This is a genomic window from Streptomyces sp. AK010 (genome assembly GCF_014207295.1).
GTDB lineage: Bacteria > Actinomycetota > Actinomycetes > Streptomycetales > Streptomycetaceae > Streptomyces > Streptomyces massasporeus.
Map to the genome: position 1 here is coordinate 54916 of NZ_JACHCX010000007.1, position 111842 is coordinate 166757.

The 111842-nt window shown below is 72.1% G+C and carries 102 protein-coding genes, 15 pseudogenes and 1 riboswitch (2 of these 118 only partly in view); of the genes and pseudogenes, 64 read left to right on the forward strand and 53 right to left on the reverse strand.

The window, feature by feature from the left end; genetic code table 11:
• From HDC93_RS15435 to HDC93_RS15445, 3 genes are all read left to right on the forward strand, one after another.
• A protein-coding gene (locus tag HDC93_RS15435; protein WP_185011175.1) for a GNAT family N-acetyltransferase crosses the window boundary here: on the forward strand, positions 1-390 show its 3' portion. The gene continues 159 nt to the left of window position 1, outside the view; only the last 390 of its 549 coding nucleotides appear in the window; the start codon falls outside the window, past its left edge; its stop codon occupies positions 388-390.
• 189 nt (positions 391-579) lie between these two features.
• Positions 580-846 carry a hypothetical protein gene (locus HDC93_RS15440; RefSeq protein WP_311774557.1) on the forward strand — a complete coding sequence of 89 codons (267 nt, stop codon included), beginning with the start codon at positions 580-582 and terminating at the stop codon, positions 844-846.
• Positions 847-1060: 214 nt separating this feature from the next.
• Entirely contained in the window at positions 1061-1696 is a 636-nt protein-coding gene (locus HDC93_RS15445; RefSeq protein ID WP_185011177.1) for an acetoacetate decarboxylase family protein, read from the forward strand.
• A gap of 73 nt (positions 1697-1769) precedes the next feature.
• Here the strand turns inward: HDC93_RS15445 and HDC93_RS15450 are convergent, their stop codons facing one another.
• The 4 genes and pseudogenes from HDC93_RS15450 to HDC93_RS15465 all read right to left on the reverse strand — a co-directional run.
• Positions 1770-2786, reverse strand: a complete 1017-nt coding sequence (locus HDC93_RS15450; RefSeq protein WP_185011179.1) for an aminotransferase class I/II-fold pyridoxal phosphate-dependent enzyme — start codon at positions 2784-2786, stop codon at positions 1770-1772.
• Positions 2783-4123 carry a radical SAM protein gene (locus HDC93_RS15455; protein WP_260419583.1) on the reverse strand — a complete coding sequence of 447 codons (1341 nt, stop codon included), beginning with the start codon at positions 4121-4123 and terminating at the stop codon, positions 2783-2785. Before HDC93_RS15455 ends, HDC93_RS15450 begins: the two co-directional genes overlap by 4 nt.
• Positions 4124-4396: 273 nt before the next feature.
• Complete coding sequence (locus HDC93_RS15460; RefSeq protein ID WP_260419584.1) at positions 4397-4570, reverse strand: YbdD/YjiX family protein; 174 nt, start codon at positions 4568-4570, stop codon at positions 4397-4399.
• 284 nt (positions 4571-4854) lie between these two features.
• Positions 4855-5118: pseudogene (locus tag HDC93_RS15465) on the reverse strand (riboflavin biosynthesis protein RibD); the annotation flags it as partial.
• A gap of 153 nt (positions 5119-5271) precedes the next feature.
• Here HDC93_RS15465 and HDC93_RS15470 point away from each other — a divergent pair.
• Complete coding sequence (locus HDC93_RS15470) at positions 5272-5931, forward strand: maltokinase N-terminal cap-like domain-containing protein (RefSeq protein ID WP_185011183.1); 660 nt, start codon at positions 5272-5274, stop codon at positions 5929-5931.
• Between the two features lie 11 nt (positions 5932-5942).
• Here the strand turns inward: HDC93_RS15470 and HDC93_RS15475 are convergent.
• Positions 5943-6620, reverse strand: a pseudogene (locus HDC93_RS15475) (helix-turn-helix domain-containing protein); the annotation flags it as partial.
• Between the two features lie 85 nt (positions 6621-6705).
• Here HDC93_RS15475 and HDC93_RS39670 point away from each other — a divergent pair.
• Positions 6706-6896, forward strand: a pseudogene (locus HDC93_RS39670) (hypothetical protein); the annotation flags it as partial.
• A gap of 9 nt (positions 6897-6905) precedes the next feature.
• Here HDC93_RS39670 and HDC93_RS15480 read toward each other — a convergent pair.
• The 3 genes from HDC93_RS15480 to HDC93_RS15490 form a co-directional block, all read right to left on the reverse strand.
• Positions 6906-7256, reverse strand: a complete 351-nt coding sequence (locus HDC93_RS15480; RefSeq protein WP_185011185.1) for a cupin domain-containing protein — start codon at positions 7254-7256, stop codon at positions 6906-6908.
• A gap of 238 nt (positions 7257-7494) precedes the next feature.
• Positions 7495-8202 (reverse strand): GNAT family N-acetyltransferase, encoded by a 708-nt coding sequence (locus HDC93_RS15485; RefSeq protein ID WP_185011187.1) that lies wholly within the window; start codon positions 8200-8202, stop codon positions 7495-7497.
• Between the two features lie 109 nt (positions 8203-8311).
• Positions 8312-9178 (reverse strand): GDSL-type esterase/lipase family protein, encoded by an 867-nt coding sequence (locus HDC93_RS15490; RefSeq protein ID WP_185011189.1) that lies wholly within the window; start codon positions 9176-9178, stop codon positions 8312-8314.
• Between the two features lie 395 nt (positions 9179-9573).
• Here HDC93_RS15490 and HDC93_RS15495 point away from each other — a divergent pair, with 395 nt between their 5' ends.
• Both HDC93_RS15495 and HDC93_RS15500 read left to right on the forward strand, forming a co-directional pair.
• Positions 9574-11475 carry a rhamnogalacturonan lyase gene (locus HDC93_RS15495; RefSeq protein WP_185011191.1) on the forward strand — a complete coding sequence of 634 codons (1902 nt, stop codon included), beginning with the start codon at positions 9574-9576 and terminating at the stop codon, positions 11473-11475.
• Between the two features lie 122 nt (positions 11476-11597).
• Positions 11598-12860, forward strand: coding sequence for an MMPL family transporter (locus HDC93_RS15500; RefSeq protein ID WP_311774558.1), 1263 nt, complete (start codon positions 11598-11600; stop codon positions 12858-12860).
• 14 nt (positions 12861-12874) lie between these two features.
• On the opposite strand, the gene HDC93_RS15505 is transcribed toward HDC93_RS15500, so the two are convergent.
• On the reverse strand, positions 12875-13357 hold the full coding sequence (locus tag HDC93_RS15505) for a MarR family winged helix-turn-helix transcriptional regulator (protein WP_185011193.1): 483 nt from the start codon (positions 13355-13357) through the stop codon (positions 12875-12877).
• Positions 13358-13479: 122 nt separating this feature from the next.
• On the opposite strand from HDC93_RS15505, the gene HDC93_RS15510 reads away from it, so the two are divergent.
• The 5 genes and pseudogenes from HDC93_RS15510 to HDC93_RS39675 form a co-directional block, all read left to right on the forward strand.
• Positions 13480-14841: an aminotransferase class I/II-fold pyridoxal phosphate-dependent enzyme gene (locus tag HDC93_RS15510; RefSeq protein WP_185011195.1), complete on the forward strand. Its 1362-nt coding sequence runs from the start codon at positions 13480-13482 to the stop codon at positions 14839-14841.
• 274 nt (positions 14842-15115) lie between these two features.
• Entirely contained in the window at positions 15116-16060 is a 945-nt protein-coding gene (locus tag HDC93_RS15515; protein ID WP_185011197.1) for an MIP/aquaporin family protein, read from the forward strand.
• Positions 16061-16192: 132 nt separating this feature from the next.
• A complete protein-coding gene (locus tag HDC93_RS15520; protein ID WP_185011199.1) occupies positions 16193-16591 on the forward strand; it encodes a hypothetical protein in 399 nt (132 codons plus the stop codon).
• A 31-nt stretch (positions 16592-16622) separates the two neighbouring features.
• Positions 16623-17213 (forward strand): annotated as a pseudogene (locus tag HDC93_RS15525) (histidine phosphatase family protein).
• 48 nt (positions 17214-17261) lie between these two features.
• Positions 17262-17396, forward strand: a pseudogene (locus HDC93_RS39675) (AbfB domain-containing protein); the annotation flags it as partial.
• A gap of 158 nt (positions 17397-17554) precedes the next feature.
• On the opposite strand, the gene HDC93_RS15530 reads toward HDC93_RS39675, so the two are convergent.
• The gene (locus tag HDC93_RS15530; RefSeq protein ID WP_311774559.1) at positions 17555-18415 is read right to left on the reverse strand and encodes a UbiA family prenyltransferase; all 861 of its coding nucleotides are present in this window, start codon (positions 18413-18415) and stop codon (positions 17555-17557) included.
• 46 nt (positions 18416-18461) lie between these two features.
• Here HDC93_RS15530 and HDC93_RS15535 point away from each other — a divergent pair, with 46 nt between their 5' ends.
• From HDC93_RS15535 to HDC93_RS15545, 3 genes are read left to right on the forward strand one after another with little or no spacing between them, the layout of a single operon-like run.
• A complete protein-coding gene (locus tag HDC93_RS15535) occupies positions 18462-19598 on the forward strand; it encodes a 3-oxoacyl-[acyl-carrier-protein] synthase III C-terminal domain-containing protein (RefSeq protein ID WP_185011201.1) in 1137 nt (378 codons plus the stop codon).
• Positions 19599-19602: 4 nt separating this feature from the next.
• Positions 19603-20118 (forward strand): isoprenylcysteine carboxyl methyltransferase family protein, encoded by a 516-nt coding sequence (locus tag HDC93_RS15540; protein ID WP_185011203.1) that lies wholly within the window; start codon positions 19603-19605, stop codon positions 20116-20118.
• 14 nt (positions 20119-20132) lie between these two features.
• Positions 20133-21146: an NAD(P)/FAD-dependent oxidoreductase gene (locus HDC93_RS15545; protein WP_185011676.1), complete on the forward strand. Its 1014-nt coding sequence runs from the start codon at positions 20133-20135 to the stop codon at positions 21144-21146.
• 65 nt (positions 21147-21211) lie between these two features.
• Here the strand turns inward: HDC93_RS15545 and HDC93_RS15550 are convergent.
• A pseudogene (locus tag HDC93_RS15550) lies at positions 21212-21352 on the reverse strand (sulfite oxidase); the annotation flags it as partial.
• Here HDC93_RS15550 and HDC93_RS15555 point away from each other — a divergent pair.
• From HDC93_RS15555 to ppk2, 3 genes are all read left to right on the forward strand, one after another.
• A complete protein-coding gene (locus HDC93_RS15555) occupies positions 21338-21640 on the forward strand; it encodes a hypothetical protein (protein ID WP_185011719.1) in 303 nt (100 codons plus the stop codon). The pseudogene HDC93_RS15550 and the gene HDC93_RS15555 sit on opposite strands and share 15 nt — an antisense overlap.
• Positions 21641-21699: 59 nt before the next feature.
• A complete protein-coding gene (locus tag HDC93_RS15560) occupies positions 21700-22428 on the forward strand; it encodes an SDR family NAD(P)-dependent oxidoreductase (RefSeq protein ID WP_185011678.1) in 729 nt (242 codons plus the stop codon).
• Positions 22429-22539: 111 nt separating this feature from the next.
• Positions 22540-23505, forward strand: a complete 966-nt coding sequence (gene ppk2 / locus HDC93_RS15565; protein ID WP_185011204.1) for a polyphosphate kinase 2 — start codon at positions 22540-22542, stop codon at positions 23503-23505.
• A 53-nt stretch (positions 23506-23558) separates the two neighbouring features.
• Here ppk2 and HDC93_RS15570 read toward each other — a convergent pair whose 3' ends face one another.
• Positions 23559-23921: a hypothetical protein gene (locus HDC93_RS15570; protein WP_185011206.1), complete on the reverse strand. Its 363-nt coding sequence runs from the start codon at positions 23919-23921 to the stop codon at positions 23559-23561.
• A 42-nt stretch (positions 23922-23963) separates the two neighbouring features.
• Positions 23964-24410 (reverse strand): ATP-binding protein, encoded by a 447-nt coding sequence (locus HDC93_RS15575; RefSeq protein ID WP_185011208.1) that lies wholly within the window; start codon positions 24408-24410, stop codon positions 23964-23966.
• A 720-nt stretch (positions 24411-25130) separates the two neighbouring features.
• On the opposite strand from HDC93_RS15575, the gene HDC93_RS15580 reads away from it, so the two are divergent.
• From HDC93_RS15580 to HDC93_RS15595, 4 genes are all read left to right on the forward strand, one after another.
• The gene (locus HDC93_RS15580; RefSeq protein WP_185011210.1) at positions 25131-26330 is read left to right on the forward strand and encodes a hypothetical protein; all 1200 of its coding nucleotides are present in this window, start codon (positions 25131-25133) and stop codon (positions 26328-26330) included.
• A 92-nt stretch (positions 26331-26422) separates the two neighbouring features.
• Positions 26423-26953, forward strand: a complete 531-nt coding sequence (locus HDC93_RS15585; protein WP_185011212.1) for a (2Fe-2S)-binding protein — start codon at positions 26423-26425, stop codon at positions 26951-26953.
• Entirely contained in the window at positions 26950-27954 is a 1005-nt protein-coding gene (locus HDC93_RS15590; RefSeq protein WP_185011214.1) for a xanthine dehydrogenase family protein subunit M, read from the forward strand. The genes HDC93_RS15585 and HDC93_RS15590 overlap by 4 nt, the downstream gene beginning before the upstream one ends.
• Entirely contained in the window at positions 27951-30053 is a 2103-nt protein-coding gene (locus HDC93_RS15595) for a xanthine dehydrogenase family protein molybdopterin-binding subunit (RefSeq protein ID WP_185011215.1), read from the forward strand. Before HDC93_RS15590 ends, HDC93_RS15595 begins: the two co-directional genes overlap by 4 nt.
• 52 nt (positions 30054-30105) lie before the next feature.
• On the opposite strand, the gene HDC93_RS15600 is transcribed toward HDC93_RS15595, so the two are convergent.
• Positions 30106-31047: a hypothetical protein gene (locus HDC93_RS15600; protein WP_185011217.1), complete on the reverse strand. Its 942-nt coding sequence runs from the start codon at positions 31045-31047 to the stop codon at positions 30106-30108.
• A gap of 356 nt (positions 31048-31403) precedes the next feature.
• Here HDC93_RS15600 and HDC93_RS15605 point away from each other — a divergent pair, with 356 nt between their 5' ends.
• The 3 genes from HDC93_RS15605 to tgmB all read left to right on the forward strand — a co-directional run bounded on the left by HDC93_RS15605 (position 31404) and on the right by tgmB (position 33037).
• Positions 31404-31727 (forward strand): YkvA family protein, encoded by a 324-nt coding sequence (locus HDC93_RS15605; RefSeq protein WP_185011219.1) that lies wholly within the window; start codon positions 31404-31406, stop codon positions 31725-31727.
• 118 nt (positions 31728-31845) lie between these two features.
• A complete protein-coding gene (tgmA, locus tag HDC93_RS15610) occupies positions 31846-32037 on the forward strand; it encodes a putative ATP-grasp-modified RiPP (RefSeq protein WP_185011221.1) in 192 nt (63 codons plus the stop codon).
• 16 nt (positions 32038-32053) lie between these two features.
• Positions 32054-33037, forward strand: a complete 984-nt coding sequence (gene tgmB / locus HDC93_RS15615; protein ID WP_185011223.1) for an ATP-grasp ribosomal peptide maturase — start codon at positions 32054-32056, stop codon at positions 33035-33037.
• Positions 33038-33074: 37 nt separating this feature from the next.
• Here tgmB and HDC93_RS15620 read toward each other — a convergent pair whose 3' ends face one another.
• The 6 genes and pseudogenes from HDC93_RS15620 to HDC93_RS15640 all read right to left on the reverse strand — a co-directional run bounded on the left by HDC93_RS15620 (position 33075) and on the right by HDC93_RS15640 (position 35734).
• Positions 33075-33278 carry a hypothetical protein gene (locus HDC93_RS15620; protein ID WP_185011225.1) on the reverse strand — a complete coding sequence of 68 codons (204 nt, stop codon included), beginning with the start codon at positions 33276-33278 and terminating at the stop codon, positions 33075-33077.
• A 140-nt stretch (positions 33279-33418) separates the two neighbouring features.
• Entirely contained in the window at positions 33419-33871 is a 453-nt protein-coding gene (locus HDC93_RS15625) for a DUF2269 family protein (RefSeq protein WP_185011227.1), read from the reverse strand.
• Between the two features lie 248 nt (positions 33872-34119).
• The gene (locus HDC93_RS15630; RefSeq protein ID WP_185011229.1) at positions 34120-34371 is read right to left on the reverse strand and encodes a DUF5133 domain-containing protein; all 252 of its coding nucleotides are present in this window, start codon (positions 34369-34371) and stop codon (positions 34120-34122) included.
• Between the two features lie 111 nt (positions 34372-34482).
• A pseudogene (locus HDC93_RS15635) lies at positions 34483-34596 on the reverse strand (ABC transporter ATP-binding protein); the annotation flags it as partial.
• Positions 34595-34778 (reverse strand): annotated as a pseudogene (locus HDC93_RS38365) (hypothetical protein); the annotation flags it as partial. The pseudogenes HDC93_RS38365 and HDC93_RS15635, both read right to left, overlap by 2 nt.
• A gap of 98 nt (positions 34779-34876) precedes the next feature.
• Positions 34877-35734 carry an aldo/keto reductase gene (locus HDC93_RS15640; RefSeq protein WP_185011230.1) on the reverse strand — a complete coding sequence of 286 codons (858 nt, stop codon included), beginning with the start codon at positions 35732-35734 and terminating at the stop codon, positions 34877-34879.
• A gap of 266 nt (positions 35735-36000) precedes the next feature.
• Between HDC93_RS15640 and HDC93_RS15645 the strand changes: the two genes are divergently transcribed.
• The 6 genes from HDC93_RS15645 (at position 36001) to HDC93_RS15670 (ending at position 46457) form a co-directional block, all read left to right on the forward strand.
• Positions 36001-37563, forward strand: a complete 1563-nt coding sequence (locus tag HDC93_RS15645; protein WP_311774562.1) for an acyl-CoA carboxylase subunit beta — start codon at positions 36001-36003, stop codon at positions 37561-37563.
• Positions 37564-37633: 70 nt separating this feature from the next.
• The gene (locus tag HDC93_RS15650) at positions 37634-39388 is read left to right on the forward strand and encodes a fatty acyl-AMP ligase (protein WP_185011232.1); all 1755 of its coding nucleotides are present in this window, start codon (positions 37634-37636) and stop codon (positions 39386-39388) included.
• A complete protein-coding gene (locus HDC93_RS15655) occupies positions 39385-43353 on the forward strand; it encodes a type I polyketide synthase (protein WP_185011233.1) in 3969 nt (1322 codons plus the stop codon). Before HDC93_RS15650 ends, HDC93_RS15655 begins: the two co-directional genes overlap by 4 nt.
• Before the next feature lie 21 nt (positions 43354-43374).
• Positions 43375-44322, forward strand: coding sequence for an alpha/beta hydrolase family protein (locus HDC93_RS15660; protein WP_185011234.1), 948 nt, complete (start codon positions 43375-43377; stop codon positions 44320-44322).
• 122 nt (positions 44323-44444) lie between these two features.
• Entirely contained in the window at positions 44445-45665 is a 1221-nt protein-coding gene (locus tag HDC93_RS15665; RefSeq protein ID WP_185011235.1) for a CdaR family transcriptional regulator, read from the forward strand.
• Positions 45666-45815: 150 nt separating this feature from the next.
• A complete protein-coding gene (locus HDC93_RS15670; RefSeq protein ID WP_185011236.1) occupies positions 45816-46457 on the forward strand; it encodes a cutinase family protein in 642 nt (213 codons plus the stop codon).
• 93 nt (positions 46458-46550) lie between these two features.
• Here HDC93_RS15670 and HDC93_RS15675 read toward each other — a convergent pair whose 3' ends face one another.
• Positions 46551-48275 (reverse strand): hypothetical protein, encoded by a 1725-nt coding sequence (locus HDC93_RS15675; RefSeq protein WP_398985351.1) that lies wholly within the window; start codon positions 48273-48275, stop codon positions 46551-46553.
• 186 nt (positions 48276-48461) lie between these two features.
• On the opposite strand from HDC93_RS15675, the gene HDC93_RS15680 reads away from it, so the two are divergent.
• Positions 48462-48692 carry a hypothetical protein gene (locus tag HDC93_RS15680; protein ID WP_185011238.1) on the forward strand — a complete coding sequence of 77 codons (231 nt, stop codon included), beginning with the start codon at positions 48462-48464 and terminating at the stop codon, positions 48690-48692.
• 210 nt (positions 48693-48902) lie between these two features.
• On the opposite strand, the pseudogene HDC93_RS15685 reads toward HDC93_RS15680, so the two are convergent.
• Positions 48903-49751 (reverse strand): annotated as a pseudogene (locus tag HDC93_RS15685) (aldo/keto reductase).
• A gap of 173 nt (positions 49752-49924) precedes the next feature.
• Here HDC93_RS15685 and HDC93_RS15690 point away from each other — a divergent pair.
• Entirely contained in the window at positions 49925-50335 is a 411-nt protein-coding gene (locus tag HDC93_RS15690) for a VOC family protein (RefSeq protein ID WP_185011239.1), read from the forward strand.
• Between the two features lie 48 nt (positions 50336-50383).
• On the opposite strand, the pseudogene HDC93_RS15695 reads toward HDC93_RS15690, so the two are convergent.
• Positions 50384-50863, reverse strand: a pseudogene (locus HDC93_RS15695) (AAA family ATPase); the annotation flags it as partial.
• A gap of 249 nt (positions 50864-51112) precedes the next feature.
• Between HDC93_RS15695 and HDC93_RS15705 the strand changes: the two are divergent.
• The gene (locus HDC93_RS15705) at positions 51113-51988 is read left to right on the forward strand and encodes a Gfo/Idh/MocA family protein (RefSeq protein WP_185011241.1); all 876 of its coding nucleotides are present in this window, start codon (positions 51113-51115) and stop codon (positions 51986-51988) included.
• Positions 51989-52054: 66 nt separating this feature from the next.
• On the opposite strand, the gene HDC93_RS15710 is transcribed toward HDC93_RS15705, so the two are convergent.
• The gene (locus tag HDC93_RS15710) at positions 52055-52948 is read right to left on the reverse strand and encodes a GNAT family N-acetyltransferase (RefSeq protein ID WP_185011242.1); all 894 of its coding nucleotides are present in this window, start codon (positions 52946-52948) and stop codon (positions 52055-52057) included.
• A gap of 300 nt (positions 52949-53248) precedes the next feature.
• On the opposite strand from HDC93_RS15710, the gene HDC93_RS15715 reads away from it, so the two are divergent.
• Positions 53249-54358, forward strand: coding sequence for a PP2C family protein-serine/threonine phosphatase (locus HDC93_RS15715; protein ID WP_185011243.1), 1110 nt, complete (start codon positions 53249-53251; stop codon positions 54356-54358).
• A gap of 67 nt (positions 54359-54425) precedes the next feature.
• Here the strand turns inward: HDC93_RS15715 and HDC93_RS15720 are convergent, their stop codons facing one another.
• Positions 54426-54626 carry a chaplin gene (locus HDC93_RS15720; protein WP_185011681.1) on the reverse strand — a complete coding sequence of 67 codons (201 nt, stop codon included), beginning with the start codon at positions 54624-54626 and terminating at the stop codon, positions 54426-54428.
• A gap of 252 nt (positions 54627-54878) precedes the next feature.
• Between HDC93_RS15720 and HDC93_RS15725 the strand changes: the two genes are divergently transcribed.
• Positions 54879-55085 carry a hypothetical protein gene (locus tag HDC93_RS15725; RefSeq protein ID WP_031110000.1) on the forward strand — a complete coding sequence of 69 codons (207 nt, stop codon included), beginning with the start codon at positions 54879-54881 and terminating at the stop codon, positions 55083-55085.
• A gap of 90 nt (positions 55086-55175) precedes the next feature.
• On the opposite strand, the gene HDC93_RS15730 is transcribed toward HDC93_RS15725, so the two are convergent.
• Positions 55176-55667 (reverse strand): DUF5709 domain-containing protein, encoded by a 492-nt coding sequence (locus HDC93_RS15730; RefSeq protein ID WP_185011683.1) that lies wholly within the window; start codon positions 55665-55667, stop codon positions 55176-55178.
• Positions 55668-56076: 409 nt separating this feature from the next.
• On the opposite strand from HDC93_RS15730, the gene HDC93_RS15735 reads away from it, so the two are divergent.
• Complete coding sequence (locus tag HDC93_RS15735) at positions 56077-57546, forward strand: APC family permease (protein WP_185011244.1); 1470 nt, start codon at positions 56077-56079, stop codon at positions 57544-57546.
• An 11-nt stretch (positions 57547-57557) separates the two neighbouring features.
• Complete coding sequence (locus tag HDC93_RS15740) at positions 57558-58529, forward strand: hypothetical protein (RefSeq protein WP_185011246.1); 972 nt, start codon at positions 57558-57560, stop codon at positions 58527-58529.
• A gap of 206 nt (positions 58530-58735) precedes the next feature.
• On the opposite strand, the gene HDC93_RS15745 is transcribed toward HDC93_RS15740, so the two are convergent.
• From HDC93_RS15745 to HDC93_RS15755, 3 genes are all read right to left on the reverse strand, one after another.
• The gene (locus HDC93_RS15745) at positions 58736-59896 is read right to left on the reverse strand and encodes a HoxN/HupN/NixA family nickel/cobalt transporter (protein WP_185011248.1); all 1161 of its coding nucleotides are present in this window, start codon (positions 59894-59896) and stop codon (positions 58736-58738) included.
• Between the two features lie 360 nt (positions 59897-60256).
• Positions 60257-61735, reverse strand: coding sequence for a hypothetical protein (locus HDC93_RS15750; protein WP_185011250.1), 1479 nt, complete (start codon positions 61733-61735; stop codon positions 60257-60259).
• A gap of 101 nt (positions 61736-61836) precedes the next feature.
• Positions 61837-62145 (reverse strand): glycosyl hydrolase family 65 protein, encoded by a 309-nt coding sequence (locus tag HDC93_RS15755; protein ID WP_185011252.1) that lies wholly within the window; start codon positions 62143-62145, stop codon positions 61837-61839.
• A 117-nt stretch (positions 62146-62262) separates the two neighbouring features.
• Between HDC93_RS15755 and HDC93_RS15760 the strand changes: the two genes are divergently transcribed.
• Both HDC93_RS15760 and HDC93_RS15765 read left to right on the forward strand, forming a co-directional pair.
• On the forward strand, positions 62263-62937 hold the full coding sequence (locus tag HDC93_RS15760; RefSeq protein WP_185011254.1) for a nucleoside/nucleotide kinase family protein: 675 nt from the start codon (positions 62263-62265) through the stop codon (positions 62935-62937).
• Between the two features lie 161 nt (positions 62938-63098).
• Positions 63099-63608, forward strand: a complete 510-nt coding sequence (locus HDC93_RS15765) for a GNAT family N-acetyltransferase (RefSeq protein ID WP_185011256.1) — start codon at positions 63099-63101, stop codon at positions 63606-63608.
• A 45-nt stretch (positions 63609-63653) separates the two neighbouring features.
• Here HDC93_RS15765 and HDC93_RS15770 read toward each other — a convergent pair whose 3' ends face one another.
• From HDC93_RS15770 to HDC93_RS15790, 5 genes are all read right to left on the reverse strand, one after another.
• Positions 63654-65372: a hypothetical protein gene (locus tag HDC93_RS15770; protein WP_185011258.1), complete on the reverse strand. Its 1719-nt coding sequence runs from the start codon at positions 65370-65372 to the stop codon at positions 63654-63656.
• Positions 65373-65374: 2 nt separating this feature from the next.
• Positions 65375-66277 carry a carbohydrate ABC transporter permease gene (locus HDC93_RS15775; protein WP_185011260.1) on the reverse strand — a complete coding sequence of 301 codons (903 nt, stop codon included), beginning with the start codon at positions 66275-66277 and terminating at the stop codon, positions 65375-65377.
• Positions 66274-67185, reverse strand: a complete 912-nt coding sequence (locus HDC93_RS15780) for a carbohydrate ABC transporter permease (protein ID WP_185011262.1) — start codon at positions 67183-67185, stop codon at positions 66274-66276. The genes HDC93_RS15775 and HDC93_RS15780 overlap by 4 nt, the downstream gene beginning before the upstream one ends.
• 123 nt (positions 67186-67308) lie before the next feature.
• Positions 67309-68631: an ABC transporter substrate-binding protein gene (locus tag HDC93_RS15785; RefSeq protein WP_185011264.1), complete on the reverse strand. Its 1323-nt coding sequence runs from the start codon at positions 68629-68631 to the stop codon at positions 67309-67311.
• Between the two features lie 274 nt (positions 68632-68905).
• Complete coding sequence (locus HDC93_RS15790; protein WP_185011265.1) at positions 68906-70027, reverse strand: ROK family protein; 1122 nt, start codon at positions 70025-70027, stop codon at positions 68906-68908.
• Between the two features lie 240 nt (positions 70028-70267).
• Here HDC93_RS15790 and HDC93_RS15795 point away from each other — a divergent pair, with 240 nt between their 5' ends.
• The 3 genes from HDC93_RS15795 (at position 70268) to HDC93_RS15805 (ending at position 75002) form a co-directional block, all read left to right on the forward strand.
• Positions 70268-71167, forward strand: coding sequence for a BadF/BadG/BcrA/BcrD ATPase family protein (locus HDC93_RS15795; RefSeq protein ID WP_185011266.1), 900 nt, complete (start codon positions 70268-70270; stop codon positions 71165-71167).
• Positions 71168-71387: 220 nt separating this feature from the next.
• Complete coding sequence (locus HDC93_RS15800; protein WP_185011267.1) at positions 71388-73301, forward strand: phosphatase PAP2 family protein; 1914 nt, start codon at positions 71388-71390, stop codon at positions 73299-73301.
• Positions 73302-73337: 36 nt separating this feature from the next.
• A complete protein-coding gene (locus HDC93_RS15805; protein ID WP_260419588.1) occupies positions 73338-75002 on the forward strand; it encodes a glycosyltransferase family 39 protein in 1665 nt (554 codons plus the stop codon).
• Between the two features lie 19 nt (positions 75003-75021).
• On the opposite strand, the gene HDC93_RS15810 is transcribed toward HDC93_RS15805, so the two are convergent.
• Both HDC93_RS15810 and HDC93_RS15815 read right to left on the reverse strand, forming a co-directional pair.
• Positions 75022-75423, reverse strand: a complete 402-nt coding sequence (locus HDC93_RS15810) for a DUF3662 domain-containing protein (protein WP_185011268.1) — start codon at positions 75421-75423, stop codon at positions 75022-75024.
• 54 nt (positions 75424-75477) lie between these two features.
• Complete coding sequence (locus HDC93_RS15815; protein WP_185011269.1) at positions 75478-75639, reverse strand: hypothetical protein; 162 nt, start codon at positions 75637-75639, stop codon at positions 75478-75480.
• Positions 75640-75795: 156 nt separating this feature from the next.
• Here HDC93_RS15815 and HDC93_RS15820 point away from each other — a divergent pair, with 156 nt between their 5' ends.
• Positions 75796-76713 (forward strand): MurR/RpiR family transcriptional regulator, encoded by a 918-nt coding sequence (locus HDC93_RS15820; RefSeq protein WP_185011270.1) that lies wholly within the window; start codon positions 75796-75798, stop codon positions 76711-76713.
• A gap of 354 nt (positions 76714-77067) precedes the next feature.
• The gene (locus HDC93_RS15825; RefSeq protein WP_185011272.1) at positions 77068-77448 is read left to right on the forward strand and encodes a hypothetical protein; all 381 of its coding nucleotides are present in this window, start codon (positions 77068-77070) and stop codon (positions 77446-77448) included.
• Between the two features lie 290 nt (positions 77449-77738).
• Here the strand turns inward: HDC93_RS15825 and HDC93_RS15830 are convergent, their stop codons facing one another.
• A complete protein-coding gene (locus tag HDC93_RS15830; protein WP_185011274.1) occupies positions 77739-78227 on the reverse strand; it encodes a flavin reductase family protein in 489 nt (162 codons plus the stop codon).
• 9 nt (positions 78228-78236) lie between these two features.
• Positions 78237-78629 (reverse strand): peptidoglycan-binding domain-containing protein, encoded by a 393-nt coding sequence (locus HDC93_RS39320; protein ID WP_311774563.1) that lies wholly within the window; start codon positions 78627-78629, stop codon positions 78237-78239.
• A gap of 538 nt (positions 78630-79167) precedes the next feature.
• Here HDC93_RS39320 and HDC93_RS15840 point away from each other — a divergent pair.
• Both HDC93_RS15840 and HDC93_RS15845 read left to right on the forward strand, forming a co-directional pair.
• Complete coding sequence (locus HDC93_RS15840; protein ID WP_185011276.1) at positions 79168-79878, forward strand: TetR family transcriptional regulator; 711 nt, start codon at positions 79168-79170, stop codon at positions 79876-79878.
• A gap of 152 nt (positions 79879-80030) precedes the next feature.
• Positions 80031-80441 (forward strand): Zn-ribbon domain-containing OB-fold protein, encoded by a 411-nt coding sequence (locus HDC93_RS15845; protein ID WP_185011278.1) that lies wholly within the window; start codon positions 80031-80033, stop codon positions 80439-80441.
• 7 nt (positions 80442-80448) lie between these two features.
• Here HDC93_RS15845 and HDC93_RS15850 read toward each other — a convergent pair whose 3' ends face one another.
• The 3 genes from HDC93_RS15850 to HDC93_RS15860 all read right to left on the reverse strand — a co-directional run bounded on the left by HDC93_RS15850 (position 80449) and on the right by HDC93_RS15860 (position 83440).
• Complete coding sequence (locus HDC93_RS15850) at positions 80449-81786, reverse strand: Gfo/Idh/MocA family protein (protein ID WP_185011280.1); 1338 nt, start codon at positions 81784-81786, stop codon at positions 80449-80451.
• A gap of 64 nt (positions 81787-81850) precedes the next feature.
• Positions 81851-82231 (reverse strand): PPOX class F420-dependent oxidoreductase, encoded by a 381-nt coding sequence (locus HDC93_RS15855; protein WP_185011283.1) that lies wholly within the window; start codon positions 82229-82231, stop codon positions 81851-81853.
• A gap of 30 nt (positions 82232-82261) precedes the next feature.
• Positions 82262-83440: a MalY/PatB family protein gene (locus tag HDC93_RS15860; RefSeq protein ID WP_185011285.1), complete on the reverse strand. Its 1179-nt coding sequence runs from the start codon at positions 83438-83440 to the stop codon at positions 82262-82264.
• Positions 83441-83464: 24 nt separating this feature from the next.
• On the opposite strand from HDC93_RS15860, the gene HDC93_RS15865 reads away from it, so the two are divergent.
• A complete protein-coding gene (locus HDC93_RS15865; RefSeq protein WP_185011287.1) occupies positions 83465-84454 on the forward strand; it encodes a DUF3800 domain-containing protein in 990 nt (329 codons plus the stop codon).
• A gap of 122 nt (positions 84455-84576) precedes the next feature.
• Positions 84577-85923, forward strand: a complete 1347-nt coding sequence (locus HDC93_RS15870; RefSeq protein ID WP_185011289.1) for a S1 family peptidase — start codon at positions 84577-84579, stop codon at positions 85921-85923.
• A gap of 204 nt (positions 85924-86127) precedes the next feature.
• Here the strand turns inward: HDC93_RS15870 and HDC93_RS15875 are convergent, their stop codons facing one another.
• Both HDC93_RS15875 and HDC93_RS15880 read right to left on the reverse strand, forming a co-directional pair.
• On the reverse strand, positions 86128-86313 hold the full coding sequence (locus HDC93_RS15875) for a hypothetical protein (protein ID WP_185011291.1): 186 nt from the start codon (positions 86311-86313) through the stop codon (positions 86128-86130).
• A gap of 151 nt (positions 86314-86464) precedes the next feature.
• The gene (locus HDC93_RS15880; RefSeq protein ID WP_185011293.1) at positions 86465-87625 is read right to left on the reverse strand and encodes an ROK family transcriptional regulator; all 1161 of its coding nucleotides are present in this window, start codon (positions 87623-87625) and stop codon (positions 86465-86467) included.
• A gap of 171 nt (positions 87626-87796) precedes the next feature.
• On the opposite strand from HDC93_RS15880, the gene HDC93_RS15885 reads away from it, so the two are divergent.
• Genes HDC93_RS15885 through HDC93_RS15900 form a run of 4 tightly spaced genes read left to right on the forward strand, consistent with a single transcriptional unit; the run spans position 87797 to position 92290 of the window.
• On the forward strand, positions 87797-88762 hold the full coding sequence (locus HDC93_RS15885) for a carbohydrate ABC transporter permease (protein WP_185011295.1): 966 nt from the start codon (positions 87797-87799) through the stop codon (positions 88760-88762).
• A gap of 16 nt (positions 88763-88778) precedes the next feature.
• Complete coding sequence (locus HDC93_RS15890; protein ID WP_185011298.1) at positions 88779-89702, forward strand: carbohydrate ABC transporter permease; 924 nt, start codon at positions 88779-88781, stop codon at positions 89700-89702.
• A 10-nt stretch (positions 89703-89712) separates the two neighbouring features.
• Positions 89713-91062 (forward strand): sugar ABC transporter substrate-binding protein, encoded by a 1350-nt coding sequence (locus HDC93_RS15895; RefSeq protein ID WP_185011300.1) that lies wholly within the window; start codon positions 89713-89715, stop codon positions 91060-91062.
• Between the two features lie 28 nt (positions 91063-91090).
• The gene (locus tag HDC93_RS15900; RefSeq protein WP_185011301.1) at positions 91091-92290 is read left to right on the forward strand and encodes a Gfo/Idh/MocA family protein; all 1200 of its coding nucleotides are present in this window, start codon (positions 91091-91093) and stop codon (positions 92288-92290) included.
• Positions 92291-92324: 34 nt separating this feature from the next.
• Here HDC93_RS15900 and HDC93_RS15905 read toward each other — a convergent pair whose 3' ends face one another.
• Positions 92325-93020, reverse strand: coding sequence for a L,D-transpeptidase family protein (locus tag HDC93_RS15905; RefSeq protein ID WP_185011303.1), 696 nt, complete (start codon positions 93018-93020; stop codon positions 92325-92327).
• Positions 93021-93263: 243 nt separating this feature from the next.
• Between HDC93_RS15905 and HDC93_RS15910 the strand changes: the two are divergent.
• Positions 93264-93695, forward strand: a pseudogene (locus HDC93_RS15910) (TetR/AcrR family transcriptional regulator C-terminal domain-containing protein); the annotation flags it as partial.
• A 68-nt stretch (positions 93696-93763) separates the two neighbouring features.
• Here HDC93_RS15910 and HDC93_RS15915 read toward each other — a convergent pair.
• The 3 genes from HDC93_RS15915 to HDC93_RS15925 form a co-directional block, all read right to left on the reverse strand.
• On the reverse strand, positions 93764-94678 hold the full coding sequence (locus HDC93_RS15915) for an SDR family oxidoreductase (protein ID WP_185011305.1): 915 nt from the start codon (positions 94676-94678) through the stop codon (positions 93764-93766).
• 89 nt (positions 94679-94767) lie between these two features.
• On the reverse strand, positions 94768-95397 hold the full coding sequence (locus tag HDC93_RS15920) for an MBL fold metallo-hydrolase (RefSeq protein WP_185011307.1): 630 nt from the start codon (positions 95395-95397) through the stop codon (positions 94768-94770).
• Entirely contained in the window at positions 95397-96485 is a 1089-nt protein-coding gene (locus tag HDC93_RS15925; RefSeq protein WP_185011309.1) for an S-(hydroxymethyl)mycothiol dehydrogenase, read from the reverse strand. Before HDC93_RS15925 ends, HDC93_RS15920 begins: the two co-directional genes overlap by 1 nt.
• 162 nt (positions 96486-96647) lie before the next feature.
• Here HDC93_RS15925 and HDC93_RS15930 point away from each other — a divergent pair, with 162 nt between their 5' ends.
• Positions 96648-98402, forward strand: coding sequence for an ABC transporter ATP-binding protein (locus HDC93_RS15930; protein ID WP_185011312.1), 1755 nt, complete (start codon positions 96648-96650; stop codon positions 98400-98402).
• Positions 98403-98491: 89 nt separating this feature from the next.
• On the opposite strand, the pseudogene HDC93_RS15935 reads toward HDC93_RS15930, so the two are convergent.
• Positions 98492-98764: pseudogene (locus HDC93_RS15935) on the reverse strand (hypothetical protein); the annotation flags it as partial.
• A gap of 173 nt (positions 98765-98937) precedes the next feature.
• Here HDC93_RS15935 and HDC93_RS15940 point away from each other — a divergent pair.
• Together HDC93_RS15940 and HDC93_RS39680 are read left to right on the forward strand one after the other, a co-directional pair.
• Positions 98938-99300 carry a nuclear transport factor 2 family protein gene (locus tag HDC93_RS15940; RefSeq protein WP_185011314.1) on the forward strand — a complete coding sequence of 121 codons (363 nt, stop codon included), beginning with the start codon at positions 98938-98940 and terminating at the stop codon, positions 99298-99300.
• Between the two features lie 24 nt (positions 99301-99324).
• A riboswitch (ZMP/ZTP riboswitch) is annotated at positions 99325-99409 on the forward strand.
• Between the two features lie 22 nt (positions 99410-99431).
• Complete coding sequence (locus HDC93_RS39680) at positions 99432-99674, forward strand: hypothetical protein (protein WP_398985215.1); 243 nt, start codon at positions 99432-99434, stop codon at positions 99672-99674.
• A gap of 368 nt (positions 99675-100042) precedes the next feature.
• On the opposite strand, the gene HDC93_RS15950 is transcribed toward HDC93_RS39680, so the two are convergent.
• Positions 100043-100702, reverse strand: a complete 660-nt coding sequence (locus HDC93_RS15950) for a TetR/AcrR family transcriptional regulator (RefSeq protein ID WP_185011316.1) — start codon at positions 100700-100702, stop codon at positions 100043-100045.
• A 192-nt stretch (positions 100703-100894) separates the two neighbouring features.
• Here HDC93_RS15950 and HDC93_RS15955 point away from each other — a divergent pair, with 192 nt between their 5' ends.
• On the forward strand, positions 100895-102292 hold the full coding sequence (locus HDC93_RS15955) for a YncE family protein (RefSeq protein ID WP_260419589.1): 1398 nt from the start codon (positions 100895-100897) through the stop codon (positions 102290-102292).
• A gap of 25 nt (positions 102293-102317) precedes the next feature.
• On the opposite strand, the gene HDC93_RS15960 is transcribed toward HDC93_RS15955, so the two are convergent.
• The 3 genes and pseudogenes from HDC93_RS15960 to HDC93_RS15970 all read right to left on the reverse strand — a co-directional run.
• The gene (locus HDC93_RS15960; protein WP_185011318.1) at positions 102318-104174 is read right to left on the reverse strand and encodes a cellulase family glycosylhydrolase; all 1857 of its coding nucleotides are present in this window, start codon (positions 104172-104174) and stop codon (positions 102318-102320) included.
• 81 nt (positions 104175-104255) lie between these two features.
• Positions 104256-104501 carry a hypothetical protein gene (locus HDC93_RS15965; protein WP_185011320.1) on the reverse strand — a complete coding sequence of 82 codons (246 nt, stop codon included), beginning with the start codon at positions 104499-104501 and terminating at the stop codon, positions 104256-104258.
• Positions 104500-105100, reverse strand: a pseudogene (locus HDC93_RS15970) (GTP-binding protein); the annotation flags it as partial. The gene HDC93_RS15965 and the pseudogene HDC93_RS15970, both read right to left, overlap by 2 nt.
• 188 nt (positions 105101-105288) lie before the next feature.
• Between HDC93_RS15970 and HDC93_RS15975 the strand changes: the two are divergent.
• The 4 genes from HDC93_RS15975 to HDC93_RS15990 all read left to right on the forward strand — a co-directional run bounded on the left by HDC93_RS15975 (position 105289) and on the right by HDC93_RS15990 (position 108986).
• The gene (locus HDC93_RS15975; protein WP_185011322.1) at positions 105289-106395 is read left to right on the forward strand and encodes an XdhC/CoxI family protein; all 1107 of its coding nucleotides are present in this window, start codon (positions 105289-105291) and stop codon (positions 106393-106395) included.
• Between the two features lie 39 nt (positions 106396-106434).
• Positions 106435-106767, forward strand: coding sequence for a putative quinol monooxygenase (locus tag HDC93_RS15980; RefSeq protein ID WP_185011323.1), 333 nt, complete (start codon positions 106435-106437; stop codon positions 106765-106767).
• Between the two features lie 132 nt (positions 106768-106899).
• Positions 106900-107907: an NADP-dependent oxidoreductase gene (locus tag HDC93_RS15985; protein WP_185011325.1), complete on the forward strand. Its 1008-nt coding sequence runs from the start codon at positions 106900-106902 to the stop codon at positions 107905-107907.
• 26 nt (positions 107908-107933) lie between these two features.
• Complete coding sequence (locus tag HDC93_RS15990; RefSeq protein ID WP_185011328.1) at positions 107934-108986, forward strand: alcohol dehydrogenase catalytic domain-containing protein; 1053 nt, start codon at positions 107934-107936, stop codon at positions 108984-108986.
• A gap of 127 nt (positions 108987-109113) precedes the next feature.
• On the opposite strand, the pseudogene HDC93_RS15995 reads toward HDC93_RS15990, so the two are convergent.
• A pseudogene (locus HDC93_RS15995) lies at positions 109114-109466 on the reverse strand (class I SAM-dependent methyltransferase); the annotation flags it as partial.
• Positions 109467-109468: 2 nt separating this feature from the next.
• On the opposite strand from HDC93_RS15995, the pseudogene HDC93_RS16000 reads away from it, so the two are divergent.
• Positions 109469-109935: pseudogene (locus HDC93_RS16000) on the forward strand (TerD family protein); the annotation flags it as partial.
• A gap of 171 nt (positions 109936-110106) precedes the next feature.
• On the forward strand, positions 110107-111842 hold the 5' portion of the coding sequence (locus HDC93_RS16005; protein ID WP_185011330.1) for a glycosyltransferase family A protein. 205 nt of this gene lie beyond the right edge of the window; only the first 1736 of its 1941 coding nucleotides appear in the window; its start codon is at positions 110107-110109; its stop codon lies beyond the right edge, outside the window.

The window sequence follows — 111842 nt, forward strand, 5'->3', positions numbered from 1 at the left end:
CTCGAGCGCGCGGTGCCCGAGGTGCCCGGGCGGCGCCCCGGCCTCTTCGTGGTCGAACTCGACGGGACGATGATCGGCATGGTCACGCTCGATCGGCGCGATGCCGAGCGTCCGGGTCACCTCGGCCCGGATGCCCAGGAGGCCGAGCTCGGCTACATGTTCCTGCCGGAGGCGTGGGGGCGCGGCTATGCCGCCGAGGCGTGCGCCGCCGTCCTCGACTGGTTCGCCGCCACGTCCCCCGGCGAGCCGGTGGTGCTGTGCACGCAGAGCGCCAACGACCGCGCGATGCGCCTCGCGGCGAAGTTGGGGTTCGCGGAGGTGGAGCGGTTCGAGGAGTACGGCGCCGAGCAGTGGTTCGGCGTGTGGTCCCCGGTCACCGCGTCCGGCTGAGTCCGGCGGCACCGCCGAGCGGTGAAGCGCTGTCAGTGGTGGGTGGCAGCATCGGGCCCATGACGGACACCACGGCATTCGACTGGCGGTCGTTTCTGCGCGTTTGGAGCGAGGAGTGGGCGGATTCCCTGGCTGCCAGTGTGGAGCGACCTGAGAGCAGAGCACCGGGAACGGTGCTTCCATCTGTCGGTGGCGCACGACGGTGTCGAGCAGTACGCGTTCACCCACGCGGACGGGGAGACCGGGCAGAGCGGGGAGATACCGCGGACCATGGACCCGAGGCTGTTCTTCGGTGAGGGGGCCGACGGTGCCGAGACGGAGCGGTCGCTGCTGGAAGCGGTGGCGGGCGAGTTCGGTGTCCTGCTGCCGCGCCACGCGATCGTGAACGGGCGGCTGCACACGTTCGTGGCCCGTTCTGGACACGCCCGCCCGGGGACGGGGAGACATACTCGGTGATCCGCTTCCATGGAACGCCCCCGATGCCGGTGGGCATCGAACCGGCGCCGGAGGATGGCCCGGAGGGCGGGTAGACGACAGCTGGGCACGCGGCCCGCACTCGTCGAGCCGACCGGGACGCGCCCGTGGCACCGCGCCGCAGGCGCGCCCCAGCCCGTCCCGGGTGGAACAATCGGGCGTACGAGTCCGAGCCGAGGAAGTCGGTCATCACGCCGTGGAACGACCAGCCGTCCCCTTTCCTCCCTCTCCGTGGCGCCTCACCGGCGACATGGTCGTCTCGCTGTGGCGCGTCCCGGCGGACGACCTGCCGTCCTGGCCCCTGCCGGCCGGCGTCCGCCCCTGGGTCGTGCGGCGCCGCGCCACTCTGGTCACCTTCTGGGTCGACTACCGGCCCGACGGCATCCTCGCCTACCGCGAGTTCCTCGTCGCCCTGGCCGTGCGCCACGGGCACCGTCTCGCCGGCAGCACCGTCGCCGCCTGGGTCGACGACGACGGGGCCCTGGCCGGGGGACGCGCCCTATGGGGCATCCCGAAGGAGCAGGGCGTGTTCACGCTCCGCGCGGACGGCCGGAGCACCCGGGCGGAACTGACCGCCGACGGCATTCCGGCTGTCCGCTTCAGGTATCAAGACGTGCTGCGGCTGCCCTTCCGGCTGTCCGCACGCGCCCACCTGATCCAGCAGCTGCCCGACGGTACGGTGTGCCGCGTGCCCATGCGGATCAGCGGACGGCCGGCGCTCGGCCGAGGCCGCGCATGGACCGGGCCAAAAGCGCCGTTGTCGGTGCTCGCCCGGCGTCATCCGGTGCTGTCCCTCGCCGTCCGCGACTTCCGCAGCACCGTGGGCAGCTGAGCAGCAACCCCGTGGGGGCTACCGGTGGTCCAGCTCCGCGTGGCGTTGCCGAAGGGCGTCGTGAGCTGGACCTTCAGCGTGTCACCGCCGACGGGGGGCCGAAGGCGTCGGCGAGGCTGGTCAGGATGGAGCCGGGCCAACTGCTCTCCCCGAACACACCGACCGGCATGGCCAGCACGCCGTACTCGCGCCGGAGCGTCTCCGCCGGAATTCCAACCGGGAAGAAGTAGTTGCCGGGACATGTCCGGCTCGCCGTGGGAATCGCGGCGCGCACGTCGCCCGGCAACCGTTCGAAAAGCCGCTCGGCCCGTGCGGCCAGTTCGTCGGCGACCTGCCGGGGCACGTCGCCGTGCTCGGTCAGCAGCCGGTCGGCGAGCCTCAGCTGTGCCGAGGGCGGCGGATCCGCCCGGAGCGCTTCGGCCAGGCCGGTGTGCGCCGGACCCGGCAGGACGACACCGAACGTGCGTGGCCACAGCCAGCCCTTGGTGACCGAATGCAGCAGGACCGCACGGCCGGTGTCCAGCAAGCGCCGTGTACCGGCGGCGAACGGAGCTCCCAGGTCGTAGACGCTGTCGATCAGCAGGTGGCGGCGTGGTGATTGCCGCAACCACGAGATCACCGCTGCGCACTCGGTGTCGGACAGGTACCGGCCGAGCGGCTTGCTGGGGTTGGCGAGCAGCAGGTATTCGGGCCGGTGGTCCGCCGGCGACCTCGGCAGGGCGGGCGCCGGCAGCGTCGGGTAGGACGCGGGCGTCAGGCCGGCGGCGCGGGCCAGCTCGAAGTAGACCGGATACACGTCGCCGGGCAGCCACAACCGCGCCTGCACGGAGCGCAGCCAGTGGAACACCGCGCCGAGCCCGTGCCGGACCCCTCGACTGACCAGGGCGTGGCCGGACCACTCCTCCGGCAGCGCGTAGCGCCGCAGCCAGGCACGGGCGAGATCGCACCGGTGCACCGTGGTCACCTCGGTCGGCGGTTCCGGTCGCATCGGAGCGAGGGCCCGGTACACATTGGTCTCGGCGGCGTCCAGGAGCGACGAGGAGGCACGGAGCCGGCGCTGCCGGAATTCCTGGAACTCGCCGAACCTCATGCCGTCGCGCCTTCCGGCACGATCTCGCTGGCGCGGTCTTCCAGGGAGGCGTAGCAGCGTCCGTCGGCCATGACGTTCCAGCTGCGTGCGATCCCGTTGGTGCGTTCCCAGAGCAGGCTGGGTTCGGTGTAGGCGGCGATCCGCATCGGCCGTCCGTCCCACTTGCCGTCGTAGACCGGTGCGCCCCAGGGCAGACGGCTCGCGAGTCCGAAACCGTGCTCCTCGGCGAACCCGGTGACGACGGACAGCGAAATCTGGTGTTCTCGGCTCCAGACGTTGGCGGCGCGGTCGAAGTAGAGCGACTCGGTGCTGGTGGATACGTAGAGCTCTTTGAAGCAGACTTCCTCGACGCCTTGAGCCGCGGCCCACGACAGGTAGTCGGCGACCTCGGCCGCGTCGGCGACGCCGCCGTGCTGGAGCACGCAGATCAGCCTCATCCGCAGCCCCGGCAGGCGGTCACGTTCCTTGCGCCAGCTGTCAATCACGGATCTGACCGGCGTGCGCAGCATCATCAGCCGCTCGTTGACGGCGTCGTCATGGTGGTGCCGGGAGACCGCGAGCACGCTCAGACCTGCGGAGCTCAGGGCTGCGAGGCGCTCGGCCCGGTCGGCGTGCGGGCCTTTCGCCAGGGTGTGTGCGTTGGTGATCAGGACGACCTTCGGGAAGGCCGCCGAGCACGCGGACACCAGGCGCAACTGCTGATCGAACGGTATGAGCGTGGGCTCCCCGCCGCCGGTGATCACCGCCCGCTCGGCGCCCGCCGCACGGGCGCGCTCCAGCCAGTGGGTCACCGCGTCCCACGGGACCCGTGCCGGTGCCTGGTCGCTGGAGATCGAGGCCGAGGAGAAGCAGAACGAACACCGGGCCTGGCAGGCGGAGGCGACCGGCAGAAGCGACACCGAGCGCGGTCGTGTGTCGGCGTAACGACGCAGGTCCGATCCGTGCAGGTGCAGGGAGGCCGCCATCGCGTCCTCAACGGTCGTCGGGCGCAGAGTGAACGCGTCGCCCGCCTGGTCGAGCTCGTGGACGGCCGACAAACGGATGCGGGCCTCGTGCAGTTCCATGCCGAGGCCGGTCGACACGTTGGGCACCAGCTGGTCGGGGTCCACCACGGTTTCCAGTACCAGCAGCCGGTCGCCCGGTATCGCCAGCCGGTCCAGCAGGCGTCGCGCCTTGCCGATGCCTATGCCCAGCTCCGCACGCGTCAGCAGATGGAACCGGTCGGGAAAGGTGCTCTCCACGATCCCCGCCTTGCCGTAAGCGAACGCGTACTTGTCGAAGCCTCTGGCGAAGTTCGACAGCACGATGACGTGGAAGCGCTGGCCGCTCTGATTCATCCCGTCATCATGCATGAACGGGCCCGGCACGCCATGGGCTTCGCGAACGCCCGCGGGTGACGAAGCGCCAGGTCGATAATCGCTGCGGCAGCGCGCGCTGGACGTGGCGGTGGTCCGGGGTGTCGTCGACCCGCCGCGCGGGGCGCGCGTCCGGCACCTGCGCGGCCTCGGCATCGTGCCCGAGGCCGCGCAGCGCCGTACGCAGCACCCCGCGGTGCGTGCGTCCCGACGGGCATGTCACACGGAACCCGGTCATCATCGCGCCGACGCCGCTCAGCAGCAGCGGCTCTGAGTGCGGGCCTCCTGGTGCCGCGTGCGCAGCACCTGATACTCGCGGCGGGTCGGACGGGGGGCGTGGGGGTGGCGGCGCTGCCAGCGGAGGCAGTAGCGGTCGTTTTCCGACTCGCCCGTCCGCTCGCGCAGATACCAGCGCACCGCCCTCGCCATGCGGGCGGCCCGCCTCATCCGCGGGCCTCCGGACGCTCCTCGCCGTGATCGGCGGAGCGTCGCTGCTCGCGGTCACCGCACGGCGCCTGCACCCCAGCGACCGGCTGCCGTCCCTCGAAGGCCGGGCACTGGCCGACCGCAGCCTCGGCCCGGTGTGGACCTGGTTCCTGCTCGGCGGCACGGTCTTCACCGCGTACACCTTCACCGCGGTGCCGGGTCCGGCTTACGGCAACGGCGCGGCCGCCTTCCTCGCCGTGCCGTACACGGTGATCGTCTGCCCCCTACCAGCCGTTCCAGCGGCGATCCCATGCGCCCCGTACCGGGCCGAACATGTTGCGCCCCGTGATGAACGCCCCGGCCGTGTTCAGCCGGTCGATCTCGGCCCGGTTCTCGTCGGGTGTGTCGAACATCCAGGCGTGCAGCCCGGCGCCCGAGCCGTCACCGCCGTCCTCTTTGAACGGGCGCTCCTCGGTCTGGCCGAGCCCTGCCGGGTACCCGTCGGCCGAGATCGTGATGTCGCAGATCACCCTGCCCGGCGGCGTGGTCATGGTCTTATCCTCCGCGTGGCGTTCGGTACCGGAAACCGCGGCGTCGGTTTCGGAAACCACGCGCACGCACTGCCGCCTTCCACAGCTGTGCCGACGCCACGCGGATGCGAAAGTGTGATCGCCCGTACGACTCGTGGGAAGGGACCCTTCGGCATGGCCGTCATCCACCGCACCACCCTGAAGCCGACCAAGCTGGAACTGCTCACGTCCTGGCTGCCTTCCCGTCCGTGGTACCGGGCTGGCGCCGGTGAACCGACGCTGGCGAAGGCGGGCGGCTTCCGGCTCGACGATCCGCAGGGCGAGGTGGGGATCGAGTTCATGGTGGTCACCGACGCCTCCGGCCCTCAGCCGGTGGCGTACCTGGTGCCCCTCACCTATCGCGGTGCTCCGCTCGACGGGGCGGAGCACGCTCTCGTCGGCGCGATGGAGCACGGTGTGCTGGGGCAGCGCTGGGCCTACGACGGTTGCCATGACCCGGTGCTGGCCGACCGGTTGGCGGCCCTGATCGAGGGGCGTGCGCAGGCCCAGGACCAGAACGTCAGCGACGACCCCGCGCGCGGGGTCGTCGCCTCCTGCACCGGTGAAGGGCTCCTTTCCAAGGACTTCACCGCGACCGACGACGGGGAAGGCACCGCGCTGACCACGCCGCAGGGCACGACCCTTCGTCTGCACCGTGCCCTTCAGCCGGCTCCCGACGGCCGGATCCTCCCTCCGCAGGGAGCCGTCGGCCACGTCGGCGGCACCTGGGAGACGCCGGAGGGCACCCGCGCCGCAGGGGTGTTCGCCGTCCTGTACGGCGCCGGACGGGCGTAGCTCCCCCGCAGTCAGCGAGCCCGTGAGCGGAACGTCCTGCGGTAGGCGTCCGGGGGCACCCCGACCGTGCGGTTGAAGTGGCGGCGCAGCGTCGTGGCGGTCCCCATGCCGGTGGCCGCCGCGATGGTGTCGACGCCGTCGTCGGTCTTCTCCAGCAGTTCCTGGGCGTGCCGGATCCGCTGGGTCAGCAGCCACTGAAGCGGGGTCGTGCCGGTCAGGGCCCTGAAGTGGCGGCCCAGGTGACGGGAGCTCATTCCCGCCCGGCGGGCCAGATCCTCCACGGTCAGCGGCTGGTCGAGCCGTTCGATGATCCAGGGGAACAGGGCGGCGAGCGGGTGGTCGTCCTGCTCGGGCACCGGGGCGGTGACGAACTGGGCCTGGCCGCCCGCCCGGTGCGGTGGCACCACCAGGCGGCGGGCGACGGCGTTGGCGACCGACGAGCCGAGGTCGAGACGGACGAGGTGCAGGCACAGGTCCAGGGCGGCGGCCTTGCCGGCGGAGGTGAGCACGCTGCCGTTGTCCACGTAGAGCACGTCGGGGTCGACCTCCACCCGCGGGTGGCGGGCGGCCAGGACGTCGGTGTGCGCCCAGTGCGTGGTGGCGCGCCGCCCGTCGAGAAGCCCTGCCGCTGCCAGTACGAACGCGCCCGTGCACAGCTCGGTCGCGATCGGCGCAGCCGCCTCCTCGCTCACCGCGTGCGAGAGCCGCGACGACCGACGGGCCGCCAAGAGCAACATGACGCTCGTCGTCCGCAACTTCTGCCGGCCCTGGAGCCGGGCCGCGACCACCGACGAGGGCGGGCGGGGGTTGTTCCTGGTCGCCCGGTTCGCCCAGCGGTGGGGTGCGCGCTACATGGCCCGCGGCAAGGTGATCTGGACCGAGCAGTCCCCCCGCGTCCCGGCCGGCAAACCCGAGGAGGGTCGGCCGAGACCCTGCTGGACCAGTGGGAGGACGCGTCCTGGTGAGTCACGCCGTCACAGGCCGATGCTGTACACCTTGCGGATCGTGTCCTTGACGTCCCAGCGGCCGGACCAGCCCTTGGGCTGGACGATGACGTCTCCGGCGGAGATCTCGAAGGTCTCTCCGGTGGCGGCGTCGGTGACGAGCGCCCGGCCGCTCAGGATGTAGCAGGTCTCGGTGTCCTCACGCTCCACGACGGGCCACCCGCCGGGCCGGGACTCCCACACACCCGCACGGACCGTCCCGTCGGTGTCGAAACGCAGAAGGCCCAGCTGCGGGTCGCCGGAGTCCGCACCCGGGCGCTGACCGATCGACTCGAGGTCTCCGGTGATCCTCGACGCGGGGACGTGAACGAACGTGGTCATGAGTGACTCCTGGGTGGACCGGCTTGTGCGGGTGTCGACGAGACATCCTGTCCGCACCGCGGCTTGGCCTCGACGAGCGAACTGTCAGGAACTCCGCCGCGTTTCTGACACGTCGCATGACCGTTCGAGGACGCCGTGGCGCCGAGCATGCGTCCCCGCCCGGAACCTCGGCGCGCGCCGATCCTCCGCAGCCGGGACCGGTCCGCGTCACCCGACGGCCCGTCGCCGGGTCAGTCCCTCACGGCGTGCGGAACCCGCGGAACGTCACGTGCTTCCGGGTCTCGAAGCCCAGCCGTTCGTAGAGTGCGAGGGCGCCGGTGTTGGCCTCGGCCACGTGCAGGAAGGGGCGGTCGCCGCGGGCGACGACGCGGGCGATGAGTGCGCGGATCAGGCGGACCGCATGGCCCTGCCCGCGCGCCTCGGGTGCGGTGCAGACGGCGCTGATCTCGGTCCACCCAGGAGGCTTCAGCCGCTCCCCCACCATCGCCACCAGTGCACCGCCGTCGCGGATGCCGAGGTAGGTGCCGAGCTCATGCGTCCGGGGCCAGAAGGGTCCCGGACGGGTCCGCTCGACGAGGTCGAGCATCTCGGGCACGCTCTTTGCCCCGAGTTCGACCACGCCGGAGTCGGACGCGGCGCGAGACAGCTCCGGAGCGCCGTCACCGGCCCAGATGAGCTGGCGGCCCTCCAGCTCGAAGACCGGCTCCCAGTCCGACGGCGGCGTCGCGGGGCAACTGAACATGTCGGCGAACTCACCCGGGCCCAGGAGCTTCGCCAGGTCGGCCCATGCCTCCGCGTCCGGTTCGGCCGGCACCGCGGAGAAGGTCGCGACTCCGGGTACGTAGGTGACGGCGCCACCGAGCCGCCGGGCGAGATGTGCGTGATGCCCGCGGAGCGACTCGCCCACCGGGTCGTCGAGTGCGACGGCGTCGCTGAGCCCCGTCATCGTGCTGCGCCTTCCTGCCCTCTGCCGGTACCGGCCGGCCAGGAGCCGGCACGGCTTCTTCGGATGCCGACAGCCATGCTAGTCAGCCCCTCCCGACCGGATCGCGGCGCTACCCGAGATGGCCGGCGAGCGGGAGGTTCTGCCTGCGCACGTCCCCGGCGACGAGCCCGGCGATCCGCTGTGCGCCGTACGTCTCGAAGTGGGTGTGGTCGTTGCAGAAGAAGGCGCCCACGGGCCCCGAGCTGTAGTCGCCGTTGTGCGGGCAGAAGCGCAGGCTGTTGTAGAGCGAGACGCTCAGCGACTGCAGGTCGACGACCGGCGCCCCGGTGGCGGATCCGGCGGCGAAGGTCTCGCTCACGAAGCCGCGGTTCTTGGTCGCGGTGCCGCCGGAGCAGGTGATGGCCGCCACCGGGGTGAGCAGCACCGGGTGCGCGCCCCGGGCGAGGGCGGCCTGCGCCATCGTGGTCATCAACTGCCGGTAGCGGGCGGGGCCGACGTGCCGGGGGCAGGCCGAGGAGGAGTCGTTGATGCCGAACTGGATGAAGAGGTAGTCGCCCGCCTTCATCCCGGTGCTCGCGTTCAGCATCGCCTGCCAGCGTGCGGAGTACGCGGTGGAGGTGAGACGGCATTCGCCGTCCGAGCCCTTGGTGCCGCTGACGTTCCCCTCGTACAGCCAGGTCTGGATGCTGCGGCCTCCGACAGCCTGGTTCCTGACGGTCACGTCGGAGGTGAACAGGGCGTCGAACTGGCTGCCCCAGCCGACGGGGCAGCGGGCGGAGCCGGGATTGGCCATCGTCGAGTCGCCGGCCAGCCACACGGTGACCGGCTGGGCGGCGGCTCGCGTCGCGGGTGCCGCGGGGCCGGATGTGCCGGTGCAGTGCTTCGCGGTGGTGTCGGCCGCGGAGGCGGCGCCGAGTCCGAGGCTCGACAGGGCGATCACCAGCACGGCGGTGATGACGGTCCGTAAGTTCTTCATGCGTTCCCTCTGGATGCAGGGGTCGGGGGCATGGTCAGTGATCCGCCCATACGTGCTGGGAGCGTTCACAACGCGAGGTGCAGGAAAGGGCGCTCCATCCTCGAAGGGGGAAGGGTGCAGTGCAGCTGCGGGGGTGCACGAACTGCCGGGCCCAGCGCTCGAGTTCACGTCCGGTCGACCAGTTCGACTGCCTTCGACCACAGTTGACCCGTGAGGCGCATCACGCAGTGTTCAAGGCTCTTCACCCCACTGTCAATCCATAGGAACCGAGAAACTCACGGATCCGAACAGGGGCGAACAGCCGACTGGACAGAATCCTTGACGGGGCATCAGCCCGTTCTTACGCTCCCTCCTCATGGGAGCGTTCCCATACCCCCCACGTCCCGGAGGTCCCCGTGACCGACTCGCACAGGCGTCCCCGCACCACGCCACGACCGTGGCGATCCCCCCACCGGACAGGCGGCCGGCTCGCCGGCTGTCTCTCCGCCGTCGCACTGGCCCTCTCGGCGGTCGTCGCACTGCCGCAGAGCGCGCACGCGGCGACCGCCCGGCAGGTCGAGAAGCTCGACCGCGGACTGACCAGCGTGCACACCGGCAGCGGAAACCTGGTGACCTGGCGGTGGCTGGCGACCGACCCCAACGACGTGTCGTTCAACGTCTATCGCGGCGGCACGAGACTCAACTCCTCACCCGTCACCGCCTCGACGAACTACTTCGACCCGGGCGGCGCCGACTCGGCCGACTACACGGTGCGCGCGGTGGTCAACGGCAGCGAACAGGCGGCGTCCGCGCCCGCGGTCCAGTTCCGCACGGGCTACAAGGACGTGCCGATCTCCCCGCCCGCGGGCGGCACCGCTCCGGGCGACTCGGCCTACACCTACGACGCCAACGACGCCTCGGTCGGCGACCTCGACGGCGACGGCGCCCTGGACCTCGTCCTGAAGTGGCAGCCCACCAACGCCAAGGACAACTCCCAGTCCGGCTACACCGGCAACACCATCGTCGACGGCATCAAGCTCGACGGCACCCGCCTGTGGCGCATCGACCTGGGCCCCAACATCCGCTCCGGCGCCCACTACACGCAGTTCCAGGTCTACGACTACGACGGCGACGGCAAGGCCGAGGTCGCCATGAAGACCGCCGACGGCGCCAAGGACGGCACCGGCGCGGTCATCGGCAGCTCCTCCGCCGACCACCGCAACTCCAGCGGCTACGTCCTGTCCGGGCCCGAGTACCTGACGATGTTCAACGGCCGCACGGGCAAGGCGATGCAGAGCGTCGACTACGTCCCGGGCCGCGGCACCGTCTCCTCCTGGGGCGACAACTACGGCAACCGCGTCGACCGCTTCCTCGCCGGCACCGCCTACCTGGACGGCGCCCGGCCCTCCCTGATCATGGCGCGCGGCTACTACACCCGCACGGTGATAGCCGCCTGGGACTGGCGAGGAGGCGCCTTCACCCGCCGCTGGACCTTCGACACCACCTCCTCCACCAACAGCGGCAAGGGCTACGACGGCCAGGGCAACCACAGCCTGTCCGTCGCCGACGTCGACGCCGACGGCAAGGACGAGATCGTCTACGGCGCCATGACCGTCGACGACAACGGCAGCGGCCTGTGGACCACCAGGCTCGGCCACGGCGACGCCGGCCACGTCGGCGACCTCGATCCGTCGCGTCCGGGGCTGGAGTACTTCAAGGTCTCGGAGGACGCCGGCAAGCCCGGCTCGTGGATGGCCGACGCCCGCACGGGTGCGCGGCTGTGGCAGACGGCGTCGGGATCCGACAACGGCCGGGGCGTCGCCGCCGACATCTACGCCGGCAGCGCGGGCGCCGAAGCCTGGTCGGCCTCCGACACCACCTTGCGCTCCGTCACCGGCGCCTCCCTGGGCCGGGAGCCCTCCAGCATCAACTTCCTGTCCTGGTGGGACGGCGACCCCGTCCGCGAGCTCCTCGACGGCACGCGCATCGACAAGTACGGCACCTCCGGTGACACCAGGCTGCTCACCGGCTCCGGCGTCGCCTCCAACAACGGCACCAAGTCCACCCCGGTCCTGTCCGGTGACATCCTCGGCGACTGGCGCGAGGAGGTCGTCTGGCGGACCGGCGACAACCGGGCGCTGCGGATCTACTCGACCCCGCACCAGACCAGCACCAAGATCACCACCCTGCTCCACGACACGCAGTACCGCACGGCCCTGGCCTGGCAGAACACCGCCTACAACCAGCCTCCGCACCCGAGCTTCTTCATCGGCAACGCCATGCCGACGGCACCCCGGCCTACGGTCTACACACCCTGACCCACCCTGAGCCTCGGGCTCTTGCCCCCTACTGCGACCGCAGCAGGGGCAAGTGTCTGCGTTCGGCCAACGACGAGAGACCAGCGGACTGCGAGCGTTGCGAAGTGCCAAAGTTCCGGCCCGTGTTTCCTCTGGAAAGGCTCGTCGATGTCCCCCCTCGCCCGCTGGTGCCACCGGCACCGGCTCGCCGTCGTCATGGCCTGGGTGGGCCTGCTGATCGCCCTGGGCGGGCGGTCGGCGCGGCCGGCAGCAGCTTCGGCAACAGCCCGCTCTCCCAGGACACCGACTCGGCGAGGGCGACGGCTCTGCTGCAGAAGGGCGCGAGCAGCGCGGCGGGCAAGAGCGGCCGGGTCGTCTGGCAGGTGAGCGACGGCAAAGTCACCGACGGTGCGGCCGAGCGGGCGATGACGGGAGCGCTGGAGCGCATCGCCGACGCCCCGGGCGTGGCCTCGGTGACCGACCCCTACACCCCCGCCGGCAAGGCCCAGGTCAGCAAGGACGGCAGGACCGCCTACGCCACGGTCGCGGACGACGACGGTGTCGAGGACGCCCGGATCGACGAGGTGAAGGACCTCGCGACGGCTCCCGAGTCGGAGCGTCTGCACATCGCGCTCAACGGGCAGGCGTTCACCGTCAACCCCGAGCCGAACGCGGTCGCCGACGCCATGGGCATCGTCCTGACCTTCATCGTGCTGCTGTTCGTGATCCGGGCGGTCTGGGTGGCGGCGGTGCCGATCATCACGGCCATCGCCGGCGTCGGCACCTCCGCCGTCGCGGTGATACTGCTCAGCCATGCCATCCCCCTCTCCGACACCACGCTGACGCTGGGTTCGCTGATCGGTCTGGGCGTGGGCATCGACTACGCGCTGTTCATCGTCAACCGGCACCGCGGCAACCTGTCGGCGAGCATGGGCGTGGCCGAGTCGGTCGCCAAATCCCTCAACACCTCCGGCCGGGCCGTGGTGTTCGCCGGGCTGACCGTCGTGGTCGCGCTGCTGGGCATGCTCACCCTGAACGTCGGCATCATCAACGGCATGGCGATCGGCGCGGCGATCACCGTCGTCCTGACCGTCCTGGCCGCCGTCACCCTGTTGCCCGCGCTGCTCGGCATGATCGGGCCGAGGATCCTCGGCCGCGCCGAGCGCCGAGCCCTCGCCGACCCCGAGCGGCTGGCCACGCTGACACCCCGGGAGCGCCAGGTCATGACACTGGTGGCCACGGGTCTGTCCAACGACGAGATCGCCGAACGGCTCTTCGTCACCCCGGTCACCGTCAAGACCCACGCCAACCGGGCCATGGCCAAGCTCGGCGCCCGGGACCGGGCCCAACTCGTGGTCATGGCCTACGAGAGCGGGCTGGTCCGCGCCGGAGAGACGCGGACCTGACCGCCACCGAGGAGTCAGCTGTCGCGCAGCGCCTTCTCGATCTCGCCCAGCGAGTGGATCAGCCGCCCGTAGTCCGCGGAGGCCAGCGGCGCCACGAAGTACCGCTCCACGACCTGCGCGTGGGCCGCGGCGGCCCGGAGGAACACCGCACGACCGTGATCGGTCGACTCGACCAGGACGCTTCTGCGGTCCCCGGGGGCCGGTACGCGCCGCACCAGGCCGGACCCCTCCATACGGTCGATCAGGCGGGTGATGCCGCTGCTGGTGAGCGTGAGGTCGTCGGCGAGCCTGCGCTGCGAGATCTCCTCGTCCGGGTGCCGGCAGAGCCGGATGAGCACCTCGAACATGGTGTGGCTGATCTCGCACTCCTTGCGCAGGGCCGTGTCGATCCGCTGTTCCAGTCGGGTGGCGGCCTTGATCAGCAGCCCGAAGTCGTGCACGAGCCGGCTGTCGGCGACGCGGGCCGCCTCGTCGTTGCCTCGGTTCTCGGGGTTCACCCGGCCGACTTTACTGCTTCCTCACCTACTGCCGTCTCAATTACTGAGCAATCAATTGCTGAGTCGTCAACTAACTCCTATGGTCGTCCAGCACCCCCAGCGATCGGCAGAGAGGGAGATCAGTGGACCTGCAGCACTGGCTCGGCCGGGCCAACGACGCGATACAGCAGTGGGCCGACACGTTCGGGCCCTATGAGCAGCACCCGTCCCTTCTCGTCGACGACGACCGCTTCGCCGCCGCCTTCGAGGAGCTCACCGGGAGACTGAAGGACAACTATCCGTTCTTCCACCCGCGCTACGCGGGGCAGATGCTCAAGCCCCCGCACCCGGCGGCGGTCGTCGGCCACCTCGCCACCATGCTGATCAACCCCAACAACCACGCCCTGGACGGCGGTCCCGCCACCGCCCGCATGGAGCGCGAGGCCGTCGCGCAACTGGCCACGATGTTCGGCTACGACACCCACCTCGGCCACCTCACCACCAGCGGCACGATCGCCAACCTGGAGGCCCTCTTCGTCGCCCGCGAGCTCCACCCCGGCCGCGGGATCGCCTACAGCGCCGACGCCCACTACACCCACGGCCGCATGTGCCACGTCCTGGGCATGAAGGGGTATCCGATCCCGACCGACGACCGCGGCCGCATCAGCCTCGACGCGCTCGAGGACACCCTGCGGACGGGAGAGGTGGGCACGGTCGTCCTCACCGCCGGCACCACCGGCCTCGGGGCCCTCGATCCGATCCACGACGCCCTCGCCCTCCGGGAGCGCCACGGCGTCCGGCTCCACGTCGACGCGGCCTACGGCGGCTTCTTCACCCTGCTCGCCGGCGCGGAGGGCGCGGAAGGGCTCCCCCCGCAGCCCTGGCGGGCGATCGCCCGGTGCGACTCGATCGTCGTCGACCCGCACAAACACGGACTGCAGCCCTACGGCTGCGGCGCCGTCCTCTTCCGCGACCCCGAGGTGGGCCGCTTCTACCTGCACGACTCGCCCTACACCTACTTCACCTCCAGCGAGCTCCACCTCGGCGAGATCAGCCTGGAGTGCTCCCGCGCCGGGGCCTCCGCCGCGGCACTGTGGCTCACCTTCCAGGTCCTGCCGCCCACCCCCGAGGGACTCGGCCGCGTCCTCGGGGCCGGCCGCCGGGCCGCCCTGGACTGGGCCGGCCTGATCACCGCCTCGGACGCGCTGGAGCTGTACCAGCAGCCCGAGCTGGACATCGTCAGCTACTTCCCCGCGGTGGAGCCCGCCGCTCTCGGCGCCATCGACGCGGCGTCGGCACGCGTCCTGGCCGAGGGCATGACCGGCCCCGATCCCGTGTTCCTGAGCACCCTCAAGGCCGACCGTGACGCCTTCACCGCACGCCACCCGAAGGTCACCGCCGACGCCGACGGCGCCCGCATCCTGCGCAGCGTCCTGATGAAGCCGGAGTCCGAGGACCACGTCCACCGCCTCCATGAGCGGGTCACGCGGCTCGCCCGGTCATGACCGCTACCGGGTCACGCCGGCTGCGTCCGGCTGGGCTCCGGCGACAGCGAGTCCGCCGACGACACACCCCAGGGCCGCTGACCTCTTCGACGACACACCCCAGGGGCGCTCGAGCGCTTCGACGAGCCGCCCGCCCCGCCGCCCGCTCGTCGGCTGGTGCGGCGGGCGGGTGAGCCATCCGGGAGTCTCCTGCGGTTGCCGCGCACCACGCGCCGGGTTACCACGTGATTACCGCGCGTCAGGCGGCACCGCAGCGAACCCAGGGAGAAATCACATGGCAGTGGAGATCAAGCCTCTGGTGAAACCCTCGAGGCTCAGACGTCGCGCAGGCCTGGCGGGAGAGTGCCTGGCGGAGTTCCTGGGGACCTTCGTCCTCATCTCCTTCGGATGCGGCGTCGTCGCGATGACAGTGGCGGCGCTGCCCGGTTCGGGCCGCACCGAGGGACCCACCATCTTCTTCCTCGGCGCCGGGGACTGGCTCCTGATCACCTGGGGCTGGTGCATGGCCGTGATCCTCGGGATCTATGTGGCCGGTGGCGTCAGCGGAGCGCACATCAACCCGGCGGTCACCCTGGCCTTCGCCGTCCGCCGCAAGTTCCCCTGGGTCAAGGTCCTGCCCTACTGGGCCTCCCAGGTGCTCGGCGCCCTGGCCGGGGCCGCGCTGGTCTACGCCGTGTACCACGACGCCATCAACGCCTTCGACGACGCCTTCAAGGGGCCGAAGACCAACGGGAAGACCCTCGCCTCGTTCTCGATCTTCGCCACCTTCCCGGCGCCGTACTTCAACGGCGGCGTCTGGGGGCCGCTGCTCGATCAGATCGTCGGCACCGCCTTCCTGGTCATGCTGGTGGTGGCGATCATCGACCTGCGCAACACGGCCGTGAAGGCGAACCTCGGCCCGCTGGTGATCGGCTTCGTCGTGGCGGCCATCGGCATGTCCTACGGCGCGAACGCGGGATACGCCATCAACCCGGCCCGCGACCTCGGCCCGCGCCTGTTCACCTGGATGGCGGGATGGGACGGACTGGCTTTTCCCGGCAGCCTGGCCGGGGCGTTCAGCGACTACTGGTGGATCCCGATCGTCGGGCCGCTCGTCGGCGGTGTGATCGGCGTGCTGATCTACGACCTGTTCATCGGCGACGTGCTGCACGCCCGTGCGCTGCAGGGCGCGGAGCCGGAGCCCGGCCGGACGCGGCCCACCACGTCCGACGATGAGTGAGCGGTATCGACCACGGGCGGGACGAGAGCCGATGCTGGATTCCTCAGGGCGTCCGGTTGGGAGCGGCGCGGATCGCCTGCCGGACAGGTGAACCGGCCCAGGGCAGACCCGTATCGGATGGTGGCGCGATCCATGACTGCCCCGGAGGAGATCCCCGGCGCGGCCGACGCTCCCCTTCCGCGGATCCTGGGCAACACCGGCTCGCTCGTACCAGACGGCGCGGAATCGACGGGCGCCCTGTGGCGACTGGCCGAGCCCGGCCGGCAACTGGACGCCAATCTCGTCCGCGTCCCGCCCCAGCGGTCCATCGACGCCCATGCCGAACCCGGCCTCGACGTCCTCCTGCTCGTCGTCGACGGCGACGGCGTGCTCGGCTCGGCCGCCGGTCCGTGCGCGGTGGAGTGCGGCAGCCTCGTCTGGCTGCCGCACGGCAGCGTGCGCAGCGTGCGGGCCGGCGAGTGCGGCCTGTCGTACGTGACGGTTCACCGCCGCCGCCCCGGCATGCGGATCCAGAGCCGGCCCGGCGTGTGACAGCCGTGTCGGGAGAGAGGCGCGCGGCCGGGTGACCAGCCGTGCCGTCCTCATCTCACCGGCGATGAACCAGTCGCTGCGGCAGGCCCGCTTCGACGACGGGGGCACCCTCGACGCGGACGGACGGGCACGCGCCTCGGCGGTGGCCGGTCGCTGCCCCCGGCCGCCCAGGTGGTCGTCTCCCCCGGCGTGCGCTGCCGGGAGACTGCCGGAGCGCTCGGGCTGGAGGAGACCCGAGGCGGCGGAGCTCGGAGGTCTGGATGTGGGACGCTGGCGCGGCCGGACCCTCGACGAGGTGGCCGTCGCCGAACCGGAGGCCGTGGGGCGGTGGTCGGCCGATCCCTCCTGCGCACCGCACGGCGGGGAGTCGGTGCGGGACGCGTGCGCGCGCGTCGGCCGCTGGCTGGACGCCCTGCGCGAGACGGACGGACGCACGCTCGCCGTGGTCGAGCCGGACGTCGTGCGCGCCGCCGTGGTCCATGCGGTGGGCCTGCCACCGTGGGGTTTTTGGCGGTGGGACGTGGCGCCGCTGACCGCGACGGAGCTCAGCGGGCGGGCCGGACGCTGGAATGTGCGGCTCGGGCGGCCGCTGGACGTGCCGGGAGCCGGCGCCGGGTTCTGAGTCGCGACGGCTCACCGGGGCGAGGCGGTTCGTGTCAGTGGGGAGCGGCGACCGGCCGGGCGGGCGGACAGCTCACTCCCGAAGCCGGGAAGGACGAGCCGCCACGCCGACTACGCCCTGCGCATCGACCCGGTCTCCACGACGAGCGAGCGGCAGGACGCGACCTTCCGCGTCGGCTACTGAGCCCGCCCGGGCCGAGGCCGGCCGGCTAGGAGTCTCCTGAAGATCTTGGAATTGCGCCCGGATTGAACCGGTTCGTGGCGATTAATATTTACAATTGACATTTACGGCAATTCGGGGCGATCCCGGCGGCCGGAGCAAGATCCTCATCGGTCTTCTCGCTAGGTCATGTCCGAACCCCGCAGGAGGAGTTGGGCCACGGCCAAGCCCGCCACGACGACAGCGGCCCGGAACGGCCGGCGGCTGCGGTCGTCACAGGGCAGGGCCGTGCCCGCGACCGAGACGACGGCGGCCGCCCCCGCCAGCACCCAGCCCGAGCGCCGCACACCTCCGGGCGGGCCGACGACGAGGACGGACACGGCGGCCAGCATCAGGGCCGGGGCCAGCCACCGGCAGACGCCGCGGCCCAGCCGCTGCGGCAGTCCGCGCACACCGGTCGCGAGATCGTCCTGGATGTCCGGAAGCGCGTTCACCAGGTGCGCCCCCACCCCCAGCAGGGCCCCGGCCGTCATCGCCCACCAGGCGGGCCAGGACGGCGACGGCAGGCCGAGGGTGATGAACGCCGGCAGCGAGCCGAAGGCGACGGCGTAGGGCAGCGGGGACAGCACCGTGTGCTTGAACAGCAGGTTGTATCCCCACGCGGTGGCCACCATGGCGAGGTGCGCCGTTCCGGCGGCGGTGCCGCTCAGCAGGGACAGCGGCACGCACGCGCCCAGTGCCGTGCCGGCTGCCACGGCCGCTGCCCGGGGCGGGAGTTCACCGGCGGCCACCGGCTTGTCCCGGCGTCCGCAGACCGCGTCGCGCCGGGCGTCGGCCGCGTCGTTGCACCAGCCCACCGAGAGCTGGCCCGCCAGCACGGCGGCCGCCACCGCTGCCGAACCCGCCGCACCCCGGCCGGCCGCGAGCGCCAGCGCCGTCGCGAACAGCGTCACGGCCAGCGCCGGTTCCAGGTGGCAGGAGCGCAACAGCGCCGGGACGCGGCGTGTCGCTCGGGGAAGGACTTCCGGCGGGTGTAGAGACACACAGGCAAGATAAATGGGCAAATGGGGCGAGAGAGGCACTATCGATATGCGTGTCCCTGTGACGGCCGAAGACCTCCACGCCCCGCCCGGCGCGCTGCGCGAGAAGGCCCCGCCTGCGACGGGGACCACGGTCACGGCCGTCCACACCGCCCTGCCCGCGCACCGCTACGCCCAGGACGATCTCACCGAGCCGATCGGCGATCTGTGCCTGGCCGCCGGGGCCGACCGCGCCCTGCTGCGCCGCCTGCACGCGTCCGCCGGAGTCCGCGCCCGCCACCTCGCCCTGCCGATCGAACGGTACGCCGGCCTGCGCGACTTCGGGCAGGCCAACGACGCCTGGGTGACGGCCGGTCTCGAACTGAGCGAGGAGGCCCTCACCGGCGCGCTGAAGGAAGCGGGACTCGAACCGGCCGATGTCGATTTCCTGGTGTGCACCTCCGTCACCGGCATCGCCGCCCCCTCGCTCGACGCCCGGCTGGCCGGGCGCCTGGGCCTGCGACCCGACATCAAGAGGGTTCCGGTGTTCGGGCTGGGCTGCGTGGCGGGCGCGGCCGGCCTGGCCCGGCTGCACGACTACCTGCGCGGCCACCCCGGCGGCACCGCCGTGCTGCTCACCGTCGAACTGTGCTCCCTGACCCTTCAGCGCCAGGACGACTCCCAGGCCAACCTCGTGGCCGGCGCCCTGTTCGGGGACGGCGCGGCGGCACTCGTCGCCTGCCACGGCGTCTCCTCCGGGCCGGGCGGCCCCGGCCCCACGGTGGTGGCCACGCGCAGCCATCTGTACCCGGAGACGGAGCAGCTCCTCGGCTGGAGCATCGGCACCACGGGGTTCCGCGTCGTGATCGGTGCCGGCATCCCCGGCATCGTGCGGAGCCACTTCGGCCGGCACCTGCGCGGCTTCCTGGCCGACCACGGCCTCACCGTCGAGGACATCGGCACCTGGGTGTGCCACCCGGGCGGGCCCAAGGTGCTCTCCGCGGTCGCCGACACCCTCGACCTTCCGGGTGACGCCCTGGCCACCGCGTGGAACTCGCTGGCGGCCGTGGGGAACATGTCCTCCGTCTCCGTCCTGCACATCCTGCAGAGCGTCCGGGAATCCGCCCGGCCCGAGCCGGGCAGCTGGGGCCTGCTCATGGCGATGGGGCCCGGATTCTGCTCCGAACTCGTCCTGCTGCGCTGGTGACCTCATGACCTGGTACGCACTGCTGATCCTCGCCATCGCCGCCGAACGCCTCGCCGAACTGGTCGTGGCCCGGCGCAACGCGTCCTGGACCCTGGCCCGTGCCGGTGTCGAGCACGGCCGCGGGCACTATCCGGCCATGGTCACCCTGCACACCGGCCTGCTCGTGTGCTGCCTCCTCGAACCCGTCCTGACCGAGCGGCCTTTCGTGCCCGCGCTCGGCCTGGCCATGCTCGTCCTCGTGGTCCTGGCCCAGGCGTTGCGCTGGTGGTGCGTCATGACCCTCGGGCCGTACTGGAACACCCGGGTCATCGTCGTCCCCGGGGCCCGTCTGGTCGGCACCGGGCCCTACCGCCTGCTGCGCCATCCCAACTACGTGGCCGTCGTCGTGGAGATCGCCGCCCTGCCCCTGGTGCACGGCGCGTGGCTGAGCGCGCTGGTGTTCAGCGTGGCCAACGCGTGGCTGCTCGCCGTCCGCATCCGCTGCGAGAACGCGGCCCTCGCAGGGGCCGTGCCCGCGTGAGGGGCACCCTCGACATGGTGATCGCCGGAGGAGGGCCCGCGGGGCTGGCGACCGCGCTGCACGCCGCCCGCGCCGGCTTCGACGTCGTCGTCGCGGAACCCCGCCCCGCCCCCGTCGACAAGGCGTGCGGCGAAGGCCTGATGCCCGGTGCCGTCCGCGCCCTTGCCGCCCTCGGCCTGGAGGTCCCCGGCCGGCCGATCAGCGGTATCCGCTACGTCCAGGGTTCCCGCCAGGTCGAGGCGGACTTCCGGCAGGGCCCGGGCCTCGGCGCACGACGCACCGGCCTGCACGACGCCCTGCACCGGGCCGTCGCCGACGCCGGAGTGCCCGTACTGCCCCTGCGCGTGACAGCCGTACGACAGGACGCCACGGGTGTGACGCTGCCGGGCACGGAGCTGCGCGCCCGGTGGCTCGTGGCCGCGGACGGACTGCACTCACCGGTGCGCCGCTCGCTCGGCCTGGAGGTGAAGACCCGCGGCGAACCCAGGTACGGACTGCGCCGCCACTACGCGGTGCCCCCGTGGGCGTCCTGCGTGGAGGTGCACTGGGGGCCGCACGGGGAGGCGTACGTCACCCCGCTGGGTCCCTCGCTCGTCGGCGTCGCGCTCCTGACCTCCCGGCGGGGCTCCTTCGAGTCCCAGCTGGGGGCCTTTCCGGAGCTGGCCGCCCGCCTGCCCGGTACGGCGGCCGTGACAGCGGTGCGGGGCGCCGGACCGCTGCGGCAGCGGGCGCGCACCCGCTTCCACGGCCGGGTGCTGCTCGTCGGGGACGCCGCCGGATACATCGACGCGCTCACCGGCGAGGGGATCTCCCTGGCTCTCACCGGCGCCCAGGCGTTGGTCGCGAACGTGCGCCGCGGGACACCGGGCCGCTACGAGGCCGACTGGAACCGTGCCACCCGCCGCCACCGGCTGCTGACGGATCTCCTGGTGAGGGTCCGCCGGTGCCCTGCGCTCGCGCCGCTCATCATGCCCACCGCGGCACGCCTGCCCCGGGTCTTCGGGGCAGCGGTGAACGCACTGGCGTAGGCGCGGACGCGGGAGCGTCGAGATCATCGGCGGCCGCCGCCCCGGCACCCACGGGGTTCGGGACGTCAGGCCCGGCCGGGGCAGAGCACCGGGACGCGCTGGACGAGGTTGTTGGCGAACCCGCCCCGGTTCCAGGGCTGTTCGGTGGGCTGGGTGCGTCCCGAGCCGTCGTGGGCGCGCACGCTCAGCACATGGTCACCGGGGGTTGGTACGGCGTGTGGGCGGACGGCGTCAACGTCCGCGACATCAACGAGGGCAACTGCATCCACGCACCGAGCACCTCGAACTGCCCCACGGTGCTCGGACGGATCAACTCCTGGGACGAGGTGCTGGTGTACTGCCAGATCCCGGGCCAGTCGGTCGGCGGCCATCCCTACTGGCTGATGGTCCAGCCCCGGGGCTGGACCAAGTACGGGATCCTTTCCAGCTACTACGTCGAGAACAGCACCACCTGGATCGACGGGGTACCCGGGCTGAACGGCTGTGTGATCTAGGGCGTGTCCCGTCACGGGGCGCGCGTCCTGGCGAAGGAGGCAGGTCCATGGGAGGTGCGGTGAGCCGGATCCTGGTGACCGGGTCCGCCGAGGGGCTCGGGCGGGCCGCTGCGGAGGCGTTGCTGGCCGCGGGGCACGATGTGGTGGTGCACGCCCGGAACCAGGAGCGGGCGGCGGTGCTCTGCGAGCCGGCCGACCGTGGGGCCCACCTCGTGGTGGGCGACTTCGCCGAGCGCGACGCCGTGCGGCGGGTCGCCGACGAGCTCAACGCGTCGCCGCCGCTCGACGCCGTCATCCACAATGCCGGGGTGTGGAGCGGACCTGCGGTCATGCCGGTCAACATCGTCGCGCCGTATCTGCTGACCGCGCTGCTGCGCGGGCCTCGCCGACTGGTGTACCTGAGCAGCAACTCCCATGTCGGCGGGCGGCCGTCGTCGCTGGACGGGGTCGACTGGCAGGGCCGGAGCGCGGGGTCGTACGCCGACAGCAAACTCTTCGTGACGACGCTGGCGGCCGCGGTGGCCCGGCTGCGCCCGGGGGTGCTGAGCAACGCCGTGGATCCCGGCTGGGTGCCGACGAGGATGGGCGGGCCGAGCGCGCCGGACGACCTGGAGCTCGGCCACCAGACACAGGAGTGGCTGGCGGTGAGCGACGCCCCGGAAGCCCTGACGACGGGCGGCTACTGGTACCACGGCCGGCGGTTGGAGCCGCATCGCGCGGTCCACGACGAGGCGTTCCAGGACCGTCTGGTGCGGGCTCTGGCCGAGGAGACCGGCACCGCGCTCTGAGCGGCCGGCCGGGATGTCCGTACCGGTCGGAGTCCTCGCACCTCACATGAGTGGGTCCGGGCGGGGCACCCGTGTGTCCATTCACAAGAGTGAGAGACGGGGAGCCGAGTGATGAGCGCCGAAGACGCCGAAGACGCGGACAAGCTGCTGGACGGGCTGACCGTGGACACCAGCCGACGGGAACAGCCGATCGTGCTGGACGGTGACGGGCGCCCCATCCGGACATGGCGGGAGAACCATCCCTACGACCGCAAGGTGGGCCGCAAGGAGTACGAGCGGTCCAAGCGCATCCTGCAGATAGAGCTGCTCAAGCTCCAGCGGTGGGTCAAGGACACCGGAGCACGCCTGGTCGTCGTGTGCGAGGGGCGTGACGCGGCGGGCAAGGGCGGCACGATCCAGCGGCTGACCGAGCGGCTCAATCCGCGCGGCGCACGCGTGGTCGCCCTGGACAAGCCCACCGAGCGCGAGGTGGGCCAGTGGTACTTCCAGCGGTACATCGCGCACTTGCCGACGGCCGGGGAGATCGTCTTCTTCGACCGCTCCTGGTACAACCGGGCCGGTGTGGAACGCGTGATGGGCTACTGCCCCAAGGACGAGTACGAGCTGTTCCTCGACCAGTGCCCGGACTTCGAGCGGATGCTGGTGAACGACGGGATCCTGCTGGTGAAGTTCTGGTTCTCCGTGTCCCGCTCCGAGCAGCGCACCCGCTTCGCGATCCGGCAGGTCGACCCGGTGCGCCAGTGGAAACTCTCCCCCACCGACCTGGCCTCGCTGGACCTCTGGGACGACTACACCGAGGCGAAGGTGGACATGTTCCGCGCCACCGACTCCGCCCACGCCCCCTGGACGGTCGTCAAGAGCAACGACAAGCGGCGCGCCCGGCTGGAGACCATGCGCAGTCTGCTGTCGCGCATCGACTACGCCAGCAAGGACCGGGAGGCGGTCGGCACACCCGATCCCCTCATCGTGGGTGCCGCCGACACCCTCCTGGAGCCGGGTGAGGAGGACACCACGCTGTCCCCCACTCCGTTGTCCCCCGGCACCGGCGGGCCCGGCAAGCACCCCGAGAACCACTGACGCGGTGCCGGGTCCCCTCTCGCCCACGACGAAGGGGACCCGGCACCGCGTCATCACCGGGCCGCAGCGCGCGTCTCCGTGCGGTGGTCGTAGTACGCCCAGACGGTCACGGCCACCACGGCGGTGAGCCCGACCGTCAGGACCCGCACGGGGCCACTGGTCAGGTAGGCGACCAGACCGGTGAGCCCCGCTCCGCACAGCATGATCAGGCGGCTGACGAAGCGGTTCTCGGGAGGCTGGGGGTCCTCCCGGTCCTTGAGGTCGTGCAGGGCGTCGTGAGCCGGGTGCGCGGACCCGCGACGGGCGCGGGCGCGGTACTGCAGTCCGTAGCTGATCAGTGCGTACAGGGCGAGGGCGCCCAGGACCCAGAGCCAGACGTAGGGGTCGTCGTCACTCGATCCTCTTGCCAGGTACACGACACTTCTCCTTCGGGAGCGGGCCTCGACGGTGAACGGAACTCAACTGCTGCCGCCTTCCCGGCGGCCCGTGTCCGCTGCGGCGTCTGCCGCGGGGTCGGCGGGACGGAAGCATGCCGTCACCGTCTTGCCGTGCCGCTGGCACCTCATCCCCCACTCGTCGGCGAGCCTGCTCACGATCGCCACTCCGCGGCCGGAGACCTCGCCCGGCTCCGGATCGCGCCGGCGCGGCAGCGTCGGGTCCTCGTCGTGGACGCTGACATGGAGGCAGTCGCCGTCCCAGGTGAGGACCAGGTGCGCGTCGCTGTGCGCATGGATGTGCGCGTTGGTGATCAGCTCGGACACCGCCAGCACGACGGAGTCCACCATGTCCGGCTCGGCAGCCGCCCAGGGCAGGGTCTGGAGTCGCCCGCGTGTCCACTCCCGCCCAGCTCGCACTCCTTCGGACATACGAAAGGAGTGCGCCCACCCCATCGCCTTCACCGCCACTGCCCGTCCCCCTGTTCTCCGGCCACACACGAACTCGTGCTCAGCCGGGTACCCCGCCGCGGCCGCGACAGGCATGAACCGCACGGCACCCAAGTCGCCGGCGAACAGTACGGACCCGCCCCGGCGCGATCGTCAGGGCCCGGAGAACCGGCCGGGCCCGGAAGGCGGGGAACCATCGGCGCGGACGCCGCCGGTGCCCGCAGGAAATCCGGCTTCTCCGCGAAGCAAGCAGGGCCCGCCCCGATGCGGATGGTGGGCGGGCCCTGCTCGTGCGCACCATTGTCGGGACCGGGTGGCGGGCGGGCCACGGGTGAGATCCGCGGGTGTGCGCGCGGCGCGCACATCCCGCGTGCGTGGCGCACATCCCGCGTGCGTGGCGCACATCCCGCACCTCACACCCGGCACCGCACCGGGCACCGCCGGGTGCCGCATCACGCCACCGCGTCGTCACACATCACCCCTTTGGCGCCACATGACACAGCCCGGCACGGGTAGGGGGTGCGCATGAGCGACGGCGGGACTGCAAGAGGAGACGGGCGTGCTCGACCCGAGGAGAGACGATCAGGGTGGCCGGAGCGCACCGCGGGCCGGCCGGGGTGGTGAAAGGTCGTAGACACCCGCGTCACCGGCGACCCGAGCCGGGTGCGACCCCGGGTAGCACCCGTCGGCCTGCGGCGGCGATACTGGCAAGCGCACGTACCCCCGCTTACAGATGGACCCATGCTGACCTCCCTCACCGTTCGCCCCATGACTCCCGACACGGTGTGGCCGGCGCGCGGCCGCCACGCCCCGGGATCCGCGGAAGACGTTCTCCGGCGCTCCCTGCAGCAGCGCAAGGACAGCCGGGCCATCGACGACTTCCTGGAGCTGCCCGAAGACGAAACCGCCCCGGCGGAACGGGTCTTCGAGGCCCGTTGGCGGGTCGGTGACGACGTGACCGTACGCGCCCGGCTGAGCCTGAGGCCCGGCCCGGGCGAGGGGGACGGGCAGGAGTGGCTGTTGGTCGCGGAGGCCGAGCAGCCGTGGGACCACGCATGGCCCTCCCCCGCCGGCCTGTTCTGGCCGGAGGACCCCGACATCGCCTGGGACCAGGACCCCGCCACGCGTCTGGCCCTGGGGGAGATCAACCCCCTGCCCCAGGACGACAGGGAGATCCGCCGCCTGCTCAGGAGCGCCGTGCGCGGGGGGTGGCACATCCACGTGGTCGTCCACGAGGCGATGAGCACGGATGACCGGGGACGTACGCCGGTGGCCCGGTGGCTGCCGCCGGGCCTGCGCCACGGTGTCGTGGAGCACCACGCGGCCCCGCAGCAGCTGCGCGGCCTGAACTGGGCCCTTCGGGACTCCGGGGTCGAGGTGCCGCGCGGTGGCGCGGTGGTCCTGCCGGGCGTTCCGGCGCCGGAGGGCTACGACGCCCGGGACTTCTCGGTCCGCGCCGTCTTCCTCGACGGCTCCGAGCCGGCCGACCTCGTCGACGCGGTGACGCGGTTCGCCGCACTCCCGAGGCCCCTGCCCGACGGCGCCGAGGACGCCCTCACCGCACTGCGGGAGGACTGGCACCTGCTGACCCTCCGGGAGGAGCTGGACCGCCAGCGCGGTCTGGTGGCGATGTACGCCGAGGCGCTGGAGGCCATGACGAAGTCCCGTGACCTGTACCGGGAGGCTGCCGAGAGCGCCCACGAGGCCCTGGCCGTCTACCAGGAGGCCGTCCGGGCCGCTCCCGCCGGACCCCAGCCGTCGGGTCCGCCCGCGGTGTCCCCGCTGCAGCAGCTCACACGGACGTTCGAGCGCTTCAAGGTCAAGCGTCCCGCCACTCCGGCCGGTGACCAGAAGAAGAGTGACGAGAAGAGCCACGCCAGGAGCGCCGAGGCGAGTGACGCCGAGAGCACCGCCGACCAGCGGGTCACGTCGGAGCGGTAGCACCCTCCTCGTGGGGCGCACGTGTCAGTCGTGCCGTCCTGGATACGCGGTCCGTACGGCATCACGACCCGCCCGGGAAGGTCCTCCACGACATGGGCAACCATCGGCACCACTCGCGGACCAAGCTCCGCGTCAACGGCAAACCGCACACGCTCACCGTCGACCACCGGCGGGTCCTGCTGGACCTCCTGCGGGAGGATCTCCAGCTCACGGGCGCCAAGAAGGGCTGCGACCACGGCCAGTGCGGCGCCTGCACGGTCCTGGTGGACGGGCGGCGCGTCAACAGCTGCCTGCTGTTCGCGGTCGCCCTCGACGGCTGTGAGGTCACCACCGTCGAGAGCCTGTCCGGCGACGGTGAGGAGCCGCATCCGCTGCAGCGGGCCTTCCTGGAGCGCGACGCGTTCCAGTGCGGCTACTGCACCCCGGGCCAGATCTGCTCCGCGGCCGGCGCGCTCGCCGAGGCCGCCGCCGGTCACCCCTCGCACGTCACCGACCCGGCGGCGCCCTCGGGCGAGCCGGTGCCGCTGGACCGTGCGGAGATCCGGGAGCGGCTGAGCGGCAACCTGTGCCGGTGCGGTGCGTATCCGCGGATCGCCGAGGCCGTGGAGGACGTGATCCCGTGAAGGAGTTCGCCTACGTCCGCGTCGGCAGCGTCGAGGAGGCGACCTCCGCGTACGCCTCGCACGCCGGCGCCCGCTACCTCGGCGGCGGCACCAACCTCGTCGACCTCATGAAGCTCGGCGTCGAGGCGCCGAGCGCCCTCATCGACGTCACCCGGCTGCCCCTGGACACGGTCGAGGAACTGCCCGACGGTGCGCTGCGCGTCGGGGCGATGGTCCGCAACAGCGACCTCGCCGCGCACCCCCTCGTACGCGACCGGTACCCGGCGCTGTCGCAGGCGGTGCTCGCGGGCGCTTCAGGGCAGTTGCGCAACGCGGCGACGACCGGAGGGAACCTGCTCCAGCGCACCCGGTGCCCGTACTTCCAGGACCTGTCGAAGCCGTGCAACAAGCGCGAGCCGGGCAGCGGCTGCGGCGCGCGGGACGGTGTCCACCGTGATCACGCCGTGCTCGGGCACTCCGCGCACTGCATCGCCACCCACCCGTCGGACATGGCCGTGGCACTCGCCGCCCTCGACGGGCGTGTCGAGCTGGACGGGCCCGAGGGAGCCCGGAGTGTCGCGGCGGCGGACTTCCACCGGCTGCCCGGGGACCGGCCCGAGCAGGACACCGAGATCCGTCCCGGCGAACTGGTCACCGGTGTGGTGCTGCCGGCCGCCACGGCCGGGCTGCCGTCGGCCTACCGCAAGGCCCGCGACCGGGCCTCGTACGCCTTCGCGCTCGCGTCCGTCGCGGTCGTGCTCCGTCTGGAGGACGGGGTCGTCGGTCATGCGGGGATCGCCTTCGGGGCGCTGGCGCACCGGCCCTGGCGGGCCCGGCGGGCGGAGGAGGCGCTGCTGGGCGCGGCCCCGACCCGGGCTGCGTTGGAGCACGCCGTCGAGCGGGAGCTGTCCGCCGCGCAGCCGTTGCGGGACAACGCCTACAAGGTGCCGCTCGCCCGCAATCTCGCCGTGGACGTGCTGTCCCGGCTGGCGGACAGCGCGCTCGACGGGAGGGCCTCATGACCGGCAGTGTGGGTGCCCCCGCCGAGCGTCGCGAGGGGCTCGAGAAGGTCGGCGGCACGGCCCGCTACGCCGCCGAGTTCCACTTCCCCGGCCGGGCCCAGGCCTGGCCGGTGCCGGCGAGTGTGGCCCGGGGCCGGGTGACAGGGGTCGACACGACGGCCGCCCTGGCCGTGCCCGGCGTCCTCAGCGTCCTCACCCACGAGAACGCGCCGCGTCTGGCGGAACCGGACGATCCCACGCTCGCCCTGCTGCAGGATCCCCGAGTACCGCACCGCGGCTGGTTCGTGGCCCTGGTGGTGGCCGAGACTCTGGAGGCGGCCCGGGCCGGTGCGTCCGTTGTCCGCGTCTCCTACGCCGCCGAGGAGCACGACGTGGCCCTCACCGTGGCGCATCCGGATGTGTACGTGCCCGAGGAGGCCAACGGCGGTCACCCGGCCGTCCGTGAACAGGGCGACGCCGACGGGGCGTTCGGCTCCTCGGCGGCCCGGGTGGACGTCGCGTACCGGGTGCCGCCGCTGCACAACCACCCCATGGAGCCGCACACCAGCACCGCCCGGTGGGAGGACGGCCGGCTCATCGTGCACACCTCCAGCCAGGGCACCGGTGCCGTGCGGGCCGTGCTCGCCGGGTTGTTCGGGCTGCCGAAGGAGCGGATCGTCGTCACCGCCGAACACGTCGGCGGCGGCTTCGGATCCAAGGGCACGCCACGGCCCGACGTGGTGCTCGCCGTCATGGCGGCACGTCACACCGGGCGGCCGGTGACGGTGGCGCTGCCGCGCCGGTACCTGCCCGCCGTCGTCGGGCACCGGGCCCCGACCCTCCACCGGCTGCGGCTCGGGGCAGACGAGGACGGCCGGCTCACGTCCCTGGTGCACGAGGTCACCACGCACACCTCCCGCATCAAGGAGTTCGTGGAGCAGGCGGCGGTGCCCGCAAGGGTGATGTACGCCGCGCCGCACAGCCGTACGGTGCACCGGGTCGCGGCGCTGGACGTTCCGTCGCCGTCCTGGATGCGGGCTCCGGGCGAGGCACCCGGCATGTACGCGCTGGAGTCCGCCATGGACGAGCTGGCCACCGAACTGGGCATGGACCCGATCGAGCTGCGTGTCCGCAACGAACCGGACGTCGAGCCCGACAGCGGCAAACCGTTCAGCAGCAGGCACCTGATCGAGTGTCTGCGCGAGGGCTCCCGGCGCTTCGGGTGGGACGGACGCGCTCCCCGCCCGGGCGCCCGCCGGGACGGGCCCTTGCTGCTGGGGACCGGAGTGGCGGCGGCGACCTACCCCGTCCTGGTGGGCCCGTCCACCGCGGCGGCCCGCGCCCGGCCCGACGGGACGTTCCTGGTGCGGATCAACGCCACCGACATCGGGACGGGTGCCCGGACCGTGCTCGCGCAGGTCGGCGCCGACGCCCTCGGGGTGCCCCTGGAGCGGGTGCGGATCGAGGTCGGCAGCACCGAACTCCCGTCGGCGCCGCTGGCCGGCGGCTCGTCGGGCACCGCCTCCTGGGGTTGGGCGGTGCACGAGGCCTGCGCCCGGCTGGCCCGGCGCCTGGCCGAGCACGCCGGGCCGCTGCCCGAGCAGGGCCTCGTCGCCCGCGCCGACACGGCGGGCGCCGCGGACGCCGAGAGCGACTTCGCGCGGCACGCCTTCGGGGCGCATTTCGCCGAGGTCGCGGTGGACACGGTCACCGGCGAGGTCCGGGCCGGCCGGCTGCTGGGGGTGTACGCGGCGGGTCGCATCCTCAACGCCCGTACGGCGCGCTCCCAGTTCGTGGGCGGCATGACGATGGGCCTGGGCATGGCGCTGACCGAGGGCAGCACCATGGACGCCGCGTTCGGTGACTTCACCGAGTCGGATCTGGCCTCGTACCACGTGCCCGCGCACGCCGACGTCACCGAGATCGAGGCGCACTGGGTCGACGAGGAGGACTCCCACCTCAACCCCATGGGCAGCAAGGGGATCGGGGAGATCGGCATCGTCGGGACGGCGGCGGCGATCGGCAACGCCGTGCACCACGCCACGGGCGTCCGCTTCCGTGAACTCCCGCTCACACCGGACCGGGTGCTGACCGGGCTGCTCGATTCCGGGGCACGCTAGGCGACTCCGAGAGGGTCAGTTCAAACCGGGACGCGGCTGGGCCCGGAGGCGGTCACCGGCCCTCAACCACGCCTCGGCGGTCGATCAACTCGACCAGTTCCCCGACGGACCGGTCGGTGGCGGCCGCGCGCAGCGCCCCCTCGCGGACATGGGGCTCCTGCGGCTCCTTGTGCAGCAGGGTCACCAGCCGGGTCACTTCCTCCACCGGCCGGTGGGCGGCCGCGGCCCGGATCGCCTCGTCTGCGCAGTCGGCATCACGCGGGGGCTTCGTCAGCAGGGCGATCATCCGGGACACGTCCCTCACGGACCGGGACACCCCTGCGGTGCGGAGCGCTTCGATCTTCGCCTGCGTGTGATCGGGCGACTCCTCCAGCGAGACGATGAGGTCGACGACCTCCTCCAGCGGCCGGTCGGCCACCGCGCCGTGCACCAGGTCGCTGACGGCGTCGCCGTACGGTGCGCCGGAGGCCGGGCCGCTACCGGACCTCAGCTCCACCGGGTTGTCGTCGAGCGACCGGATGACGAACGGCCGTGCGCCCGGCCGGCCGGCGCCGTCCGGGCCAGGCCCGGCGGACGGAACAGAATCCTCCGGTACGACATCCTCCGGAGCGGCGTCCTCCCGAGTGGCGTTGGCCACATGGGTGGGCCCGGCGGACGCATCGGCATCGTCCGGGCCGGTGGCGGTCACGTGGGCGGGCCCAACAGGACCCTGCGCGGGGTCCGGCCGGTCCATGGCGGGGGCGGCGGGCCGCGCCTCCGCGGGATCCAGCCAGTCCCCGGCGGGCCGTACGGGCTGCGCGGCGGCCGGGTCCGGCTCGGGGGCGGCCGGCCGCGTATCCGCCCCGGCCGCCGGGTGGGAGCCGAGGGCCACAGGCTCGGCGTCCGCACGGTCGGCCGGGTGGGAACCGACGACGGCGGGCGCGGACTGCCCCGCCGGGTACGCCTCGTATGCCTCGTACGGCCCGGCGGCCGGCTGCGCGCTCGTCTGCCCCACCTGGTGCGTGCTGGTGGCGTCGGTCGTCCCGGCGGACTGCGGGGCGGACCCGCTCGGCTCGTTGGGTATGGCAGGTTCGTTCGAGCGGGGTGATGAAGAGCAGGTGGCCATACTCGCCTCCGTGGGAAGAGTGCGGCCGCTCCTGCGACCCCCGTCGTGTGACGAGCGACGTTACGCTGACCATTACCAGGCGCCCCGTCACCCCGTGCCACTCGGGTGAGCCAGTGGGATGACCACCCGTACGGAAAATGCTCCGACTCGCCGACATACCGGGCCCCGGCCGCAATACAGCCGCCGGAAAGGGGAATCCAGCTAAGGACACCCCGTGTCGCGGCATGCCAGGAGGAGGGCAACCCGTGGATACGACCACCATGGTGATCATTCTGGCCGCGGTTCTCGCGGCCTTCATCCTCGTCTTCGCCGTCGTCGTCCTGGTGCGGCTGGTCCGCACCCGCCGCGATCTGCGGCGTGCGGGACTGCCCACGGGCCCGCGCTGGGTCTTCTGGGGCGCGGTGCTCTATCTCGTGCTGCCCGTCGACCTGGTGCCCGACCCGGTGTACCTGGACGACATCGGCGTTCTGCTGCTCGCTCTGCGCACTGTCCGCGGCTCCCTCGGCGAACGGGAGCGCAGTAGGGCACACCGGCCGGACCGGCAACTGGCCGATGACTACGGAAAGTAAGGAAACCAACCACCCGTTCGATTCGTATAAGTCTCTGGAAGCCGAAACAGGTCGGCGGAACGGGCGGCCGCGCCCCCGGCCCTCGCCTGATCGGCGCAGTACCGACGAGGGAGAGACGATGAAACCGTTCGCGCTCAACTACGCGCGCCCGGCAGTGGAGTTGGAAGCTGCCATTCCGTACGTGTACGACGCCGGACAGCAGTTGAACGTACTCCGCGACGGACGGATCGCGGCCTCCGACTTCGCCCTTTTGAGAGAGTTCGGCACCACGACGTCCACCGCCGGCTCCAAGACGCACTTCGACGACTGACCGCGGGCCGCCGACGATGACCGTACTGATCCTCACCTGCGAGGAGGACGTCACCGCGGACATGGTGGTCGTACACCTGAACGCGACGGGGGTTCCGGTGGTCCGGGTCGATCCCGCGGACCTGACCGGTGGAGTCGCGCTCTCGGGGGAGTACGTGCACGGCCGGTTCCGCGGCCATCTGTCCGCCGGGGGGCGGCTGGTGAGCATCGGGGGGCTCCGGTCCGTGTGGGTGCGCCGGCCCGGCGTCCCGGCCGCACGGGCGGCCCAGCCGTCGGCATGGCTGACCGAGGAGGCCGCCCAGGCGCTCTACGGCATGCTGCGCGGCTCGGACGCGCGCTGGATGAACGACCCCGACGCGGCGCGCCGGGCCCGGCACAAGCCGTGGCAGCTGCGCCTCGCCCAGAGATGCGGCCTGCCCGTGCCCGCGACGCTGATCACGACCTTCCCGCGCGCCGCCCGCGAGTTCGCGGAGCGTTACCCGGAACTGGTGGTCAAGCCGGTGTCGGGCGCGCATCCGCAGGACCCGCCCCGGGCCGTGCCGACCAGCCGGGTCGCCCCGGACACGGACTTCTCGGCCGTCGCGTTCGGGCCGACGCTGCTGCAACGACGGATCACCAAGCGGGCCGACATCCGGCTCACCGTCGTGGGCGAGCGGATGCTGGCCGCCCGCAAGGCGACCGCGGACGACGCGGACCCGGACGAGGTCGACGTGCGCTTCGCCGCGCCCGGCTCGCCGTGGCTCCGGGTCGACGTGCCGTCCAGCATCGCGCCGGGCGTGCTGTCCTATCTGCGGGAGGCCGGACTGGCCTACGGGGCTTTCGACTTCGTGGAGGACTCCGACGGGACCTGGTGGTTCCTGGAGTGCAACCAGTCGGGGCAGTTCGGGTTCGTCGAGGTGGAGACGGGTCAGCCGATCGCCCGGACGATCGCCGAGTGGCTGGCCCGGCCGGTGCCGGTCCAGCCGTCCCATGGCAACGGTTCCCATACGAGAGTCCGTTGAGTGACCGGGCCCGGCGATCCCGGGCCCGCCCGGTGGTTCACTGCGGGCGCGGGCCGGGGAGCATGCCCGCGCGCTGCCAGCCCGCGCCCGGGGAGTGCGGACGGTCGTAGCCGAGGGACTGTGAGGGCCGCATGACCAGCTCCAGTTCCCTGCTCACACGTTCGGCCTCGCGGCGCGCCTGTGCGGGTACGTCACCGCGCTCCGCGATGAGTCGGTCGTAGATGGGGGAATCCTGGAACACCCGTCAACGTGCCTTTCTGCTCGTCGGCCCCGTGATGGGGGCGAGACTGCGAGTGTAGGCGGCGAGGTGCCCCGGAGTGTGAATTCCTTGGGATGACTTGACGCAGACCGGACATCCGTGACAGGCGGGGGCGGGGCCGTTCAGGCTCCGGTCGTGGAACCCGGCCGGACGATCATCAGGACGGTGACCGTGGCCCAGAGCAGGTTGAAGACGCCGGTGAACATGGCGAGTTGCACGGTGTCCCGGTGGTCGGGAGCCCGCTCGTCCTCCAGTCGGTCGAGGAGTTCCTCCTGGCGGGGCAGGACGAAGGCCACCAGGATGCCGGCGGCCGCGGCCGTCACGGCGATGGAGGTGATGAGCCATCCGCTGCCGAGGACGCCCATCGCGGCCGCGGTGGCGAACCCGAGGGCCGGGACGGCCAGCCCGACACCGGCGCAGACGCGGCAGATGCGGTGCAGGAGCGCTGCCGTGGCGACGCCGTCCGCGGGGGTCGTGCGGCGCGCGGCGGGCGGGAACATGCTGGCCGCGACGGTCACGGGACCGATGGCGACGATGGCGGCCAGGACATGGAGGGACAGCAGGATCTTGGTCACCGGGGCTCTTTTCCGTGAACGCGGTCGACGCCGCCCACGCTAGGACGCCCCCGCAGGTGCGCCCATGGGCTGGAACGACAGCTTCCAACGGGTTCTCGCCACCTCGCCCGACCTGGTTCCGCAAGGTGGTGGGCACCACTCCGTACGCCTACCGGGCTGCGTTCCATGGGCGAAGAGACGCCTCGGCGGCCCCTGGGCAGGGGCTGCCGAGGCGCGCGCCGCCCGGTCCGTGCCGGGCCTCACAGCTGTCAGCCGACCAGCGTCAGGCCGTTCTCGCCGCCCGCCTCGGCGGCATCGGGCCGCCCCTCGGTGAGCAGCAGGACATCCGCCTTCGCGATGGCGTCGCTGATGTCGGACGTCCCCATCATCACGCACAGCGTGTAGCTGACGTCCTCCAGTTCGCGTGCCGCCGTCGGCACGTGCCTCTCCGACTGAGCGATCCTCAGCGACGCGTACCGCGTCAGCAACTCCCTGACGATCTTCCGGTCCGGTACAAGCACGTAGCGCCCCTCTCTCTGTTTCCGCTGCGTATGCCCGAACCACGCGGAAACATTTACACGATTTTCTCACCTGGGTCAGATTTGACGAGAAGTGATCGGATGCGACCGGTCTCAGACGATCTGGCCACGGTGCAGGGACGTGTAGGCACCACCCCGGCGCAGGAGCTCCTCGTGGGTGCCGATCTCCTCGATGCGGCCGTCGCCCATCACGACGATCCGGTCGGTCGAGTGTGTGGCCGAGGGAGGCGAAGACCTCGACCTCGACGTCCCACCAGAAGCCCTCGGTGTCCACCAGGGTGCCGTCCATGTCGAGGAGCACGGCTTGGAGGGCCGATCCTTCGGCTGTGCGGGTTTCCGAGCGCGGGGACCGTACTGGTCGTCCACGTACCTCCTTGAGGGACGTTCAGGCCGGCTCCCGCGAGGGGAACCGGCCGTGCACGTGCCGGCTCGTGTGCAGCACGAGACCCGGGGCGGCGCGCGGCCGTCCCCGGGTCTGGTGGTCTGCTCAGGCGGCGTCCAGCTCCGCCAGTTCGTCCGCCGTCAGGACGAGGTCGGTGGCGGCGAGCGAGTCGCGGATCGTCTCGGGCCGGCTCGCGCCCGGGATCGGGACGACGACCGGCGACTTGGCGAGCATCCAGGCCAGGCACACGCGCTGCGGGCTGACGCCGTGCGCCTCGGCGATGCGGGCGAAGGGCGCGTGGCCCGAGCCGAGTTCACCGGCCTTGGAGATCCCGCCGAGGGGGCTCCAGGGCAGGAAGGCGATCCCGAGTTCGTCGCACAGGCGCAGTTCCGGCTCGCTGGAGCGGAAGGCCGGGGAGAACTGGTTCTGCACGGAGACCAGACGTCCGCCGAGGATCTCGCCGGCCTGCCTGATCTGTTCGGGGTTCGCGTTCGAGATGCCGGCCATGCGGATCTTGCCGTCGTCCAGCAGGTCGCGGATCGCGCCGACGGACTCGGCGTAGGGGACGCGCGGGTCGGGGCGGTGGAACTGGTAGAGGCCGATGGCCTCGACGCCGAGCCGGCGCAGGGACTCCTCGCAGGCCGCCTTGAGATGGCGGGGGCTGCCGTCGAGTGTCCAGCTGCCGTCACCGGGGCGGAGGTGGCCGCCCTTGGTCGCGACGAGGACGTCGCCGCCGCGGTCGTGCGAGGCGAGGGCCTTGGCGATCAGGGTCTCGTTGTGACCGACCTCGTCGGCGTCGCGGTGGTAGGCGTCCGCGGTGTCGATCAGGGTCACGCCTGCGTCGAGGGCGGCGTGGAGGGTGGCGAGGGAGCGGTCCTCGTCCGGTCGTCCCTCGATGGACATGGGCATCGCGCCCAGGCCGATCGCGCTGACCTCGACGTCACCGATGCGGCGGGTGTGCATGGGTTCGTGACCTCTTCCGGCTGTCGGGCGATGGTGCACTCCAGCCTGGACGCCGCGCGGCCGGGGGTCCAATAGAAGAAGGAGAACGCATTCAGCACCCGGACCGATGAATCGCGCCCGTACCCTCCCGGCCCTCCTTGTCACACCCGGATGAAACCCCGCGCCAGAGGACTCAACTCCCCCACACAGACCGGCGATCCGTAGGGCACTCCTCCGCCGCACTGCCATATTCGAGGACCACTTCGGAGGTGGTTGTGAGCACAGAGGTGACGACATCCGGTCCGGGGGAGACAGCGGCGCACACGCCCGGGGACACCGCGGAGCGCGTCGCCGGCCTGGAGCACCGCCGGGAGCGGGCGGTGGCCCCGGGCGGGCCGCGCAGACGCGGGGAGTTCTCGGCCCGGGAGCGGATCGAACGGCTCATGGACAAGGACTCCTTCACCGAGACCGGTCTGTTCGTCCGGGCCCGGCCCGCGGAGCACGACGCCCGCCGCCCCTACGGCGACGGCGTGGTCACCGGGTACGGCACGGTCGACGGCCGCCCGGTCTGCGTGTTCGCCCAGGACTCCGGCGTGTTCGGCGGCAGCATGGGCGAGGCCTTCGGGGAGAAGACCGTCGCCCTGATGGAGCTGGCCCTGAAGACGGGCTGCCCGGTGATCGGCCTGAACGACTCCGGCGGCGCCCGGATCCAGGAGGGCGTCGCCGCTCTCGCCCTCTACGCCGAGCTGGTCCGGCGCAACGTCAAGGCGTCCGGGGTGATCCCGCAGATCTCGGTCGTCCTGGGCCCGTGCGCGGGCGGTGCCGCGTACTCGCCGGCGATCACCGACTTCACGGTGATGGTGGACGGCGCCTCGCACATGTTCGTCACCGGCCCCGACGTCATCGAGACGGTCACCGGCGAGCGCACCACCGCCGAGGAGCTGGGCGGCGCCCGCACCAGCAACACCGTCAACGGCAACGCGCACTTCCTGGCCGCCGACGAGGAGGACGCTCTCGACACCGTGCGCGACCTGCTGTCGTATCTGCCGGCCAACAACCTGGAACGTCCCCCGGAGTACGCCCCCGGGCCCGCCCCGGCCGGTGACGGACTCGACGCGATCGTCCCGGACCGGCTCGGCGAGGCCTACGACATGCGGGACGTCCTGCACGCGGTCGTCGACGACGGTGAACTGCTGCCGGTACAGGAGCTGTTCGCGCCGAACATCATCTGCGCCCTGGCCCGGATCGAGGGCCGCTCGGTGGGCGTCGTGGCCAACCAGCCGCTGCACGCCGCCGGGGTCCTCGACATCGACGCGTCCGAGAAGGCCGCACGGTTCGTCCGGTTCTGCGACGCGTTCGGCATCCCGCTGCTGACCTTCGCCGACGTGCCCGGATATCTGTCCGGGGTGCGTCAGGAGCAGGCCGGGATCATCCGGCGCGGCGCGAAACTCCTCTACGCCTACGCCGAGGCCACCGTCCCCAAGGTCACGGTCGTGGTGCGCAAGGCGTACGGCGGCGGCTACGCGGTGATGGGCTCCAAGCACCTGGGTGCCGACGTCAATCTCGCCTGGCCCACCGCCCGGATCGCCGTCATGGGCGCCGAAGGGGCCGTGGGCGTCCTGCACCGGCGTGAACTGGCCGCGTCCGACAACCCGGAGGCGCTGCGCGCCGACCTCCTCGCAGCGTACGAACGCACCCACGGCACCCCGTACCTGGCCGCCGAGCGCGGCTATGTCGACGCCGTCATCGCGCCGCGCGAGACGCGCGAGCAGGTCTGCCGCGCCCTGCGCGCACTGCGCGGCAAACGCGCCCCGATGCCGGAACGCCGGCACGGCAACATCCCCCTCTAGCCGCCCTCTTCTCTGTCTCCCCCGTTGTTGCGACCCGTAGGCCGATCCGCGCCGTGAGGAGCCCCGCCTGATGGACAGCCGCCGCCCCCCGCTCGCGCCCGCGTGCCCCACCCTGCCGGAGTACGTGCGGCACTGGGCCGAGACCACACCCGACCGCCGGGCCTTCACCTTCGTCGAGCACCCGGCGCCGCACTCGCGCGGCGTCCACCGCACCCTGACCTGGCGCCGCCTGGACGTGCGGGTGCGGGCGCTCGCCGCACGCCTCGCCGAGGAGGCCGGGCCCGGGGAACGGGTCGCCCTGCTGTGTCCGCAGGGCACGGAGTACGTGGCCGCCTTCCTCGGGGCCCTGTCCGCCGGGCTGGTCGCCGTCCCGCTGTACACGCCGGGCCTGCCCGGGCACGCCGACCGGCTCGCGGGCGTCCTAACCGACGCGCGCCCCTCGGTGGTGGTGACCACGAGCCGGGCCCATGACGAGGTGCGGGACTTTCTCGGGGCCGGCGGCCCGCGGATCGTCGTGGCGGACGAGGTGCCCGACGGCGTCCCGGACCGGCAACCGGTCCCCCTGGACCCCGAGGCACCCGCCTACCTCCAGTACACGTCCGGTTCGACCCGCGCCCCGGCCGGTGTGGAGATCAGCCACGGCAACGTCGTCGCCAACGCCCGCCAGGCCCTGGCCGCCTACGGCCTCGACACCCGCCCGATGACCAGTGTGGGCTGGCTGCCGCTCTACCACGACATGGGGCTGGTGCTCAGCGTCGCGGCCCCGGTGGCGCGCGGGGCGCTGTCGGTGCTGATGGACCCGGCCGCGTTCCTGCACGAACCGGTGCGCTGGCTGCGGCTGCTCGCCGCGCATCCGCACGCCGTGAGCGCCGCACCCAACTTCGCCTACGACTACTGCGTCGCGACCGTCACCGCCGACCAGAAGGAGGGTCTGCGGCTGGACGGGGTGACCGCGTTGATCAACGGCAGTGAGCCGGTCCGCCCGGGCACCGCCGACCGGTTCCACGCGGCGTTCGCGAACCAGGGCCTGGCGCCCGGGACGCACTGCCCGTCGTACGGGCTGGCCGAGGCCACGGTGTTCGTGTGCGCGGCCCGGCCGGGTGAGCCGCTCAGCCGGTTCGCGCTCGACCGGGACGCCCTGGCGGCCGGAAAGGCCCTGCCCGCCCGGCCCGACGATCCCCGGGCGGTGCTGCTGACGGGCTGTGGCACTCCGGCGGGTCAGCGGGTACGGGTCGCCGACCCGGTGACGCGGGTGCCGCTGGCGGAGGGTGAGGTCGGGGAGATCTGGGTGCAGGGGCCGAACGTGGGCCGCGGCTACTGGAACCGGGACTCGGAGGAGGTCTTCGGCGCCGAGTTCACGGACGCCGCGGCCGGTCCGGGCCGCTGGCTGCGCACGGGTGATCTGGGGACGGTGCTGGAGGGGCAGCTGGTCGTCACGGGACGGCTGAAGGACCTGATCATCGTCGACGGGCGCAACCACTACCCGCAGGACGTCGAGGCGTCGGCGCAGGAGTCGCACGAGGCGGTGCGCCGGGACCGGCTCGCCGCCTTCGCCGTGCCGGGCGGTGCCGGTGGGGAGTGCGCGGTCGTCGTGGCCGAGCACGCGCGGACCGCCCACCTCGCCGAGCTGGACGTGGCCGCCCTGGTGCGTGCCGTGCGCGGCGCCGTCTCCGCCCGGCACGGACTGCGGCTGGCCGACGTCGTCGTGGTGCCGCCGGGCACCGTGCCGCGCACCTCCAGCGGCAAGGTGTCGCGAGCGCTGACCCGCGCCCGGTATCTGGAGGGTGCCTACGGCGGGCAGGCCCGGACGGGTGCCGCGGTATGAGGTCCGCCGACGAGGCCGCGCTGCGCCGGCTGATCGCCGAGCGGGTGGCCGCCTGGAACGGGGCCTGCCCGGACGACGTCCCGATGGACCGGCCGCTCGCCGACCTCGGCATGGCCTCGCGGGACGCCGTCGCCCTGGCGGGCGAGCTGTCCCGCGCCACCGGCCGGGAGCTGCCGACGACGCTGCTGTGGGAGACGCCCACCGGGAAGGCCCTGGTGGCGCGGTTGTGCGGCCCGGGGGTCCCGGAGGCCGAGGCGGCGCCGGTGCCGCGTGCCTCGGCGCCCGGCGGGACGGCCGAGCCGGTCGCGGTCGTCGGGGTGGGCTGCCGCCTGCCCGGCGGCGTGCACGGCCCGGACGCCTACTGGCGGCTGCTCAGCGAGGGCGTCGACGCGATCCGGCGCGTCCCGGAGGACCGCTGGCGCGACTTCACCGCGTTCCCGCCCGCCGACGCCCATCCGTACGGCGGCTATCTGGACGACATCGCCGGGTTCGACGCCGACTTCTTCCGCATCACCCCGCGCGAGGCCGCGGTGATGGACCCCCAGCAGCGGATCCTGCTGGAGGTCGTCCATGAGGCGCTCGACCACGCCGCCGTCCCCGCCGGGTCCCTGGCGGGCACGGCCACGGGCGTGTTCGTCGGCATCTCCGCACCGGAGTACGGGCAGTTGACGGGCGCCGACCCGGCCGCCGTCGACCCCTGGGCCCCGGCCGGGGGCGCGCTCGGCGTCGCCGCCGGGCGGCTCGCCTACGTCCTGGACACCCGGGGACCGAGCCTGGCCGTCGACACGGCCTGCTCCTCCTCGCTGGTCGCCGTGCACCACGCCTGCGTCAGTCTGCGCACCGGCGAGAGCGACACGGCGATCGCCGCCGGGGTCAACCTGCTGCTGTCGCCGGTCGTCACGGTCGCCTTGCACAGAGCGGGCGCCCTCGCCCCGGACGGGCGGTGCAAGCCGTTCTCGGCGCGGGCGGACGGCATCGGGCGCGGCGAGGGATGCGCGGCGGTGATCCTCAAGCGGCTGTCCGACGCCGAGCGGGACGGCGACCGGGTGCTGGCCGTCATCCGGGCCAGCGCCGTCAACTCCGACGGCCGCTCGAACGGCCTGATGGCGCCCAACCCGGCCGCCCAACTGGCGCTGCTGGAACGGGCGTACGCGCAGGCCGGGCTCGCCGCGGAGCACGTCGACTACGTGGAGGCGCACGGCACGGGCACCCCGCTGGGCGATCCGATCGAGGCGGGTGCGCTCGGCGCGGTGCTCGGCGCGGGCCGGGACCCGGACCAGCCGCTGCTGCTGGGGTCCGCCAAGGGCAACCTCGGTCATCTGGAGTCCGCGGCGGGCGTCGCGGGCCTGGTGAAAACCGTGCTGGCCCTGCACCACGACGGCATCCCGCCGTCCCTGCACTGCGAGGAGGGAAGTTCCCTCACCGATCCCCGGCTGCGGGTGGTGACCGAACCCGAGCCCTGGCCGCGCTACGGCGGCACGGCCGTCGCGGGCGTCTCCGGGTTCGGCTTCGGCGGCACCAACGCCCATGTGGTGCTGGAGGAGGGGCCACCCGGCCTGGTCCCGGTACGACCGGCCGAGGAACCGGCCGCGCGGGTGCACCCGCTGTCCGACGTCGACACCGAGCGCCTGCGCGACACGGCGGGCAGGCTCGCCGGCCGGTTGCGGGAGGGCGCCGCGCACCCCGCCGACGTGGCCCGGACCCTGGCCGGCCGTACGGGCCGAGGGCCCGTGCGTGCCGCCGTGGTCGCCCGTGACCGGGGTGAACTGGTCGACGCGCTGGACGCGTTGGCGTCCGGGCGCCCGGATCCACGGGTGACGACCGGGGACCGCGACCGCGTGGGGCGGGGCCCCGTGTGGGTCTTCTCCGGGTACGGCAGTCAGTGGCCGGGCATGGGACGCCGGCTGCTGGCCGAGGAGCCCGCGTTCGCCGCCGCCGTCGAGAAGCTCGACCCTCAGCTCGCCCCCGAGTGCGGCCTGTCCTTGTACGACCATCTGTCCTCGGGCGAGGGTCTGGACCGTCTGGAGGTCGCCCAACCGGTGCTGTTCGGCCTCCAGCTGGCGCTCGCCGAGCTGTGGCGCTCCCACAGTGTCGAGCCCGCCGGTGTCATCGGCCACTCCATGGGTGAGGTGGCGGCGGCTGTGTGCGCGGGCGCGCTGGACGTGGCGGACGGGGCGCGCGTCATCGCCGTACGGGCCCGGCTGCTGAGCGGGCTGCGGGGCGGCGCGATGGCCGTGGTGGACCTGGACGACACCGAACTGGACGCACTGGCACGGGACTTCCCGGAGGTGCATGTCGCCGTGCACTCCTCCCCGCGGCAGAAGGTCGTCACGGGTGAGGAGGCGGCGGTGGCCGGGCTCGTGCGCCGGCTGGAGGGACAGGGCCGGGCGGCGCGGGCCATGCGGGTCGTCGGCGCCGGACACTCGCCGCAGGTGGACGGGCTGTTGCCGGAGCTGGTGGACGCGCTGTCCGGCATCCGGGGGCGACAGCCACGCGTCCCTGTCCATTCCACGGTCCTCGACGACCCGCGCGGCGACTGTCTCTTCGACGCCGCGCACTGGGCGGCCAACCTGCGCAGGCCCGTGCGGCTGGACCGGGCGCTCGCGTCGGCCGCCGCCGACGGCCGCACGGCCTTCGTCGAGATCTCCCCCCACCCCGTGCTGACGGGTGCCGTCGCCGACACCGTGCCCGGAGCCCTCGCCCTGGCCACCCTGCGCCGGGACGCCGACGGGTCGGAGGCGTTCGCCGGGCAACTGGGCGCCCTGTACGCCGCGGGACAGCGACTGCCGGTGCCGCCGGGGCGGGTCGTCGACCTGCCGCTGCCCCGGTGGCGGCACCTACGGCACTGGTGGACGGACGGCCGGGCCGCTGGCACCGAGCCGCTGCCGGAGGAACCTCCTGCCGCGGTGACCGAACCTTCGTCGGTCCTGGCCCGCCTGACCCACCACATAGCCGCCGTCACCGGCCGCTCCCCCGCCCGCATCACCCCGGGCACCGCGTGGGCCGACCTCGGCCTGGACTCGCTGATGGCGGTCCGGGTCCGCACGGCGGTGGAGCGCGAGTTCGGCATCGAACTGCCCCTGCGGGAGCTGCTCACCGCCGTCACCGTCGAGGACGCAGCCACCCGTGTCGAGCGCGCCCTCCCCCGGGACGACACGCCGGTGCGGCCCCTGCGCGCCACCGGCTCGCGGCCCCCGCTGTTCCTCGTCCACGCCGCCGGCGGCCCGGTCAGCGTCTACCGGACGCTCGTCGGACTCCTCGGCGACGACCAGCCGGTGTACGGGCTGGAGCGGATCGAGGAGGCCGGGACCGTGCCCGAGAAGGCACGGCGCTACTCGGAGGCGGTCAACGCCGTCCGCCCCGACGGCCCGGTGCTGCTGGGCGGCTGGTCCTTCGGCGGCTTCGTCGCCCAGGAGACCGCCCGGCAACTGACCGCCGCCGGACGGGAGGTGCGGCTGGTCGTGCTCATCGACTCCGTACGGCCCCTCCCCGGCCCGGGGTCGACGCGGTCCGGCCGGATCCGGGCGCACTTCGAGGGTTTCGCCCGCCATGTCGCCGACGCCTACGGCGTGCGACTGGAGTTGCCGTACGGCGAGCTCGTGGCGATGGACGACGACGCGGCCCGTATCGACGCCGTTTTGCGCGCCCTGCGCGAGGCCGCCGACGTGCCGCCCGCGGCGCTGGAGCACCAGCGGTCCTCCTACCTGGACATGGGCATCGGCGAGGCCCACATCCCCGCCCCCCACGACGGGCCGGTGGTCCTCTACCGCGCCACCGAACGCGCGCCGCACACCGTGGGCGACCCCGCCTACGAACGCGACGACCCGGCGCTGGGCTGGGACGAGGTGTGCCCACGACTGCGGGTGGTGCCGGTGGCCGGTCACCATCTGTCGCTGCTCGATCCGCCGCACGTCGGCGAGATCGCCGCCCATCTGAGCCGGACGCTCGCCGAGCCGGCCCCCTGACATGGAACCCGAGGAGCCGTCATGTCCCACCTGCCGCAGCAGCCCGCCGCCGGAGTGTCCCGGCGCACCGTCGCCACAGCGGCGGCCGCCGCCGGTCTCGCCGCCCTGTTCGGGGCCGCGGCCGGCGGGGCCCGGGCGGCCACCCGGCTCGGGCCGCGCGCGCTCGACGTGTCCGTGCCCTCCGCGGCGCTCGGCCGCAGCGCCCCGGTCCGGCTGATCCTGCCGTCGGACTTCGGTGTGCGCCCGGAGAAGAAGTACCCGGTGCTGTACCTGCTGCACGGCGCGCACGACGACTACACCTCGTGGACCCGGGAGACGGACATCGAGGCGTTCACCGCCGGCCGCGACCTGATCGTGGCGATGCCGGACGCGGGCCCCACCGGCATCCCGAGCGTCTGGCGCGGCGGCCCCGACTACGAGACGTTCCAGGTGAAGGAGGTGCCGGCGCTGCTCGCCCGGGACTACCGGGCCTCCGGCACACGGGCGGTCGCCGGGGTGTCCACCGGCGGCTACGGGGCCATGGCCCACGCGGCCCGCCACCCCGGGGCGTTCACCGCGGCGGCCTCCTACAGCGGCATCCTCGACACCACGGCCCCCGGTGTTCCCGCCATCATGGACGCGATCGTGGCCCGCGAGAACCTGCCGGCCGCCTCCCTCTGGGGAAATCCGGTCTTCAACCTCCTGACCTGGCGGGACTTCAACCCGCGTGCCCGTGCCACCGGGCTGCGCGGCACGGCCCTGTACGTGTCGCAGGGCAGCGGGGTGGGCGGGGGCGGTGATCCGCTGCCCGGGATCCTGGAAAGCGCCCTGTGGCCCTCGGCCCAGGGCTTCGCCCGCACGCTGGCCCTGATGGGGATCCCGGCCACCGCCCACTTCTACGGGGGCGGCGGGCACGACTGGGCGCACTGGAAGCCGGAGTTCACGGCCTCGTGGCCTGTCCTCGCCCGTGCACTGGGGGTGCCCGAGTGACGGGGGTGCCGTCGGGGCACGGAACGGAGCGGAGGGGTCGTCCGTCCAACACGGGACTCCCCACTCGTCCCGCGGGTGACGGCCCGCGGGTGAGCCGCTTCCGGTCGAAAGGAATGTCCGTGATGGCTGTGCCCACCCCGCACGGCGTGCCGGACCGCCCCGCCGCGCCGCAGGTCCCGCCCGAGCTGGCGGAGCTGCTGCGCGCCAATCTGGCGGCCGTCGCCGACGAGGTGGAGGAGGAGGTCCGTCGCCAGGTCCCCGAGTACGCCCGGCCCGCCGACGTGGCCTATCGCAAGGCCCTGCGGTCCGGGGTGGTGCAGGCGCTGACCCTGTTCGTCGATCACATCGCCGACCCGCGCGACGACGGGGGCGCGATCGCGGCGACGTACTACGAACTCGGCCGGGGTGAGGCCCTGGAGGGCCGCAGCCTGGACGCCTTGCAGTCCGCGCTGCGGATCGGCGGGATGTGCGCCTGGCGGCACATGGGCCGTACGGCGGAGGAACTCGGGCTGGACACCGCGGTCGTGGCCGGGCTGGGGGAGCTGGCGTTCCGGACCGTGCACGAGGTCGCGCAGGCGGCCGCGTCCGGGTACGCCGAGGCGCAGCTGCGTAGCTCCGACGAGCTGGAGCGGCGCCGCAAGCGGCTGCTGGACCTGCTCCTGGAGGAGGGGCCGGTGGCCCTGGAGACCGTGCAGGACCTGGCGCACAGCGCGCGCTGGCCCGTGCCGCGGACGGTCGCGGTGGTGGCGCTCGCGGCGGCGCCGGACCGGCGGGAGGAGGACCGGCCGCTGGCGGCGGCGGGCGCGCTGGTGGACATGGGGTCCCGCCCGCCGCGCATGCTGGTGCCCGACCCGGACGGATCCGGTGGCATCGGCGGCCGGGCGTTCACGCTCGCGCTGCGCGGCCGGCCCGCCGCGATCGGCCCGGCGGTGGCGGTCACCGAGGCCGCGCAGTCGCTGCGCCTGGCCACCCGGGCGCTCGGGCTGATGGGCCGTGGGGTGCTGCCCCGCCAGGGCGTGGTGCGCTGCAACCAGCATCTGTCGACGCTGCTGCTGTACGGCGACGAGCCGCTGCTGGAACGCCTCCAGGCGCGGGTCCTGGCGCCCCTCGACACGGTCTCGGCGGGGCAGCGCGACCGGCTCGCCGAGACACTGCTGGCCTGGCTGCTCAGCGGCAGCAATGTGCCGGACGTCGCCGTGCGGCTGCACATCCACCCCCAGACGGTCCGCTACCGCCTGCGCCAGCTGGAGAAGCTGTTCGGCGAGGCCCTGCACGACCCGGGGACCCGCCTCGACCTCATTCTCGCGTTGCGCGCGGAATCCCTGCACACCACGCAGAACTGACGTCCGCATTCGGGCTCTTGCTCAATCGGCGACAAAAACCGGCGGGGTTTCCATAATCCCGTCCATAACAGCAGGCGAGAGAAAGCCCATACGTTCGGGGCGTCCTTTTTCGCAGGCGCTTCACGCGCCTTTCCACGCGGAGGATCCCCCATGCGCATCCGTATGTGTCTCGCCGCGCTCTCACTGGCCGGCGGGGCCGGGCTCGCCACCCTCTCGGCTCCCCCGGCCATGGCCGCTGCCTGCTCGGACGTCGAGGTCGTCGCGGCCCGCGGCACCTTCGAGCCGGGCACGCTCGGCTTCATCGTCGGCGACCCGGTGTATTCCGCCCTGCAGAAGAAGGCGGCGGGCAGGAATGTGACCAGCTACAAGGTGAACTACCCCGCCGACCTCTCCCCCACGTCCGCGGCACAGGGCAATCTGGATCTGGTGGACCACGTGAAGAGCCAGGCCGCCGCCTGCCCGCATCAGAAGTTCGTTCTCGTCGGCTATTCGCAGGGCGCGAACGTCGTCGACAATTCCATCGGCATCAGCAGCGCCGGTGCGGTGGTCGGCAGCCCCATCGTGGCCACCCTGCCCGCCGCGGTCGAGCCGAAGGTCGCGGCGGTGCTGCTGTTCGGCAACCCGATCCGGGCGCTCGGCAAGAGCGTGACCGGCACCTACCAGAGCCGCACCCTCGACCTCTGTGCCAAGGGCGACCCCGTCTGCGAGAACGGCGGAGGCGACGTCGGGGCGCATCTGAGCTACCGGGACGACGCCGAGGAGGCGGCCACGTTCGCCGCGGGCAGGATCTGATCCCGTCCGGCAGCACGAACACGAAGGGGCCCGGGAGGACCGTTAGTACCCAGGATGTCCTCCCGGGCCCCGGGCGTGCGTATCGGGCGGGGGCTAGCGCGGTGTCCGCGCGAAGCCGGCGAGGCTGGTGGAGACGGGCTCCGGCCGGCCGTTGTTCTGCACCGGCGCGGCGGTCAGGACGTCGAGGTGCTGGTAGCCGTCCGCGACCACCGGGTGCAGGTCGGCCGGGACCCGTCCGGATAGCAGGCCCTCACCGGCGAGGACGGTGAGCACCGGGTCGGCCTTGAGCCCTTCGGGGTGGACGACAAGTTTCTTCACCTGGGGTGAGGTGGCCAGTTCGAGGTCCGTGACGAGCTTGGTCGGGAAGTACTGCTCGGTGAAGTCCAGCGGCTGCTCGGCCAGGCTGCGGGCCAGTTGCCGCACATCGGTGACCTCCTCGCCGGCTCCGGTGAACGGGGTGCCGTCGGCCGACCGGTAGCCGGGGTCGTCCGCGTCGCCGACGCGGTCGTAGTTGCGCCAGGTGTAGAGCGGACCGTGCGGCCGGTCCGGGATGGCCTTGTACGCGGTCCCGTACAGCCCCGGTCGGGCGTCGCCCCCGTTGACGGCGGGGATGCTCTTGTCAACGATCGGTCCGCCGTCGAAGAAGCCCACACTGGTCTGCAGGAATGCCAGCGGGACGGAGTTGTCGTCCAGCAGCGCCCCGAGCACCGCGCCGTTGGTGAGCCGGAAGTCCCTCACCGCCGGCGAGCCGCTGAGAAAGGCGGCGGTGTCCTTGGCGAACAGGAAGCGGTTGGTGGCCTCGATGGTGAGGTTGCGGGGCAGATAGCCGGGCAGGTCCGCCTCACCGTCCAGGTCCTTCAGGGCGCCCAGGCCCGCGATGCCGAGCAGGGTCATGGTCTCGGGGTTGAGCAGCACCGGCGCGGACAGGGTGCGCGGCAGCACCCCGCTGTCCAGTCCGGCCTGCACGACGCCGTAACCGAGGCCGATGTCGGGCAGGTTGGTGTCGCCGGGGATGCTGCCGCTGAGGTCGCCCAGCGTGGTGGAGACGGTCGTGTCGAGGGCGAAGTAGCCGGCGCACTGGTTGTACCCGGCGTCCGCCGTGGTGGCGCGGTCGCCGTCGAAGTCGGCGGCGGCGAAGTACCCGGTGATGACTCCGCCCAGCGAGTGCCCGCCGCACAGCACCTTCCGCTTGCGCAGTGCCTGGGAGGGCAACTCGGCGGTGAGCAGGTCGTACTGGTCGCGTACGGTCTGCTCGATCCCGAGCTTCGCCATCCAGCCCAGTTGTGCGTTGCCGGTGTAGCCGCCGAAGGTGCGGCCGTCGACCTGCTTGCCCCGGTAGTAGTAGTCGACGGCGGTGTGCTGGTCGCCGGAGGCGATGCCGGTGCGGTCCTCCAGGCAGTTGGAGCGCCGGTCCAGCGCCCAGAACTCGATGTGCTGCGCCTGTCCGGCGGCCCGCGTGACGGTGTTGCGGGCGACGCTGTCGAACGCCCCCGCCCCTTCCAGGATGCCGGGCTGGGCGATGAGGATCCGGTCCGCTTCGGCCGACGCGGCCGGACCGTCGGCGGAACGGTAGCGCAGGTACGACAGCCAGTCGCAGGCCGCGGGACGGGGCCCGGCCGACTCCGGCAGCGGCACCTTCACCCGCACCACCGACTCCGTCACCCCGGTCACCGGCGAGGTCGACGTCACCGGCGTCTCCGTGCGCGTGCCCTCGGCGCCGGCGCCCGGGGCGGCGGCCGTGAGTGTCCCGGCGGTCAGCAGCACCGCGAGCACGGCACCGCGCCACTTCCCTCTGCTCTTACGATTCCTGCGGTTCATGTCCATGCCACGGACGCTAGGACCGTGGCACGACCGCTCTCAGGGAGTGCTGATGAGAACTCAGCTTCCGGATGGCGGCTTGTCACCGGCGCACAGCGCGCCCGGGCTCCTGCCCGGGGAGGGGTCCGTACCGCTTGTGGACGCCACCGAGCTGCGGTCCGGGCGTTTCGGGAGCATGGTGGGGCTATGGACGGTCAACCCCCTGTGGTCGTGCAGCCGCCCGCGACGGACGGCGGACGGCTGGTGACCATCCGCGGCGAGCGCATGGGCGTCGCCTACAGCCTCTTCGACGTGCTGGACCTGCTGCACCGCGAGGGCCTGCCCACGGCCGACACGGCCGTCGACGACACCGAGCTGATCGAGTGGCAGGGCGGCGGCCCCTACGACTGGAACAGCGGCGCGTCCGACGAGGCGTGAGCCTGCGTACGGCGCTCGAGAACGCCGCACGGCGTGGAGGGGCTGACGCACGTCTCCACGCTCGCTCGTAGCCGGCACCGACCGGCGCCGAACGGCCGGTCCTCGACCGGATCGTCCGGCTCCGGGCACGGACGGGTCGCCGCTCTTCCCGGCCGACGAGCGGCTGTGCGTGCGGGGCGGGGCGGGGCGGACGTCGCCCTGCCCGGCTCCTCAGCCCGATTCGGCCTGTGCTGCCTCGGCCAACCCGTCGAGGCGGTCACGCTGGGCCGGGGTCAGTTTCAGGTCGGCCGCGGCGATGTTCTCCTCCAATCCGGGCCGTGCCCGGGATGGGCAGGACGACGGGGGCGTGGTCGAGGAGCCAGGCGAGTGCGACCTGCGTGGGCGTGGCCCCGAGCTCGGCCGCGACGGCGGCGATCCCGGCCTCGGCCCCCGTGTTCCCCCCCCCCAGGCCACCGGCCGCCACGGCAGGAAGGCGATCCCGGCCGCCACGCACGCGTCCAGCACCGCCTTGTGCTCCCGGTCGAGCAGGTTGTAGCGGTTCTGCACGCTCACGACGTCGACGAGCTCCCTGGCCCGCTCCAGCTCGTCGACGGTGACCTCCGACAGCCCGATCCGGCCGACCAGGCCCTCGCCCTGGAGCTCGCGCAGCATGCCGAGCTGGTCGGCCGGCGGCGTCTCGGGGTCGATGCGGTGCAGCTGGAGCAGGTCGATCCGCTCCATTCGCAGCCGTCGCAGGGCCTGCCGGACCTGGTCGCGCAGGATCTCCGGCCGTCCGCCGAGCATCCAGTCGCCGCCGGGGCCGGTGCGCGCGACACCGACCTTGGTGGTGATCAGCAGGCCTTCCGGGTAGGGGTGCAGGGCCTCGGCGAGCAGCTCCTCGTTGGCTCCGCCGCCGTACAGGTGCGCCGTGCCGATCAGCGTGACGCCCAGCTCCACGGCCCGCCGGGCCACCACGAGGGCGTTCTCCCGGTCGGGGCCGGGCCCGGTGGGCAGATGCATGGCTCCGAAACCGAGCCGCCGTACGTCCAGGTCCCCGCCCATGCGGAACGTCGATGCCATGAGCCGCCCGCTCCCCCGCCGCTCAAGCGGCCACGTTGACAGGGCAGTCGACGATGACACCGGCCGCGGTGGCACCTGGCCCCGCCCGGGCGCCGCACGCTCGACGAGCCGTTGTCAGCGCCTGGCGATACGCTGCGCGGAAACTACCCTTTGCCCCCTTCTGGGAGGTTCTCATGGCCTCGCGCCTCAACCCGTACCTCACCTTCGACGGCGAAGCCCGGCAGGCGATGGAGTTCTACAAGGAGGTCTTCGGCGGCACGCTCGACCTCAACAGCTACGCAGACTTCGGACAGACGGACGCCCCGAACGCGGACAAGATCATGCACGGCATGCTGGAGACCACCAGCGGCTTCACCCTGATGGGCGCCGACAACCCCCCGGGCATGGAGTCCGAGCAGGGCGGCTCCTACTCGGTGAGCCTGAGCGGTGACGACGACGCCGAGCTGCGGGGCTACTGGGAGAAGCTGTCCGCGGGCGGCTCGGTGTCGGTGCCGCTGGAGAAGCAGATGTGGGGCGACGTGTTCGGCATGTGCACGGACCGTTTCGGCGTCCCCTGGATGGTCAACATCAGCGCACAGAGCTGAGCGACCGGGCGGGAGCCGGCCTCCTGGGAACGCCGTCGGGCCGGAGCGTCAGGAGCTCGTGAGGATCACGAGCTCCTGCGTGGCCCGGGTCATCGCCACGCAGTGGTCGACGGCGCCTTCGAGACCGTCGGCACCCTGGCCGAAGTTCTCCGGGTCGACGAGCACGACCGGGTCGAACTCCAGCCCCTTGGACAGCTCCGGGGTGAGCGACCGGACGCGGGGCGAGGCCGGGCGGAACGCGGGATCGCCGACCACACAGGCGATCCCCTCGGAGTGTCCGGCCAGCCAGATGTCCAGGACCGACGTCAGCTCCGCGGCGGACCCGTGGCGGACGGGGACGCCGCTGCTGCGGACGGACGTCGGCACGTTGGCGTCCGGCAGCGCGGCCCGGATGACCGGCTCGGCCTCCGTCATGATCTCGGCGGGCGTCCGGTAGTTGGTTCGGCCATCGACTGCTCCAGGCAGTCGGCGATGGCGGCGAAGTGCCGTTCGTCCCCGGCGATCGACGCCGGGGCGGCCTTGTGCGCGAGGCGGTCGGGAAGGTCGAACGCGCTCGTGGTCGCAGGTGTCACGTCATGCTCCCGTATCCGCAGGTCCTGGGCCCAGGCCGGACATTCCGCGGGAGCCGGGGGGCCTTGCCGCAAGACCCCCCGCGGGCTATGACTTGAGACAGGCGAGGAGAACACTCCTTGCCTTGTCTGTTGCCCGCCCCTTGTTGCCGGACCGCCGTTTCCGTGTGGCACGCTCGTCGTCCCGACAGCGTGGAGAGGCGGCGGCATGCGCATAGGACTGCTCGGCACCGGACCCTGGGCGCAGCTGGCCCACGCACCCGCGTTGAGCGGGCATGAGGAGCTGGACTTCGCGGGGGTGTGGGGCCGTCGCCCCGAGGCCGCCAAGGAACTGGCGGAGCGGCACGGCGTCCGCGCCTACGACGACGCCGACGAGCTGTTCGCCGACGTGGACGCCGTCGCGGTGGCGCTGCCGCCCGAGGTGCAGGCCTCCCTTGCCGCCCGGGCGGCCCGCGCCGGGTGCCATCTGCTGCTCGACAAGCCCCTGGCGCCGACGCCGGCGCAGGGGCGGGCCGTGGTCGAGGCCGCTGCGGAGGCCGGTGTCGCCTCGGTCGTGTTCTTCACGGCCCGCTTCCAGCCCGAACCGGCGGCGTGGATCGCCGAACAGGCGGCGGTGCCGGGCTGGTTCACGGGGCGGGCCGAATGGCTCGGGGCGGTGTTCACCAGCGAGAGCCCCTTCGCGACGCCGTGGCGGCGGGAGAAGGGCGCCCTGTGGGACGTCGGCCCGCACGCCCTGTCCGTCCTGCTGCCGGTCCTCGGCGACGTCCGGCGTGTGACGGCAGCGGCGTACGGCCCCGGCGACACGGCGCATGTCGTCCTCGACCACACCGGTGGCGCGTCGAGCACGCTCACCCTGAGCCTGACGGCACCGCCCGCCGCGGCCGGTGCCGCCGTGGAACTGCGGGGAGAGGCCGGGGTCGCGACGCTGCCGGACAGCTCCGACGGAGCGGTGCCCGCGCTGAGGCGGGCGGCGGACGCACTGCTCGCCGCCGCCCGCACCGGCCGCCCGCACGCCTGCGACGCGGCGTTCGGCCTGAGGGTGACGGAGATCCTCACGGCGGCCCAGGAGCAGCTGAACGACTGAGGGCGACGCGACGGCCCCGGCCTGCGTTTCCGTTCGGCCGGGGCGAGTTCGCGGGCGGCCCGGTTCCTACGCCGACGCCGGGTCGAAGTTGATCCGCTCCTTGACCACCGGGTAGCCGGCCTTGGCGAAGTTCGCCGCCATGGGGACGTTGCCCCGGTCCGTGGCCGCGGCGACGAACTCCGCTCCCCGCTCGACGAGGAAGTGGGTGCACTCGGCCAGCAGGTCGTAGGCGTAGCCGTGTCCGCGGTGTTCCGGCAGGACACCGATGAAGCCGATGCAGGGGCCCGAGGGGTTGTGGGCCGGGATGTGGATGCCGGCCAGGTCGCCCTGCGTCGTGCAGGCGACCTGCCACCACTCGCGCGGCGACGGGCACCAGTGGAAGAAGTCGAGTTCCTCCTGGGCCGCCTGGTCGGTGCCGCCCTGCTCGATGGCCTTGAGCGCGTGGGCGTCCAGGGTGACGGAGTGGATGCGGCGCAGCGCGTCGAAGAACACGGCGTCGTCCGGTTCGGCGCGGAACTCCAGGCGCCCGGGCCGCTCGGGCAGGCCGTGTTCGAGGGTCCAGCGGTACAGGAAACGTTCGGCCAGGAGATCGTAACCGGCCTTCCCGGCGGCCGTGACGCAGGTTTCCGCGGCGCTGCGCAGGGCCGGGTCGTCGCGCCAGTTCGCGGGCAGGTTCAGCTCCAGTTCGACCTGCCAGGGGGCGGAGCGCAGGAGTGCGGCGCCCGCTTCCTCCTCGCCCTCGGCCACGTCGAACCAGTTGAGGCTGACGGGCTCGGTGTCGTCGGGGCCGCCCCACCAGGCACCGCGGGCGACGACACGGCCGTCGCGCAGGGCCACCCGCTTCCACTCGGGGCGGTGCCGGGTGGCTCGGTGGCCCTCACGGGCGCCCAGCGGGTCGGGCAGGGTGTCGAAGAGTTCGGCGTCGCTCGGGTCGAGCGCGCGGATGACCACATCGGTCATGGGATGTCCTCCGGGACGCGTACTGCTCGGAGCGCTCCCGGTCGGTCAGTCGAGGCACGCCGGGACAACGGGCAGGGAGGGCGGGATCGGTGTGAACGGCACGGCTCTGCCCTCCTTCCGCTGGTCGGGGCGTGGCGCGCCACACGCTACGGGATCTTCCGACACACCGTCCACCGGTTTTCGGGCACGGCTCCCGCCGGGCATCAGGCTGACGCCGACGCCCTTCCCGCCGCGTCCGAGGGCCCCGCGGCGGGGCGGGCCCGGAGTGCGGCGGGCGGTCGGGCGTAGCAGCGTGGTGGTGTGAGCAGCGTGCGCGGCCGGCTGGCGCGCCGGGACCCGTACCGGCGCGGCTGGCTGCGCGGCGCACCGCCGCCCCTCTGGGCCCGGGTGCTGCCGTCGGCGCTGCTGGCGGGCGTCTGTCTTGCGGAGCTGGTCAGCCCACAGCCGCTCGACATCGGCTTCCTGCTGGGCGCCATCCCGCCCCTGGCCGTGCTGGCGCACGGCCCGGTGGCGACGGCGGTGCTCGGCGCGCTGGTGGTGGTCGTGCTGACCGTGCCGGTCTTCAGCCTCAACGATCCGGGCAGTACCGACCTGCTGACCGTGTGCTTCGTGTCGGTGCTGAGCGTGCTGCTGTCGTACGTCCGCTCCCGGCGGGACGCGCAGCTGGTCACCGAGCGCACCGTCGCCGAGGTCGCGCAGCGGGCCGTCGTGCCGCTGCTGCCCGAGCGGGTCGGGCCGGTGCGGTGTGCGGGGCTGTACCGGGCCGCGCAGCGCGGGACGCTGGTCGGCGGCGACTTCTTCGACGTACGGGCGGGCCCCTACGGCGTACGGGCGGTGATGGGCGATGTGCAGGGGCACGGGCTGTCGGCCGTGGCCACGGTCGCCTCGCTGCTGGGCGCGTTCCGGGAGGCGGTGCTGGACCAGCCCGACCCGGAGGCGGTGGCGGCCCGGCTCGACCGGAGGCTGGCGGTGGACTCGGCGGACGACCCGCACGCCGAGCTGTTCGCGACGGCGGTGCTGCTCGACTTCTCCGCCGACGCCCGGGTCGTGCGGATCGTGGCGTGCGGGCAGGCCGGACCGCTGCTGCTGCGTGACGGCAGGGCCGTCGAGCTGGACATCGAGCCGTGCACGCCGCTCGGTCTCGGCCTCGCCGGAGCCGCCCCGCCCCGGGTCGTCTCGGTGCCGCTGAGGGCGGGTGACCGGCTCTTCCTCGCCTCCGACGGGGTCACCGAGGCCAGGGACGCGGGCGGAGTCTTCTACCCCCTGGCCGAACGGCTGCCGGGCCTCACCGCCGACGACCCGGTCGCGCTGGCCGAACGGGTGTGGACCGACCTCGTCCGGCACTGTCCCGACGTGCAGGACGACGTCACGATGCTGGTGCTCGCGCCGCGTCCGCAGGAGGGGCACTGACAACAGCGGCCGGCGGCACGCCGCGATGTGCGCGGGCCGCCGCCGGCTGGGGCGTGCGACCGGGACGTCAGTCCTTGATCGTGCCCTCGTTGCCGAACGCCGGGTTGAGCAGCCCGGTCACGTTGATCGAGTTGCCGCAGACGTAGGCGTTGAAGTCGACCGGGATCTGGATGACGTCGCCGGAGAGGACGCCGGGACGGTCGGTGGCGACACCGATGGTGCCGTCGTCCGCGCTCGCCGTACGGCGAAGGCCAGCAGGGCGGCGCAGGCCAGACCGGCCGCGGCAGTCACACGTGTGCGCATGGGTAGCCTCCTGTCAGCCGCAGGGACACGTGTCTCCACCGTCACCGGGGTGAGCCGACGCGACATCGGTGAGCGTCCGAACGGGGTGCGCGGGGTCCGGCGGGGCCGCCTTCGCGCTCTCCGGATGCACGCCGCGCTCCCGCGGGGAATGGTGATATCGGACCCGTTTTTCAGCACCGGGGCCGCACCAGCGATCCGGACCCTAGGAGCAGAGAACATGTCGACGTCAGAGCCCGCCGCATCCCGGCCGCCCGAGGACCGCGCCACCCCGGACCGCCTGCTCCACGCCCGCACCGGCACCGACGTGTCGCCGGAGGATCTCGTCCTCGCCTCGGGTAAGGACCTCACCCCGCACAACCTCGAGTGGGCCAAGCGCAAGCTGGCGGCGGAGGGACCCACCGCCCTGGAGAAGCTGCTGCCCTAGCCGCACCCCCTCTGCACACGGAAGGCCACCGGCCCGGCGCCGTCGCGTCCGGGGCCGGGCCGGCGGCCCTCTGCCTGCCCGGCGGGCGGGTCACACCCTGCCGTCGTCCTCGGGCAGGGCCGTCTCGTCCTCCACCACGTGCACGGCGGCCTCCTCCGCGCCGGCCGCTCCGCCGTCGATGCCGACATCGGACGCGACGGTCTCCTTCGTGGTGTCGGCGTGCGCGCCCTCGTCCGGGGCGACCAGACGGCCGGCGCGGGCGGTGCCCGCCTCGGGGTCCACCGGTTCGCCGTCGCTGTCCGGGGTGTCCCCCACGCCGTCCCCGCCCGGCTCCGCGGCCACGTCGGGGACCTCCTGGGCCAGCCGTTCGTCGAGGGTCTCGCCCTCGTGCTGCTCCGCGGCGGTGGTGCCGCGCTTGGTGACGCCGAGGGGCTTCTCCGGCGGGGAGTAGCCCTCGTCGAGAGTGTCGTCGTACGTCCGCTCGTCGACGGCGTCCTGCAGATCCAGCGGCGCGGCGTCCGCCTGCTCCTCGTTGGTCCCGGTGGGCTGGTACGCATCGTCCGCCATCGGTTCGGGGCGCATCGGTTCCGTGCCCATCACTCCTGCCTCCCTGTCGCGCTGCTTCGACTCGTTCGTCGTACTGTGCGTTTCGCGTTTCCCGTTACGCGGTCTCTAACCTCGGCGGACGATCCCCGGCCGGGTCGGCACACCGAGCGTCTCGCGGACCAACGGGAGTCAAGACCCTGGGGCCGGGCCGTACGTTACCCACCGGTCAATCTTGAAAGATCAAGGAGTGGGGCTATCATCACTCGCACCCACGGTGTGACCGGCTGCCGACGCGGCGGCAGCACGGTATCCACCACCCCATTTTCATCGTCACCGGGCCGGAGACCACCCTCCTCCGTCCGGCGGCGAGCTCCACCCCCCACCCCCAACACCTCCGGGACGGCCTGCCCGCCCCCGGTCGTGCACAAGTGAAAGCGGCGCATCCATGAGCTACAGCAGGGGCAGAGGGCTGCAGGCCAATGTCCTCAGCACGTTCGACACCGTGGTGATGGCGGTCGCCGGCAGCGCACCGGCGTATTCGCTGGCCGCGACCACCGCCGTCCTGGTGGGCGCGGTGGGGCTGGCCAGTCCGGCCGCCCTGCTGTACTGCGCGATACCCATGCTGGGCATCGCGCTGGCGTTCAGCTACCTCGGCCGGATCGACGTCAACGCGGGCGCCAGCTACTCGTGGGTGGGGCGCACGCTCCACCCGTTCCTGGGCTTCATCAGCGGCTGGGCGCTGGTGATCTCGGCGACGATCTTCATGGTGGCCGGTTCGCTGCCCGCGGGGTCGATGACGCTCGCGCTCTTCGACGACAGCCTCGCCGACAACACCGCGCTGTCCACGGTGGTCGGCGCGGCCTGGTTCGTCATCATGCTGTGCGTGGTGCTGGGCGGCGCCCGGCTCACGGTGCGGGCCCAGCTGATCATGTCCGGTGTCGAGCTCGTCATCCTGGCGCTGTTCGCGGTGCTCGCCTTCTTCCACACGGACAACGCCCGCGCCTTCGACTGGTCCTGGCTCGGCTTCTCCCACTTCGACGGCATGGCCGGTTTCGCCTCGGGCGCGCTCATCGCCGCGTTCTACTACTGGGGCTGGGACGTCACCAGCAACCTCAGCGAGGAGACCCGCAACAGCCGTCGTACGACGGGACTCGCGGGACTGATCGGAGTGGGCATCGTCTTCCTGCTGTTCGAGGTGTTCACCATCGCGGTGAACGTGATCCTGTCCTCGAAGCAGATCGAGGAGAACGACGCGAACGTGCTGGCGGTGCTCGGCGAGGAGGTCTGGCCGGGCTGGGGCGGCAAGCTGCTGATCGTGGCCGTGATGCTGTCCACCATCGCCACGCTGGAGACGACGCTGATCCAGGTCACGCGCTCGCTGTTCGCGATGGGCCGGGACCGTACGATGCCGTCGGCCCTGGGCCGGGTGCACCGCCGGTGGAACACGCCCTGGGTGGCGATCGTGGTGGTCGGGTCGGTGGCGCTGGTGATGTTCATCGCCTCCAACGCCCTGGGTTCGGTGGGCGACATCCTCTCCGACGCCATCTCGGCGATCGGCCTGCAGATCGCGGTCTACTACGGTCTCGCGGGGCTCGCGGTGGTCGTCGCCTACCGGAAGATGCTGCTGAAGAGTCCGGCCAACTTCCTCTTCGGAGGCCTGTGGCCGCTGTGCGGCGCCCTGTTCATGTTCTGGGTGTTCGTGGAGTCGCTGGGCGAGCTGAGCAGCGCCGCGATCTCGATCGGCATCGGCGGGCTGGCGGTCGGGCTGATCCCGATGCTCTGGTACTGGAGGCAGGGCAGCGACTACTACCGGCCCGCGAAACTGGACGCCTCGCGCGCGGTCGAGACGGACTACGTGCCCGGCGAACAGGACGGCCACGCCCGCGTCCACGAGGGTCTCTCCACCGACTTCTGAGGAGGACCCCGATGGCGCGAGGCAGTCTCAGACGTGGTTTCACCCCCGACTTCGACCCCGACTGCGGGGACGCCGACCTCACCTCCGCCCGCCAGGACGTCGTGATCGGCCGCTGGCAGGGACTGCGGGACCTGCTGGGCGCCACCGGCCGCGACTGGGCGTCCCGAGGCCACCGGATACGGCAGCTCGCGCAGGTGTGCGCGGGCAGTTCGACGGTGGAGTCCTGGCTCTCCGCGGACGCCCACAACGCCGACGCGCTGGTGCTGCGGGCGGCGACGGAGACGGCCCGCACCTTCAACGTGGCCATCGCGGCCGGCCGGGGCGTGCCGATCGACCAGCACCGCGTGGACGCCGCGGTGCTGGCCTGTCTGACGGCGGCGGAGGCGCACCCGGAGGATCCGACGCCCTGGGTGTCGCTGATCTCGGTGGCGCGGCTGTACCCCTCGGGGGTCCGGCGCCAGGAACTGGGGCGCTGGTGGGACGAGTTGCACGGGCGCGACCCGTACAGCGTCGAGGGGCACCTGCAAGTGCTGCACTACTACTCGGCGCGCTGGCACGGCACGCACGGCCTGATGTACGACTTCGCCCGGGACGCGGCCGGGGTGGCACCGCCCGGCTGTCCGCTGCCGGTGCTGGTGCAGTACGCCCGGGTCGAGGAGTACCGCTTCGCCCTGGACGCGGCACAGGGCAGGCACTCCGCCGTGGGCCTGTCGCAGCACTGGAACCACGACGGTGCGGCGAGCGACCTGCGGCGGACCTGGCAGCGCTGGGTCATGGGCCGGACGGAGACCGGGATCGCGCCCGCCGAACTCCGCGACTTCAACTACCTGGCCCACGCGGCCTGCACGGCGGGTGCCAGGGACATCGCGGGCATCCTGCTGGGCATGCTGGGGTCCCGCGCGACGCGCACGCCGTGGTCGTACACGGGCGATGCGGAGAAGCAGATCACCAAGTGGCGCAAGGAGCTGCGGCCGGGGGCCTGAGCGCCTGGCTGTAGTCTCCCCGCCAAGAGGGGTGTCATGGCTGATGACGGCTGGTACGAGGACGGCGACGCGGTCCGGGAGGCCGAACGCGCGCCGGGTCGCCTGGACGGGGATGTCCGTGGTGACGTGCCTGTTCGGTGCGGTCGTGCTCGCGGTGGCCGCCGTCGGCCTTGCGGTGATCCTGGCGCTCGCCTATGCCATGGCCGTCATGGAATGACGCCGCGCCCCGGCCCGGCCAGGTCCCCCGACCACTTCTCCTCGATGCGTCCGACCCTCCACACCACCAGCGCCACCACCCAGGTGGCGAAGAACAGGGCGACCACCGCGTAGCCGAGGATGTTGAGGTCCAGGCCGGAGATCCGGTCCCAGAAGGGGCCGTGCAGGCCGAGCCGTCCGGCGAGGAGGCCGAGGAGTTCGGCCGTGCCGATGAGGAGGGCCACGGCGACGGACAGGCCGGTGATGGTGAGGTTGTAGTAGACCTTGCGCACCGGCTTGGAGAAGGCCCAGCCGTAGGCGAAGTTCATGAACGAGCCGTCGACGGTGTCCAGGAGACACATGCCCGCGGCGAACAGGACGGGCAGGCACAGGACCGCGTACCAGGGCAGTCCGGAGGCGGCGCCGGAGCCGGCCAGGACCAGCAGGGCGATCTCGGTGGCGGTGTCGAAGCCGAGGCCGAACAGCAGGCCCAGCGGGTACATGTGCCAGGGCCTGGACACCGACCTCATGACACGGCCCAGCAGACGGTTCATCAGGCCGCGGTTGTTCAGCTGCTCCTCCAGGGCGGCCTCGTCGTAGCGGCCGGAGCGCATCGCGCGGAACACCTTCCAGATACCGGCCAGGATGACGAGGTTGACGCCCGCGATGAGGTAGAGGAACGTCCCGGAGACGGTCGTGCCGATCAGGCCGGTGACGTCGTGCAGTGAGGAGCCGTCGTCGCGGACCGGCCCGGCCAGGGTCTTCACGCCGAGGGTGAGCAGGAACGCCAGGACGAAGACGACGCTGGAGTGGCCGAGGGAGAACCAGAAGCCGACCGACAGCGGACGCTGCCCCTCCCCCATCAGCTTGCGGGTGGTGTTGTCGATGGCGGCGATGTGGTCGGCGTCGAAGGCGTGCCGCATACCCAGCGTGTAGGCGGTGACGCCGATGCCGACGCCGAAGGTCTGAGTGCCGATGGCGTGGTGCTGCGGGGCGACGATCGCGACGAGGGTGAACCAGCCGATCACGTGCAGGGCCAGGATGAAGGCCGCCATCCCCCCGACCCTGGTCCACTCCCGCCGCGTCATGGAGGTGCGGACGCGGTGCCCGGCCGTGCGCTGGGCGGGGGCCGGGGCGGGGAGGCGCGGAGCGGACTCAGGGGCGGCCGTCATCGGGGGGAAGGTCCTTCTGTCGGACGGACGGCTGCGGTGAACAGCCTCGTGCCATCCTGCGGCACCTGCAAGGGATGTGCAGTAAAGCCCGTGACAGGTCTTGTCCATGGAACCGAAAACTCCGCCGGGCGACGGGGAGCCGTCCGGTGTCAGACCTCGGCGTTCGGTCCGTCCGGCCGGGTGTGACGCTGCTCGACCATCGCGCGGCTGAAACTCCGCGAAGGACGAGGAGCCCGGTGTGGAGAACTCCTCCCCCAGCCTGCCCTCGTGCTCGCTCACCGCCATGCCGTTCCCCCCTCGGTCGTGGCCGTCGACCGACTCCTACCTGAGCCGGACGGACGGGAAACGCGCCGCGCCGCGTCAGGGCCCCGGCGCGACACGGACGTCCAGGTCCGAGATCCGGTGGGCGGGCCAGGAGCGTGCGTAGCGGGGCGGGGTGCCGCCGGCCGGCGCGAGGTGGGCGACCGGGAGGCGGTCCGCGGTGCGCAGGACCCCGGCCACGGTGATGTTCTCGTTGTTTCCGGACGTCGCCCCCGAGGAGCAGCCGGTGTAGTAGCCGATCGGGATGGCCTCGTGGCCGGTGAGCAGGCAGGGTGGGCGGACGCCGAGCCGGTGCAGGGCGTCGGCGGTGCGGCCCCAGTCGCGGCGGCTCTCGGTGTTGCGCGACACGGCGCCGTCCAGAACGGCGAGCTGCGCCGCGAGATGCCCGGCCAGGACGAGCGCGACCAGCGGGGCGGCCACCGGGCGCCATGATCCGCCCGGGCCTCTGACCAGGCGCCACAGGGCGTCGGCGACCGGGATCGCGAGCAGCGCGTAGGCCGGCTGGAGGAAGCGCGGGGCCGCGTAGCCGATCATGAACAGGTACGGCAGCGCGGCCGTGGTGGCGCAGGCCAGCGGGACCAGGGTCCGTTCCAGGCGCCGGGCACGGGCCGCGACCACCAGCGCGAGACCGGCCAGGACGGGCAGGGTGAACCACCAGAAGGTGACCAGCGGGGTGGGCATCGACCCGGTGCACGGCCGGCACAGGGCCCGTCCGCCCAGGCTGCGCAGCTGGTCGTCGACGGCGATCTGCCAGCCCAGCCCGCCCTGGATCCGGGAGGCCTCCGCCAGCCGCGCCCCGAGGCCACCGTGGCTCAGGTACGCCTCGATCACCCAGGGCACGGCGCCCGCCGCGAGGCCCGCCGCGAGCACGAGCAGGAGGCGCCAGCGGCGGCGCACCAGGGCGAGGACGAGCAGCGGCACGGCCACGTAGACCGCGTCGGTGGGACGCATCCAGGCCATCAGCGCGCCGCCCGCCGCGAGGCCCCACAGCGTCCTCGGGGAGGAACGTTTCGCCCGTGTCCTCAGGAAGCAGCCGACGCTGATCAGGGCACCGATCGCGACCCAGTAGTTGGGCATGGCCTGCGGACCGTAGAAGAGGGTCAACCACAGGGAGGCGAAGAGGGCCCCGCCGCCGAGCAGGACGCGGGTCGGGAACAGGCCGCGCCAGGCGCGCAGGGCCAGGTAGAGGGCGAGTCCCGACAGCAGGGCGAGGTAGACGCGCAGCAGGGGGACGGACGGCGACCAGGACGCGACGGGCGCGACCAGCAGCGAGACGCCGCGGGAGCGGGGGGCACTGAAGAACGCCGCGGGGTGGTGCGAGGTGACCTGGCTGACGTAGACGATCTCGTCCCAGCCCAGGCCCAGGACGGGCCGGACCAGGGCGAGCTGCGCGAGCGTGAAGACGGCGGCCAGGACGGCGAAGGGTCGGTTGCCGCGCGTCCAGCGGGTGGTGCGCTGCCCGGCCGCCTGTTCGCGTCTTCGCCGTCGTACCAGGATGGCGTTCGCGCCGTCGGCCATGTTTCGCCCCTTACCCCGTTGATCGAAAACACGATCACGCTAACCCGGGGGGTGTGGGCGTGCGGGGCGGAAGTGGGCCAAGTGCCTGACCCGCGAGTGGGTCAGCGGGCGTTCGGGGCGCGGTGCGGGGGCTGGCCCGGGGCCGGGCGGTGGGGCAGGTCGGGGATGGGGTGGGAGACGGGGGCGTCCTCGCTCACCGTGAGCTCGGTGCCGTGGTGGCGGATGGTCAGGGGCAAGCCGGAGTTCAGGGTGTACGTGGCCCGGTCGGCGGTCAGTTCGACGCGCAGGCACCGGTCGAGGAAGCCCACGGTGAAGGCGAGCCTGCTGTAGCGCTCGGGCAGGCGGGGCGCGAACCGCAGGGTGCCGTCGCTGCACCGCATGCCATCTTCGGGAAGACCGAGCTGCGTCATACAGGACCGGTTCCCCACCCGGAGATGTTCCAGTGAGTGGCGCACGCCACACGCCGGGGACGCGAGGGGTGGGACGCGCCCGGCGTTCGCGCCCGCCCCGGGTGGCAGACTCTCTCTGTGCCGCTCACCTTCGACGACCTCGTCCACCGCGCCCGGGCCCTCCCCCGGGACGGCCGGCGCGCGATCCTCGGCATCGCGGGCAGCCCCGGCGCGGGCAAGTCGACGCTCGCCGAGCACCTGGTACGGGAGATGAACGGCACCGGCGTCCCCTGGGTCGCACACGTCCCCATGGACGGCTTCCACCTCGCCGACGCCGAACTGGATCGTCTCGGCCGCCGGGACCGCAAGGGCGCGCCCGACACGTTCGACGCGGCCGGGTACGCGGCCCTGCTGCGGCGGCTGTGCGACGAGCCAGGCGACGACATCGTCTACGCGCCCGGTTTCGAACGCGTCCTGGAGCAGCCGCTCGCCGGCGCGATTCCGGTGCCGCCGACGGCCCGTCTGGTCATCACCGAGGGCAACTACCTGCTCCTGACCACCGGTGCCTGGCCCCGCGTCCGCCCCTTCCTCGACGAGGTGTGGTTCTGCGAGCTGCCCGAGCCCGAGCGCGTCCGCCGCCTGGTCGCCCGCCACGAGCGGTTCGGCAAGACGCACGAGGAGGCGGTGGCCTGGGTCGCGCGCTCGGACGAGCGCAACGCCGACCTGGTCGCGGCGACGCGGGGGCGGGCGGACCTGGTGGTTCCTCAGTCGGCACTGCCCCGCGCGGGGACCGGAACGATCCACACGGCGTGACGGGATCGCCCCCTCCGTGCTGCCGCGGGAGTGGGGCAGGTGGTGACCGGGACGCATCGGCGAGGGTGGGGGGTGGCCGGCCTGCCGTTGTGCCGCCGGAGCTCGCCGTGACCGCCCCCGAGCCGGTTCCCCGCCGTGCCGGCATGAGACATGATCGGCCCATGATCAGATCCGCCACCGTGAACGACATCCCCGAGATCCGCACGATGATCCGCGAACTCGCCGCGTACGAACGGGCCGTGGAGCAGGCCCGGGCGACCGAGGAGCAGCTGCGCGCGGCACTGTTCGGGGAGCACCCCGCCGCCTTCGCGCTGATCGCCGAGGACGACGGCACGGGGGAGGTCATGGGCTACGCCCTGTGGTTCCCGCGCTTCTCGACCTGGACGGGCACGCGCGGTATGCACCTGGAGGACCTCTACGTACGTGCGCACGCCCGGGGCGCGGGGTACGGCACGGCGCTGCTCGCCGCCCTCGCGGCGACCTGTCGGCGAGACGGGTACGACCGCTTCGAGTGGTGGGTCCTCTCCTGGAACACTCCGGCGATCGACTTCTACACGTCGCTGGGGGTGGAGTTCCTGGACGAGTGGAAGGTGTGCCGGCTCAGCGGCGAGCCCCTCGCGGAACTCGCCGCTCAGGCTCCGGAGGTCGTGGCCCCGGCCTGCGACGGGTGAGCCGGTCGGCCCCGTGAACGCCTTGGCGCGGACCCTTCGCCGACCTCACACGACCGGTGCGGACCGGCGGGCGCGCAGTGCGACGGTCAGGGTGTGCGGGCCGAGTCCGCCGATGTAGACGCGGTTCCCGGTCGTCGTGTCCGTGCCGCCCACCACGCTGTAGTCCTGCCCCGGGTCGTACCGCAGTACGTCGCTCCGGTCCGGCCCGGCCAGTGGTTCGCCTGACACCACGTCGGCCTCGACCCGGATGTCGTCGTCACCGACCCGGTAGGTCATCGACCCGGTCGTCAGGCACCAGCGGCCGTCGCCGATCGGTACGGCACCCTCCGGCACGCCACCGGGCCGGAAGGTCAGTTCGAGGGACCAGGGCACCCGTGGTCCGCTGATGTCGATCCGCAGGTCGGCACCGTCCTCCCGCAGGTCCACCTCGACACGGGTCGTGTGGGAGACCTCGTCCCGGGGCCGGTCCGCGAAGGACATCGCTGCCGAGAAGCGTCCCTCGTCCGCCATCCGGTAGGCGGCGTCGCCCCGCCGCAGGTCCGGCGGCAGCGGCTGGTAGTAGGCGGCCGTGAGACGTTCGGTGAGCCGGTACCGGTGGTCGGCGGGCCGCTCCACGTCGGCGGCGCGGAACGGGCCCAGGTCGAAGAACCCCCGGGAGAGCCGGACCGCGTCGAGGACCGCTTCGCCGGCGAACAGGCGCATGAAGGTGGGATTGCAGGCGAGGCCCGACCGGATGCGCCGGTGCTCGGGCACGTCCGAGCCGCCGTACACCACCGTGTGCGCGGTGGCCGAGGCGCGTGCGGCGAGACGCGCGGTGGAAAAGTACCGGTCGCGGGGCAGCGTCTCCGGGGCCGGGGCCGGCAGCGGACGGCACAGGTCGGGGGTGAGCAGGGTCTCGGCGAGCAGGTCGGGGTCGTCGATGCCGCCGGAGGCCGCCAGCCGCGCCGCCCGGCTGAAGTCGCCCCGTCCGGTGCGGATCGCGAGCAGCCGGTAGTGCGGCAGATAGGGCGCCAGCGGGAACGGGTGGTTCTGGTCCTGCCGCCGGGACAGGACGGTCTCCACGGTGCCGTCCGGCCTGATGAGGTCCAAGGTCGCGGCGAGGTTGCGTTCGACGGCGTCCCGCAGGTCGGCGCGGTCGAGCACGTCGGCCAGCAGCAGCAGCGACGGATTGGACACGTGGGCCGCGTAGTTGGCGCTCCGTTCCGAGTACAGGCCCTCCGCGTCGATGTCCACGCCCTCGGCGAGCCACTGCCCGACGCGGTCGAGGAGCCGGTCGTCGGGGAACGAGCGGTGCAGCCGGGCCAGCGCCGCGGACAGCTCCCAGCGGTGGTTCGGGGTGTGCACCCCACCGGTCAGGAGACTGCCGGCGGCGGCGCCGGCGATCTCGGCGAGGGTGTCCGTGACGCCGCGCAGTTCCGGCCCCGCGGCGGCGGCAAGGACATGCGCGTCGCACACGTCGTTGACGGTGAACCCGGAGTCCGGCGGTGACTGCACGTTGTCGCCGCCGGCGAAGAGGCCGGTGGTCGTCTGCGCGGCGCGCAGCGCACGGAGGTGGGTCGTCGCCGCGGCGACGGCCCGCCCGCTGCCGTGCAGCACCGAGTCCGGGGACCGGTACGCGGCGATCAGCGTCTTCACCCGGCGCGCCAGTGCGCGGTGGGGCACACCGGCGGGTTCCTCGTCGGGGCCGGCCACCAGCGGGGCGGCCAGCCGGTCGGCGGCGCCGGCCACCGCGCGGACGAACTCGTGGTCGAGCACAGTGGGCACGGTCAGTCCTTCAGTCCGGCGTTGATGTCGGCGCCCATGACATAGCGCTGGAAGACCAGGAAGACGGCGATCAGCGGGATCATGGAGATGACCGACGCGCCGAGCAGGACCGACCAGTTGATGTTCTGCGCGCCGACGATGCTCTGGATGCCGATCTGCACGGTGAACTTGTCGGGGTCGTTGAGCATCAGCAGCGGCCAGATGTAGTCGTTCCACCGCCACTGGAAGGACAGGATCGCGAGGGTCAGCATGATCGGCCGGGACAGCGGCACCATGATCCGCAGGAAGATCGACAGTTCGCGGGCGCCGTCGATGCGTGCGGCTTCCACGAGTTCGTCGGGGACCGTCAGGAAGAACTGACGGAACATGAAGCATCCGGTCGCGGTGAGCACCGCCGGAAGGATGATGCCGGCGAACGAGTTGTAGAGGCCGAGGTCGCGGACGACCAGGAACTCCGGGGCCAGCATGACCTCGGACGGCAGCATCGTGGTGGCCAGGATGCAGACGAAGAAGACCTTGAGCCATCTGTTGTCGTACTTGGCCAGCGCGTAACCGGTGCAGCAGCTGACTCCCACCGTGAGGATCGTCGTGATCACGCACACGATGGTCGTGTTGATGAAGTACTGGGAGAAGTTGGCGCTGTCCCACGCCGCCTTGAATCCCGACAGGGTGGGGTCGTGCGGAACCAGTGTCAGCGGATAGGAGAACAGGTCGCTGGCCGGCTTGAAGGAGCTGAGGATGAACCACAGCACCGGCAGGCCGTAGAGGCAGGCCAGGATCCACAGCAGTGTCGTCGCGGACACCGCCTGCCGGAGCCCACCGGTGGCTGCCCGACGGGGACGCTTCTTGGAGACGGCCCGTCCGGAACCGGCGTCGACCGGGCGTGGCATGTCTGTGGTTGTCATCGGTTCTCCACCCGTCGGTTGACGATCAGCTGGATGATCGCGACGGCCATCAGGATGAGCATGAGCACGAACGACGCGGCGCTCGCGTAGCCGATCTGGCCCCGTTTGAAGCCGGTCTCGTAGATGTACTGGACGAGCAGGTTGTTCGACGTTCCGGGTCCGCCGTTGTTGAGGGCGACGAACACCGGATACTCCTTCATCGCGTTGATCGTGTTGAGCAGGATGACGATGAACGAGGTGGGCGCGATGCTCGGCAGCGTGATGTGGAAGAACTGGCGCCAGGGGCCGGCGCCGTCGAGCGAGGCCGCCTCGTAGTACGACACGGGTACGTTCTTGATCGCCGCGATGAACAGCAGCATCGAGAAGCCCGTCCAGGCCCAGGACGCCGCCATGACCACCACCAGCAGCGACAGGTCCGCGTTCGACTGCCACGGAACGGCGTCCCCGCCGAGCTCGTGGATGATGTAGTTGACCAGTCCGAAGTTCTCACCGAACAGCCACCGCCACAGCACACCCACCACGATGGGCGACAGCAGCCACGGGATGAAGAAGATGACGCGGGCGACCGAGGCGCCCTTGGCGTGCCTGCTCACCACCACGTTCGCGATGAGCAGGGAGAACACGAAGTTCAGCGGGACGAAGAGCACGGTGTACAGCAGCGTCCGGCTCAGCGCGTCGTAGAAGGTGGAGTCCCCGAACAGGTTCTGGTAGTTGTCCAGCCCGACGAACTGGAAGACCCCTACGCCCGTGTAGTTCGTGAAGGAGTAGACGAGCCCGATCACCGCCGGCCAGACGAAGAACAGCGCGAAGAGCACGACGTTGGCCGCGATGAGGACGAGCGGCGCAAGGGTGTACTTACTGCCTCTCCTGGGCGGGCTCACGGACACGTCCGGGGCGCGTTTGGTCATCTTCCTGACTCCGTGCTGGTGGAATGGGTTCCTGTGGGCTCAGGCCATGAGCCCGGCATCACGTGAGGGCCGGGGCCGGGCGGCGGTGTCTCGACCCGCCGCCCGGGCCTGCCTGGCCTGCGCTCAGCCGCCGACCTGCTGGTTGTAGACGTCCACGATGTTCTGCAGGGCCTTGTCGGACGACTGCTGTCCGTTGATCGCCTTGCCGAGTTCCGTCTTGGTCGGGTCCTCGGGGAGGCTCTTGCCCTTCAGCACCCACTTCGTCTGCGCGGTGTTGAAGTAGCCGGAGATGGGGGCGTAGAGCGGGATCGACTCGTTGTACAGCTTGAACGCCGCCTGCGCCGCCTCGGACTTGAAGGGGTACTTCGGGTTCAGACCGCTCTCGACCGGCAGGAAGCCGGACGTCTCGCACAGCACCTGGTAGTGGGCCGGCTCGTACAGCCAGGTCAGGAACTTCGTCGCGGCGTCGGCCGCGGCGGCGTTGTTGTTGAAGCCCACCGTCATGCCGCCGCTGTTGACGTCACTGGCCTGCACCGGCTGGGCGGGGGTCGGGACGCTCGCCCACTCGAACTTCTTGATGCTCTCCGCGAAGGCGGGGACCTGCCACACGCCGGACCAGTAGGCGACCACGTCACCGCTCTGGAACATGGCCGACGGATCGGCGCCGCTGGTCCACACCGACTTCGGCATGGTCTTGTCGTCGTTCAGCCCGACGAAGTACTTCACGGCCTTCTTGGTCGGCGCGTCCACCGAGAACGTGCCGGAGGAGTCCGCGTGGACGTACTTCCCGCCCATCTCGTACACCATGGCGCGGAGCCGGGACGGCGACTGGTCGAACGTGAGGGAGTACTTGGCGCCGGTCTTCTCGCGGACCTTGTCCGCCGCCTTGATGAAGTCGGTCCAGGTCCAGGTCTTCTGGGGCGAGGCCGGGAAGGAGACACCGGCCTTCTCGAACAGCGTCTTGTTGATGAACAGACCGGAGGCGGTGACGTCCGAGGGGATGGACAGCACCTTCCCGGACGAGTCCTTGGCCAGGAAGTTGGCGTTGATCTTGTTGCTCTTCTTGTTGGCGATGGACTTGAGGTCGATCAGCTTGTTCGCCCAGATCGGGTCCAGCGCCGGCACGGCCGCCACGTCGGGCAGCGAGTTCGCCTGCGCGGCGTTGTGCAGCTTGGCCGGGTAGCCGTCGTAGGGGATGTTGACGAGCTTGACCTTGACGCCGGTTTCCTTCTTGTACTGCGCCACCATCTTCTTCCAGCCCGCGTCCTGACCCGGGACCGTGGAGATCCAGAACGTCAGCGACTTGGCGTTCCCGCCCGAGTCGGACCCCGACCCGCAGGCGGAGAGCAGAAGGGCACCTGCCGTGGCCACGGCAGCGAGGGGAACTACGCGACGTATGCCGCCGCGGCCGAGACGGCGGGAGCGCCGCACACCCAGACTGGTCATCTTCAATCCCTTTTCGTCGTAGCGGAAGAAGCACGGCGCCAGCCGAGGCGGCACGGGTGCATTTTGCAGGAGATTCCGCTTTCCGGGGGCGCGGCCTCGCCCGGCCGCGTCGCCTTGACGGGTGGGGTCCCCGGCCATGTCGGCCGTCGTCGCACGAGCACGCCCTCGTGCGGCTCCCGTACTTCGCGTACGGGCGGGAGGCTCACCCGGAGTCGGCGTCCCGGCCGACTCAGAAAGCGCTTGTCCGGACATTGGCAGACCGATGGCGCAGCCGTCAATGCTTCGCCCGCACAGCTCCGGTCACGGTTTGAATTCCATGGGCGACCGCGAGCCTGCCGGCGCCCGCCACGGTGCCGGTGTCGCCCACCACGCTGCTGACCACCTCGGTGGGCCAGCTCAGCCGGGCCAGCTCGGCCCGCACCCCGGGCAGGAGCTGCGGGTCCGCGCCGGTACCGCCGCCGAGGACGATCAGGCCGGGGTCCAGCACGGCGGCGACGGCGGCGGCGAGCCGGCCCACGTCGGCGGCGTGCGCGTCGATCACGGACCGGGCCGTGGCATGCCCTTGCCCGGCCAGGGCGAGGAGCCGCTCGGCGGTGCGCGGACGGGGGCCGTCGGCCTGCTGCCAGACCTCGGCCGCCCGTCGCAGCAGCGTGCGCGATCCCATGCGCTGCTCCAGGCCCTCGTAGTGCGGGGCGCGGCTCTCGTCCCAGGGGTAGGGCAGCCGGGCCACCTCACCGGCGGCGCCGTTCGCGCCGCGCAGCACCCGGCCGCCGATGACGACGGCGAGACCGATGCCGACGCCGATGCGCAGATAGCCGAAGGTCTCGCGGCCGACGGCGGCACCTTCGTGCAGTTCGGCGAGCGCGGCGCAGTTGACGTTGTTCTCCAGGTGGACGGGCACTCCCTCGGGCAGTGCGACGGCCATGGCGTCGAAGACGGGACCGGCCTTGGCGGTCGCCGGGCGTTCCCGCGCGCCTTCGCCGTCCCGGGTGGTGACATCACCGACGGCGGCGACGACGGCCCGCAGCGGGGCTCCGGCGGGCAGTCCGGCGAGGACCTTGCGGACGGTGTCGGCGGCCTCCCGCCTGGAGCCGGTGCCCTCGGCGAGCAGCGTCCCGTCCAGGGCGCAACCGCGCACCCGTGTCCTGGCGGGGCCCAGGTCCACGGCGAGCACGGCCCCGGCGGCCGGGCCGAGCCGGTAGACGGCGGCGCTGCGGCCGGTGCCGCCGGAGGCCCGCCCGGAGTGGGCGGCGAGTTCCACGGCCTCCAGTTCGGCGACGGCGGTGGAGACGGTCGGCTTGGAAAGGCCCGCACCGGCCGCCAGCTGGGGACGGGTGGCCGTTCCCGCTCCGGCCAGTACGTCGAACACCACACGGGCACTCTCACTCAGGTGCATGGTCTCCCCAGGTCGTGCGGCGGCCGGGCAGGACGGCCGCGAGGGTCGCGCGGCATCGGGAATTCCGTGCCTCTTGACGCGCACCCTACTTCGTTAGTTAACTTCCTAACGAACTTCACGGTACTCGCCTGCCGTGTTCGGCAGAAGCCCGTCCCGGGGCTTCCCTACCTCTTCAACTGCCGTGGTACGACGGGTGGTTCGCCTGCCGTCGCCGTGCCACGCAACGACGAAAGAGGACCCGTGCAGGACTCCACTCCCTACGCGGTCGGTATCGACGTGGGCGGCACCAAGACGCATCTGCGCGCCTTCGCGGACGGCGCGGGCGTCGTCGATCATGTCCGTGGCAGTACGGGCTGGCGCCCGCACGATGCCCGGGCCGCCGCCGACTGGCTGGCCGATCTGATCGCCGTCGCCCTGCCTTCCTCTCCCCGACCGTCCGCTCTCGCCGTGGGCGGTCACGCCTGCGAGACGCCACGCCAGTGCGCGGGCATCCGCGCCGCCCTTCAGGACCGGCTGGGGGTGCCCGCGCTGGTCGTGGGCGATGCCGAGCTGCTCGTTCCCGCCGCGGGGCTGGAGAAGGGGGTGGGTCTGGTCGCCGGTACCGGTTCGGTCGCGGTGGGCCGGCTGCCCGGCGGCGAGGCGGTCCAGGTCGGCGGCTGGGGCGCGGTGCTCGGCGACGAGGGCGGTGCGGCCGGTCTCGTCCGGGAGGCCGCGCGGGCCGTCTGGGCCGCGCACGACCGGGGCGAGGAGCCCGACGCGCTGGCGACCGGGCTGGTCGCCGCGTTCGGGGCGGCCGAGGTGCCCGCGCTCGGCGCCGCGCTGGAGGCCGCCACGGACGTCTCGGCGGAGTGGGGCCGCCACTCCCCGGCCGTGTTCGCCGCCGCCGAGGCGGGCTCACCGCTCGCCCGGGCCGTGATCGCCGAGGGCGGCCGGGCGCTCGCCGGGCTCGTCGTACGACTGGCCGCGCGCGGGGTCGCGGTGGACGACGTGGTGGTGGCGGGCGGCACGGTGCTCGCCCAGCCCGCGCTGTACGAGGCGTTCACCGCCGCGCTCGCCGAGTCCCTGCCCGGGGCCCGGACGCAGCCGCTGCGGGTGCCGCCGGTCGAGGGCGCGCTGGCCCTGGCCCGTTCGCTTCTGTGAGCCGGGCCGTCGTTCACCCTCCGGACACCGGCCGGTGGCCGACCCCTCGCCGAAGGGTCACAGCACGGCCGTAGATCTTCGCTCGTACGCAACAGGTGCCACAGAAGCCCCCACAGGCACCAGAAGTCGCACAGCCCGCACCACCTTCCCGGCCACACGGCCGACGCACCGTCGCGCAACGCCACGACACCTTCTTCGCGAACTCCAGAGAGGCGCACCCATGTCATCAGCCGGGCACCGCTCCCCCGCCACCGTCGGCAGGCGGGGCTTCCTCAAGACCTCCCTCGGTGCCTCGGCGGGCCTGCTCGCCGCACCGACCTTCGCGTCCTGGCTCGGCGCCGCGGACGCGCAGGCCGCCACGGGCTTCGCCGCGTTCGTCGACGACTACAAGTCGAACATCACCGCGAACCTCACCCCGGAGACCAACGCCGTCGTCCGGATCCTGGGCGGCATGTCGAAGATGTGGAAGACCGGCGACGCCTGGAACACCGGCCGGGTCCTGGACCGCGAGGTACTGCGCGCCAACATGCGCTACTGCGCCCGCATCACCCGGGCCCGCTCCGAGGCGCAGGCGAAGGAGGCCTTCCTCTACGACCGCCAGCACCAGAGCTACGCCATGATCGCCGGCCTCGGTCCGCTCGAGGGCCTGTACAAGGCGGGTGCCAAGGCCGTCACGTCGATCACCACCGCCCCGGACGGCACGCCTCCGGGGAAGATCAACGACACCCTGCCCGCCGACGCCCCGGCCGGATCCGCGCTCGGAGCGGGCTCGTACGACTCGGACCTCGGCCAGGTGGCGAAGCTGGTCGACACCGTGCGCGGGCCGTTCGCCTCGGGCAACCCGGGCAAGTTCGCCTTCCAGTACCCGCGCCCGTGGCGGATGAACGAGGACAGCGAGGTCGTCGACACCGGCACGAAGGACGCGCTCGGCTACCCGGTCTACGACTCGGACGTGGTCGTGGCCCCGCAACTGCTGCGCCAGCGCTCCGAGAACGCCCAGGAGGACGGCGGTTTCCCCAGCGGCCACACCAACGCCTTCCACCTGGCCGGGCTGGCCTTCGCGTACGCGGTGCCGGAGCGTTTCCAGGAGCTGGTGACGCGGGCCTTCGAGCTCAGCCACACCCGGATCATGTCGGGCATGCACTCCACCGTCGACGTCATCGGCGGCCGGATCATGGCCACCGCCCTGACGGCCGCGACGCTGGCCGACCCGGCGAACGCCGAACTCAAGGCAGCCGCCCGCGCCCAGGCCCTCGCCTACTTCACGCAGCGGACCGGCACCACGGCCGACACCCTCTACGACTACGCCCACCCGGGCGCCGGGGACGCCTACGCCGACCGCGAGGCCAACTCCCGTGCGGTCGGGCCCCGGTTGACGTACGTCCTGCCGCGCCGCGGGCGCAAGGACCCGCTGATCGTGCCGAAGGGCGCGGAGGTGCTGCTGGAGACGCGGCTGCCGTACCTGAGCGCGGCCCAGCGTCGCGAGGTGCTGCGGACGACCGCGCTGCCCTCCGGGTACGTCCTGCTGGACGGCTTCGAGCAGTGGGGCCGGCTGAACCTGTTCGCCGCGGCGGACGGTTACGGCGCCTTCGACCGGGACGTCACCGTGACGCTGGACGCGGCGGCCGGGGGCTTCCACGCGGCCGACGGCTGGCGCAACGACATCGAGGGAGACGGCGGTCTGACCAAGCGCGGCTCGGGCACGCTCACCCTGGCGGGCCACAACCGCTACCGCGGCGGGACCGTCCTGGAGGCCGGCACGATGGTCGCCGCGTCGCCGAACGCCCTGGGCGAGGGCGACGTCCGGGTCACGGGCGGCACGCTCCGCGCGGCCGAGGTCCTGCGGGTGCGCGGCTCCTACGTCCAGGAGGGTGGGTCGACGCTGGAGCTGCCGCTGCGCCGGAACCACGGCCCGGCCCTCACCGTGGGCCGTCGGGTTCTGCTGGGGCGGGGCAGCGTGCTGTCGCTGCGGCTCGACGCCGAGCGGCCGCCGGTCGCGGGCACCACGGTTCCCGTCCTGTCCGCCGGGCAGCTGCGCGGCCGGTTCGACCGCGTGGAGCTGGACTCCGAGACGCTGCGGGCGGTGCCCGTCCACACGGCTGACGGTCTGTCGGTGCGACTCGTGCGGCGGTAGCGCTTTCCACGGCGGGGGCTGTTGCAGAGTGGGTCCATGAGGGACCTCTGGATGGCTCCCGCCGTTCCCCGGCCCGTGTCGCTCTCGCCCCCGGCACCGGCCGAACCCGCTCGGCGGCCGGGCGGACGGTGGGCGGTGCGGCTTCTGGTGGCCGCCCTGCTCGCCCAGATGGCCTTCGCGATGGTCACGACCGCCGTGCGACAGACCCCGACGATCGACGAACCGGTGTACGTGGGCGCGGCCGCGGAGTACGTGCACGAGCACCGCCTGCGGCACAACCCCGAGCATCCGCCGCTGGGCAAGCTGGTCATCGGTGCCGGGGTCGCCCTCGCGGATCCGCACCTCGACCCGGCCTTCGCCGGGGACCAGGGGCAGTTGGGCCGGCATCTGCTGTACGAGTCGGGCAACGACCCCTGGCGGCTGATGCTCCGGGCCCGTCTGCCGGTGATCGCGCTGACCCTGGCGTTCGGGCTGGTGGTGTTCGCCTTCGCCCGTGAACTGGCCGGACCCGTCGCGGGGTCGGCCGCGCTCGCGCTGTACTGTTTCTCCCCCGACGTCATCGCCCACGGCTCGCTCGCGACGCTCGATGTGCCGGCCGCGGGGTTCGTGCTGACCTCGGCGTGGCTGGTGTGGCGGGCGCGCCGGAGACCGCGGCTGTACGTCCCCCTCGCGGGGATGGCCCTCGGCGCCGCGTTGGCCACGAGGATGAGTACGTTGCCGGCCGTGCCGGTGCTGATGGCGCTGGCCGCTGTGTCGGTGTGGAAGGGGTCCGGAGGCAAGCCGTTCCGGGCCCTGGCCGCGGCGGGACATGTGGCCCTGGCCGCGGTCGCCGTCGTGTGGGTCACGTATCTGATGGTCGATCCGCTGCTGCGCTGGACTCCGGATCAGCACGTACCCGTGGTGCACGGTCTGCGGGGGCTGCTGGTCCGGCTCCTGCCCTTCCCGGACGCCTACCGGGACGGGATGCGCGTGCAGTTCGGGCTGGAGAACCGGCCCTGGCAGGGCTTTCTGTTCGGGCGGCTCTACGACGGGTCGCTCTGGTACTACCTGCCGGCCGCGCTGCTGGTGAAAACCCCGTTGGGGATGTTCGCGCTGTGGACCGCGGGCGCCACGGCGGTCGTCGCGGTCCGGCGGCTGCGGCCTGCCGCACCGTATGTGCTGGCCGCTCCGCTGGTGCTGCTGGCGGCTGCCATGCAGGGGGCGCGCGACTTCGGAACCCGGTACGCCGTGTTCCTGCCGCTGTTCCTCGCGGTCGCGGCGGGGTGCGTGCTGCTGGTGCGGCGGCGGTGGGTGTCCGTGGGGGTGGCCGTGCTGGTGGCCCTCGCCGCGGTCAGTTCGGCACGGGCGTACCCCTACTATCTGCCCTACTCCAACGAGGCGTTCGGGGGGCCGGGCAGAACCCGGCAGTGGCTGCACGACTCGAACGTGGACTGGGGGCAGGACCTCGGGCGGCTCGCGGACCGGCTCCGCGACCGGTACCCGGGGGAGCGGGTGTGGCTCGTCTACAAGGGCAGTGGGGTGCCGTCCTTCTACGGCATCGAGGCCTCGGATCCCCGACGCGTGCCGGTGCGGGCGGTGCGGGGGCTCCTGGTCGTGTCGGACTCGGCGGCGGCGAAGGCCTCCGGGCGGCTGGCCCAGCTGATCGGCGGCAGCCGCCCGGTCGATGACGTCGGGCACTCGATCACGGTGTACCGCCGTTGAGTGCGGCGGTGCGCGTGGGTCAGTGCGTCGCGTGGAGGAACCCGTGCGCGCTCACGTGCTGCATGACCTTGGAGGCCACCCGGTAGCGGCCGTCGGGCACGTCGGGGCACCGCGCCACGTGGACCGCCAGCGGGCCGGCGAACTCGTAGCCGCGGCGTTCCGCGTGGCGGGACAGGCTGTCGGTGAGGGCCTGGCCCACGTCGGTGCCGGTGCGGGTCAGATGCTCGTGCACGTCTTCGGGCAGTTCCACGTCGTAGGCGTTGGGGACCATGACGCGTCCCTCACGGCACACCACGGCGTTGTCGTCGCACTCGCGTTGCAGGGCGTCGAGGACCTCGACCGGTTCCTTGTCGCGCAGCCGCGCCCACAGCGCGTCCCATCGGTTCTCCAGGGTCCGTTCCAGCGCACTCAGCGCGCTCATGCCGTCTCTCCTGCCGGAAGCGTCGTCGGTTCGGTCGGGGTTGCCGGGGGTGCCCTAGCGGTCGTCGTAGTCGTCGGGGCGCACCTCGGCCTCCTCCAGGGCCTCGCGCATCGTGCGGCCGGTCCCGCCCGGCGGACGGGGGCGGTTCTCGTCCCTGTGGTCCAGCAGGTCGTCGGTGTTCTCCGTCTTGAGCCGGTTCTCCTCCGGGACGGTCATGGCGGGGGCTCCTCTCGGGGGTGGTGTGCGGCGGCGGGTTCCCGCCCGGCGTACGGGTATCCCCGCGCGGGGCAGCTCATGCTGCCTTGAGAAGCCCTGGTCACTACGGTGCGTGAGCTATGTTGAACGTCCGTGGGAGACGAAGGAGGCGCACCGGTGCCATCGCCGCAGCAGGCACGCGCACAGGCATCCGCGATCACCTCGGGGAAGGCCGCCCCCGAGGCGGAGGTCTCCCCGTCCGCCCAGCTCAGATCGCTCTTCGACCGGCCCCGGCTGTCCCCGGGGCAGCGGCGCATCGCGCAGTACCTGATCGAGCACATCACCGAGGCGGCGTTCCTGTCGATCACGGATCTCGCGGACCGGGTCGGGGTGAGCCAGCCCTCGGTGACGCGGTTCGCCTCGGCGGTCGGCTTCACCGGTTACCCGGCGCTGCGGGAGAAGCTCCAGTCGATCGCGCTGAGCACCCTCGCCGTCGGCCCGGCCGAGGAGACGCACGGCAACGAACTCCAGGCGGCGGTCGACGCCGAGATCGAGAACCTGGAGAACCTGCGGCGGGACCTGGCCGACCCGAACCTGGTCATCGACGTCGGCCGTAAGCTCTCCTCGTCCGCGCCGCTGACGGTCCTCGGGCTGCGCATCTCCGTCTCACTCGCCGAGTACTTCGCCTACGCCGCCCGCCGGATCCATCCGGACGTACGGCTGGTGACCCGGGGCGGCAGCGTCGCCTACGACGCGCTGCTGCAGTCGCGTGAGGCGGGAGGTACGTGGGTGCTGGCGTTCTCCATGCCCCGGCACGCCCAGGAGACCCTGACGGCCGTGCGGGTGGCGCGGGGCGCCGGGCTCAAGGTCGCCCTGATCACCGACCTGGCGCTCGGGCCGCTCGCGGACGAGGCCGACGTCGTCTTCGCCCTCGGGACCGGGTCGCGCCTGGTCTTCGACTCCTACGCGGCCCCGGGCGTGATGTGCTCGGCGCTGCTGCAGGCCATGACGGACGCGGATCCGGAGCGGACGCAGGCGCGGCTGGAGGAGTACGAACAGGTCGCCGACCAGCACCAGTTCTTCCTCAGGGACTGAGCGTCAGGGACTGAGCGTCAGGGGCTGAGCGGCACGTCCGGACCGCACGCGGAGGAGGGCGCCCACGCGGGCGGGCCCAGGTGGACCGCCCGTGCGGACCTCGCGCGGGGACCTCACATGGAGACCATCCGCAACAAAGCGCGCATGAATGTTTTCATGCTCCTTGCAAACCGGATGGCATATATAAATACTGCTCACGGATCGCGACCCGGTAGTTCCGGATCCGTTCCGCACCCGTGGGGCCGGGTCCTACCCACTCCGGGTCCCGGGTGTTCGTGGCGGCCCCGGCCATCCCCTAGGCCGGGGCCGCCCCGACCCGTCGTCCACCCACGCGACGCCGCACACCCGAGAGCGATGATCATGCCCCTGACGACCACGCGCATCAGCCCGGACTGGCCCTGCCAGGTCAAGACCCCCGGGAGCCACGACTGGGAACGCTCTGCGGCCAAGTGGCTGCGCGAGCTGGTGCCCACGCGTTACGCCGGATACCCCGTGTTCATCCGCCACCCCGTCCTGCTCGCCCGGCACGCCCAGATCCAGGTCCAGAACGAGATCCGGGTCGCCCGCACCGCCCTGCAGACGGCCCGCGCCGACCTGCCCGGACTCGGCCTGCACGAGGGGGTCATCGAGCACACGATCAAGCTGTACGCGGCCGAGGTCATGCAGCTCCAGCACATCGCCCGCAGCGTCCGGGCGGTCACCCAGGCCCTGGCCGAGGCGAACCGGCAACCGTGAGCCGGCGGGCATGACTCGCGTCGCGCGTGGCATTCAGGACCGGTAGGGGGCAGCGGGTCACAAGTCACCGCGGTGACGCCAGTACCACCACAGCCCCACGAGCGAGGCCAGCAGGAACAGGGTGGGCAGCACCAGGCCGGGGATGCGGGAGCCGTTCACGGGCGTGGCCTTCGGTTCGTGGCGGTTCGGGCGCCCCGCGCGTCGCCCACGCCCAGGGTGACGCCGATCGGCCCCGACGATCCGCCGCTTTTCCCAGCCGTTGCCCGGCGTTCGACGGAGAGGGTGGGACGTCAGTCGACCGGGTGGCCCGGGTGGATGGTGACGGCGTCGGACATGCGCAGCAACGGCGTGTCGCGCGCACCATGTCCGCCCCACTCGACCGGGTCGAGGACGAAACCGATGTGGTCGCCGCCGCCGGCGCACGTCACGATCCGGCCGACGAACCAGGCCGCCGCCTCCTCCAGGACGAGGGCCCCGCCGTAGGCCTCCCGTAGCCGGACGTCCTGGAACTTGTCGGTCCGGGCGCCGGTCCGCCCCCCGAACAGCTCGGCCAGGGCGCGCTGTTCGCGGCCGAGCAGGTGCACGGCGAGGACGTCCGCGTTCCGCGCCACCCGGAAGGTGTGGTTGAGCTCGGACAGCCACACCACGAACCGCACGGGCCGCAGCGAGCACTGCGAGGCGAACCCGACCAGACAGCCCGCCCGTTCACCGCCCGCGGCGGCCGTGACCACGGACATCTCGGGGTTCAGCCGGTCGACGAACTCGTCCATGCCGGCCATGGTCACACATCAGCTCGCGCCCGCCGCCGTCCGGGACTCCAGGGCGGCCCGGGTGTCGTTGCCGTAGACGCCGGTCTCGTCGCCGCGGATGCCGTACCAGAGCTGGAAGCGGGCGACCGCGGCCGTGAGGGTGGAGTCGTAGTTGCCGCTGGTGGAGCCGTCCCGGTAGACGTCCGGGATGTCCAGGAGACGTTGCTGGAGCTCGGTCACCTCGGGGCCGCTGGCCCCCTCGCGCAGCGTGCCCGCGCCGTCGGGGTCCACGGGTGCGGGGACGGCCGGGCCGGGCGGGGTGGGAGTGGGGTCGGGGGTGGAGGGGGCGGTCCGGGGCGGACCGGGCGCGGGCGCGGCGCCGGCGTCCTTGTGCTCGCCGTGCAGCAGGAGCGCACCGCCGAAGCCGATCACCGCGGCGGCCAGGACGGCAACCGCGACGGCGGCGCGGCGCAGCCCGGGCTCCCGGGGGGACGGCTCGGGTGGGCCGGCGGGTCTCGCGGGCGACGGGCGGGAGCTCCTGCGTCAGGGCCTCGGAACCGGCCGGCGGTCCCGGCAGCGCGACGGACTCGTAGCCGCCGGGGCCGCGGCCGGACCCGTGGCCGCCGGATTCACGGCCGGTCTCCTGCCGGCCGGGGTCGCGGCCGGTCTCCTGCTGGAACTCCCGCATCAGCTCCGCGAGCGCGTCGGTGCGGCGGGGCCGCAGGACGCGGATGGGTTCGAGGGCCGGGCCGTCGTGCGGCGGCCGGGGCTCGGACGGTGTCGACACGCTGCTCTCCTTCGTCCGGGCCCGGGGGGGGCGCCCGTCCTTCGAGGATCGTCCTGCCGCTACATACGCGGCGGGCGCGTCCGGGGTTCAGAGCCCGGCCGGTCCGGCAGGCAGAGCACTCAGTACCTCCCTACGAGTGCACTGAGTGCCACCGGTGGTCCCACGAGTGCTACGTTCGCGCTCATGAGCTCCGAGAAAGCCGAGGCCGGCACCGGGAAGCCGCCCATCCGGGACGCCCTGGTGGCGGCGGCCTTCCAGCTGTTCCCGGAGCGGGGGTACGAGCAGACCACCGTCGACGACATCGTGGCGCTCGCCGGTGTCGGACGGCGCTCGTTCTTCCGCTACTTCCCCTCCAAGGAGGACGTGGTCTTCCCGGACCACGAGCGGTGCCTCGCCGACATGACGGCGTTCCTGGCCGACAGCTCCGACGACGACGAACCCGTGCGGCGGGTCTGCGACGCGGCCCGGCTCGTGCTGCGCATGTACGCCGAGAACCCGGCGTTCTCGGTGCAGCGCTACCGCCTCACCAAGCAGGTGCCGGGGCTGCGGGCCTACGAGCTGTCGGTGGTGTGGCGCTACGAGCGGGCCCTCGCCGAGTACCTGCGCCGGCGCTTCGCCGCCCGCCGGGACGGCACGCTGCAGGCCGACGTGATCGCGGCGGCGGTGGTCGCGGCGCACAACAACGCGCTGCGTTGCTGGCTGCGTTCGGACGGGCGGGGCGAGGCGAGCGCGGCGGTGGGCCACGCGCTGGACTACGTGCAGTCGGCGTTCGGCGGCGTGCCGCTGCCGCCCGCCGTGGAGCAGCCGGAGGACGTGGTGATCGTCGTGTCGCGGCGCGGGGCACCGCTGTGGCGGGTCGTGCAGGAGATCGAGACGACGCTGGGGCGGGACTGAGGGCTCCGCACATTGAGGGTACGGAGTGCCTTTACGAGTGGCACTGAGTGCCATACTCTGTGCTGCGTGCACGGTGGCACGGCGAACCGCGCACACGTGTGCGCGGGTGATCGCGTGCGCGGATTCCGGCCGAGTGCAGGGAGTTGACCAGCGTGTACCACTCAGGAAGCGTCACTCAGCAGGCCGCCGGCTCCGCGACGGGTCTGCTGGACCCGAGGGGCCAGAACTCGGAGGCCATCCTCTTCCAGCGCTGCACCTGGTGCGGCACCGCCATGTACCACCGGCTGCTGTGTCCGGTCTGCCGGGGCAGCGAGCTGCGCACGGAGCGCGCCGAGGGCACGGGCACGGTGCGCCACTCCACCGTCGTGCACCGCAACACCCCCGCGGCGCGCAACGTGTCGCAGATAGAGATGTCCGAGGGGTTCGTGGTGCGCGGCCGGGTGATGGGCCCGCCGATCGGCATCCACAGCGGGGACCGGGTACGGCTGTCCACGGCCAAGGACCCGGTACGGGGCGAGCCGGTCTTCCAGCTGCTGGACGAGCCGTACCGCGCCTGGAGCTGACGCGCCCTCAGCGGGCGATCAGCTCCTCGGTGCGCACGGGCCGTCCGGTCTCGAAGCTCCGGTTCGCCGCCAGCCCCACCGCGAGGGCGAGCGCCCCGTCGCGTTCGGTGGCCGTGCGACGGGTCGCGGCACCGGTGTCCGCCGGGGCGGTGGGACCGACGGGTCCGAACAGCGCGTCGAGCATGCGCGGATCGCCGCCGCCGTGGGCAGCGTGGGCGACCGCGAGCGGCACGTCCACCGGGGGCTGCCACAGCGGGCGCAGGGTGAGGCGGGCACCGCCCCCGTGCTCGGCCGCCGTGTCGCCGTGCACCGCGCCCACCGACGAGGTGATCCGGCTCAGCGGCGGCTGCCAGCGACTCTCCTCGACCTCCAGTTCCAGCCGGCCCGCGCTGCCGTTGACCATCACCCGGTAGCCCTCCCAGGGGGAGTAGGCGGTCAGGTGGTACGTCATCGTCGCGCCGCGCGCATAGCGCACCAGGACGGACATGTCGTCCTCGATGGTGACCGGCCCGTCGAAGACATTGCGGTCGCGCAGGTAGCCGTCGTCGCGTTCGGCGTCCAGGTAGAGGGCGCGCAGGGTGGCGTCGGCCGCGAGGTCCAGGGCGAAGGGGTCGTCGGCGGCCCGCTCGGCGCCGTGGGCACGGTCGTAGTCCCGGCGCAGTCCGTGCCGCTCCCCCGCCTCACGGCCGTAGAAGCCGAGCCGCCCGTAGCCGAAGGCCTCCCGGGGCTCGTCGGCGAGCCACCAGTTCACCAGGTCGAAGTGGTGCGAGGACTTGTGCACCATCAGGCCGCCGCTGTGCCGCTTCTCGCGGTGCCAGCGGCGGAAGTAGTCGGCCCCGTGCCGTACGTCGAGCAGCCACTCGAAGTGGACCGACAGCACCTCGCCGATCGCACCGTCGGCGAGCAGGGCGCGGACCTTCTCGTGCACGGGGTTGAAGCGGTAGTTGAAGGCGACGGTCAGGGAGTTGCCGGTCTCGCGGACGGTGTCGAGGATGCGGGCGCAGCGCCCGGCGTCGACGGTCATCGGCTTCTCGGTGACCACCCGGCAGCCCGCCTTCAGCGCGGGGACGATGTAGCGGTCGTGCTCGGCGTCGACGGTGGTGACCACGACCTCATCGATGCCCTCCGCGGCGAGCAGGTCGGTGAAGCGGTCGGGCTCCCACGGGGTGGCGGCCGGTGCGCCGGTCTCGGCCAGCAGCCGGTTGTGGAAGGCCATCCGGGTCGGGCTGGGGTCGCACAGCGCGGCCACGACATGGCCGGGGCGTTCGGCGAGGCCTCGGGTGAACAGCTGGGCCCGGTGACCGGTGCCGACGACGGCTGCGCGCAGGACGGGAGTTCGGCTCATGGCAGATGCCCTTTCCCGTGGGCCCGGTCCCCACTCCCCCGCGAGCGAAAGCGCTTGCCGAACCTCAGCGGGTGATGCGGATGCCCACGGTGCCGTCCACGCCCCGGCGCAGCCGGCTGCCGAGCAGGGTCAGCCGGCCCGTCAGGCCGTACTTGCGGCCGATCAGCTGCCGGTAGCGGGCGGTGGTGGCCGCGTCGCAGATCTCCGCCGTCGCGGGCACCTGGTCGCCGGTGGGGTTGCCGCGCAGGTCGCAGGGGCCGACGAGCACGTCGGCGCGGTTGCGGATCCGCTTCACCTTCCAGGAGTCGGCGGGCGTCCACACGCCGAGCGCGTCCCCGTCGCGTACCACCCAGACCGGGGTGGCGACCGGTGTGCCGTTCTTGCGGTAGCTGGTGACCAGCAGGTACTTGCCCGCGCCGAGTGCGTCCAGCGTCCTGTCGTCCATGGCGGGAAGTCTACGAGCGTGCCCGCGGGTTCAGCGCAGCGCCGCCGCCATTCTCCGTACTCCCTCCGTGAGCACCTCCCGCGAGGTCCCCAGGTTGAGGCGGACGTGGCCGGTGCCGCCGGTGCCGAACGGAAGGCCGGAGCTGAGGGCGACCCGACCGCGTTTCAGGAAGACCTCGGCCGGGTCGTCACCGAGATCGAGGGCGCGGCAGTCGAGCCAGGCCAGGTAGGTGGCGTCGCCCGGCCGGTAGCGGATCGCCGGCAGGTGTTCGGCCAGCAGGTCGGCGAGCAGCCGCCGGTTGCCCTCGAGACCGGTCAGGAGGGCGTCGAGCCACGTGACGCCGTCGCGCAGGGCGGCGGTGTGGGCGATGACGGCGACATGGCTCGGGCCGTGCCCGACCTCCTCGGGCATCCGCTCCAGGTCGGCGGCGGCCTGCGGCCCGGCGATCGCGAGGGCGGCCTTGAGCCCGGGCAGGTTCCAGCCCTTCGAGGCCGACATCAGCGACAGGCCGCGCTCGGCGCCCGGCACGCTCAGATACGGCACGAAGACGGCGTCGCCGAGCACGAGCGGGGCGTGGATCTCGTCGGCGACGACGCGCACGCCGTACCGCTCGGCGAGCCCGGCGAGGGCGGACAGCTCCTCGGCGGTGTGCACGGTCCCGGTCGGGTTGTGGGGGCTGCACAGCAGGTGGGCGGCCCGCCGCCCATTGGCCACGGCCTGCCGGAAGGTCTCCTCCAGAACAGCGAGGTCCAGGCGCCCGTCCGCCCCGAGCGGAGCCTCGGCGACCCTTCGGTCCATGTGCTCGAGGAACATGTGGAACGGCGGGTACACGGGCGAGTTCACGACCACCGTGTCGCCGGGGCCGGTGACCAGCTTGATCATCTCGACGACGCCCAGCATGACGTCGGGCACGATCGCGGTGCGTTCCACCGCGAGTCCGCTCCATCCCCACCGCTTCCCGGCGAAGGCGGCCAGGGCCTGCGCGTAGGCGGTGCCGGCCGGGTAGCCGGTGTCGCCGAGGTGGAGTGCGTCGGTGACGGCGCACACGACGGGATCGGCGAGCGGCACGTCCATCTCGGCCACCCACAGCGGCAGCACGTCCTCCGGGTAGGTGCGCCACTTCATGCTGGTGCGCTGCCGGAGCCGGTCGAGGGTGAGGGCTTGCAGGGGATTCGGTTCACCGGACGTCTCGTGCGGGATCCTGGTCATGGGCACACGATAGGGGGCTGTGCGGTGAGCGGGAATCTTGTGGGCGGGGAGCGGGGCGGGGCGTCGGGCGCGTTCCTGGAAATCGCCTGCGACGAGTCGGGGTCGGACGGAGAGAACCTCACCGGCGGGAACACGGACGTGTTCGCGCACGCCGGCGTGTCCCTGTCCGTGGCGTCGGCCGCGGCGACGGTACGGGAGATCCGGGACCGGATCCGGTCGCCCGCCGAGGAGTACAAGGCGAACCACCTGCTGCGGGAGAAGCACCGCGCGGTGCTGGAGTGGCTGCTCGCGCCGCGGGGGCCGATCCACGGGCGGGCCCGGGTGCACCTCATGGAGAAGGCGTTCTTCGTGGTGGACCGGACCCTCGGCCTGCTCCTGGACGACGCGGCGGAGGCGGCCGTCCTGTTCCGCGCGGGGCGCCCGGCCTTCGGGGACGACGGCTGGCGGGCGTTCCTGGAGGCGGCCAACCAGCTGCTGCGGGTCCGTCACGAGGGGGACCCGGTGGACGCCTTCTACGACACGGTGGACGCCCTGCGCCGAACGCACCCGCGGACGGACACGGCCGGGATCCTGGAGCGGCTCGCCGGGACCCGGCCCCGCGCGGTCTCCTACCGGGAGGGGGTCCTGGCCGGGCCGCCGCTGATCCCGTTGCTCAACCCGCTGCTTCCGGCGATCGTGGCGACGGCGGCGCTCTGGAGCCGCGACGGGCGGCCGGTCCACCTCGTGCACGACCGGCAGAACATGCTGACGCCGGACCGCATCGCGTGGATCGAGGGAACGGCCCGGCGGGCCGGGGTCGGCCTGGTGGGGGTACGGCTCGTCGTCGCGCGGGACGACGCGCGGGTGCAGGTGGCGGACTTCCTCGCCGGGATCGCCCGCAAGATCGCCTCCGACGAACTCAACGGCCGCGGTGACCCGGCGCTCACCGCCCTGCTGCGGCCCTACGTCGATCCCGGCTCGGTGTGGGGCGACGCGCGCAGCGGGGCCCTGCTCGCGGCCCCGGTCGCCGGGTGAGACCGAAGAGATCACCGGTGCGCTGAACGCGGCACGGCTGAGCTCCGTATGGGTGAAGGGCACTCAACTCAAGGAGGGCCCCGCGGTGTTCACATCGTGATGTTCGGGTTCGGGAGCCATGCATGAGGCACGCACGACGACGGGTCGTCCGGCGAGTGACACGGCTGGCGGCCGTCGGCGGAATCCTCCTCGGAGGAGCGATGGTCACCAACGCCGTGGCGAGCGAGCCACCGGCCCCGTCCATCGGCGTCCCGTTCACCGCGCCACCTGCGACCGGTGAGGGCAACGATCTCGTGTCCCGGCTGGGGAACTCCCGCACCGCCGGCAGCTGGGTCGACAAGGCCGGGCGGCCGGTCGTCGCGGTCACCGACGACAAGGCGGCGGCCGAGGTGAAGCGGGCCGGCGCGCAGGCCAAGATGGTCGAACACAGCATGAGCGACCTCAAGTCCGCCGCGGCGACGCTGCGTTCGGCGCCCCGGGTGTCCGGAACCTCGTGGGCCATGGACTACAAGAGCAACCAGGTGGTGGTGCGGGGCGACAGCACCGTCTCCTCCTCCGACTGGTCCCGGATGACGGAGGTCGCCGAGGGCATCGGATCGTTCGTGCGCATGGAGCGCTCCGAGGGCACGTTCACGACGCGGGTCAACGGCGCGCAGCCCATCCTGTCGACCGCCGGGCGCTGTTCGGCGGGGTTCAACGTGACCGACGGCAAGAGCGACTTCATCCTCACGGCCGGCCACTGCGGGCCCGACGGTTCCGTCTGGTTCGCCGACGACCGCGGCCGGGACCAGGTCGGCACGTCGCTCAAGGGGAGCTTCCCCGGCGACGACTACTCCCTGGTGAAGTACGACGGCGGCCGTGCGGGCAAGGGCGCGGACGTCGTCGCGGTCGGCGACGGCAAGGGCGTGCGCATCACGGGCGTCGCCGACGCGGAGGTCGGACAGAAGATCTTCCGCAGCGGCAGCACCAGCGGGCTGCGCGGGGGCGAGGTGACCGCGCTCAACGCGACGGTCAACTACCCCGAGGGCACGGTCACCGGCCTCATCGAGACGAATGTCTGCGCCGAACCGGGCGACAGCGGAGGCCCGATGTTCGCCGACGGCGTCGCGCTCGGCGTGACGTCGGGTGGCAGCGGGGACTGCAAGGCGGGTGGTACGACGTTCTTCCAGCCGGTGACGAAGGCGCTGACCGAGCTCGGGGTCAAGCTGATCGTGGCGAAGTCGTCCGGCGGCACGGGTGCCGCTCCCGCGCCGTCGGCGTCGCAGGGCGCGGCGTCGCCGGGTTCGTCGGCGCCCATCACGGGCACGGACGTGTCGACGCTGCTGAGCCGTCTCACCGACCCGCGCAACGTCGGCCCCGGCATGCTCGTCATCGGGGGCAGCCTCGTCGCCCTGGTGGCGACCCGGTGGATTCGCACGGAGCAGGACCGCAAGGCGTATCGGCAGTACTACTCGGCCACTTGGGGATGACCGGGGGTGCCGTGCGCGTCCGGCACGAGGACGAGGACCCCGCACAGCACCGACAGGGCACCACGGCATCGTCGTCCCCCGAGCCGAGAGCTTGGGGGACGACGATGCCGTGGACGACGGCCGAGGAAAGTGCGAGAAGGGCACCCGTTGGATCCGGGGTGCCCTTCGACGAGGGTCCGATGCGGCGGCGGGCCGGGACGTAGGTCAGGCCGCGGGCGCCGTTTGCGGGGCCGCGCAGGCCCACTCCAGGACGAGCCGCTGGTATTCCTCACGCTGCTCGACGCTCAGTGTCCCGCCCGACCGGCGCCACAGCGCGCGGATCTCCTGGTTGACCTCGTCAGCCGATCGCTCGGATGATGATTCAACAGTGGTGGACATGCTGTGAAGCATACGTCGCCGCACGTGAAGGCGATGTGAGTAATGATGAACTGAACGGTCATTTCGGACAGTGTTACTGATCACGTCCATCTCCCGGTAAACGTGAGGCTGTTCACATCAGCCACCTGTGAGTACCTTTCGCCACCCGGACGTTCGCCGTCGTTCACGCTTCGGCCGACCCCAGCACCAGCACCTTGATGGCCAACACGGCCGCGCCACGGGCCCAGTCGTGGAAGTCGGACACCTTCGTCTCCAGGCCGACCGGGGCGGCCAGTGGGTGCCGCAGGTCACGGACCGTCTCCTCGACCGTCTTCCCGGCCACGTCCATCAGCCCGACCCCCTCCCCCGCGAGCAGGATCTTCTGTGGCATCACGAAGTTGGAGATCTGTGCGACGAGCGTCCCCAGGGCACGCGCGGCCTCGTCGACGACCCGGGCGGGCATCGGGTCCCCCGCGGCGGCCAGGGCGAGGATCTCCTCGTAGGTGCGGTCATCGCCGGTGGCGGCCCGGATCTGGTAGCGGATGCTGGGGATGGTCAGCAGCGAGACGGCGCTGCCGCGCCTGCCGTCCGGGGTGAGCGGCCCGTTGGAATCGACGATCCAGTGCCTGCCGAAACCGCGGTCCTCCTCCGCGAAGGGCACCCGCTTGCCGCCCAGGACGAGCCCGTAGCCGAGACCGGCGCCGATGGTGAGGACGACGAAGCGGTCCAGGCCCCGTCCGGCGCCGAACCACGTCTCGGCCTCCACCAGGGCGGCGACGTCGTTCTCGACGACGACCGGCAGCCCGGTGCGCCCCTCGACCAGGTCGGCCAGGGGGACGTCCCGCCACAGCAGGAAAGGGGACTCGCCGACCACGGCGCGGTCCTGGACGAACCCGCCGACCCCGATGCCGATCCCGGCGAGGCGGGGGCGGCTCTCGGCCAGTTCGGCGGTCATCTCGGCCAGCACGTCGGCGACTTCGGCGGGGTCGTGGGTGGTGAGCGGGCGGTCGTGGCGGGCGACGATATGGCTGCGCAGCGTGGTGACGACGCCGTAGACCGTGTCCTCGGTGATCTTGAAGCCGAGGAAGAAGCCGGAGTCGGCGACGACGTCCAGCGGCTGGGAGGGGCGGCCCTGGCGCGTCTCCGCGGGCACTCCCGCCTCGGGTACCTCGACCAGCAGGCCCGACTCGATCAGGGGCTTGGTCAGCCGGGTGAGACTGCCGGCCGACAGGCCCAGCCTGCGGGCGAGCTCCGTGCGCGACAGCGGGCCGTGGACGAGCACTTCGATCGCCACGGAGCGCTCGCCCGCGCTCAGCGGCAGCCAGCCGGCGGTGCCGTCGGTCATGGCGGTCCGACTCCCCTCACCCATTTCTTTTGCACTGAAACCAACATGTCCACTCTAGGCCGATGAAGGTTCATGGGAAAAGATGTTTGCCCGCCTCTTGACGCATCAATTGTTTCGCACCAAAAGTAAGTACCGCCAGAGGACGAGCCGCCGCAGCGAGGGAGTCTCCCGATGACCATCGCCTCCAGCAGTCCTCCTTCACGTCTGCCCACGGGCGGCGCGGCGGAGGCCCACAGCAGGACCGGGACAGAGCAGGGGGTGTCCGGCGAGGACCGGGGGGACGGGCGGCTGGCCGCGCTGTTCATCGCACCGGCCCTGCTCGGTTTCCTGGTCTTCCTGCTCTGGCCGACGCTCCGGGGCATCTCCCTGAGCTTCACCCGCTTCAACCTGCTGACACCGGCGGAGTGGGTGGGCCTGGACAACTACGTCCGCATGGTCAACGACCCCATCTTCTGGGACTCCCTGTGGGTCACCGTCGAGTACGTCTTCATCAACATCGGCGTCCAGACGGTCGCGGCGCTCGCCATCGCCGTCCTGCTCCAGCGACTGACCCAGTCGGCGATGCTGCGCGGGATCGTGCTGACGCCGTATCTGATGTCGAACGTCGTCGCCGGTCTGGTCTGGCTGTGGATCCTCGACACCCAGCTCGGCATCGGCAACGAGATCATCAGCGGCCTCGGTGTGGACCGCATCCCGTTCCTCGCCGACGAGACCTGGGCGATCCCGACGATCGCGCTCATCAACGTGTGGCGGCACGTGGGGTACACCGCCCTGCTGCTGTTCGCCGGACTGCAGGCCATCCCGAACGACATGTACGAGGCGGCCCGGGTGGACGGCGCGAGCGAGTGGCGGATGTTCTGGCGGATCACCATGCCGCTGCTGCGGCCGGTGCTCGCGGTCGTGCTGATCATGACGGTCATCGGGTCGTTCCAGGTCTTCGACACCGTGGCCGTGACCACCGCGGGCGGCCCGGCGAACGCGACCAACGTCCTGCAGTACTACATCTACGGCTCGGCGTTCGGCCGTTTCCAGTTCGGCTACGCCTCGGCCATGTCCGTCGCCCTGCTGGTCGTGCTGAGCGCGATCACCGTCCTCCAGTACCGGCTCACCCGGGCCGGCCGGACCGACCTCGGCTGAGAAGGGAGACACCGCCATGGCCACCGTGACGACAACACCGCCGACGACCCTGCGGCCGGTCCGGCGCAGGTTCCCCTTCGGGCGGGCCGCCGCCTGGACCGTGATGGGGCTGATCGTCCTCATCACCCTGCTGCCGTTCTACTGGATCCTGCGCACCGCGCTCTCCACGAACGCGGGCCTGAGCGCCGACCCGACCAATCCGCTGCCGGTCGACCTGACCACCAGCGGCTTCCAACGCGCCCTGGGGCTGCAGTCGGCCGAGGAGGCCGTCGCGCAGGGCGGCGCGGGCGGCGGACTGGACTTCTGGCGCTACCTGCTCAACTCGGTGCTGGTCTCGACCCTGATCACCGGCTGTCAGATCTTCTTCAGCGCGATGGCCGCCTACGCCTTCTCGCGGCTGCGCTGGCGGGGCCGGGACAAGGTGTTCGGGCTGTTCCTGGCCGGGATGATGGTGCCGGCCGTCTTCACCCTGCTGCCGAACTTCGTACTGATCAAGCAACTGCACCTGATCGACACGCTCCTCGGCATCGCGCTGCCCACCATGTTCATGACGCCGTTCGCGGTGTTCTTCCTCCGCCAGTTCTTCATGAACATCCCCAAAGAGGTCGAGGAGGCAGCGCTGCTCGACGGCGCCGGGAAGGTCAAAATCTTCTTCCGGGTGGTCCTGCCGATGGCGTCCACGCCGATCATCACGCTGGGCGTGCTGACGTACATCACCTCCTGGAACGACTACTTCTGGCCGCTGATGGTCTCCTACAGCGACAGCTCGCGGGTGCTGACCGTGGCGCTCGCGGTCTTCCGGGCGCAGACCCCCGCGACCGGCGTCGACTGGTCCGGGCTCATGGCCGCGACGCTGATCGCCGCGCTGCCGATGCTGGTGCTGTTCGCCTGCTTCGCCCGTCGCATCGTCAGCTCCATCGGCTTCACCGGAATCAAGTAAGGGGACCGTGATGCGAATTCGACTTCGTCCGCTCGTCGCGGCGACCGGAGCGCTGGCGCTGTCCCTGGTCAGCGGATGCGCGCAGCAAGGCGCCGCCGGATCCTCCGCGAACACGGTCACGTACTGGCTGTGGGACGCCAACCAGCTGCCCGCCTACCAGGCGTGCGCGAAGGGGTTCGAGAAGGAGAACCCCGGACTGAGGGTGAAGATCACGCAGTTGGGCTGGAGCGACTACTGGACCAAGCTCACCGCCGGGTTCATCGCGGGCACCGCGCCGGACGTGTTCACCGACCACATCCAGAACTTCGGCCAGTTCGCCGACCTGAAGGTCCTCGAACCGCTCGACGGCCTCGGCATCGAGGACTCCGACTACCAGCCGGGCCTCGCCGCCAACTGGGTCGGCCAGGACGGCCACCGCTACGGCGCTCCCAAGGACTGGGACACCGTCGCGCTGTTCTACAACGAGAAGCTGGCGAAGGACGCCGGCCTCACCGCCGAGCAGCTGAACAGCCTGTCCTGGAACCCGAAGGACGGCGGCACCTTCGAGAAGGCCATCGCCCGTCTCACCGTCGACAGGAACGGCAAGCGGGGCGACGAGCCGGGCTTCGACAAGAACAACGTCACGGTGTACGGCCTGGCCACGGGCGGCGGCGGGTTCGGTGACGGCCAGACCCAGTGGAGCAACTTCGCCGCCTCCGCCGGGTGGAGCTACCTCGACAAGCCGCGCTGGGGCACGAAGTACCAGTACGACAGCAAGACCTTCCAGTCGGTCGTCCAGTGGTACTTCGGGCTGGCGAAGAAGGGCTACATGCCGCCCCTGTCGGACTACAACGTCCAGTCCAACCAGCAGAACACACAGATCGCGGCGGGAAAGGCCGCCACCGCGTTCGACGGGGCCTGGATGATCTCCACCTACGCCGGCTTCAAGGGCAAGGACATCAAGACCGCCGTGACGCCGACCGGCCCGACCGGCAAGCGCGCCACGATGATGAACGGCCTCGCCGACTCCATCACCAAGGCGTCCAAGAACAAGGCGGGCGCCCGCACATGGGTGGCCTACCTGGCCTCGGACCGCTGCCAGAGCGTCGTCGGCAAGTCCGGGGTCGTCTTCCCCGCCACCCCGGCCGGGACCGAGGCGGCCGTCGCCGCGTACCGGAAGAAGGGCATCGACGTCTCGGCGTTCACCGAGCCCGTGGCCGGCGAGAAGCGCTTCCGGACCTTCTCCTATCCGATCGCCAGCTACTCGGCGGACATGACGGCCTTGATGGCGCCCGCGATGGAGGACATCTACGGCAACGGCAAGCCCGTGAGCAGCCTCGACCAGACCAATGAACAGATCAACCTGATCCTCTCGCAGTGATCCCCCACCAGTGAAGGGCACGCCTCACATGACGTTCTCCATCGGCATCGTCGGCGCCGGACAGTTCTCGGGCCAGTTCGCCACCCTGTTCCAGGCCCACCCCGGTGTCGGCGACGTCTACGTCACCGACCTGCTGCCCGAGCGGGCCGCACATCTCGCCTCCGCCCAGGGACTGGCGGGCACCTTCCCGTCCTACCAGGCCATGCTGGAGTCGGAGGACGTCGACGCGGTCGCCATCTTCACCCAGCGCTGGACGCACGGGCCGCTGGTGCTCCAGGGCCTGAACGCCGGCAAGCACGTGTACTCCGCCGTCCCGATGGCCATCAGCACAAAGGAGATCGCGGCGATCATCGACGCGGTCAAGGCCACCGGGCTGACCTACATGATGGGCGAGACCAGCGAGTACAACCCGGCGACCGTCCACGCCCGCAACCAGATCGCGGAAGGCGCCTTCGGGCGGCTCTTCTACGCCGAGGGCGACTACGTCCACGACATGGACCTGGGGTTCTACGAGGCCTACCAGTACAGCGGCGGCGAGAACTGGAAGGCGACCGCCAGCTATCCCCCGCTGCTGTACCCGACGCACGCGGTCGGCGGGGTGCTGGGCGCCTGGAAGACCCACGCGGTGAGCGTGTCGGCGATCGGTGTCGTCGACGACCGGGGCGACGGCGTCTTCGACAAGGACGTCAGCCAGTTCGGCAACGACGTCTCCAACGCCACCGCGCTGTTCGAGGTGGCGGGCGGCGGCTCGTTCCGTACGAACGAGTTCCGGCGGGTCGGCTACCCCTCACACATACGGGAGTCGCGGTTCCGCTTCTTCGGCACCGAGGCGAGCATGGAGCAGCTCGCCACGGTCGCCCTGTGGCAGGACAAGAAGGGGGTGCAGGACATCAGCGAACTGCTGGAGCCCAAGCCCACCATGGCGCCCGACGACCCGTCGCTCCAGCACATCGCGCCGGAGTTGCGGGCCGCCTTCACCTCCGGCTCGGCGCCCGTGCACGACCGCGCGCGGCTGCCGAGGGAGTTCGACCACCTCCACAACGGCCACGAGGGCAGCCACCACTTCCTCGTGGACGACTTCGTGACCGCCGTCAACTCCCGCACGCTGCCGTCGGTGAACGCGTGGGTGGCCGCCCGCTACACCCTGCCGGGCATCATCGCGCACGAGTCGGCGCGGCAGGGCGGGGTCAGGCTGGAGATCCCGGACTTCGGGGACGCGCCCCAGTAGGGGACACCACCGGACGCGAGCCGGGTACCCGGTGTCAGGTGCCCGGCTTGCGGCCGTAGACGAAGACGTCGTCGCCCTTCTTCAGCAGCGACCAGTACTTCTTGGCGTCGGTCTTCGTCATGTTGGTGCAGCCGTGCGAGCCCGGCGGGTTCCACATGCTGACGCCGACCGAGTGGAAGGCCTGGCCGCCGTCGAAGAACTGCGCGTAGGGCATCGGCACGTCGTAGATGGAAGAGACGTGGTCGATGTTGCGCCAGTAGATCTTCTTCAGGCCGGTGCGGGTCTCGTACCCGTCGCGGCCGGTGCGGACCGGGACGGGGCCGTAGACGAGCTTGTTGCCGTCCTGGATCCAGCTGAGCTGGAGCGTCAGGTTCACGCAGGCGATCCGGCCCTTGTTCACCGGGCACTTGCCGTCCTTGTCGGGGGTCTTCCCGACGGCCTTCTGCTTCTGCATCAGGTCCATCACGCCCCAGGTGACGGAGCCGGCGTAGCCGATGTTCGGGGTGATGCCGTGCTTGGTCTGGAAGGCCTTGATGGCCTTGCAGTCGGCGGCGGACTGCTTGCCGTCGACCGGACGGCCGAGGTACTTCTCCACCTTCTTCTGGTACGGGCCGGCCTGCGTGGTGCAGCTCGCCGCCTGGGCCGGTGCGGCCCCGAGCGCGAGCGTGAGCGGTGCCACCAGACCGGTGATCCCCAGTGCGACGGCGCTCCGTCTGCGTACGTCCCCCATGGCTGGTCCTGCCCTTTCACGAAAGCGGTTCGGTGATGTCTGCCAGCTAGACGGACGGAGACCGGTTCCGGTTGTGCGGTCGGCCGCGCTGGGACGGAACAGTGACATTCCTCATGGAGCGGCCCGGGACCGCGCGAAGCAGCGGACAGGCGAAACCCATGATGGTGAAGGGGGCAGGGCCGGGCGCCGACGAGGACGGACGCCACGGCAGGCGCAGCGGGCGCCGCAGCCGGGAGCGCCGAGTGGCGGGCCGCACTGCACCGCATCGCCCGGATCACCTACCAGGTCTGCCTCGACCATCCGGAGGGGGCACCGCTGATCTTCACCCGCTTCACCGAGGTACCGCTGGCGCGCAGGGCGCCGGCGGTCCTCAGGGATCATGAACGCGTGCTCGGCGTCCTGTGGGACGCCGGTTTCGACGAGACGCGTTCCGCCCCGGTGCTGCGCGCCTTCACCGCCTGGGTCCTCGGGTACGTGTCGGTGGAACTGCGGGCCGTGGTGGACAACCCCAGGGAGCCGGACCCGGCGTTCCGGCTCGGTCTGTACCGCATGCCGTCGGACGAGCTCCCGAGGCTGCGTGCGACCGCGCCCGCCCTGGCCGAGCGGGGCGGTGTGGAAGGGCTGGCGGCGGGGCTGGACGCGCTGCTGGACCGCTTCGTCGAGAGGGGCCTGTGAGCGAGAGAGGCCGGTGAGGCCTGCCGGGGCCCGTCCGCCTCACCGGACACGGGTGGGGCGGGCGGGCTTCACCGGTATCCGGTGACGTCCGCGGGCTTCCCCGCGTCCTGCACCTCCACGAGGTAACGCCAGGCGTCCGGGCGGCTGCCGTCGAGGTCGGTGAAGCCGTACACCTGGGCGAGTCCGCCGCTCGACAGCGACTGGCCGTTCCAACGCGCCACGTCCGCGTCGGCGGCGAGTGCGGCCACGGCCCGGCCCACGTAGTGCGGGGTCTCCGAGATGGCGAAGTGGGGGACGCGCTCCAGGGCGTCGCGCCAGTTCTCCTCCCGTACCCCGAAGCCGTCCAGCATCAGCTCCGAGCGCAGCCAACCGGGGGTGAGGGCGACGGCGGTGGCGCCGCGCGGGCCGAGTTCGTGGCCCAGGGCGAAGGCCATGCGCAGCACGGAGGCCTTGGCGAGGTCGTAGAAGAAGTTCACGCGGTAGTTCCCGGCGTTGTAGTCGGCGGTGCCGTCGGTGACCTCGACGACCAGGCCGCCGGGGTTGCGCAGCAGCAGGGGCAGGACGTGGTGGGCGGTGACGGCGTGCGTCTCGACGGCGAGCCTCAGCAGACGTAGGCCGTTGTCGAGGTCGTGCTCCCAGAGGGGGGTGTCCCACTCGAAGAGCTTCTCGCCGCCCCAGATGTCGTTGACCAGGACGTCGAGGCGGCCCTGCTCGTCCGCGATCCGGTCCGCGAGCGCCTTGACCTGCGCCCGGTCGAGGTGGTCGGTGGGGACGGCGATGCCCCTGCCGCCGGCGGCGGTGACCAGGTCGGCGGTGTCCTCGATGGTCTCGGGCCGGTCGTACTCCGAGCGGCGGGCGCGGGTGCTGCGGCCGGTGACGTAGACGGTGGCGCCGGCCGCGCCGAGTTCCACGGCGATCCCCCGTCCCGCGCCCCGGGTCGCCCCCGCGACCAGTGCGACCTTGTCCTGCAACGGAGCTGACATGTCCGACCTCCCGTGACCGTGGCTGCTTGTCGCCTCCAGGGTCACGGGTATGCCGGACATCTTCTGTCGCCTTTTACGGCGACACGCGGTCAGTGGCCCCGGGCGATCCATTCCTGAAGCTGCGGGGCCTCCGCTCCGATGGTCGTGGAGTCGCCGTGGCCGGTGCGGACGGTCGTCTCGGGCGGCAGGCTCAGCAGCCGGTCGCGGATCGAGTCGATGATCGTCGGGAAGTGCGAGAAGGACCGTCCGGTGGCGCCGGGGCCGCCCTGGAAGAGGGTGTCGCCGGTGAAGACGGTGCCCAGTCCCGAGTCGTAGAGGCAGACGGCACCGGGCGCGTGCCCCGGGGTGTGCAGGACCCTGAGGTCGGCGCCGCCGGCCTCGATCGTCTGGCCGTCGACCAGCCAGGCGTCCGGCTCGCGGTCCGGGTGGGTCTGCTTCCACAGCGGCAGGTCGTCGTGGTGCAGCCAGATGGTGGCGCCGGTGCGCTCGGCGAGCGCGGGGGCGGCGTCGATGTGGTCGTTGTGGGCGTGCGTGCACACGATGGCGGTGAGCCGTCGGTCCCCGACGGCCTCGGCGATGGCGTCGGCGTCGTGGGCGGCGTCGATGACGATCGCCTCGTGGTCGTCGCCGACGATCCACACGTTGTTGTCGACGTCCCAGGTGCCGCCGTCGAGGCTGAACTGGCCGGAGGTGACGAGGTGTTCGATGCGGGTCGTCATCACAGCACCACCACCGAGCGCAGCACGTCGCCGTGGTGCATCCGCTCGAAGGCCTTCTCCACCTCGTCGAGCTGGATCGTCTGCGTGACGAACGCGCCGAGGTCCAGACGCCCCTGCAGATGCAGGTCGATCAGCATGGGGAAGTCGCGGGAGGGCAGGCAGTCGCCGTACCAGCTCGACTTGAGGGACCCGCCGCGGCCGAAGACGTCGAGCAGCGGCAGTTCGAGCTTCATCTCGGGTGTGGGGACGCCGACGAGGACGACCGTGCCCGCGAGGTCACGGGCGTAGAAGGCCTGCTTGTACGTCTCGGGGCGGCCGACGGCCTCGATGACGACGTCGGCGCCGAAGCCGCCGGTGAGTTGGCGGATCGCTTCGACCGGGTCGTTCTCGCGCGAGTTGACGGTGTGGGTGGCGCCCATGGAGCGAGCGGTCCGAAGCTTGCGGTCGTCGATGTCGACGGCGATGATCGTCGCCGCTCCGGCCAACTGCGATCCGGCGATGGCCGCGTCGCCGACTCCGCCGCACCCGATGACGGCGACCGAGTCGCCCCGGCCGACGTTCCCGGTGTTGATCGCGGCGCCGATGCCGGCCATCACACCGCAGCCCAGCAGCCCGGCGACCTGCGGGGCGACGCCCGGGTCGACCTTGGTGCACTGCCCGGCCGCGACCAACGTCTTCTCCGCGAAGGCGCCGATGCCGAGGGCCGGGGACAGCTCCTGGCCGGTGGAGGCGAGGGTCATCTTCTGCTGCGCATTGTGGGTGTCGAAGCAGTACCAGGGCCTCCCGCGCAGACAGGCACGGCACTTCCCGCACACCGCACGCCAGTTGAGGATCACGAAGTCACCGGGCTCGACGTCGGTGACGCCGGGGCCCACCGCCTCGACCACGCCCGCGGCCTCATGGCCCAGCAGGAACGGGAACTCGTCGTTGATGCCGCCCTGCTTGTAGTGCAGGTCGGTGTGGCACACCCCGCAGGCCTGCACCTGCACCACGGCCTCGCCCGGGCCGGGGTCGGGCACCACGACCGTCTCGATCCGCACCGGCTCGTCCTTGCCGGGGGCGATCACGCCGCGTACTTCCTGGGCCATGCTGCTGACTCCTTCGTCGGCCGGGGTCCGTTCCTCTCCGACCCTACGCGCGACCGATCGGTAAGGAGCGCTGATCGGCCCGTCTGTTCCCTGCGAAAAGGGCAGGCCGCGCGGGTCGGCGGCGACGTAGCCTGAACGCTCCGCCGACGCCGAGGGAGCGCCGTGAGCATCGCAGAGACCGAGACCGCCACACCCCCGTGGCGGCAGCTCCTCGGATACGTACGGCCGCACCGCTGGTCCCTGTTCACCGGTGCGCTGCTCTCCCTGGTCACCGGGGCGACCGGGCTGCTGCTGCCGCTGGTGGCGCGGGGCCTGATCGACGACCTGTCCCGCGACCGGGCCATCACCGGCGCCCTGCTGGCGATGTCGGCCCTGGTGGTGACCAACGCGGCGGTGGGCGCGCTGGGTTCGTACGTGCTGACGCGCACCGCCGAGTCGGTGGTGCTGGGCGCGCGGCGGACCCTGTCGTCGTATCTGCTGCGGCTGCGGATCACGGCCGTGGACCGCAGCGAACCCGGGGACCTGATGGCCCGCATCACCTCCGACACCACGCTGCTGCGCGCGGTCACCACCGACTCGCTGGTCGGACTGGGCACGGGCGGGCTCACCCTCGTCGCGACGGTGGTGATGATGGGCCTGGTGGACGCCGTGCTGCTGGGCGTCACCCTGGCCGTGATCCTGCTCGCGGGCGTGGTCCTCGGGGTCATCGTGCCGCGCATCAACCAGGCCAGCCGGCAGGCGCAGGACGCGGTCGGAGTCATGGGTGCCTCGCTGGAGCGGATCCTCGGCGCCCTGCGCACGGTGAAGGCGTCCGGCGCGGAGCACCGGGAGGAGCGGACGCTGCACGAGGCGGCGCAGGAGTCGTGGCGGCAGAGCGTGCGCGCCGCCAAGTGGTCGGCCGCAGCGGGCAACACGGCGGGGCTCGCCATGCAGATCGCCTTCATCACCGTGCTCGCCGTGGGCGGCGCCCGCGTCGCGACCGGCGCGGTCGACGTGGGCACGCTGGTCGCGTTCCTGCTGTACGTCTTCTATCTGATGTCGCCGATACAGCAGGTCGTCGGCGCCATCACCCAGTACCAGACGGGCGCCGCGGCCCTCACCCGCATCGAGGAGGCCCTGCGCCTGCCCGCCGAACCGGCCGCCGAGGCGGCCCCGCTGCCCTCCCTGGGCGCCGAGCCCGCCGCGCTCGCCTTCGACGACGTCCGCTTCCGCTATGCCGACGACCTGCCCCACGTCCACCACGGAGTGACCTTCACGGTGCCCGCGCAGGGCATGACGGCGTTCGTCGGTCCCTCCGGCGCCGGCAAGACCACCGTCTTCTCGCTGATCGAGCGGTTCTACGACCCCGAGTCCGGCGTGATCACGCTGGACGGGCGGGACCTCGACGACTGGGAGCTGCCCCGGCTGCGCGCCGCGATCGGCTACGTGGAGCAGGACGCGCCGGTCCTGTCGGGCTCCCTGCGGGACAACCTGCTGCTGGGCAATCCGGAGGCGGACGAGGACGCCCTCGCGCGGGTGCTCAAGACGACCCGGCTCGACGGTCTGGTCTCCCGGCTGCCCGGCGGCCTCGACACGCTCGTGGGGCACCGCGGAACCAAGCTGTCCGGCGGTGAGCGGCAGCGCGTCGCCATCGCTCGCGCGCTGCTGCGCCGCCCCCGGCTGCTGCTGCTCGACGAGGCGACCTCGCAGCTGGACGCGGTGAACGAGGCAGCGCTGCGCGACACCGTCGCGGACGTGGCGCGCACGACCACGGTCCTCGTGGTGGCGCACCGGCTGTCGACGGTGACGATGGCCGACCGGATCGTGGTGATGGACGCGGGCCGGGTCAGGGCCGTCGGCACGCACCGGGAGCTCGTGACGGCCGATCCGCTCTACGCGGAGCTGGCGGCGACGCAGTTCCTGGCCACCGCCGACTGATCCCGGCCGCCGCGGACTGTGGGCGCACGCCGAGGGCCGCCCGGAACCCCGGGCGGCCCTCGGCGTGCGCTGCCGTCAGCGGACGTTCGGACGAAGCCGAAGAGCGGGGAGACCAGACCGACGACCTGGTTCAGCTGGTCGAGGTCGTTGAGGCGGTTGAGCCCGGCCAGCCGCGAGGAGGGCCGCGGGATCTCGTCCTTGTGCGCGGCGGGGATGTCGCTCACGGTCAGCGAGTCGAGCGTGGCCATCGGGCTGAGCGGGCTCTTCGCTTCCGCGTCGGCCGCGTTCGCCATCGGCGCGGCGAGGCCGGTGACGCCAGCGGCGGGACCTACGGCGGCGACGATACGTCGTGTTGAGATCATGCCTGGCGCAGCGCGAACGGGTCCCCGGCGGACGCGGGCGGGCGGCGCCGCTCACCCCTCAGCCCCAGTGTTCCGGTTGCGCTTGCCGAGCCCGCCCGGCGGGAGGACGCTCGACAGGAGGGGCCTTTCGCGGCCCGCATCCGGCGGGCCGCGGCCCTTCGAAGGAGGTCATCATGGGAACCGCGGCAGACCCCGCCTTCGACCGGGACACCCTGCGCCAAGGCGTGGAAGGGGATCCGGACATCCTGCTCTCCCTGTACGCCGACGATGCGGAGCTGCGCATCGTGGACCGCACGACCCAACCCAGCCACCCCAAGGTCCTGCACGGCCGGGACGAGATCGGCCGAATGCTGGAGGACGTCTACAGCCGCGACATGTCGCACAAGCTGGAACGGTGCGTCATCCAGGGCGACGAGGCCGCCTACAGCGAGAGCTGCCAGTACGCGGACGGGGTGCGCGTACTGTCCGAGTCCATGATCGGGCTGCGCGACGGCAAGATCGCCGAGCAGACCCTGGTCCAGGCCTGGGACGAGTAGCAGGAGCGTCACCGGGCTCCGTCAGGGCCGGGCCGTGACCGGCGCCGGGGTGGAGCACCACCGGGGAGCGGCCCCGCAGAAGTCGATGCCGTGCGCCTGGGCGAAGCAGTACTTCGGCCCAGGAGTGGATCATGTCGCAGGCACGGCTCATGGACGGCGCCGCACTCGCGCGGCGGATCATCGAGGAGACCGCGCAGTCCCTCGGCGCCGACGAGGAGCCGGGTGAGCGCCGCGCTCTCGCGTGGGCCGAGGGTCCAGTTGTCGAGCAGTGTCGCCATGGCGTCGAGCGGCTCGGGCGTGGTCAGCGGGGTGTCGGTGTACAGAGACTCCATCAGGTAGGCGCGCACCGGGGCCGGGTCGCGGGGCGGGGGTGACTTGGGCGGGGCGTCGCTCCAGCTCGGTGGGTAGGTCCGGTCGAGGTGGACGTGACCGTCGTCGACGAGGTGCGGTTCGCCGCCCTCGTCCGAGAGGACCGGGCGGCCCGGGTGCCTGGGTTCCGTGGCCACGACGAGTTCGGTGTGGCTCGCCCGCCAGCGCACGAGCCGAAGTGAGGGCCGCCGGGCGGCACTGGATCGGCGCTGCGCAGCAGTTCGAGTTCGTCAGCCATGGCCGTGTTCCTTCGGGGCGGTCATGCAGGAGGGCTCGGCGATCGGTTCACCCCCAGGTACCGGAAGGGTCTGATGCCGAGCATGTACAGGAGCCGAGGCGGCCGTTGGGTTTCACCCGCACCCGGCGGCTTCCGTCACCCTTGCGGATTCCACCCCGGCGGCCGCACGATCCCCAGCAACTGCCGGACCAGTTCGTCGACGACCTCGTCGAGGGTCGCGTCGACCCAGCCGGCGCTCCAGTCGTGCAGCAGGCCGTTGACGCTGCCGATGAAACCCGTCGCGGCGAGGCGGTAGTCGCGGGGTGCGGCCTCTCCGCGTGCGGCGGCCGCGTCGGCCTCGGCGCAGATGAGGTCGACCCAGCCGGCCCGGCGGGCGAGCCGCTGCTCCTCCAGGCGGGGGCTGACGCCGATGATCTCGACGAAGGTGACGCGGATCCGGCGCGGGTCGGCGGCGACGTTCCCGGCGTAGGCGCGGAAGATGGCGGTGGCGCGTTCGACGAGCGGCAGCTCCGCCGCGCCCGCGGCCGCCTCCAGGACCGCCGCCTCGGCCCAGCCGTTGACCTGGAGGTGCAGCGCGGCGAGCACGTCCTCAAGGGTGCGGAACTCCTCGTAGAACTGACGCGTGGACAAGCCGGCCGTCTCGCTGAGGGCCGCGACCGTGGTGGAGCGGAAGCCGGGGGTGTCGCCGAACAGTTGGAGCGCGGCGTCGAGGAACCGCCGGCGCCGCTCGGCCTGCCGCTCCTCCGCGGTCTTGCCGCCGTAGCGGCCGGTCGGCGCTCTGAGTCTGCCCGGCACCGGCTCTCCCTTCGTTGTTCGAACACCGATTTTGTCGTGCACGCGGTCTTGTGGAGAAGGCCGCCCCTTCCTTACTTTGCAGTAAGTTCACTCTGAAAGCATGTGTGTTCAGATTCCACGCGCCCAGCTTTGGCATGTCCCACTCACGACGCTCACTCCACGGCAGACCCCACAGCAGAGAGGGGAGCAGTCATGCCCGCCTTCCGACGCCGGCACCTGTGCTCCGTAGCCGCAGCCCTCACCCTGACCGTCACCGCTCCCGCGACCGCCGCCACCGCCTCCCCCGCGGCCTCCCCGGACTCCTCCGTCGCGCTGCGCGAGGTGCTGTTCGTGGGCAACAACTGGGACGGCACCGCCGATGCCATCCGGTCCTCGGGTGACTTCGCGAAGATCGGCCGCATCAACGTCATCCCCGACAAGGACGAGCGGATGGCGGCGATCAACGCAGATCCGATCAAATGGATCTATTTCATGGCGATCCGCAACAGCGTCGGCGAGGGCCACGACCAGTTCGTCGACGACATGTACTCCACACCGGACGGGACCTCGGTGGTCGTCTCCCGGCCGAGCTTCGCCGACGTCGTCTCGATCGACCTCGCCTCCGGGAAGCTCAACTGGCGCTTCCCCGTGTCCGGTTACCGCTCCGACCACATGGCCGTATCCCCCGACGGCAAGCGGGTCGCGGTGTCGGCGTCGACCTCCAACACCGTCCATGTGCTGGACATCGTCTCCGGCAAGGAACTGGGCAGGTTCGGCACCGGCGACAAGCCGCACGAGAACATCTTCACCCAGGACGGCAAGTACATCTACAACATGGCGATCGGCGACGTGAACACGCAGACCGACGCCCCGTGGCTGGACTGGACGAAGGGCGACCGGCGCATCACGGTCGTCGACGCCACGACGTACAAGCAGGTCAAGGTCATCGACATGCGCCCGCACCTGGACGCGCTCGGCCTCAAGGACTACTCCGACGCCGTCCGCCCGGCCGTCTTCTCGCCGGACGAGTCGAAGTTGTACTTCCAGGTCTCCTTCTTCAACGGCTTCTTCGAGTACGACATCGCCACCGACAAGATCACCCGCACCAAGACCCTGCCGAAGAACGCGGCGACCAGCGACGACCGCACGACCTTCGTCAACGACTCGCGCCACCACGGCATCTCGATGAGCCCGGACGGCCGCAAGCTGTGCGTCGCGGGCACGATGGACGACTACGCCACCGTCGTCGACCGCGCCACCCTCCAGGAGGGCCCGCTCGTCACCGCCTCCAAGCCCTACTGGGCCACGGTCAGCGGTGACGGCAAGTCCTGCGTCGTGTCCGAGAGCGGCACCGACCAGGTCACGGCCATCGACTTCGCCACCGGGAAGAAGGTCGTGTCCGTGCCGGTCGGCGACCACCCGCAGCGCGTCCGGCTCGGCCATGTGGCGGCCGGCTGGACGAGCCCGTCCGCTAGTGCCGCGGCAGGCAACGTTCGCCCCGTCGCGACGCCCGGCACGCACTCTCGCCGCACCGGGCACAAACCCAAGTACATCCAGTACGAGGGCATGCACCCGGCACGCCGAGAGCACGCACCGGACGCCGCTCCTTGACGGGCAAACGTTGCCTGCCGCGGCACTAGTTGACCTTTTTCGCCGCCCACGCCGCCAGTTCGGAGCGGGCCGCGGCGAGCAGATCCGCCGAGGGAGCCGTCGCCCCGTTGGTCACCAGCGCGTAGTGCAGGACGCCCGAGTCCGGCGCGGTGAGCAGCAGGCGGCGGCTTCCCGTGCCTCCGGGCTCCTGTGCCACGCCGACCGGTGTCGTCGAGGTGTAGGCCGACGGGGCGTGGACCGCGCCCAGGTCGGAGACGACCGTGGTGGACGCGGCCGGGAAGCTCGCCGGCAGGTGCAGTTCGGTGGGCGCCGAGCCGCCGTCGGAGCGCCAGAGCAGCAGCCCGTACTGTCCTGCGCCCACGAGTCGTTGCACGTTCGGCAGGGAACCTGGCACCGGGTTCCAGGTCAGGGTCTTCGACCCGTCCCGGGAGCGGTCCTCGTAGGTGAAGCCGACGGTCCGGCCGGCCGTGGCGCTGGGGTAGACGCGGTCCAGGAGCCGGGCGTCCTGGCGCAGCACGGGCTTGCCCGTGCCGTCGAGGCGTACGGCGGACAGGTCCTCGTCGTTCCAGGCGTCGCCGGTGGTGAGCACCTTGTCGGGGTTGCCGTTCATCAGCTCGTGATGGCGGCCGTTGTAGATGTCCCACTGCCATTGGGAGCCGGAGAGCACGGGCCCCGAGGCGGCCGGGTCGGACCACCAGTCGGCGCCCTTGAGGCGGGAGTCGAGAGCCTGGTACATCGCCTTGAGGACGGTCGGCGCCTTGTCGGAGACGTTGCCGGCCAAGGGGTGTCCGAACTCGCTGACCACGGCGGCCGTCTGCGCGGCGGCGGCGCGGTCGCGGACGGTGCGGAAGTCGCCCGCGTACTGGCCGTCGGCGGCCTTGCCCCACATGAAGACGCCGGAGATGGCCTTCTGGTCGTAGAAGTGGGTGTTGAAGACGTAGCGCGGCCCGAGTCTCCCGGCGTCGAGCAGGCCGCCCTCCTGCTTCTGGAAGTCGAGGTTGGCGTTCCAGAAGAGGTTCGGCTCGACGAAGGCGGGCTTGTCGCGCCAGCCGGCCGTGTCCATGCGGGCCCGGAACTTCTCGTAGAACGGCCAGAGCACGTCCTTCTCCCAGGCGCGGCTGGTCTGCCCGGAGTCGTACACGCCCGCGTGCGGCTCGTTGTACGGGTCGAAGCCGACGACGCTCTTGAACTGATCGGCGCTCAGGTGCTGCTGGACGTAGGCCATGGTCTTCTGGGCGGTGGTGAGGAAGGCGTCCTGCACGCCGTGCGCGTTGTGCCAGAAGTCGTGTGTGGCGCGCTTCACGGCCTCGTTCTGGGTGATGTTCTGCCCCCAGAAGAGGCAGATGCCGCAGGACTCGTCCGGGTAGTTCCCGGCGTCCACCGCCCACTTGGGCGCGCCGTCGCCGGTGTACCAGCTGTCGGTGTCGAAGAGGTGCCGGGAGTAGAGGTCCTGGTGGAAGTCGGGGTAGACGCGGATGCCGGCGTCGAGGAAGGCCTTCATCTGGTCGGTCGCGGCGGCCAGGTAGGCCGTGTCGACCTGGCCGCGCTCGGGCTCGGCGTACGCCCAGGAGAGCAGGAAGCGGACGGTGTTGCCGCCGCCGAGGGCGCGCAGCGCGGTCGCCGAGGTGCGGGCGTCGGCGACCGACGCGAAGGGCAGGCCCTTGTTCTCCGCGAGTTTGGTCTCGCCGGAGACGTTGTAGCCGCGCAGCACGATCTCGCGGCCGTGGGCGTCGGTGAAGCGGCCGTCCCGCACGGTGACGGTCGGGTCGTCGAACCAGAGGGAGCCGGGAGGGGAAGCGGCGGTGGCCGGCGGGACGCCCACCGACACGGAGCCGAACAGGACGACCAGGACAACCAGCAGACGTGCTCGAATGGTCGGCATGTCCACTACAGTCCGGCGATATCAGGACACCGTCAACACCCCTGACTCTGGAGTAAGTCCCGCTAGGCCGACCCTCACACTTCAGCCACTCACCCTCCCTGTCACGCTCAACAAGCACTCCTTCCTGTTCAGCGGGTTGTGGTCGGTGCGCGGGCGCTCGGGGATCGTGCCGTGGGTGACCGGCGCGTAGCGGGCGAAGGAGCTCTCCAGATCGCCCTCGCCGCGGGTGAGTCCCGGCAGCCGTTGTTCGAGGGCGTGCACCCGGGCGGCAGGCGCGGTGCCTTCGAGGACGCAGACGTCCTCCCGGTTCCGTGCCGTCTCGGGCACTGACGGTGTTCTCGATGTACGTGGCCGGCAGGGCGTCGTCGTGCCCGGTCAGGACGTCGAGGGCGGCGGCCGGTGCGAGCCCGGGGGCTCCGGCCAAGCGGGCCGCGCGGGTGCCGAGGCCGACGGCGGTCCCCATCGGCACGATCGCCGGGGTCAGCCGGGCCGAGATCTCCCGCAGCACCGCCTCGTGGCGCGCCCCGCTCCGGTCGATCTTGTCGACGAAGAGCAGGGTCGGGATGCGCGGCCGCCGCAGCGTCCGCATCAGCACCCGCGTCTGCGCCTGCACCCCTTCGACGGCGGAGATCACCAGGACGACGCCGTCCGGCACGCCGAGGACGCGCTCCACCTCGGCGATGACGTCCGGGTGGCCGGGGGTGTCGATGAGGTTGACGGCCACGCCGTCGAGCGGGAAGCAGACGACGGCGGACTTGACGGTGATGCCGCGCCGGCGCTCCAGGGCGAGGGTGTCGGGTGCGGGTGTTCCCGTCGTCGACGCTGCCGATCTCGTCGATCACCCCGGCCGAATGGAGCAGCCGCTCGGTCAGGCTGGTCCTACCGGCGTCGACATGGGCGAGAATTCCCAGGTTGAGCATGTGCACGAAGCGTCATGTCCTTGGGAGAGAGGTCCTTTCCTGGCTGAGACATGCACGCGGTGCGCATCTGGCGCTCCTTCGGACTCGGTGACATCGCTGTCCTGAGCAGTGCGGCAGACCTGTGCGGAGGGCCACAACAGAATCGACCGCTGCCGGGGTACCCGGCGGGGTGCGCGCAAGGAAGGGAGCGGCTCGTGCGTGACGTTCTCCCGGTGCTCGGCCGCTGGTACGCGGCCGGGGTGCCGTTCGGACTCGCGACGGTCGTCCAGGTCAGCCGCAGCGCGCCGCGCGACCCGGGCGCGGCGATGGCGGTGGGCCCGGACGAGGAGGTCGTGGGCAGCGTCTCCGGGGGCTGTGTCGAGGGTGCGGTGTTCGAGCTGGCGCAGGAGGTCGCCGCTGGCGGCGAGGCCCGTCTCGAGACCTTCGGCTACAGCGACGAGGACGCCTTCGCGGTCGGCCTGACCTGCGGCGGCGAGATCACTCTGCTCGTGCGCGCGGTCACGGCCGAGCGGGATCCCGGCTTCGGCGCCGTCGCGGACTCGGTGGCGGCGGGCGAGCCGGTCACCGTGGCGACCGTGACCGACGGCCCGGCCCCGCGCGGGGCGGCCCTCGCCGTCTGGCCGGACCGGACCCTCGGCACGCTCGGCGCGAGCGGCCTGGACGCGGCCGTGACCGCCGACGCCCGCGGCGAACTCGCTCTCGGCGCCACCGGCCTGCGGCACTACGGGCCCGAGGGGCAGCGCCGCGAGGACTCCGTGAGCGTGTTCCTGCAGTCCTTCGCACCGCCGCCGCGGATGCTGGTCTTCGGCGCGATCGACTACGCCGCGGCCGTGGCCCGCATCGGGGACTTCCTCGGTTACCGGGTCACCGTCTGCGACGCCCGCCCCGTCTTCGCCACGCCCCGGCGCTTCCCGGAGGGCGTCGAGGTGGTCGCCGAGTGGCCGCACCGCTATCTGCGCGACACCACCACGGACGAGCGTACGGTGATCTGCGTCCTCACTCACGACCCGAAGTTCGACGTGCCGCTGCTGACGGAGGCGCTGCGCCGCCCGGCGGCCTACATCGGGGCGATGGGCAGCCGCCGTACCCACGCCGACCGTGCGGAACGGCTGGCCGAGGCCGGGCTCACGGAGCGCGAGCTGTCCCGGCTGCGCTCACCGGTCGGCCTCGACCTCGGGGCACGTACGCCCGAGGAGGTGGCGGTGTCCGTCGCCGCCGAGATCGTGGCGCTGCGGTGGGGCGGCACCGGAGCGCCACTGACCGCGACGGAGGGGGCGGTGCATCCGTACCGTTCCTCCTGAACCCCCAGTGCACTTCCGCACTTCACCGAAGGGAATCCCATGATCTTCATCACCGCGAAGTTCCGCGTCCGCCCCGAGCACGCCGACCGCTGGCCCGAGATCGCCGCCGATTTCACCCGGGCGACGCGCGCCGAGCCCGGCTGCCTGTGGTTCGACTGGTCGCGCAGCGTGGAGGAGCCGTCGGAGTACGTCCTCGTCGAGGCCTTCCGCGACGACGAGGCCGGTGCCGCGCACGTGCAGTCCGCGCACTTCAAGGCCGCCCAGCAGACGTTGCCCCCGCATCTGGCCGAGACGCCGCGCATCGTGAACGCGAACGTCCCGCAGGACGACTGGTCGCTGCTCGGGGAGATGGCGGTGCCGGGACAGGAGTAGCTCGCCGCCCGGGGCCGGCCGGCCGCATGAGCCGTGAGTCGTGGCGCTCCGGCTCTTGCCCCGGACGGCGGGCACCCGTACGCTCACGGCCGTACCGACTGGGCGGTATGTAGCCGAGGAGAGGCGCCGCAAATGAGCACGATCAACCGCCAGATACGCCTGGCCGCACGTCCCGTGGGAGAGCCGCGCCCCACCGACTGGGAGCACGCCGAGGAGCCGGCGGCGCAGCCGGGCGACGGGGAGTTCCTGGTGCAGGTGCTCTGTCTGTCGATCGACCCGGCGATGCGCGGCTGGATGAACGCGGGCAGGTCCTACATCCGGCCGGTGGAGATCGGCGAGGTGATGCGCGCCGGCGCGGTGGGCAGGGTGGTCGCCTCCCGGCACTCCGGATTCGCGGTCGGCGACCATGTGTCGGGCACGTTCGGCGTGCAGGAGTACTGCGTGTCGGACGGGCGCGGCGTGACCAAGGTCGACCCCGCGGCCGCTCCCCTGCCGACCTTTCTCGGCACGCTCGGCATGTCGGGCCTGACGGCGTACTTCGGCCTGATCGAGGTCGGTCGTCCCGAGCCGGGGCAGACCGTCGTGGTCTCCGGAGCGGCCGGGGCCGTCGGCAGCGTCGTCGGGCAGATCGCCAAAATCCTCGGATGCCGGGTCATCGGCATCGCGGGCGGCGAGAGCAAGTGCCGCCTGGTGGTGGACGAGTTCGGATTCGACGCCGCGATCGACTACCAGAGCGAGGACGTCCGCAAGGCCCTGCGCGAACACGCACCCGACGGCGTCGACGTGTACTTCGACAACGTCGGCGGCGACGTTCTGGACGCCGTGCTGCTGCGGCTGGCGCGCGGCGCCCGCGTCGTGGTCTGCGGCGCGATCTCCCAGTACAACAGCACCAAGCCGCAAGGCCCCGCCAACTACCTGTCGCTGCTGGTGAACCGAGCCTCCATGACGGGCATCGTGGTGTTCGACTACGCCGATCGGTACGCGGAGGGCATCGCTCAGATGGCCACGTGGCGGGCCGAGGGCCGGCTGAAGTCCCTGGAGGACGTGGTGTCCGGCTCGGTCGCGGAGTTCCCCGACACCCTGATGCGCCTGTTCCGTGGTGACAACCACGGCAAGCTGGTGCTGAAGATCGCTGACTGACCGGGCCGAGGGGAGGGAGAGATCCGATGAAGGCACTGACCTACCACGGCCGTCACGACATCCGCTTCGGGGACGTCCCCGACCCGGCCGTCACCGGCCCCGCCGACGCGGTGGTGCGGGTGACCGCGGCCGGCATCTGCGGCAGCGACCTACACATCTACGGCGGCAACGGGTTCAGCGCGGACCTGGGCTACACACCGGGACACGAGTGCGTCGGCGTGGTCGTCGGCACCGGTGACCAGGTCACCCGCTTCAAGCCCGGCGACCGGGTCCTGGTGCCCGCCTCCGTCGGCTGTGCGCAGTGCCGGCAGTGCGCGGCCGGCTTCACCGCCCGGTGCGAGCGCGCCACGTCGAGCACGGAGCTCTGCTACGGAGTCAGCCCGAAACTCCAGGGCAGTCAGGCCCAGGCTCTGGCGGTGCCCTGCGCCGACGTCAATCTGGTGCATCTGCCCGAGGACATCTCCGACGAGGCCGCCGTCGTCCTGACGGACAACGCCCCCACAGCCTGGTACGGCTGCCGCCGTGCCCGTATCCAGCCCGGTGAGACCGTCCTGGTCGTCGGCCTCGGCCCGGTCGGGCTCATGGCCGCCCAGTCCGCCTTCGCGATGGGCGCGGCGCGGGTGCTGGGCGTGGACCTGGTCGCGGAGCGCCGCGCCTTCGCCGCCGGCCTGGGCGTCGAGCCGGTCGAGGGTGACGACGTGCGGGCGGTGATCCGGGACATGACCGCCGGCCGCGGGCCGGACGCCGTCGTGGAGGCGGTGGGTTCCGACGCCACGATCGAGCTCGCCCTCAAGGCGGTCCGGCAGGCCGGCCGGGTCAGCGTCATCGGGGTCAGCCAGAACAAGGCGTTCCCGTTCCACATGTACCTGGCGCAGGTCAAGGAACTGGAGTTCGCCATCGGGCTGTGCTCGGTGCACTACGAACTCCCTCCCCTGATGGCCCTCACCCGTGCCGGACGGATCAGGCCCGAGGTCGTGGTCTCCCACCGTTTCGCCCTCTCCGAGGGGCCGGCGGCGTACGAACTGTTCGCCGGCCGCTCCGACGGCGTCCGCAAGATCGTGCTCGACCCGACGGGCTGACTGCTCCCGCCTCTTCACCGTCAGGTGTTCAGCCGGTCTCCCAGGGTGATTCCCTCGGAAATCCGGAGGTCGCCATGCCACAGCGCGACGAAGACGCCCGACCGACCCGACCGCGGCTGATGCCGCTCCCCGAACGGAGCCGGTTGGCCCGCTCCTGCTCGGGGCCGTGTTCGTCGGGGCAGATCAGCGGCTGCACGCGGGGTCGGCGTCCTCGACCAGCAGCACTTCCCCGGGTCGCAGGGCCTGCACCGTGGAGCGCAGTGCGGCGTCGCGCTCGGTGACGTGGACCAGGACGAGACGGGCGTGCACCAGGTCGAAGGGACCGGGGGGAGGGGCGTCGCGTCCGACGTCGTGCCGGAGCACCTCGACTCCCTCGGTGGCGGCCGTCCCGGTCCAGCAGACGTCGATGTCGGTGGCGAGCACGCGCCCGGTGGGCCCGACCCGTTCGCGCAGCCACGCCGCCACGCTCGGTCCCCCGGACCGTCACCGCGACCTGGGCGCAGCAGACGTCGTGCGAGATCGACGTGGTCGCCTTCGTCGTCGACGAGGAGGAACAGGTCTGTTTCGACGAGGACTTCGTCTTCTACGGGGCGCCGGAGAATCCGGGCGGGACGGTGCGGCTGCACAGCGACGGGCCGACCGCGAGCAGACGATCGGCGTCGATCCCGCCGCACTGCCACCCTCGGCCCGCGAGGTCGTGGTCGCCGCGGCCATCGACGGCTCGCCCACCTTCGGCGACGTCGGCGCGATCCACATCAGCTCCGGGCCGGGCATCAGCGCCGCACCCCTGGCCCAGGCCCCCCTGGACGCCGCGACCACCGAGCGCACCCTGCTGCCCGCCGAGCGCTACCGCCGCGGCCCGCTGTGGCGCCTGCGCACCGTGGGACAGGGCTACGACCAGGGGCTGGGCGCCCTGGCCCGGGGCTACGGCGTGGATGTCTCCGACTGAGCCACCTTGACCGCGAACAGACAGACGCCGCAGCTCAGTTGCCCTGTCCGCGGAGATGATCACGGCGAGGTCTCGAAAGGTGAGGCGACCTCGCCGAGCGGGTTAGCATCGGGCAACACGCAGCACAACAGGACGTCTACGGCAAGCGACCCGAAGGGGCCCGGAAACCCGATGCCGGTCAAGGTCAGCGTCATCGTCCCCGTGTACAACCCGGGGATCTACATCGAGGACTGCATCTCCTCGCTGCAGCGGCAGTCGCTGCCTCCCGACGAGTTCGAGGTGATCTTCGTCGACGACGGCTCGACCGACGAGACCCCGGCCCGGCTCGACGCGCTCGCCGCCGAGGACCCCCGGATGAAGGTCATCCACCAGGAGAACTCCGGCTGGTCGGGCAAGCCCCGCAACGTCGGCGTCGAGGCCTCCCGGGGCGAGTTCGTGATGTTCGTCGACAACGACGACTACCTGGGCGACGAGGCCCTGGAGCGGATGTACGACTACGGCACGGCCAACGGCGCCGACGTCGTCGTGGGCAAGATGGCCGGCAAGAACCGCGGGGTGCCGGTGGAGCTGTTCCGCCGCAACCACCCGCGTGCCACCGTCGAGAACGCCCCGCTCATCGACAGCCTCACCCCGCACAAGATGGTCCGCCGGGCCTTCCTGGACCGCATCGGCCTGCGCTTCCCCGAGGGCAGACGGCGCCTGGAGGACCACGTCTTCATCGCGGAGGCGTATCTGCGCGCGGAGAACGTCTCGGTGCTCAGCGACTACGTCTGCTACTACCACATCCGGCGGGACGACAGCTCCAACGCGGGCTTCGAACGCTTCGACCCCGTCGGCTACTTCAAGAACCTGCGCGAGGCCCTCGACGTCGTCGAGCAGTACACGGAGCCCGGTCCGGTGCGCGACCGGCTGTTCCGGCGGTGGCTGCGCGTGGAGATGGTCGAGCGGCTGCGGGCCAAGCGCCTGCTGAGCCTGCCGGACGACTACCGCCGCGAGCTGTTCGGGGAGATCCACGAGGTCGTCGTCGAGCGCTTCGGGCCCGGTGTCGCGGCCGGTCTGCAGCCGACGCAACAGGTCATCGCCGCGCTGACGGCGGCCGACCGGTACGACGACGTGGTGGCCTTCGCGGAGTGGGAGGCAGGTGTCGGCCCCACGGCGGCCCCCGGGGACATCGAGTGGCGTGACGGTTCACTCCGTATCGGCTTCACGGCCGAGTACCTGTCCGACGGCGAGCCGATGCTGTTCCCTGCCGACGCCGAGGTCGCGCCGCTGACCGACGTACCGAAGGACGTGACCGAGGCGGTGCGCTGGGTGGCCTCGGAGACCGCCGCTCGGTTCGGGCAGGCCACGGCCGATCTGCTGCTGCGGGAGCGCACCAGCGCCGCCCAGTACTTCCAGCCGGTGGAGTTCACCCGCGAGACCGTGCCGGTCGGGGACGGCGAGGAGGTCCGGCTGTTGCTGCGGGGGACCGCCACGGTCGACCCGGGCGTCCTGCCGCGTGACGGCGCCTGGGACGCACTCGTCCGGGTGAAGTCGGGAGGCTGGACCAAGGAGTGCCGGCTGGGCCCGGCGCCGCGCGAGGACCGGCCCACACCCCTCGCGGGGGTCGTCGGCGGCCGCCCGGTCCTGCCGTACTGGACCGCACCGCACGGCAACCTCTCCCTGGAGCTCGGCGCGCGCGGCAAACGACTCGGGCTGGGCCGCGTGGAACCCGGGGACGTCACCGTCTCCGACGACCGGTTCCGGGTCCTGCTCCCGGTGCATGTCCCGGGCGACACGGAGGTGCGGCTGAGGTTCGTCTCCTCCCGCCGGATCCTGGAGACGCCGGGCACCCTCTCCCCCGGCGCGGACCGGCCGGGCTCGGTGCTGAAGGCGGTCCTGCCCGAGGATCTCTCGGACGACGTCTG

Coding starts and splice junctions, on each gene's coding strand:
- HDC93_RS15450 (WP_185011179.1), bottom strand. CDS start 2,786: ATGAGGTTCGGCGAGTTCCAGGAATTCCGGCAGCGCCGGCTCCGTGCC.
- HDC93_RS15455 (WP_260419583.1), bottom strand. CDS start 4,123: ATGAATCAGAGCGGCCAGCGCTTCCACGTCATCGTGCTGTCGAACTTC.
- HDC93_RS15460 (WP_260419584.1), bottom strand. CDS start 4,570: ATGGCGAGGGCGGTGCGCTGGTATCTGCGCGAGCGGACGGGCGAGTCG.
- HDC93_RS15470 (WP_185011183.1), top strand. CDS start 5,272: ATGGCCGTCATCCACCGCACCACCCTGAAGCCGACCAAGCTGGAACTG.
- HDC93_RS15480 (WP_185011185.1), bottom strand. CDS start 7,256: ATGACCACGTTCGTTCACGTCCCCGCGTCGAGGATCACCGGAGACCTC.
- HDC93_RS15485 (WP_185011187.1), bottom strand. CDS start 8,202: ATGACGGGGCTCAGCGACGCCGTCGCACTCGACGACCCGGTGGGCGAG.
- HDC93_RS15490 (WP_185011189.1), bottom strand. CDS start 9,178: ATGAAGAACTTACGGACCGTCATCACCGCCGTGCTGGTGATCGCCCTG.
- HDC93_RS15515 (WP_185011197.1), top strand. CDS start 15,116: ATGGCAGTGGAGATCAAGCCTCTGGTGAAACCCTCGAGGCTCAGACGT.
- HDC93_RS15520 (WP_185011199.1), top strand. CDS start 16,193: ATGACTGCCCCGGAGGAGATCCCCGGCGCGGCCGACGCTCCCCTTCCG.
- HDC93_RS15535 (WP_185011201.1), top strand. CDS start 18,462: ATGCGTGTCCCTGTGACGGCCGAAGACCTCCACGCCCCGCCCGGCGCG.
- HDC93_RS15540 (WP_185011203.1), top strand. CDS start 19,603: ATGACCTGGTACGCACTGCTGATCCTCGCCATCGCCGCCGAACGCCTC.
- HDC93_RS15545 (WP_185011676.1), top strand. CDS start 20,133: ATGGTGATCGCCGGAGGAGGGCCCGCGGGGCTGGCGACCGCGCTGCAC.
- HDC93_RS15555 (WP_185011719.1), top strand. CDS start 21,338: ATGGTCACCGGGGGTTGGTACGGCGTGTGGGCGGACGGCGTCAACGTC.
- ppk2 (WP_185011204.1), top strand. CDS start 22,540: ATGAGCGCCGAAGACGCCGAAGACGCGGACAAGCTGCTGGACGGGCTG.
- HDC93_RS15580 (WP_185011210.1), top strand. CDS start 25,131: ATGCTGACCTCCCTCACCGTTCGCCCCATGACTCCCGACACGGTGTGG.
- HDC93_RS15585 (WP_185011212.1), top strand. CDS start 26,423: ATGGGCAACCATCGGCACCACTCGCGGACCAAGCTCCGCGTCAACGGC.
- HDC93_RS15595 (WP_185011215.1), top strand. CDS start 27,951: ATGACCGGCAGTGTGGGTGCCCCCGCCGAGCGTCGCGAGGGGCTCGAG.
- tgmA (WP_185011221.1), top strand. CDS start 31,846: ATGAAACCGTTCGCGCTCAACTACGCGCGCCCGGCAGTGGAGTTGGAA.
- tgmB (WP_185011223.1), top strand. CDS start 32,054: ATGACCGTACTGATCCTCACCTGCGAGGAGGACGTCACCGCGGACATG.
- HDC93_RS15640 (WP_185011230.1), bottom strand. CDS start 35,734: ATGCACACCCGCCGCATCGGTGACGTCGAGGTCAGCGCGATCGGCCTG.
- HDC93_RS15650 (WP_185011232.1), top strand. CDS start 37,634: ATGGACAGCCGCCGCCCCCCGCTCGCGCCCGCGTGCCCCACCCTGCCG.
- HDC93_RS15655 (WP_185011233.1), top strand. CDS start 39,385: ATGAGGTCCGCCGACGAGGCCGCGCTGCGCCGGCTGATCGCCGAGCGG.
- HDC93_RS15660 (WP_185011234.1), top strand. CDS start 43,375: ATGTCCCACCTGCCGCAGCAGCCCGCCGCCGGAGTGTCCCGGCGCACC.
- HDC93_RS15665 (WP_185011235.1), top strand. CDS start 44,445: ATGGCTGTGCCCACCCCGCACGGCGTGCCGGACCGCCCCGCCGCGCCG.
- HDC93_RS15670 (WP_185011236.1), top strand. CDS start 45,816: ATGCGCATCCGTATGTGTCTCGCCGCGCTCTCACTGGCCGGCGGGGCC.
- HDC93_RS15675 (WP_398985351.1), bottom strand. CDS start 48,275: ATGAACCGCAGGAATCGTAAGAGCAGAGGGAAGTGGCGCGGTGCCGTG.
- HDC93_RS15680 (WP_185011238.1), top strand. CDS start 48,462: ATGGACGGTCAACCCCCTGTGGTCGTGCAGCCGCCCGCGACGGACGGC.
- HDC93_RS15690 (WP_185011239.1), top strand. CDS start 49,925: ATGGCCTCGCGCCTCAACCCGTACCTCACCTTCGACGGCGAAGCCCGG.
- HDC93_RS15705 (WP_185011241.1), top strand. CDS start 51,113: ATGCGCATAGGACTGCTCGGCACCGGACCCTGGGCGCAGCTGGCCCAC.
- HDC93_RS15710 (WP_185011242.1), bottom strand. CDS start 52,948: ATGACCGATGTGGTCATCCGCGCGCTCGACCCGAGCGACGCCGAACTC.
- HDC93_RS15725 (WP_031110000.1), top strand. CDS start 54,879: ATGTCGACGTCAGAGCCCGCCGCATCCCGGCCGCCCGAGGACCGCGCC.
- HDC93_RS15730 (WP_185011683.1), bottom strand. CDS start 55,667: ATGCGCCCCGAACCGATGGCGGACGATGCGTACCAGCCCACCGGGACC.
- HDC93_RS15735 (WP_185011244.1), top strand. CDS start 56,077: ATGAGCTACAGCAGGGGCAGAGGGCTGCAGGCCAATGTCCTCAGCACG.
- HDC93_RS15740 (WP_185011246.1), top strand. CDS start 57,558: ATGGCGCGAGGCAGTCTCAGACGTGGTTTCACCCCCGACTTCGACCCC.
- HDC93_RS15745 (WP_185011248.1), bottom strand. CDS start 59,896: ATGACGGCCGCCCCTGAGTCCGCTCCGCGCCTCCCCGCCCCGGCCCCC.
- HDC93_RS15750 (WP_185011250.1), bottom strand. CDS start 61,735: ATGGCCGACGGCGCGAACGCCATCCTGGTACGACGGCGAAGACGCGAA.
- HDC93_RS15755 (WP_185011252.1), bottom strand. CDS start 62,145: ATGACGCAGCTCGGTCTTCCCGAAGATGGCATGCGGTGCAGCGACGGC.
- HDC93_RS15765 (WP_185011256.1), top strand. CDS start 63,099: ATGATCAGATCCGCCACCGTGAACGACATCCCCGAGATCCGCACGATG.
- HDC93_RS15775 (WP_185011260.1), bottom strand. CDS start 66,277: ATGACAACCACAGACATGCCACGCCCGGTCGACGCCGGTTCCGGACGG.
- HDC93_RS15780 (WP_185011262.1), bottom strand. CDS start 67,185: ATGACCAAACGCGCCCCGGACGTGTCCGTGAGCCCGCCCAGGAGAGGC.
- HDC93_RS15785 (WP_185011264.1), bottom strand. CDS start 68,631: ATGACCAGTCTGGGTGTGCGGCGCTCCCGCCGTCTCGGCCGCGGCGGC.
- HDC93_RS15790 (WP_185011265.1), bottom strand. CDS start 70,027: ATGCACCTGAGTGAGAGTGCCCGTGTGGTGTTCGACGTACTGGCCGGA.
- HDC93_RS15800 (WP_185011267.1), top strand. CDS start 71,388: ATGTCATCAGCCGGGCACCGCTCCCCCGCCACCGTCGGCAGGCGGGGC.
- HDC93_RS15805 (WP_260419588.1), top strand. CDS start 73,338: ATGAGGGACCTCTGGATGGCTCCCGCCGTTCCCCGGCCCGTGTCGCTC.
- HDC93_RS15810 (WP_185011268.1), bottom strand. CDS start 75,423: ATGAGCGCGCTGAGTGCGCTGGAACGGACCCTGGAGAACCGATGGGAC.
- HDC93_RS15815 (WP_185011269.1), bottom strand. CDS start 75,639: ATGACCGTCCCGGAGGAGAACCGGCTCAAGACGGAGAACACCGACGAC.
- HDC93_RS15825 (WP_185011272.1), top strand. CDS start 77,068: ATGATCATGCCCCTGACGACCACGCGCATCAGCCCGGACTGGCCCTGC.
- HDC93_RS15830 (WP_185011274.1), bottom strand. CDS start 78,227: ATGGCCGGCATGGACGAGTTCGTCGACCGGCTGAACCCCGAGATGTCC.
- HDC93_RS15840 (WP_185011276.1), top strand. CDS start 79,168: ATGAGCTCCGAGAAAGCCGAGGCCGGCACCGGGAAGCCGCCCATCCGG.
- HDC93_RS15850 (WP_185011280.1), bottom strand. CDS start 81,786: ATGAGCCGAACTCCCGTCCTGCGCGCAGCCGTCGTCGGCACCGGTCAC.
- HDC93_RS15855 (WP_185011283.1), bottom strand. CDS start 82,231: ATGGACGACAGGACGCTGGACGCACTCGGCGCGGGCAAGTACCTGCTG.
- HDC93_RS15860 (WP_185011285.1), bottom strand. CDS start 83,440: ATGACCAGGATCCCGCACGAGACGTCCGGTGAACCGAATCCCCTGCAA.
- HDC93_RS15870 (WP_185011289.1), top strand. CDS start 84,577: ATGAGGCACGCACGACGACGGGTCGTCCGGCGAGTGACACGGCTGGCG.
- HDC93_RS15875 (WP_185011291.1), bottom strand. CDS start 86,313: ATGCTTCACAGCATGTCCACCACTGTTGAATCATCATCCGAGCGATCG.
- HDC93_RS15880 (WP_185011293.1), bottom strand. CDS start 87,625: ATGACCGACGGCACCGCCGGCTGGCTGCCGCTGAGCGCGGGCGAGCGC.
- HDC93_RS15885 (WP_185011295.1), top strand. CDS start 87,797: ATGACCATCGCCTCCAGCAGTCCTCCTTCACGTCTGCCCACGGGCGGC.
- HDC93_RS15890 (WP_185011298.1), top strand. CDS start 88,779: ATGGCCACCGTGACGACAACACCGCCGACGACCCTGCGGCCGGTCCGG.
- HDC93_RS15895 (WP_185011300.1), top strand. CDS start 89,713: ATGCGAATTCGACTTCGTCCGCTCGTCGCGGCGACCGGAGCGCTGGCG.
- HDC93_RS15900 (WP_185011301.1), top strand. CDS start 91,091: ATGACGTTCTCCATCGGCATCGTCGGCGCCGGACAGTTCTCGGGCCAG.
- HDC93_RS15905 (WP_185011303.1), bottom strand. CDS start 93,020: ATGGGGGACGTACGCAGACGGAGCGCCGTCGCACTGGGGATCACCGGT.
- HDC93_RS15915 (WP_185011305.1), bottom strand. CDS start 94,678: ATGTCAGCTCCGTTGCAGGACAAGGTCGCACTGGTCGCGGGGGCGACC.
- HDC93_RS15920 (WP_185011307.1), bottom strand. CDS start 95,397: ATGACGACCCGCATCGAACACCTCGTCACCTCCGGCCAGTTCAGCCTC.
- HDC93_RS15925 (WP_185011309.1), bottom strand. CDS start 96,485: ATGGCCCAGGAAGTACGCGGCGTGATCGCCCCCGGCAAGGACGAGCCG.
- HDC93_RS15940 (WP_185011314.1), top strand. CDS start 98,938: ATGGGAACCGCGGCAGACCCCGCCTTCGACCGGGACACCCTGCGCCAA.
- HDC93_RS39680 (WP_398985215.1), top strand. CDS start 99,432: ATGTCGCAGGCACGGCTCATGGACGGCGCCGCACTCGCGCGGCGGATC.
- HDC93_RS15955 (WP_260419589.1), top strand. CDS start 100,895: ATGCCCGCCTTCCGACGCCGGCACCTGTGCTCCGTAGCCGCAGCCCTC.
- HDC93_RS15960 (WP_185011318.1), bottom strand. CDS start 104,174: ATGCCGACCATTCGAGCACGTCTGCTGGTTGTCCTGGTCGTCCTGTTC.
- HDC93_RS15980 (WP_185011323.1), top strand. CDS start 106,435: ATGATCTTCATCACCGCGAAGTTCCGCGTCCGCCCCGAGCACGCCGAC.
- HDC93_RS15985 (WP_185011325.1), top strand. CDS start 106,900: ATGAGCACGATCAACCGCCAGATACGCCTGGCCGCACGTCCCGTGGGA.
- HDC93_RS15990 (WP_185011328.1), top strand. CDS start 107,934: ATGAAGGCACTGACCTACCACGGCCGTCACGACATCCGCTTCGGGGAC.